Source organism: Mesobacterium pallidum (genome assembly GCF_019966535.1).
GTDB lineage: Bacteria > Pseudomonadota > Alphaproteobacteria > Rhodobacterales > Rhodobacteraceae > Mesobacterium > Mesobacterium pallidum.
In genome coordinates, this window is sequence record NZ_JAIMID010000002.1 from 339907 (window position 1) to 455249 (window position 115343).

Genomic DNA, 115343 nt, shown 5'->3' on the forward strand with positions numbered 1-115343 from the left:
GATCACCTGCTCAAGCTCGGCGGCATCCCTGATCGGCCTCGTCTCCATCCTCGGTCCCCCTTGCTGCACGGCTGCGCCCAGCCTAGCCACTTTGCCGGCGCGATCAACGTCCGGCGCAGGGCCGATCCGCGCCCGGGCCGGTGCCCGTGACCGCAGTCCTTCGACCTGCGCCGTTCCCGTCACCCCTGCTGCCCATGACACATGGCCGGGACGCGCCCCCGCGCCTTAGGGCGGAGACAGTCATTCCAGGGGCAGAAACATGGTCACCATCAGGGGCCAAGTTGACAGCGGGGCGGCGGCAAGACCAGGGCGTGGGTCGTCGCCGTCCATGCCTCGGTGGTGGCAGGCGACACCCGGCTCGACCTCGGCGGCGGCGACCGCGTGACGCTGGACGGCATCACCGACCTGGCGGCGCTCGCGACGAACCCGGTGCCGTGCTGATCCGGCCGGCGCGGGGCGGACGTTCCGACCTGGCGCGCGGCTCACCGCACCGACATCCGGCACGGGACCGAGCGGCCGGGCCAGCGCCCCGGACCCGCGGTTATCCGCCCCGGCCTGCACTTCGCGATTGTCTTGCCCGCAACCTGCGATAAGCTGGCCCCCTGTCAGTGCTGCCAACTCCTTTGCCAACAAGGTCGATTTCCAACACCATGACGTTTCCAGAGGCCTCGATGTCCAGGGTGCCGGCCCGGCGGTGGATGGCCGAAACCGTCCTGGTCGCGGCCCCGGCGGTGCTGGGCTGGATCATCGCGACACGGCACGGCAGCGCGCTTGACTGGATGGCGCTTGGCGCGGGTTGCGCGCTGCTGGCCGGTCTTGGCCAGGCGGCGCTCTCTCGCCTCGGGTTTGCGCGGCTCGCCCGCCGCCAGGCCGCCTTGGACCTGCGCGGGCGCGACGACCTCTACCGTCTGTCCGCCGTCCAGGCCCGGCAGATCCGGGCCGCGACGCTGGTTCTGGCCGCCGGGAATGCCCTGGGCCTTGTTGGCATCGCGCTGGCCCGCAAGGGTCACCCCGTCGCCGCCGCGGCCACGGCCGCCGCGCTGCTGACCTTTGCCCTGCTGACCTGGCCGGTGGTGCCCGGCCCCGACCGGCGGCGGCTGGCCGTGACCGCCTTCGTGCCGGCACAGGCTTTCCCGCGCCTGGCCCCGTTCGAGGCCGCCCGCGCCGCGCGCCTCGATGCCGAGGCACAGGCGGCGATGGTCATCGCGAACCGCCCGGGCGAGGCGGGCCGGGCCGCGCGCGAGATCCTGATGTTGGGGGATCACGACAGCGCCTACTGGCCGGACCTGGCAGAGGCAGGGGGCCACGGGTTCCGCGCGCGCCTGCGGTCGCGGGCGACACTGCTCCGCTCCTGCCTCGGGCCGGCCGGGGCCTCGGCGCTGCTGGCGCTGGCGATCGCGCTGATCGGCCCCTTCCCCTACTGGCCAGCCCTCCCCGGTCCCGTGGCCGCGCTGGATTACCTCGCCGGCGGCTCCGGGCAAGACGAGACCGACACGCCCGAGCCGTCAGGCGACCAGCCCGCAGGTGCCGGCCAGGACGGCGCGCCGGAGACCGGTGGCGGCGGACCTTCCAGCCCTGGTCAGGCGCAGGGCAATCAGGGCACGGACGGCGAAGGCCAGCCCGGCGGTGCGGAAACCGGCGGCAGCAGAGCACAGGGCTCGGGGCAAGGCCAGGCGCAGAGCGATCAAGGCACAGACAGCGGCGCACAGCCCGGCGGTGCGGAAACCGGCGACAGCGGTGCGCAGGGCACCGGGCAAGGCGGGGCGCAGACCGGCCAGGGGGTCGAGGGCGCCGAACAGGCCGGGACCGGCGCAGCCGGCACGGACCAGGCGCAGCCGCAAGCCGCCGCGAAGCAAGGCGGCACCGATGCGGGCGACAGACCGGCGGCCGAAGGCGCGCCCGGCGCCACGGCGGCGGCGGCGCAAGGCGATCCGGTGACCGCCCCGCAGGGCGGCTCCGATCCCGGGGCGGGCGCGACGGAGCGCGAGGCCGTGACCTCTGCTGATCCCGCCTCTGCGCAGCCGGGCGGCCGACCGGAGCCATCCGCGCGCCAAGGCGCGGCACCCGGAGACGCCGGCCCGGGCAGCGGCCCGGGACAGCCGGCCGAGCCCCCGGCGGGCGATCCGTCCCCCGTGCCCGGGGGACCGGCCGAGGGCGCGACCGACCCGGGCGGATCGGCGCGCATCGCCACGGCAGAGCCGGGAACCCCGCCCCCGGGCACCCCCGAGGTCGAGGGCGTCTTTGTCCTGCCGGACGCCGCGAGCGTCGGGGACGATATCGACATCCGGCACGAGACCCCGGTCCTGCTGGCCAGCCCCGGCACCCTGGCCGACACGATCGAGGCCACGCCGATCACCGGCGCCGCGGCCCCCCGGGACCCCGGCGACCTCGACATGCCCCCGGTCAGGCAGAAACTGCCCGGCTGGATCGCCGACCTCATCGCCCCAGGCGCAGGAGCCCCCGATGACTGACCTCACCCGCGACGACCTGATGTTCGCCCATGACCTGCGGGCGCATGTCCGCGACGAACAGGAGATGTTCGGCATCGACGGGGTGGTCAACGCGCTGATCATCGCGCTGGTCATGCGTGGCCACGTGCTGCTCGAGGGCAATCCCGGCCTTGGCAAGACCGCCCTGGTGCGGGCCCTGGCCCAGGCACTGGGCCTCGCGGAGCCGGTCGGCAGCTGCGCCCGCAAGGCCGTCGGCCGCATCCAGTTCACGCCCGACCTGATGCCCTCGGACATCACCGGCACCAAGCTGCCGGACAACGACAACCGGCTGGTGTTCGAGCCGGGCCCGGTCTTTGCCAACCTCTTGCTCGCGGACGAGATCAACCGGGCCACGCCCAAGACGCAATCGGCCATGCTCGAGGCGATGGCCGAGTTCCAGGTCACGGTGCTGGGCCAGACCCACCCGCTGGTGCAGCGCCAGAGCCTGCGCCACGACGACCACGGCAGCCTGCTCTCCTACGAGATCGAGACGCCGTTCCTGGTGCTCGCCACCCAGAACCCGGTCGAGCAGGAGGGCACGAACCCGCTGCCCGAGGCGCAGCTGGACCGGTTCCTGATGAAGGTGCGCATGCCCTTTCCCAGCCGCGACACGCTGTCCAGGATCATCGACAAGGACGTGCGCCGGGCGGGGCGCGGCACCGCCGCCAGCCGCCCGGACCCGGTCGAGACGCTGGTGCGGCTGCACCGGCTGGGCACGGGGCTGCGGGCGCTGGCCGCGGCCGCGCCGGTGCAGGCGCATATCCTCAACATGGTCATGGCCAGCGTGGGCAAGTTCGACCAGCTCGTCGGCCTGTCCGGCCGGCGCATCGCCGCGCTGCGCGACTTCTGCCAGGCCGAGGTGGACTACCCGCTCGGCCCCCGCGCCGCGGTGGCGCTGACCTTGGCCACGACCGGCTGGGCCGCCATCCAGGTCGCGCGGGCCGAGGAACCCGAGCAGATCGTCGCCTCGACCCCCGAGGCGCTGGCCGCCGTGGTCGTGCCGACCCTGCGCCACCGGATGAAATTCGAAGGCGCGGCCTTTGCCCCCTCCACCGGCGACGCGGACGCGGACCCGCAGGACCGGCACGATGCCCGCGTGCGGGACTTTGCCCGCGCCTGCTGCCCGGACGACATGGCCAGCGCCTTCGACGCGCGACTGACCGCGGCGGCGGAGGCACCGCAACTCTGATGGCGCGCGGCCCGGCCCCCCTTCCGCTCGAGATCCCGATCCCGGCGTCGGTGCTGAACCGCCGCCGGCTGGCCCTGCGCCGCACGGTCCCGACCGAGGGCATCGGCCCGCACCGGCACCGGCGCATGGGCCAGTCGCTCGAGTTCCGCGAATTCCGCGACTACCAGCGCGGCGACGATGCGCGCATGATCGACTGGGCGGCGAGCCACCGGATGGCGCGCCGGGTCGTGCGCACCTTCGAGGCCGAGGAACGGCGCACCCTGTTCCTGCTGCTCGACTGTCGCCCGACCATGTACCTGCCCGAAGGCGCCGACAAGCTGACCATCGCCACCTGGATCGCCCAGGCCCTGGCGCTTGCCGCCCAGGCCGAGGGCGACCGGGTGATCGTCTCGACCCTCTTCGGGCCGCGCGACGGCGCGCCGATGACCCTGCGGCCCCGGCGCGGCCAGCAGGAGATGATCGCGCTGGGCCAGGCGCTGCGCGATGCCGCGCCACGGGCCGAGGCGGACTGGCAGGGCACGGGCGAGCTGGCGGTGGCCGCGATCTCGCGGCTGTTCACCCCGGCCTCGGCGGTGGTGCTGATCTCGGACGCGCTGTTCCCGATCGAGGCGCCGGGCCTTGTCGCGCTGGCACAGGCCGCCCAGCGCAGCTACCGCAGCCTGCACCTGGTCGAGCTGGACGCCTGGCCGATGGAGCGGGCGATGCTGTCCCGAGGCCCGTTCCGCCTGGGCGCGCTGGGGCGCAGCGGCGGTTCGGCGGCCCTGCGCGAGGCCAGCGCGGCGCAGCTGGCCGAGGCCGAGGCGCGCCTTGCGGCGCATCGGCACCGGCTGCGCCTGGCCTTCCGCGGGCCGGGCCTTGCCTGGCCGGACCGGCCGATCCGCTGGCCGGCGGACCCGGCCCCGGACCCCGCCGCGATCGCCGCCTGGTTCCAGGCGGCCTTCCTGTCGGCCGGCGCCTTGCCCGCGCTCTGGTCACGGGCGTCATGACCGGCTGGATCGGCCCCCTCGTCCTGCTCGCCGGCGCCGCGCTGCTGGCCTGGCACATGGTGCGACCGAACTTCCGCGACCTGCGGATCTCGGCCGCCGAGTTCCTGCCCGAGTTCGACCAGAGCCAGGCCCGCCGCAACCGTTTCCAATGGAAGCTGCCGTTGCGCAGCCTGCCGTTCCTGGCCCGCATGGTCATCCTCGGCGCGATCACCTTCGCGCTCTGGAGCCACCTTCTCCCCCCGCCGCCGACGCCGGGCGGCGCGACGCCGACCCATCTGAGGATCGTGCTCGATGGCTCGCCCTCGATGGCGCTGGGGACGCGCGCCGCCGATGCGCGCGCGGCGGTCGAGACCCTCTCGGCCACGGTGCTGGCCGCCCATCCCGGCGCCTGTTTCGACCTGGTCCATGTCGGCGCCGCCTCGGTGCTGGTGCCCGGCGCGATGGTTGCGGCCCACCTGGACCGGGCCGTCCCGGCACGGGACGGGGTCGCGGCGCAGGCGCTGCTGGCGGCGCTGGCGGGCACGGCCGCCGCGCCCGATTGCCCCGGCCCGGTCACCCATGCCGCCATCGTCAGCGACGTGCCGGCCATGCAGGTTTCCGAGACGCTCTTTGCCGGGCCGGTGGCCTGGTGGCAGGTCGGCGCCCCGCTCGAGAATGCCGCGCTCGGCGGTCTGCGCCTGGTGGGCGGTGGCCTCGCCGGCGTCGCGCCACGGATCGAGGTCTCGGCCCATGTCCACGGCGCGGGCGGCACCGCGCCGCGGCTGGCGGTCGCGCGCGGCGCCGCGCGGGCCGAGGTCACGATGCAGAGGGACCTGGCACGCGCCGGCGGCTGGCAGGCCATCCTGCCCTATCCCGGTCCCGGCCCGCTGACCGTGACCCTGCTGGATGGCGGAGCCTATTCCGGCGACGACCGCTTGCGCGCCACCCTGCCCGACCTCGGCCGCATCGCGGTGGACTGGCAGGCCCCGGACCTGCCGCGCCCCGCCGCCTTTGACGCGGGCGGCACGGCCGACCCGCTGGTGGCCCGGCTTGACGCCCTGCCCGGCGTGCCGACGGATCGCCCGGTCATCCTGTTCCATGACGGCTGGGACCAGCGCGATGCCGGGGCCGCGATCGGCGCCTTCGTGCAGGATCACCCGCTGCTCGACCTCGTGAACCTCGACGTGCTCGAGCCGCGGTTGCCGCGCGGCCTCGCGGCGCTGCCGCCGGGCTTCCAGCCCGTGCTGATGACCAGCCGCGATGGCGGCCGGGCCGTGCTTGCCGTTCGCAGCGATCCGCCTGGGGTCATCCTGCCCGCCCCCACCGCGACCGAATCCCAGGCCCGCGCGCTGGGCCTGCTGATGCTCGGCAACGCGCTGCGCCACGTCCTGTCCCCCGAGGCGAGGCCCGAGGGCCTGCCCGTCACGCGGCTGGACGCCGCCGGGGACGAGATCGCCGATCCGCTTTGGGAAAGCGACACCTTCCGCGACCTGGCGCCGCCGCCGGACCTGGCGCCGCTGACCCGCTCGGCTCCGGATCCGGCCGCGGCCGGGCGCGCGCAGCACGATGCCGGCTGGGTGCCCTGGCTGATGCTGCTGGCCGCGCTGGCCCTGCTGGCCGAGCGGGTGCTGGGCCTGGGCTGGAGGGCGCGCGCATGATCTGCGGCCTGCTCCCGCTGCTGCCGGTCCCCGGCCATGCGCTGGCCTGCCAGGCCACCGGCCTGCCCGTGCAGATGGCCCAAGGGGCCGCGCTGCTGGCGCTTCTGCTGTCGCTGGCCTGGACGCTGACCCGGGCGCAGACCCCGCTGCACCGGGGCGGCGGCCTGCTGGTCGCACTGTCCGCCCTGGCGGTGGCGCTCGCCGCCGGCGTCCCGGTCGCCACCCCGGTCGGCGGTCCGGCCACCGGCGGCCGGATCGCCGTGGTGATCGACCTCTCCGAGAGCCTGCGCCGCGCCGGCGACGCCCGGTTCGACGCGGCCCGGGACCTGCTGGCCCGCCGGATCGACGCGGGCACGCCCGACGCCGCCGACTGGGAGGGGCGGCTCTTCGGCTTTGCCGCCGGCCGGCAGGCGCTGGGCCAGGCCATGCCCGCCGACCGCCTGGCGACCGCCACCCGCGGCCTCGCGCTCAACCCGCCGGGGGCGGCCAGCGACCTTGCCGCGGGCCTGTCCGAGGCCATCGACTGGATCGCCGGGGGCCCCGGGCCGGGCGCGCTTTACCTTCTGAGCGATGGCTGGTTCACCGAGGCCGATCCGGCACCAGTCATCGCCCGCGCGGCGGGGCGCGGCCTGCCGATCCACGTGCTGGCCTACGGCGCCGAGGGCGCGGCCGAGGGGCTGATCGCTTGGGATCTCGGCCCCGAGCAACTGGTGGGCCGTCCGGCCGTGGCGCGGCTGGTCACCCGTGGCCCCGGCACGGTCTCGTGGCGCATCGACGGCATCGAAGGCGCGCCCGTGGCCCTGCCCGGCGGCCCCGGGGTCCAGCCGCTGCGGCTGCCGCTCGAGTTCCCGGCGCGCGGCTTTTCGCACCTGTCGCTGGCCCATGCGGTCGACGGCGCGCCCGGCCGCGGCGCGACCCTGTTCACGCTGGTGCGCGGCCCGGCCCGCCTGCTGGTCTACGGCGAGGGCGCCTGGGCCGAGGGGCTGCCGTCCGAACGGTTCCAGGTGACGCGTGCGGCGCCGGGGGACGACCTCTCCCTGCCCGATTTCGACATCGTCGCGCTGGACGGGCTCGCGCCCGATGTCTTCGCGCCGACCTTCCCCGAGGCGGCACTGGCCGCCGCCCAGGGCGGCACCGGCCTGCTGCTGGTCAACGGGCCGCAGCGGGGCGACGTCACCCAGCCGCAGCGCCTTGCCGATTGGGAAGAGACGGCGCTGGGGCCGATCCTGCCGGTCGACAGCGACCCCGACTACATCGTCGAGGACCCGCCGCCCCGCGTGGTGCTGATCATCATCGACACCTCGGGCTCGATGGCTGGCGGCGGCAATGACACCCGGGCCCGGCAGGCGGCGCACAGGATCCTCGAGTACCTGCGCCCGCAGGACAGCCTGACCATCCTGCCCTTCTCGGACGGGGTCGGGGCGCCGTTCCGCGCCGCCTCGCTGCCCGCGGCGCGGCTGCGCGCGGCCCATGCCTATATCGACGGGCTGGTGATCGGCGGCGGCACCAACATGCGCACCGCCATCACCGCCGCCGCCCGGCTGCGCGGCACCAACTGCGATCTCTTCGTGATCGGTGACGGCGGCTACGAAAGCGGCCAAGTGAACACCAGCCCGATCTGCCGCACAACCGCCATCGGGGTCGAAGGCACCCCGCTGCCCGGATTCGACACGCGCTGGGGGCAGCAGGTCCCGCTGGGACGCGGCCGGCAACTGGGCAACGTGCGCTTCGAGACCTTCGAACCCGAGCCGCGGCAGGAATTCTGGCGTGCCGGCCCGCTGGCCCTGCGCCCGGTCGACACGCCCGGCCCCTTCGCGGCCGGCGGTGCCGTGGGCGGCCTGGCGCTGGCCTATGCCCGCCCCGAATCCGAGGTCGTGCTGATCCCCGACATCCCGCCCCCCGACCCGGCGCTGGTGTTCCGCGAGGACCCGCGCAACCCCGCCCTGCGCAGCGGCGTCTTCATGGGCGACCTGGCGCAGACCCTGCCGGAGCCGACGCTGCTGGCGATGCTCGACCGGCTGGCCGGCTGGTCCGAGCCGGATCGCTTCGACCTGCGCCTGCGGCGCGAGCCGGGGCGCCTGGTCGCGCAGGTCGCCACGGCTGAGGGCTGGCCCCTGCCCCGCAGCCTGTCGCTGTCGCTGCGCCGCGCGGACGGGCGGGCCGTGCCCTTCGTGCTGGCCCCCGGCGCCGAGCCCGGGACCTACGCGGGCAGCGCCGCGCTTGACCTTGGGGCAACGGTGGAAAGCGCCATCCTGTCCTTGCAGACCGGCGAGGGGCGTGCACAGTTGGTCCCGATCAGACTACCTGCGCGCGAGACCGGGACGTCCCGGGGCACGGCGCGAGAAAAGGACAGCCTCGGCGTGAACTCGGACCTGCTTGCCCGAATCCTGGCACAGACCGGCGGCGTGGACCTGGCCCGGACGGCGCCCGGTCGCAGCCCCGGCCTCGCCCGGCCCGAGCCGGTCGCGACCTGGCCCGCCCTTGCGGCGCTGGCGCTCGCGCTGCTGGCGGCGGGGCTCTGGCTGGGCGGGGCGCGGCGATGACCGCGACCCGCGACCTTGCCGCCCTTGCCGCGCCCGACGTGGTGGCGACGCTCCGCCACCTCGCGCTGGACGTGCTGGCGCAGGCGCTGTCCGGCCATCCGCCGCGCATTGATGCCGGCGCGCTGGCGCCGCTGCAACCGCACCTGGCGCGCGCCGACCAGGCCGGCGCGCTGGCGCGCAGTGCCGCCCGGCGGGCGCGGGGCAACTTCGTGCTGGATCGGCCGGCGGAGTGGTCGCCCTACCAGATGTCGCTGCTGCCGGCCGAGGCGCTCGTTCCGCCACTGCGGCGGGGCATGGCCCGGCTGGTCGACCGCGTGGTCCCGCGCCCTGCGCCAACCGAGGCGCCGCACCTGCTGCCCGCGCTGGGCGCCAGCGCCTGGGCCGCGCTTGGCTTTCGCCGCGCGGTGGCGGCGCTGCTGCGCCGGGACCTGCGCCAGCGTGTCCTGCTGTCGCCGCCGCTGCCCGCCGGGCTGGTGCTGGACGACGCGATCTGGTGGCACCTGCTCGCCTCGGCCGAGGCCCCGGACGGGCTGCGCCCGGCCTGCACCGAGATCGCCGCCGCCCGTGCCGCGGCGCCCGGCTGGGCGGGGTTCTGGGACCAGGCGCTGCTGCACGACCTGCGCCGGGCGCTTGGCGCCCCGCCGGGCCCGCTCGGCACGCTGCCGCTGGTCCGCCTGGGGCCGGCGGCGCTGACAGCCGACCCGGCCACCGACCCCGTGACGACCCGCGCGCACTGGCGCGCCGAGGCCCCCGCCTGGGCGCTGCACTACCTTGAAGGACGGATCTGACACCGATGTTTGCACCTGCTGGCCTGAACACCCTTTACGAACGGCACCGCGAGACCTTTGCCATGGCCGCGGCCATCGGCGAGGCCCTGCGCGGCCGGTTCTACGACATGGACGAGGCGATCGACTGCCTGCTCATCGCCGCCCTCTCGGGCGAGGCGATGGTGATGATCGGCCCGCCCGGCACGGCCAAGTCGCGGCTGATCCGCGCCTTCTGCAACCTGATCGGCCTGCTGCCCCGGGAAACCCTGACCGGCGAGGGCGGCGACACTGCCAAGGACGACGCCTATTTCGAATACCTGCTGACCGAGTTCACCGAGCCCAGCGAGCTGTTCGGCTACATCGACATCCCCGAGCTGCAGGGCGGCCGCTACCGGCTGATGGACGACGGCATGATGCAGAAGGCCAAGATCGTCTTTCTCGACGAGGTCTTCAACGCCTCGAGCGCGATCCTCAACGCGCTGCTGACTTTCATGAACGAACGGCGCTTCCACAACCGCGGCCAGTCGATCCCGACGCCGCTCAAGCTGCTGGTCTCGGCCACCAACCACCCCCCGCGCGAGGCCGGGCTCGAGGCGGTCTACGACCGGTTCCTGCTGCGCTGCCGGATGCGCAACACGGCGCGGGTCGGGCTGGCGCAGGAGGCGTTGACCGACCTGCTGCAGGCCGCCTGGCGCGAGACCCATGCGCCCGACACCGGCGCGACCGAGGGCTGGGACCGGTTCCTCGACCTGACCGGGGACTACCGCGACGACGTCAACGCCATGACCGCCTCGGGTGCGCTGGCGATCGACCCGGCCCACCCGACGCTGCCGATCCTGACCGAACTGGTGTCGTCCATGGTCAACTCCGAGCTGTCGGACATGTCGAACCGCCGCGTGGTCAAGATGAGCGGGCTGGTGCTGTCGATGCGGATGCTGCGCGCGGCGCGCGCCGGCGAGGACGACATCGACATCCGCCCGGCCGATTTCGACGTGCTGCTGCGCTATTCGCTGGACCGCGACGATCCCTCTGCGATCGACCGGATCCGCCAGGACCTGGGGATCCCGGCATGACCGGACACGTCGCGGCCGAGCTTTTTCCCGTCACCGCGCTGGAGGACGGCGCCCTGGCCGACCCCGGCGACCGGCTGCTGTTCGATGCGCTGCAGGAGCGGCACGTGCCGGTGACGCCGCGGCTGACGCGGGCGCTGCGCCAAATGCGCGCGGCGTCCGAGCCGGCCGCGGTGCCGCCCTGGGGCCAGGCCTACGAACGGGCCGGCGCGGCCATCGGCCTGTCGGGGCGCTTCGGGCGCAGCGCGCTCTGGGCCGAGATGACCGATCAGTTCGTCGCCGTGCTGGCCGAGCCCCTGCTGCGCCAGGCCGCGGTCAACCTGGGCCGCGCGCTGGTCACCCAGCATGGCGATGCCCCGCCCCGGCCCGGCGACCGCGAAGGCGCGGCGGCGGCCTGCGCCGCGCTCGAGGCCGAGGTCGGGCGCCTGCTGTCCGTGCCCGCGGCCATGCCCGACGGCTTCTGGAGCCATGCCGGCCTCGCGCTGCTCTCGGCCGCGCGGCAGCGCACGGCAGAGAGCCGGCAGGCCCGGTCGCGCCCGACCCGGGTGCAGGCCATGCTGGCGCGGCTGGTCTACGACGTCGAACCCGAGCTGCCCGCCGGTTCCGAATGGCAGCGCCGCCAGCAGAAGGCGACGCTGACCTCGCATGTCCAGCGCGCCGGCCGCCGCCCGCGCGAGGGCGGCGTCACCGGGGTGATCCACACCCGCCGGCTGGAAGACGTGGACGCCGCGCTCAGCGCGACCTTTGCCTATCCGCCTGACCTGCTGGTGCCGCGGCTGATGGAGGAAGGCTTTCTCATCACCCACCGCCCCCCGCGCAAGAAGCCCAGGCGCGACCTGTTGCTGCTAGTGCTCAATGATGCCGGGATCGAGGACGGCCCCGCCTCGGTGGTCAAGGCCGCCTGGACCGATGCCACCCTGCGCCTGTCGATGCTGCTGAAGCAGGCGCAGATGCTGCAGACCGAGGTCGGCTGGACCGACGTGACGGCGGACGGCACGATCCCCGCCGCGCTGTCGCTCGAGGCGCTGGACCGCGACGCGCAGCTCGCGATCTCGGGCGCGGCCGCGGCGGCGGCGCTGTCCGGCGAACTGCGCCGCGGCATGGTGTCGAAATCCTCGCTGGTGCCGGCCGCCTTCTCGGCCGTGCCGCGCCAAGACGGGCGCGACCTGCCCGCCGACCAGCGCCTGCGCCGCGCCCTGCAGGAGCTGACGGCCGAATGCCAGAATGCGGCGGCCCTCGCCGCCCGGGCCGCCGCCCGCCCGGGACAAGGCGCCGCCACCGCGCCGCTGCGCGACGTCTCGGACTACGGCCTCGTGATGCTGCTGCGCATCGCCCCGCTTGCGGCGGGCGACGGCCCGGCCGCGCCGGTCCGCGACATCGACTGGCCGCGCGACCGGGCGCGGATCCTGCGCGAGACCGGGCTGCAGACCCGCGCCAGGGCCGTGCTGGGCGAGATCCTGCTGCCCCGCGCCATCGTGCCCGGCGCGCGGCTGTCGGCGGCGACCGACATCGCGCCCCAGGCGTTTCACATCGACATCCCGACCGGGGCCGAGACGCCCTCCCAGGGGCTGGCCGAGCTGATCGGCACCCTGTCGGACTGGATGATCGGCCAGGTGATGCAGGCGATCCATGCCGGCTGACACGACACCGCCCCTGCTCGAGATGTTCCGCTTTCCGCGGCTGCGCGCGGCGCAGGTGCTCGAGGTGCTGGCCCAGGTGGCCGAGGCCCATGGCGATCTCGACGCCGCCGGGCTGCGCCTCGGGCAGACCGAACCCGGCTGGTACGTGCTGTACCTGCCCGCCCGGCGCGACCGAGACCGCTCGGGCGCCGGCGCCCGGCTGCACCAGGACCTGGTGGGCGCCGTGCAGGCCGTGGCCGGGGCGGCGACGATCGGGCGCGGCAGCCAGCAGGCCGCCCCCCATGCCACCGAGGGCCTGTTCGCCCCCGGCGCCGGCGCGGTGGTCATCACCGCCGAGGCGGCCGAGCGCGCCACGGCGCCCGAGACCCCGCCCGCAGAGCTGCTGGTCGTGGCCAGCCGCACCGGCGACACCGGGGCGATCACCAGCGTCATTCGCAAGGGCCGCGACGCGCGCATCATGACCGGGGAGGCAGGCCGCGTCGCGATCCTCGTCGAGAACTCGGCCGAGAGTTACGGCACCGTCTCGGACATGCTGGGCCGCGGCGACCTGCCGCCCGACCTGGTCGCGCTCAGGCCCTGGTCGGCGGGGCGCGGCACGCTCTGGCTGCCGCTCGATCTTGGCACGCCCGCGCCCGGCACCCTGCAGGCCCTGGGCCGGATCCGCGAGGCCATGGGCGACCGCCCGCCCGGCGCGCCGCCGCCCGATGTCGCCTGCCTGCGCGCGCCGAACGGCGTCGGTTTCGAGATCCACGTCCTGCCCGCCCCGGCCGAGGCGGCCCGGGTCGCCGATGCGCTTGCCCCGGACCAGGAGCCGCTGCAGGTCTTCGACATCAGGACGCTGACCTACGTCGACGCGCCCGAGGCGGCCCGGGCCCTGTCGCAGGAGATCCTGCGCCATGCGGACCGGATCGGTTACCGCATCCGCCTGCACCCTGTACCGCCCGGCGTCGGCCGGGGCATGGACGTGGAGCCGCTGCTCGAGCAGATCGAGGACCTGCGGCTGCGCATTGCCCAGGTCAAGGCGTTGGGCGCGCCGCAGCAGCGCCTGCTGCGGTTCAGCGACGCGCAGCTGCCGGCGATGGTCGATGCCCTGCGCAGCCTGCCGCCCGAGGCGCTGCGCGACGGCTCGCTGCTCTATGCGGCCGGCCATTCCGAAGGCCGCGCCGAACCGGCGCATTTCCTGCTGTACGACGCCACCGCCCTGCACCTGCGCTTTCCGCAATCGCTCTGGCAATCGCGGACCGAGTCGCGCCCGATGTCCTACTGGCTCGAGCCTTTCGTGGCCGAGGCGCAGCTGGCCGCGCCGACCAACACCCGGGTCTTCGTGCCCGACCGGCACATGCTCTCACCCTCGCTCGCGCATTTCGGCGGCGACGTGGACGGCACGCTCAAGCTGGTGCTGGGGTCGCTCTTCGTCTCGCTGGGCGACCTGGCCAGCGACCCGGACCGGCAGCCCTACTTCGTCTTTTCGCCGCGGACGGATGACCCGGCGATCCTGGAGGTCGAGGTGGTGGATGGCGCGCTTTTCGCGCCGGTGCAGCAGCAGATCGGCTGGATGAACGACTACCTCCAGGTGCGCGGCCCCAACGTGGTTGCGCCCGAGACGCTGCAGGCGGTGGCCGAAGAGCTGTACGAGGGCGCCTTTGTCGAGGAGGTCCGCAAGGGCGTGTGCGACCAGGTCGCCGCGGCCACCCGCGACTGGGACGCGGCGCTCGACCGGGTACGGGCGGATGCGGCGGCCCTGCTGGACGCCCATGTGGACGAGCTGGAGGGCGTCACCCGCAGGATCGCCCAGGCCCATGCCTACCTGCGCGGCGCCGAGGCCGAGCTGGCCGGGCTGGAAGAGCTGATGCAGATCGCCGCCGGCGCCTTGCAGGGCCGGGCCGAGGTCGAGGCGGTGTTGCAGGGCAAGGACAAGACCATCCGCGCCGCCGCCGAGACCTTCTCCGAGGCGATGGACCACGAGCTGGCCAGGGGCACCGACCGGATCGCGGCGGCCGAACGGCGGCTGGCGACGCTGCATGCGCGGTTCGAGGAGCTGTCGAGGTGGCGCAGGTGACGACCGAGTCGACACCGGGCCGCGAGACGTCGCTGGGTGCCGCTGCCGCGCGTTTCGACGCGCTGGACCTGGCCCCGCCGGCGATCCCGGCGACACGGGGCGCGCGTTGGCGCGGGCACCGGGCCGCGCGCCAGCGCCTGATGCGACGGGTGCAGGACTGGCGCCGCGCGCTTGCGGCCTTCAAGCTGGCGCCGTCGCGGATCCTCGAAGAGGACAAGGCCGCCCGGGCGCAGATCGCCGCCGAGGTCGAGACGATCCACCAGCAGATCGAGGCGGTCGAGACGCGGCTGCGGCGCCGGATCCTGATCCTGCGGCTGCGCATCGCGCTGCCCTACCTGCTGACGGGTCTGGCCGTGGCGGCCTTGGTGGGCCTGGTCGTCTACGCCGCCATCCGGCTGCCCGAGATCCTGGAGGTCCTGCGCCCCCCCCCGGCCGATGCCGCCGGCGGGCCGCAGGCGGATGCACCGGCGCCTCCGGCGCAGGCGGCGCCGCAAACGACACCCCTGCCCCTCCCGCCGGCGTCGGGCAGCCAGCCGCCGCCGGCGCCGGCCCCATCGCCGCCCGCCACCGGCGGCGCCCCGTCACCGGGCGCGCCCGTCCCGGCCGCACCGGATGCGCCGCCATCGCCGGAGGTGCGCCCGTGACGCATGACCTGCTCGATGGCGGCGTGCCGGGCCGCTCGACCCTGCGGCGGGGCCGGCTGGACCACCGCGGCCGCCGCCGTCCCTACCTCGGGCGCTGGATCGCGGCGATCGGGGCGGGGCTGGCGATCGGGGGGCCGGTCTACCTGGTCGAGGCCCGGCTGCTGCCGATGACGGGGCCGCTGTCGCTGCTCTACACGCTGCATGACCGGGCCTGGCTGACCCTGCGCGGCCACTTGTGGACCGCGCTTTTTCCCCAGGCGCTGGCCTGGCTGATCCCGCTGGTGGTCCTGTCGGGCATCGCGCTGGTCGAATGGCTGACGCCGGCCGGCACCACCCGGCTGCATCGCCGGGCCGTGCTGCTGTGGCACCGCCTCGGCGCGCGGCCGGGCCACGCCCTGCCGCCAATTGACCCGCGGGTGCTGGCCGGTCCCGGCCCCGACGATGCCGCGCCCCGTCGCGCCGATATCCGCCATGGATTCCGGGCCCGTGTCGCCCGCAACGAGTGGCAGGGCTGCTGGCGCGCGGCGCGCCGGCGCCACCTCGACGGCGCCGAGATCGCCCCACAGGACGCCCGCAGGATGGCCGAGATGGCCGTCACCTTTCTGCGCCTGTCGCCGGCCGACCCCCGCGCGGTCCTGGCCCTGGCCGAGAGCATGGCGCTGCTGCCCGGCCCCGAGGGCGTGGCCCTCGCCCGGGCCCTGCACGACGCGCTTGTGGCCGGACGCGGGGCGCAGGACACCACCCCCCCGGCCTTCGAGCTGCTCGGGCGGCTGGCCGAGGCGATCGCGACCGACCCCGCGCCGGCGCCCGGTGACCTTGTGCGCGCCTGCACCCTGCATCAGGCGCGGATCGTGCCCGGCCAGGCCCTGCCCGACCGACTGGCCCTCGCCGCCGCCTGCATCGCGCTGGGATGGGCCGCGGGGCGTGCGCCCGGGCGCGCCGCCCCGGCGCAGCACTGGTTCGACGGCCTCGCCACGCGCCGGATCGCCGCCGCCCTGCCCGCGCCCACGGCCGAGACCCTGTCCGAGGCCGCCGAGATCGACACCGCGATGGCCCTCGTGGATATGCCGCTCTGGGCCGGCCAGGCCGAACGGGGCGCGACGCCGCGCGCGGCCGGGGGCTGGCTGGCCGGGTTCTCGCGCTACCCGGACGGGGCCGAGATCTTTGCCGCCGAGGGCAGGCTGCCATGACCCACCCCTGGACCGCCGCCCGCGACGCCGCCGAACGCCGCCGCGCGATGCGCGACCGCAGGGCGCTGAAGGACGCCCGCCTGCGCGACCGGCTGGACCTGCCGCTGGCCGCGCTGGTGGCGATCGGGCTGGGCACCACCGTCGCGGCGGGCTGGCTGCTGGCCGGCTACCTCGACCGCAACGCGGTGCTCGACCCCGCGATCCTGCGCCCGCTGCCCGATGACCGCATCCTGTCGAACCTGCGGGACAGCCGCGCGCCCTTTGTTGCCGCGACCAACCTCGGGGACAGCGATGCCGTGCTGCTGCGCGCCGACGGGCGGGTGGCCGTGCTCGACCCGCGCACCGGGCTGATCGCGGACGATGCGCTGCCGCCGGAGGGTGCGGGCCTGTCCACGCCGCCGGTCGCCATGGCGGCCAGCTGCCCGGGCCTGCCCGATGAGGCCGCGGCCTGCAGCGATCCGGGGGCCCTGTCGGTCCTGTCCGAGGCCGGCGGCATCCTGCGCGCCGAGCAGCGGATCGGCGGGCTGTCCTGGCGCGTGCTGCTGGACGATTCCGCCTGGATCGGCCAGGCCGGCACGCCGGTCGAGCAGGCCGAGGTCACCGCCTGGGCCGCCACCGGAGACGGCGGCAGCACGGTGGTGCTGGCCGGGGCGCAGGGGCTCGGGATCCATGACAGCCGCACCGGCCGCTGGCAGGTTCCGCCCGGCCAGTCGGCCCTGCTGGCCGCAGTCGAGGCCGGGCCGGTGCGGCTGGTGCCGGACGGACCGCGCAGCTGGATCATCAGCGCCCGCGGCTACGGGCTGGTCGAACGCGGCCAGCTGTCCTGGTCGGCCGACACCGACCTTGCCGTGCAGGACCTTGCCATTGCGCCGGACGGGCGCCGGCTGGCCATCGTCGCGGGGCCCTGCGCGCCCGGTGACCAGCCCGGCTGCCTGACCCTGTCGCGCCTCGACGGGATAGACCAGCTGGTGCGCCTCGTGGGGGATCGCGACCGCTTTGCCGACCTCGACCAGGCCAGCCTGTCCCATGCGATGATGCAGGACGGGCAGATCGTCACCACCGGCGCCGCCGGCGTGCATGCCTATGACCCCGAGGGCCGCAGTTGGCGCCAGCTGGTGGCCGGCCGGATCGACAGCGCCTTCGCGGCGGCGGACGGGCAGTTGCTGGTCGCATCGGCCGGTACGGTCAGCCTGGTCCGGGGGGCCGAGGTCAGCTGGAGCGCGCAGGTCGACGGCGGCCCCTTCCGCCAGGTGCTGCTCGCCGGCGCGATGCGGCTGGGCCTGGGGCAGGACGGCGCCATCCGCAACCTCGCCAGCAACACCGCCATCGCCGAGCCGCAGGAACCGCTGCCCCCCGGCGCGCGATTCGAGACCGGCGCCGCGCTGGGCCCCCTGGTGCTGATGGCCGGTCCCGAGGGCGCTCTGCTGCACGACGTGGAGGAGCGGCGCTTCAACTGGCTGACCCCGCAGGAGCTGGCCGGCGCGCGCCCGCTGATGCGCCCGGGTGTCCGCCTGTTCGGGATCGGCACCGGCTTTGCGCTTGTCGACCCGGCCAGCGGCCAGCTGCATGCGGTCGAGATCACCGGGGATTGGCCGGGCCAGGCCATCGCCACCGCCGAGACCGAAACGCGCCTGCCCGCGCCGCTGCGCTCGGTCACGTCCGACGGGCGCCGGCTGGCCCTGGTCGATGCCACGGGGCGCGCCTGGCACTACCTGCGCGGCGCCGAGCCGCGCCCGCGCATCGGCAACGCCATGCCTGCGATGTCGGGGCCGCTGCGCTTCGCGGCGGGCAACGGCGATGTGCTGTTCCTCGCCTCTCCCACGGCCCTGGCCCGCTATGGCACCGCCGACCGCGGCTGGTCGCAGGCGGTGCCGCCGCCGGCCGGCACCCGGTTCACCGACCTCGGCTTCAACGGCCGGGCCGTCTTTGCGGTCACGGATCGCGGCAGCGTCGCGGCGCTGCGCGACACCGGCTGGGCCGAGGTGCTGGGCGGGCCCGGTGCCGAGATCGGCGCAGCCGAGCTGAGCGACGCCGCCGGCTCCGGCCGCCAAGTCCTGTTCGCCGGCGCCGGCAAGCTGCAGGCCTACGACACAGTCGCCGGGCGGTTCACACGGCGCTACGAGGGCGGCGCGGGGGCGGTCCGCATCGTTGCCCCGCCCGATGGCCCGCGCGCGGGCGGAGCGCCGGTCTGGACCAGCGCGGGCCGCTTGTTCCACGGCAGCGAGTTGGTCACCGACAGCCTGCGCGATGCCTGGGCCACCGGCGACGGCTTTCTCGCCGAGCGGCGCGGCGGCGCGCATGGCAGCCACGCGGTCCATTACCCCGAGCCGGGCGCGGTGCCGACCTGCACCTTCCTGTCGGCCCCGGCGCCGGGCGGCACGGTGCTTGACGCGATCGCGCTGGACAGCGACCGCGTGCTGGTCGCCACGACCGCGGGCTACGGCATCCACGATGCCCGGTTCCGGCGCTGGATCGAGGTCGCGTTGCCCGCCCTGCGGGCCGGGGAACGCCTGGTCCTTGCCGGCGGCGCGCTGGTCGCCCTGTCCCCGACCGGGGTCCGCGCCCTGCCCGGCCAGGCCTTGGCGCCGATCGACAGCTGCGCCCCGCCGCGCCTGTCGCTGGGCTGGACCTTTACGCAGTCCGGCCGCGCCGCGGCGCTGGATCCGACCACTGGGGCGATTGCGCTGCTGGCCGATGACGGGGCGATTTCCGAATGGCAATCCGGCACGGTCACGCGCCTGCGCGCCGCGCCGGGCGCCGCGCCCGATCCCAGCCTGTTCCTTGCCGCCGCGACCCAGGGCAACGCGCTGCTCTTTGCCACGCGGGACGCGGTCTGGCGCTACGACACCTATGGCCGCAACTGGACCCGCGCGGCCTTTGACCGGACGCTGACGGGCGTCGCCTCGGTCTCTTTCGCCGAGGTGACGCCGGGCAGCGCGACGCTGTCGATCTGGACTCGCGCCGGCCAAAGCTACCGCGGCGTGCTGGCCGCCCCCGCCGAACGGGTCGAGCTCACCGAGCTTGGCCCGCCGGAGCTGCCCGGGATGCCCCTGCCCGCCGCCACGGTGACCGACCTGTCGGCCAGGGACGGCACATGGGCGCTTGGCTCGGGCGACCGCATCGCCCTGGGCCGGGCGACCGACGCGCGCCTGTCCACCATCCTGACCCTGACCGAGGGCGAGGCCGCGACCCCCTACACCTGGGCCGACAGCCTTGTCCTGGTCGCCGGCCCGGCCGCGCGCCCGACCGCGCTGACCATCCTGCCCCCCGGCCCTGCGCCAGGCGGCGGCGGTGGCGAAAGCGGCCGCATCGGCTTTGTCTACCGGCCCGGAGACGACCGTGGCCACGGCCTGTCGACCGACGGCCGCCGCCTCTGGCGCATCGCCGCGAATGGCCGCCTGCTTGAATGCGCGATCCGCGCGGGGGGCCGGTCGGACACCGGCTGCGCCGAGATCCTGGCCGCCCCCCTCGCGCTGTCCCGGGACGACATCACCACCGCCTGGCGGCACGAGTCGACCCAGTACATCGGCATCGGAACGGACCTGTTCACGATCGACGACAGCTGGCGCCGGCTGACACCCGTCGCAGGGCCTGTGGTCGCTGACGGGGCCCGCGTCCTCACCCAGCGCGGCGTCTCGCTGCTGCTCGAGCGGCCGGGCGGCACGCTCTGGCGCATCTCGGGCAGCCGGGCCGAGCCGGTGGCGCGGGACCTGCGCCAGCTGCGGGCCGAGGGCGAGGCGGTCGTCCTCGATACCGGGGGTACGGTGACGCTGCTGGACCCCTCCGGCACCCTGCGCCAGCCCGACTGGCCCGAGGGCAGCCGCGCCCGCAGCTACGACTGGCAGACCGGCGCCTTCTCGGCGCTCTCGCCGGAGGGGCTGGTGGTCGATCTTGCCGGCGCGGCGCGCAGCCCGCTGCCCGTCCCCGCGCCGGACAGCGTCGTGGCCGTGCTGGGCGGGCGGGGCGGCGTGGTCTACGTCCAGCGCCGCACCGGCGTCGTGCAGCGGCTCGAGCCCGGAACCTGCGAGACCGGCGTGCACCCCGGCGCCAGCCGGCCCTGCCTGGCCGATGCCGGGACGCTGCCCGTCGCGGACCGCGGGCTGGGGCGGCTGACCGGCCTCGCGGCGACCACGGTCGGGCCGCTTCTGGTCTTCGAGCGCGGCAGCCTGCAGCTTGACCGCGAAGGCCGGCCTGAGGTCGATCCGCGGCCCGCCACGCCGGTGCTCGACGCGGGCCGCGGCAACGCCATGCTCAACACCAGCGATTTCCGGGCCGCGATCCGAAACCTGCACGGCCGGGACGAGCTGGCCCCGGCAGTGATCGAGTCCAGCACGCTGCGACGGCGGCAGGGGGACGAGGTGCTGGCGCGGCCGATGCGGCCCTGGGAGGCGCTCGACCTCGGCTGGATGAAATGGGACCGCGCGGCCGGGGCCTTTGTCTTTTCGGGCCCGTCGGGGCCAGTATCGGTGCCGCCCGCCGCGGCCATCGTCGACGGCCGGCTGCTGCCCGCACGGCCCGGCCGCGCGCTGCCCCTGCCGGGGCTGCCGGGCCAGCCCGGACAAGGGGGCTTTGCCTGGCGCACCCCCGAGGCACTGTGGCATCACCTGCCGGGCGCCCCCGGCCCGACGCTGGTCACGCGCGATCCGCGGCCGGCGCCGGTCGCCCAGCAGGGCCTGCGGTTTCTCTTTCCCGGCACCGATGCGCAGCTGGCAGACAGCGGCGCGCCCACGGACGGCACCGGCGCCCAGCGCCTGTCGCTTGGCGCGCTGACTGTCGCGGCCGACGCCCGGACGCAGGCGGTCACCGCGACCCTCTCCCGGACCGGCGGCGCGCCTCTGCCCGCCTTTGCCGCGCGCGGCTTCCTGCATGACGACCGGCGCGGACTGGGTCATGTCGGCACCGCCCTGGTGACCGTCACCCCCGTGGGGCTGGTGCCGGCCACGGGGCAGTTGACCGGGGTCGAGGCGCTGCCCGGCGGGCAGGTCCCGCAGCGGCTGGTGACCCAGGGCGGGCTTCATGCCGAGATGCCCGGCGGCAGCTGGCTGACCCGGCAGGGACCTGGGACCTGGGCCGCCGCAGCCTCGCCCCTGGTGCCGCGCCGGCTGGGCACGATCGGCGCGCGCGACTGGACGGTCACGGCCGGCGGGCTCGAGATCACCTCGGCCGAGCCCTGGCGCGCGGTGCGCGACGGGCTGACCTTTGCCAGCGACCGGCTCCTGTCGATGGCGGGCGCACCGGGCCAGGTGGTCGTGGTCACGGCGCTGGGCACCCACGTGGCGTCCGGCGGCGCGGGGCTGACCCGGCTGGGTGCGCCCCAAGCCCCGGTCCCGGCGCTGCCGCTGGTCGCCCATGCCGCCCGGCCGGGCCAGGAGGCCATCTACGAGGGCAGCGGGGCACGCCGCGAATGGACCGGGGCCAATGGCTGGCGCCCGGTCACCGGGGCTCCGCCCTGGGTGCAGCGCCGCGCCGCGGAGACGCCCCTGATGCGGATCGACCTGGCCAGCGGCGCGCTGCAGGCCAGCCGCGCGGTCACCGGCATGACCGGCGCCACCCGATGGGTCGATTTCACCTGGTCGCGGGGCGACCGCTTTCCCTTCGACATCGCCCGGGTCATAGCGGCCGAGGCCGACGCGCTCTGGATCGGCACCGGGATGGGGCTGCGGCGGTTCGGCGCCGATGGCAGCCCGCGAGGCGATCTCTTCGACCTCGCGCCCGGCTCGGCGGGCGGCGGCCGGCCCGCGGCGGTCACCCGGCTTGGGCGCCCCGACAGCGCCCCGGACCGGCTGCTGGCCCTGTCACGGGCCGGCGATTGCGCCGCGCTGACCGGTGGCGGGCTTTCGGCCGCCTGTCCCGCAGGCGAGACGCTGGACCGGCGCTTCGTTCTGGCCGCGCCCCTGTGGTCCTGGGTGCAGACCGACGGCGGGCCGATCGGCACCTACCCGGTCCGCGACCAGGGCAGCCCCGGCACCCGTCCCGTCCGGATGACCGCGTCCGGTCGCTGGGCCCATGACGACCTGGCCGCCTGGGCCGAATGCGCACCGGGGCACAGCGAGCTTTGGCAGGAGGGCGACATCCTGCGCCAGGACGGCGTGAGCCTCGTGCTGCCCGCCGGCAGCCGCGACCTGCATTGCCAGCCGGCCGAGGCCGAGCTGGGCGGGGGCCTGCAACTCGAGAGCGGGCTTTACGTCACCGGCGCGCAACCGCTGGCCTCGGGGCCCGGCGGCCGGCTGCAGCCGGTGCCGGGCGACCGGATCGCGGCGCTCGAAGACCGGGCCCGCGGCCGCCTGGCCCTGGACGCCGGCCGCCTGCGGCTGCGCCTCGGCCGCGCCGAGGGCGCCTGGGAGCATCGCACCGCCGCGGACGCCTGGCGCGCGCTGGACTGGTCCGAGGGCCTGCCCGCGCTTGACCGGACGCGCGGCATCGCGGCGCTGGGGGACCGGTTGGTGCGGGTGACACCGGCGGGGCTGGTGACGCAGGACATCCGCGCCTCGGGCCTCGGGGTCGACCCTCGGACCTACCTGCCGGGCGTCGCCGACAGCTTCGATGGTCTCGCCGGCTGCCAGCCCGCGCGGATCGAGATCGCGGACGGCCGGCAGCACGCGGTGCCGGCCCGCGCGCAGGACCGGCTGTCGATCCTGTGCCGCGACGGCGTCAGCTACATGGGCGAGCCCGGCGCGCGCGACATCGGCGCCTTGCAGCCGGCGCCGGCCGATGCCTTTGCCACGCGGCGGCTGATCGACGCCGGGGGCTGGGTCTGGACGCTGGACCAGCCGGACCCGGCCGGTCCCCCCGTGGTTGGCGCCAGCTTCCGGGGCGAGCCGATGCCGGTCACCGCCGGGCGCCTGCCCATCGACAGCTTCGCGTCGCTGGCCGCGCCCTTTGCCGGCCGGGTCGACCTGGTGACGGCCGATGGCTGGCGCAGCTACGCGGGCGGCCTCGCCCTTGCCGACGGCGCGCGCCCCGGGGGCGACCGGGCGGCCCGGGCCGTCACCGCCGTGACCGCCGACCGGGCGACGGCCGAGGATGGCACGTCCTCCGCCGTGCTGTGCACCGCGGCGCCGGGCGGCGCGATCCTGCGCTCGGCGCAGGCCGCGCTGCGGCGCGTCGAGGCCTGCGCGCAGTGGCAGGGCCAGGCCGGCGTCTGGCACTACCGTGCCCCGCTGGACGGTGCCGCGATCGCCACCGGGCAGGCCGCCAACGGCCCGCTCATGGCGCGCGCCATCGGCGGCGGGCGGTTCCTTGACCTCGTGGCCATCGGTCTGCCCCGCGCCGCCGGGGACCGGCTGGTCATTCCCACCGGGCGTGGCACCCTGACCATGCGCCGGGACGGCAGCATCGAGGCCTATCACCAGTTCGACGACCCGCGGGGCGCCTACCTGTCCGAGGACGGCACCGCCATCGCCATCACCGGCGCCGGCCGCCTGCCGCTGGACCCGGCGCTGGCGCCGCTCGCCGACTGCACCGCCCTTGGCGACCTGCTGGCCGTGGGCGATGTCCGCCTGCCCGAGGTCGAGCTGCGCGACGGTCTGCTCCATGCCCGGGTCCATGCGCCCGGCACGCCGCTGCCCGGCGCGGTGACGCTGGATTGCGACGGCGCGCGGATCGAGCACCAGCGCCGCGACATGGACGTGGCCGGGCGCGCCCGCTACCAGGCCCAACTGCGACCGCTGGACCAGTCGACCGGGCTGCTGCGGCTGCAGGCGACGACCGACGCGCGGCTGCTGCTGACCGATGGCCGCGGGCGCGCGACGCCGCTGCGCGCCGCCGAGACGCCGGGCACCCTGCTTGCCCTGCTGCCCGCGGCGGACGGACGGACCATGCTGGTCGTCTACGACACCGAGGTGTACCAGCTCGACGTGGATGCGGCGCTCAGCCAGCTGGCCGAGACCAGGCCCGTCCCCGCCCCGCCGCCCGCACCCGCTCCCCCGGCCGCCGGGACCGAGCCGCCATCGGCACCGCCACCGCCTTCCCCCGCGCCCGGCGCGCCGCCGGCCCCCGGCGCGGCAGAGGCCCCCGCGAACCCGGCGGTCGCGGTCACCCCGCCGACCAGTCCCGCGCCCCGGCCGGACCCGTCGGGCAACCCGCTGCCCTTCGACACGCTCAGCAGGGACGAGATCACCCGGGTTCAGACGGCGCTCCAGGCCCGGGGGTTCTACCGACTGCGCATCGACGGCCTGCATGGCCCCGGCACCGACCGCGCCGTCAGGGCCTTCCAGGCGGCGATCGGCGCCGACCAGACCGGCGTCCTGACCATCGGCCAACGCAACACCCTGCTGGCGAGCGCCCCGTGATGCCCGAGCTTCTGTGCGACCTTCTGCTGCCCGCCAACGGCGTCATCCGCTTCCGGCATCCGCGCCGCAAGGTGACGACCTCGGACCGCGAGGATGCGGTGTCGGCCTTCGGGCCGCTGACCTGCCCGCCCCGGTTCTGGTTCCAGGCCGCGGACACCTTTGATGTCGGGCAGAACGCCTGGGTGGATGCGCTGGGCAAGCCTCGCAAGGGCGCGCCATCGCAACGCCACGTGGCGGCGCTGGTCGCGCGCTGCACCGAGGTGAATGCCGCCGTCGCCGGGCTGACCGACCTGCAGGCCCGCGTGCCCGCGGCCCCGCGCCGGTTCCTGCCTGCCTCGGGGCCCGCCATGCCGGCGCGCGGCGTCGACCGGCAGAGCTGGCGGCGCGACTACGGGCCCTGGCTCGCACAATGGACCGAGACGGTCGCCCGGCACAGGGTGACCGAGGACTCGCCCGCCTGGTCGGCGCGCGAGAGGCGGTTCCGCGCGGCGGTTGATCTCGTGGCCGGGCTGCCCCGCCCCGCGGATGTGCGCATGGCGCTGCTTGCCTCTTCGACCGGCTACGAGGTCCGGATCACCGTGCCCCGGTCCTTCTGGAGCCCCGGCCTTGCCCTCGGCACGGACAAAGGCCAGGTCGATATCGACCTGCGCCAGACCGTGCCCGCCAGGGACCACGGCCCGGCCCTGGCCAGGACGCATGTCGCGGCGCTGATCGTCGCCCTTGGCCAGTACGAAAGGGACCCCGCGACCATGTTGACCGGAGAGCTGGGCGTCGCGGATGGCGCCGAGGTGAAGATCGCGGGCAGTTTCCAAACCGAACCCGATGCCTGGGCGGCCTTGGTCCCGACCGTCGCCAAGGCCCCGACGACGCTGCTGGGTGGTCTTCCCGGGATGGAATTCGACCTGCATTTCTGACGCGCCACCGGGAAGCGGTTGACGCGCGATCACGCGCGGGACACCCGGGCGTGTCGTGCCCGGTCGCTAGGGCCGCCGCGTCGCAGGCACTCTCGCGCCTCCCGCTGCGGCTTGGCCGTAGTTCGGACGACGTCGGGCAGGCTGATTGTGCCGAATGAAAAGCGCTTACCCCCTGCCCCGTGATGCATCTGGACCCGGAATTGGAGCGCGAAGGGGTGACCTTGGGGGTCGCCTGAAGGCGCGAAGGGGGAAGGTCGACGTGAGGCCGGTTGCAGTCATCGGCTTCGCCGCCGAGATCAAGGCGATCGGGCGACCTGAGCCAGCGCTTCGCGCTGATCGACGTCCTGATGTCCTCGCAGGCGACAGGGACCTTCAGCCTCTCAAGGGCATCACGGACGCCGCCGGTCTGTCAGTGACGCCCTGAAGTGGCCGGCGGACAGGGAAACACGTGGGTACCGCCAAGCATGAAGAGGCGGATTACCGCGTTGGCGCGCGACATTCTTCAGGATTGCGCTGTCCAGCATCGCTTTGGCCAACCACTCCTTTGGCTTGGCATGCGCCTCTTCCAGCGCCTTGAACCGGCGGGCATCCGACATCTCGGGGCCACCCGACCGCGCCTTGTCGTCGCAAGGCATCGGCCCCGCGATCTCACGTCTGCGGCAGGCATCGGCCGTCGACATCCCGGCCTCTTGTCCCTCTGCCATCCCGGCACGTCGACGTCCGACCCTACACCAGCAGTCCGCCCGAATCCCCCCCCGGATCCGGGCCATGCGACAGGCGCGGGGGGCGCCCCATGGCAGGACCAGGCCGTGCGGCCTCTTGGCCGCGCAGAGAGATTTCCGGCCTGTGCGCGGATGGGCGGACTAGGCCTGCTCCTGGATGAACCGGGCCGCCCGCGCGCCGATCATGATCGTCGGCGCGTTGGTGTTACCCGAGGGCAGGCAGGGCATGACCGACGCATCGGCCACCCGGAGCCCGCCCACGCCCCGCACCCGCAGGTCCGCGCCGACCACGGCCTCGGGGTCATCGGCCGCGCCCATCCGCGCCGTGCCCGCCGGGTGGTAGACGGTCTTGGCATGGCTGCGGATGTAGTCGGTCAGGCTCTCGTCGCTGTCGGGCCCTGGCGCGGGGCGCTTGCGGTCGCCCAGCACGGCCGTCAGCGCGGGCTGGTCCAGCAGCGACAGGCCCATGCGCAACGCCTTGAGCGACAGCGCCAGGTCGTCCGGGTGGCTCAACACGCCGCTGCGGAAGATGCCGCGCTCGGCCGGGTCGGAGCTGCGCAGCTTGACCGTGCCGCGCGACCTGGGCCGCAGCACGCAGACGGAATAGGTGACGCCGTGCCCCTCGATCTGCATCACGCCCTTGGCCGCGTTGTAGCCGGGCATGAAATGCAGCTGCACGTTGGGACGCCCCTCGCCGCCCACGTCCACGAAACCGCCCGCCTCGACCATGTTCGACGACAACAGGCCGCCGCGGTCCCAGAGGTAGCGCAGCATGTGCAGCGCGCCGCGCGGCATCCGGTCTTCGCCGACGACCGAGACCGGCTGCCGGGTCTTGACCTCGATCGGCACGATGGCGTGGTCCTGGAAATTCTCGCCCACGCCGGGCAGGTCGCGGATCACCGGGATGCCATGCGCGTCCAGCTGATCGCGTGGCCCGAGGCCCGAGCGCATCAGCATCAGCGGCGTGGCAAAGGCGCCGCCCGACAGCACGACCTCGCGCCGGGCGGTGATCTCGCGCCCATCCGCGAGCCGCACGCCGGTGGCGCGGCTGTTCTCGATCGTCACCCGGTCGACCGGGGCATTGGTCATGATGGTCAGGTTCGGCCGCTGCCGCGCCGGGGCCAGGAAGGCGCGCGCGGACGAGCAGCGCCGCCCCTTGCGCGTCGTGGTCTGGAAGAACCCGATGCCTTCCTGCCGCGCGCCGTTGAAATCGGGGTTGGGGCGGATCTGCGCCTCGGCCCCGGCGGCGACGAAGGCCTCGGACAGCGGATGGCGGTGGCGCGGGGCCGAGACGGACAAGGGCCCGTCCGTGCCGTGGTAGGCGTCGTCAAAGGTGTCGTTCGATTCCAGCGCACGGAACACCGGCAGCACCTCGTCCCAGCCCCAGCCGTCCGCGCCCATCGCGGCCCAGCCGTCGTAATCGGCGGGCTGGCCGCGCAGGTAGAGCATGGCGTTGACCGACGAGCCCCCGCCCAGCACCCGGCCCTGCGGCACGACAAAGGGGCGGCCGTCCAGCTGCGCCTCTGGCTCGCCCTCGATCATCACCGCGTCGCGGCCCTTGTGCATGATCTTGAAGAAGGTGGCGGGGATGTGGATCCAGGGGCTGACATCGCGCCGCCCCGCCTCGAGCAGCAGGACGCGCAGCTTCGGATCTTCGCTGAGCTGGCCCGCAAGGGTCGCCCCGGCCGAGCCGCCGCCTACGATGATGACGTCGAAATCGCTCATGTCCGGGCCTCTTTCGCGCGGAGGCGCCGGGCCTGCTTGGTGATGTTCAGCTGGTGGATCTGGCTGGTGCCCTCGTAGAGGCGGAAGAGGCGCACGTCGCGGTAGTAGCGCTCGATCGGCGCATGGTCGGCGACGTAGCCGGCGCCGCCGAAGACCTGCACGCAGCGGTCGGCCACGCGGCCCGCGGCCTCCGATGCAAAGTACTTGCAGATCGACGCCTCGAGCGCGATGTCGCGGCCTTCGTCCCGCGCGCGTGCGGTTTGCAGGACCAGCGCGCGCGCCGCCTCGATATCGACGCGGCAATCGGCCAGAAGGGCCGCGACCAGCTGGAAGTCGATGATCTTGCTGCCCGATTGCTCGCGCGTCTCGGCATGGTCCATGGCCAGGTCGAGCATGCGGATCGACGGCCCGGTACAAAGCGCGGCCAGGTGGATACGCTGCTTGTTCAGCACCTTCATCGCGGTGCGGAAGCCCTGCCCCTCGACGCCGCCGATCAGCCGGTCCGCGGGCACGCGCACATTGTCGAAATGCACCTCGCCCACCGGCGATCCGGCCTGGCCCATCATACTGTAGGGCGCCGAGGTCGTCAGCCCCGCCATGTCCCGGTCGACGATGAAGGCCGACACGCCCCGCGCGCCGGACGTATCGGGATCGGTGCGCGCCATGACGGTGAAGACATCGGCGATGGGCGCGTTGGTGATGTAGCATTTCATCCCGCTGAGGATGTAATCGCCCCCGTCGCGCCGGGCCGAGGTCTTGAGCGCCGAGGCGTCGGACCCCGCATCGGGTTCGGTCAGGGCGAAGGAGCCGGTGATCTCTCCGCTCGCCAGGCGCGGCAGGTAGTCGCGTTTCTGCGCTTCGGTGCCGTCGGCCACCAGCGCTTCGGACCCGATGCCGGTGTTGGTGCCGACCCGGGCGCGGAAGGCGACGGCGCATTGGCTCAGCTCCATCGCGCCCATGACCAGCTCTTCGGTGGTCAGGCCAAGGCCGCCGTATGCCTCGGGGATCGACCAGCCGAAATAGCCGCGCGCGGCCATGTCGGCGACGATCTCGTCCGGGACGCGGTCTTCGGCGGCCACGCGCTCCTCGGCCGGGTGGGCGGTGCTGCGGACCCACTCATGAACATCTGCCAACAGGGCGTCGAGCCGGGCCTTGTCGCGGATCATGCGGCACCTCCGAAGACGGGTTTGCGTTTCTCGAGAAAGGCGGCGAGCCCCTCGCCCGCCTCGTCCCCGAAGCGATGGGCGTTGATGTTGCGCCCCTCCATCTCGACGTGGTCGGCCAGCGCATTGCGGTCAGCGCTCGCGATCTCGGCCTTGATCGCGGCGATGGCGCTGCGGGCCCCGTCGGCGCAGGCACTGGCCAGCTCAAGCGCCGTGTCCAGCGCCCGGCCCGCCTCGCAGAGCGCGTTGATGGCTCCGGCGGCGTGCAGGCGTTCGGCCTCGACCGTACGGCCCAGCATGCAGAGTTCCGACACCAGCTGGCGCGGCAGGGCCTCGCGCAGGAAGTAGGTCGCGCCGCCGTCAGGCGTGAGGCCGATCTTGACATAGGCGGCGGTGAATTTGGCTCCCGTGGCGGCCACCAGCATGTCGCAGCCCAATGCCAGCGACAGGCCAAGGCCCGCCGCGCCGCCCTCGACCGCGCCGATGACCGGCTTGGGGCAGTTGCGCAGGGCCAGGATCATCGCCAACAGAACATCGGTGTTGCGCGACACTTCGGACAGCGGCATCTGGCGGCTTTCGCGCAAGGTCGCGACATTGCCGCCAGAGGAGAAAAAGCCCCCCGCCCCGGTCAGCACCACCGCGCCGATGCTGGCGTCGGCCCCGGCATCGACCAGCGCCGCGCGCAGCGCGTCGTATTGATCGCGGCCGATGGAGTTTTTCGTCGTCGTCCCGTCGAGGGTCAGCACCAGCACGGCGCCCTGCCGCGTGCTGCGGAGTTCCGTCGGATTGCTCATGGCCAGCCCCCTCAGATGATGCCCGCGCCGCGCAGCTTGTCGATCTGCGCGGCGTCAAAGCCAAGATCCCCAAGGATCGCGTCGGTATCGGCGCCCAGATCCTTGGCCGACCAGCGCACGCGGCCGGGGTTGTTTGTCAGGCGCGGGACGACGTTCTGCATCCGCACCGTGCCGAAATCGTCATCGGGAACCGGGGTCACCACCTCGCGCGCCTGCACCTGCGCATCCTCGAAGATCTGCTCGACCGAGTAGATCGGGCCGATGGCGCCGCCCTCGCGCGCGAAGGCCTCGAGCGTTTCGTCCAGCGTGTGGCTGGTCATGTAGTCGGCAAAGATCGCGTCCAGCGCGTCCCGCTGCGCCATGCGGGCGCGGTTGCCGGCAAAGCGCGGATCGTCGATCAGCTCGGCCCGGCCGATGGCGCGCATGTTGGCGGCGAACATGCTGTCGGTCGATCCGGTGACGGTCACGTAGCGCCCGTCGCTGGTGCGGAAGACATTGGCCGGGGCGGTGTACTGGTTGTTGTTGCCGTCCCGTTCGCGCACCTGGCCCAGTTGGTCGTATTCGATGGCGAGGTTTTCCAGCAGGCGAAAGGTCGCCTCGGTCAGCGCGAGGTCGATCTCCTCGCCCCGCGTGCCGTTGGCCTTGATGCCGTAAAGCGCGGCCATGATCGCGAAGGCGCCGAAGACGCCGCCGAAGGCATCGGCGATGGGGTAGCCCGGATGCACCGGGGCGCTTTCCTTCATGCCGGAGATGTAGGTCAGCCCACCCATCGCTTCGAAGATGCGGGCAAAGCCGCCCTGCCGCGCCTTGGGCCCGGTCTGGCCAAAGGCCGAGACGCGCAGGATCACCAGGTCGGGGTTGATCGCCCAGAGCGTGTCGCGGTCGAGGCCCCACTTGGCGAGGGTGCCGGGGCGGAAGTTCTCGACCAGCACGTCATGATCGGCGACAAGCTGCTTCATGATTTCCAGCCCCTCGGGCCGGCGCAAGTCGAGCGTGCCGTAGCGCTTGCCGCGATTGGTGACCTTCCACCACAGCGGCTTGTCGTCCCGGAAAGGCGGGAAGGCGCGCAGGCCGTCGCCCTTGCCCGGCATCTCGAACTTGGTCACCTCGGCGCCGAAATCGGCCAGCAGCGACGCGGCGAAGGGCGCGGCGATGATGGTCGCGATGTCCAGCACCTTGAGGCCCTTCAGCGGGCCGAATGTGTCTGCCTTGGGGGTGGTCATTGGTCGTCTCCCTTGAACCGGAATTCGGGGATCCCGGTGGTCTTGAGCCCGTCGATGGCGAAGAGGCCGCCGCCGTCGGGATGTTGGCTGACCGCGCGGCCGGTGCCGGAATCGCGGATCGATGTGAGGTAAAGCGTCGCCATGTCCGGCCCGCCAAAGGCGAGGCTGCTGGGCAGGTCCACCGGCGCCGGGATGCGGCGCAGCAGAGTTCCGTCCGGGGCGAAGCAGGCGATCTCGGACGTGTGGATCAGCGCCGCCCACATGTTGCCGGCCGCGTCCACCGTGGCGCCATCGATGCCCGACCCCAGCGGGCCGCCGTCGATATGGTCGCGCAGCGGGCCGATGGTGCCGGCGGCGGTGTCGTAGTCGCAGGCCCAGCACATCCGCGCCCGCGTGTCCGAGACATAAAGCGTGCCGCCATCGGGGCTGAAGCAGACGCCGTTGCCGACGGCCAGACCGGGCGTCGCCAGCAGTCGGTGGCCTTGGGGGCCGAAGCTGTGCAGCGCGCCGGTGGGCGCGGCGCCGGCCCCCATCCCGGCGGAGACGAAGCGCCCCTGCCGGTCGAGCTTGCCGTCGTTCAGGCGCCCTCCGGCCAGGTCCACATCGGCGCGGGCGATCTCGCGCACCGCGCCGGTCGCCGGGTCGAGGTGCAGCAAGGCCGCGCCCAGCGTGGCGACGATGCCGCCCGTCGCCAGCGCGATGGCGCCGATATGGCCCCCAAGGTCAAAGCCCAACACCTCCCCTCCGGCAAGGCGGCGCACCCGCCCGGCCACGCCGTCGATCCACCACAGCGCGCCGCTCTCGGCGTCCCAGACCGGGCTTTCGCCCAGGGCGTCGAACCCGGTGTCCAGCCGCCGGATCGTCAGACCGTCCAGCCCGTCAGGCATTGGCGGCCTCGCGCGCGGCGCGGCGGGCGCGCAGGCCGACCCAGACCTTCGAGCCGATGGCCCAGAGCAGGATCAGGAAGGTGATCACCAGGATCGTCCCCGCGATCGGCCGGTCGAAGAAGGACGTGATATCACCCCGCGACACGATCAGCGCGCGGCGGAAATATTCCTCGATCATCGGGCCAAGGACAAAGCCCAGCAGCAGCGGCGCCACCTCGAACTTGAGCGCCCGCATGCCAAGGCCGAGAAAACCGAAGGCCAGCAGCACGAAGATGTCGAAGATCTGGTAATTGACCGAGTAGATGCCGATGCAGGTAAAGGCGACGATCACCGGGAACAGCAGGTTGTAGGGGATCTTGAGGATCTTCACCCACATGCCCACCAGCGGCAGGTTCAGCACCAGCAGCATCAGGTTGCCGACGACGAAACTGACGATCAGGCCCCAGAACAGGTCGGGGCTTTCCTGGATCACGGTGGGCCCCGGGATGATCCCGTGCACCATCATCACGCCCAGCATGATCGCCATGACCGGATCGCCCGGAATGCCAAGGCTCAGCGTCGGGATGAAGGCCGCCTGCACCGCCGCGTTGTTGGCGGCCTCGGGGGCGGCGACGCCCTCGATCGCGCCCTTGCCGAACTCCTCTGGGTGCTTCGAGACCTTCCGCTCGACCGCGTAGCTGACGAAGGTGGCGACCAGCCCGCCGGTGCCCGGCAGCGCGCCGAAAAAGCCGCCGATGCCCGACCCGCGCAGCATCGGCATCCACGACCGGCGCCAGTCCTCGCGCGTCGGCATCATGTCGCGCAGGCGGATCTTCTGGTCGTCGACCTTGGGCATGACGCTGCGGCCGGCGGAGGCGATGATCTCGGGCAGGCCGAAAAGGCCGATGGCCACCGCGACCAGCGGCAGCCCGTCGAACAGCACCGTCTGGCCGAAGGTGAACCGCGCCACGCCCGAGTTGAGGTCGAGCCCGATGAGGCCCAGAGCCAGCCCCAGCGAGACCGCGATCAGCGACCGGATCGAGCGGCCCGAGCCGATCACCGAGGCGGCAATCAGCCCCAGCAGCATCAGCGCCACGTATTCATGCGGGCCGAATTTCAGCGCAACGCGGCTGAGCGGAACGGAAAAGCCCGCCAGCAGGATCACCCCGAAAATGGACCCGTAAAAGGACGCGATGGCGGTCATGAACAGCGCCTGCCCCGCCCGGCCCTGCTTGGCCATCGGGTAGCCGTCCAGGCCGGTGACGGCACTGGTGGCCGTGCCCGGCAGGTTCATCAGGATCGACGCGGTCGACCCGCCGTAGGAGGCGCCGTAGTAGATGCCACCCAGCATGATCAGCGCCAGCGTAGGCTCGAGGTGGAAGGTGATCGGCATCAGCATCGCCAGCGTCGCCATGATGCCGATGCCCGGCAGCACGCCCACCAGCGTGCCCAGGAAGACACCAAGGAAACAGTAGAACAGCCCCGAGAACGAGACCGCGATCGAGATGCCGAGGGCGAGATCGGAAAGCAGGGTGGACATGGTCAGAACGCCTCGATTTGCAGGCCAAGGCCCACGCGGAAGATCAGCGCGCAGGTGATGGCAGAGCCAAGCCCCAGCGCGGCCGCCATCCAGAGCTTGTTGCGCTCGCTTGCCAGCGCGGCCAGGAAGACCGCCAGCGTCACCGCCGGGATCATGCCGAAGCGTTCGATGGTCAGCGCGAAGCCCCCGAAGGAGGCCGCGACCAGCAGCATGCCGCGCAGCTCGCGGTGGCCGGGCAGGCGCAGCACCTCGGTCGGGCGCGAGGTCACGAGGATCAGCGCGGCAAGCGCGATCATGGTCCAGCCGAGAATGGTCGGGAAATATCCCGGCCCCATGCTGGTCAGCGTGCCCATGCGGTAGCCGCCGGCCTCGATGACGATGAAGCTGCCAACGCCGGCCGTGACCACGGCGGCGATGATGTCCTCGGTCCTGCTTAACACGAAGCGCATGGTCTCCTCCCTCTGGATCGGATGCATCCCGGTTCTTGTTCTCGCCGGACCCGAGCGGGTCCGTATGGTTCAGTCATGGCCGGCGCGGAGTACCGTGCCGGTGACCAGCGCGGCCCGGAGGCCCGCCAGAAAGTCGCAGATCGGCGCGAGGCCGTCCTTTGTGTCGCCGCGCCATTCGATGGCGTTGACGCGCAGGTGCGCAGGCGCCCATTCGCGGGCCAGCGTGCGGGTCAGCATCGCCGCTGCCGCCGTTGCCGCGCGCTCGGTGGCGCTGCGGCCGGCAGGCAGAACGATGGTCAGCGCGAATTGGGACGCGCGATCCAGCTGCGTGGCGCAGCGGGTGGCGAGGTCCCGCAGGTGCCGCAAGGTGGCGGCCATGTCCAGCCCCGCGCCCAGCAGACGCGCATCGGTCAGCGCGGCAAGGCGCGCGCCTTGGCTGGTCTCGGCCCCAAGCGCCGTGGCCAGCGCGGGATCGCCCAGCAGCAGGTGCCCGCCCTCGCCCTGCCCCGGCGTGGGGGCGCTGCCGGCGGCAGGTGCGCCGAGACGACCGCCGCCATCGACCAGCAGCGTCTCGCCCGCCAGCGCGGCGGCATCTGGCGACGTGCAGAACGTGACGGCCTCGGCGATGTCCTCGGGCGTCGCGATGCGGCCCATGGGGATCGACGCGGCCACGGCCTCGAGGTCCACGCGGCCCTGGCGCACCAGCTCGTCAACCAGCGGGGTGCGGGTGTAACCCGGCGCGACGGCCGTGACGTTGATGCCCTTGGCGCGGGCCTCGGGGCCCAATGCCCATGTCAACTCGGCGACGCCCGCCTTGGTGGCCGAATAGGGCCCGCGCAGCGCCAGCGGCTTGAACGACGCGCCCGAGGCGAGGTTCACCACCGCCCCGCCGCGCGACAGCAGGCCAAGCGCGGCGTCGCAAACCTCGGCCACGGCGGTCAGGTTCAGTGCGACCAGCGCGTCGAAGCGCTCGGCCGGCAAGTCATGCAGCGCCCCGCCCGAACTGTCGGTCATCCCGGCGTTGTTCACCACGATATCGAGGCCACCCAGCGCATTGGCCGCCTGGCCTACCAGCGCCCGGGCCGCGCCGAGCGCGGTCAGGTCCACGGGCAGGGCGACATGCCCGGCGCCCAGTTCGGTCGCGCGGGTGGTGGCGGCCGCCCCGTCGAGGTCGGCAATGGCCACCCGGCAGCCGCCCGAGGCCAGCGCCCGGGCGATGGCCCAGCCGATGCCCCCGGCCCCGCCGGTGACCAGCGCGCGGCGCGCGCCAAGGGGGATCGCCCCCGCCGCCATCAGCGGATCGCGATCCCGATGCCGCCGTCGACCGACAGCACCTGGCCGGTGACAAAGGCGCTGTCCTCGCCCAGCAGGTAGCCTATCGCATGGGCGATATCGTCCACGGTGCCGAGCCGCCCCATGGGCGTGTCGGCCACGCGCTTGGCGTCACGCTCGGCATTGCGGTTGCGCGCCGTGCCTTCGGTCGGAATGGCCGAGGGCGCCACGGCGTTCACGCGGATCCCCAGGTCGCCCAGTTCGGAGGCGGCGGCGCGGGTCAAGCCCGTGACGCCCGCCTTGATCCCCGAATAGACCATCGAGTTGCGCGCCGACCGGAAGGCCGCCGCCGAAGCCACGTTGACGATGGCCCCGCCATTTGTCATCGCGGCGGCGGCCGCCTGCGTCGACCAGATGATGCCCGAGAACCCGACGTTCAGCATCCGCTCGACCGTTTCGGGCATGATGTCGGGGATCGCCTGGTAGCGGACCCAGGCGGCGTTGTTCACCAGCCCGTCCAGGCGCCCGGTCCGGTCGACCACGGCGGCCACGGCGGCCTCGATCCCCTCTTTCGTGCCCGCGTTCTGCACCACCGGGAAGGCATCGCCGCCCGCTGCGGTGATCGCCGCGACGGCCTCTTCCGCGAACTCTGCCTTGATGTCGTTGACGCCCACGGACCAGCCGCGCGACGCCATCAGCCTGGCCGTCGCGGCACCGATCCCGTGGCCCGCGCCGGTGATGAGCACCGATTTCCTAGACGACATGCGCGATCTCCCCGTACCAGTCGTTGTCGCGCCCGGCCAGGACGCGGGCGCCAAGCGCCTCAGTTCCTTCGGCCGCCGCGCCATAGCTCGCCTGCGCGCGCATCTGGCGCAGGTGGCGGTGCAGCGGCACCTCCCATGTGAACCCCATGCCGCCAAAGACCTGGATGGCGCTTTCGGCCACCGCGATCCCGGCCTTGGCGCTCGACAGCCACGCGGTGTCCCGCGCCAGAGCCGCGTCGCCGCCCGGCACCGGACCCAGCGCGCGGGTCAGCCCGCAGCGCATGGTCTCGATCGCCAGCCGGTCGCGCGACAGGCGGTGGCGGATCACCTGGTTGGCCGACAACGGCTTGCCGAACTGGCTGCGATCCTGCGCGTAGTCCGCGGCCAGCGACAGGCAGCGTTCGGCCGAACCGCGCACGAACCCCGTGCGCAGCAGCGTCGCATCGGCGCGCAGGGTGGCGACGACTTCGGCCGACAGCACGATGCCCTCGACCGGGCCGTTCAGCGTGATCCGCGCCTCGGGCGCGTCGACGTCGAGTGGGGCCGTGACCTCGGCCGTCACGCCATTGCCCAGCGGCGCCAGCACGGCCGAGCCGTCGGCGCGGAAGACCAGCACCCGCGCGGCCTCGGCCGCCATGGGGGCACCGCCGACCACGCCATCCTCGGCCACGCCTACCCACGCGATGGTTGCCACGGTCTCGCCGGCCGCGATCTCGCCCGCCAGCGCGTCGTTCACCCCGGCCAGCGCCTTGGCCAGTACCATGGATTCGATCAGCGGAAAGCCCAGCAGGCCCGCGCCCGCAGCGGCCACCACGGGCACCGCGAAATCAAGCGGCAGGGCCAGCCCGCCGACGCTTTCGGGCGCCGAGACGCCGATCAGCCCGGCCTCACCCAGCATGGCGGCGCGTGCGGAGGCATCGGCGAGATCCGCGCAGCCCTCCACCACGGTCCGCGCCGTGTCTTCGAACTCTTTCGGGTCGAGATCGTCGAACATGTCAGCCCGCCTTTCTGAGGTTGAGGATGCGCTTGGCGATGATATCCAGCTGGATCTCGGTCGTGCCGGCATAGATGGTTTCGGCGCGGGACGAGAAATACAGCAGCTCCATCCGCGCCTTGAGGTCTGCCAACGGCTGGCCTGCATTTGCGGGCAAGCGCGACACGATCTCGTAGGCGACCTGGGCAAAGCGCTGGTGCGCCTCGGACCAGTAGAGCTTGGGGAAGGAGCCGCGCGGGCCGATCTGCTGGCCGGCCAGCAGGTCGCCCACCAGCGTTTCCACATGGCCTTTCAGGTTCTCGACCGCGATCCGCGCCTCGGCGATGTCGCGCTTGTATTCGCTGAGGATGGCAAAAGCGCGCAGGTCCGAGCGGCAGGCGGCGACGAGGTGGTCGATCTCGCTCTGGAAGCGCCAGGCGCGGTACATGCGGTTGGTCGCCCGCTCGATCGAGAGCACGCGCGTGGCGGCGGCCCAGCCCTCGTCCGGGGCGCCCAGCATGTTCGCCTCATCCACGATCACGTCGTTGAAGAAGACCTCGCAGAACGACCGCGCGCCGTCGATCGACACGATCTCGCGCACGTCGATGCCGGGACTGTCCATCGGCACGGCGAACAGCATCAGGCCCTTGTGCCGGTCCTCGGCCGTACCGGACCGCGCCAGCAGCAGGCACATCTGCGACTTGGACGCGCCCGAGGTCCAGATCTTCTGCCCGTTGACGCGCCAGCCGTCGGCCGTGCGTTCGGCCCGGGTGCGCAGCCCGGCCAGGTCCGACCCGGCACCGGGTTCGGAAAAGCCCTGGCACCAGATGTGGTCCATCTTCAAGATCTTGGGCAGCAGGTCCAGCTTCTGGTCCTCGCGGCCCACGGCCATGATGATCGGCCCGGCCAGTTCCTTGCCGATCGAGTTCACGGCGTTGGGCATGGGCGCAAGGCCGATCTCGCGATTGGCCTCGAGATGTTCGCGCAGGGTCAGCCCATGGCCGCCGTAGTCCTTGGGCCAGGTGATCCCGACCAGGCCCGCGCGGTGCTGCGCCGCCTCGAAGGCGATCTTGTCGCCGAGGCTCGCGCCCGGCACATGCGCGCGGTCGGTGCGCAACGCGTCGGTCAGGTTGCCCCTGATCCAGGCCCGCGCCGATGCGGCGTAGGCTCCTGTGTCGGGCGATTGCGTCCCGATGGGCTCCTGGCTGGTCATTCGGCGGCCTCCGCGTCCTGAATGTCATGGGGGATGATGAGCGCGTCGAGCGCAACCACCCCCTGCCCCGCGGCCCGGACGAGCAGCGGGTTGATGTCGATCTCGGCCACCTCACCGGCGTGGCGCAGGGCAAACTGGGACAGGTCGGTGATCGCCTGCGTGAGCGCGGCAAGGTCGGCCTTGTCCCGCCCCCGTGCGCCGTCGAGCAGCGCAAAGCCCTTGAGGCTGCGCACCATCTCGAGCGCCTTGGCCTCGGTCACCGGGGCGAGCGCCAGCGCGGTGTCCTCGAAGATCTCGGTAAAGACGCCGCCCAACCCGACCATGACCACGGGGCCAAAGGTGGCATCGGTGGTGGTGCCAAGGATCAGCTCGGTCCCGCCCGAGGTCATGGGCGCGATCAGCACGCCGTCGATCTGCGCATCCGGCGCATGCAGCTCGGCCGCCAGCAGGATGCGCCGGTAGGCGGCGCGAGCGGCTTCGGCCCCGGTCACGCCCAGCACGACGCCGCCGATGTCGGACTTGTGCTGGATGTCGGGCGACAGGATCTTCATCGCCACTGCGCCGCCGATCTGGTCGGCCGCGGCGGCGGCCTCGTCAGGGCTGGTGGCGGTGAATTCCTGCGGGAACGGCAGGCCGGCGGCCCGCAGGGCCTGTTTCGCCGTCGCCTCGTTCCGCGTGGCACCGGGGGTCAGCGGCGCGGGCGCGATCTCGGCCACCGGCTCGGCGGCGCGGGCGGCCAGCGCCTCCATCCGCGCCAGCGCGGCGATGCCGGCCATGGTCGCGTCGATACTGGGGAAACAGGCGATGCCCATGGCGCGCAGCTCGGCCACGGCATCCGCCGGGCCGGAAATGCAGGCGACCAGCGCCTTTTCCGGATGATCGGCGGTCACGCGGGCCAGCGCCTCGGTATAGACCCGGCGCAGGCGCGGCAGGGACATGCCCATGGCGAGCATCAGGCAGACGGTGGAATTGGCGTCGTCGCTGAGGGCGGCATCCACCAGCTCGCCGAAGATCTCGGGCGCGGCGGACATCTGGGCGGTGGCGTCGATCGGGTTCACGGCCGAGGCGAGCGGCAGGCGCGCCTTGATCCGGTCCTGCGCGGGCTGGCCCAGCGGGTTCACCGCCACGCCGTTCGCCGCCGCAGCATCCGCCATCATCACGCCGAATCCGCCCGAAGCCGCGACCATGGCGGCCGAGGGTCTGGGGCCAATCCGCCGCGCGCCAAGCGCGTCGGCGGCGATGCCGACCTGCACCAGCGTTTCCAGGGAATGCACCCGCACGGCGCCATGCCGGTCAAAGACCGCGTCGAAGACCTTGTCACTGCCGGCAAGCCCGCCGGTATGCGACAGGGCCGCTTTCTGGCCCGCCTCCGAGGTGCCGATCTTCATCACCACCACCGGCTTGCCGGCGGCGCGGGCGGCGTCCAGCGCCTCGGTCAGCCGGGCGCCGTCGCGGCAGGTTTCCAGCACCAGCAGGATCACCCGCGTCTCGGGGTCCGTCGCCATCCAGGCGACCGCGTCGGCAGACTGCACGTCGGCTTCGTTGCCGGTGGCGATGAAGCGCGCGATGCCCGCCCCCGCCTTGGTCAGCATGTTCAGCGCGGCGCTGCCCACGTTGCCGCTTTGCGACGCGATCGAAATGCCGCCGGTCTGCGGCATCTCGCGTTCCAGCGCGATGGAAAAGGTCCCGATGGCGCGGCTTTTCACGCTGACCGACCCCAGGCAGTTCGGCCCCACGATCCGCATCCCGCTGCTGGCGGCCAGCGCAGTGACGCGGGCCTGCAACGCCAGCCCCTCGGCCCCGTTCTCGGCAAAGCCAGCCGAGAGCACGATGGCCGCGCCGACGCCCAGCCCGGCCGCCAGCTCGAGCGCCGCCAGCGCGGCCGCGCCGGGCACCAGCACGAGCACCAGGTCAGGCACCTCGGGCAGGTCGGGCAGCCCGGCGTAGGATTTCAGCCCCTGAACCTCGTCCGCCTTGGGGTTCACCGGGTAGATCGCCCCGGCATAACCATGCGTCTTGAGCATGTGCACCGGGCGCCCGCCGGTCTTGTTCGGATCGGTCGAGGCGCCGACGATGGCGATGGAGCGCGGCTCGAACAGCGCGTCGAGGCCCTTGGCAGACTGGCTCATCTCAGCGCCCCTTGAAGACGGGCGGGCGCTTTTCGAGGAAAGCCATGCGGGCCTCCTTCGCGTCCTCGGTCTTGCTGAGCGCCATGGTGTAGTTCTGCTCCAGCCGGTAGGCGTCGCGCTGGGGCATGTTCTCGACCATGTTGGCGGCTTCCTTGGCGTATTTGATCGCCAGCGGCGCCTTCGACGCGATCTCCTGCGCGGTCGTCATGGCGGTGTCGAGCAGGTCCTCGGGCTTGGTGACCGCCTCGATGATCGAGCGGTCCAGCAGCTCCTGCGCGGTCATGCGCTTGCCGGTGAAGAACATCAGCCGCGTGGTGGAGCGGCCGAAGAGCGAATTCAGCATCGAGGCCCCGCCGGCCAGGCCGACGTTGATCTCGGGCATGCCGAAGACCGCGTTTTCCGAGGCATAGTAGATGTCGCAGGATGCCATCAGCCCCAGCCCCGCCCCCAGCGCGGTGCCATTCACGGCGGCGACCACGGGCTTGGCGCATTCGCGGATCGAATTGCCGGTCTCGCGCGTGATGCGGTTGTGTTCGAGGAAATCGCCCGGATTGGACGAGTCGGGCCGGTCCTTGAGATCGGCGCCTGCGCAGAACACCTTGCCCTCGGCGGTCAGCACGGCGGCGCGGATGTCGTCACGCTGGGAAATCTCGTCGAAGATCTCGACGATCTCGTGCCGCATCTTGCGGTTCAACGCGTTCACCGGCGGCCGCGCCAGCGTCACCAGCGCCACCATCCCGTGCATCTCGACCCGCACGTTTTCCTTGCCCATCATCGACGGCACCCTCCCTCGCATTGTCTCCTCGGCCCGGCGAAAGGCCCCTGACCGGTCGGTCAGTCACGACTCAGGCATAGACCAGCCTTGCCCGGTTCCGCAATCCTTTTCTGCGTGGAATTTCCTCTTGACTGACCGACCGGTCACCCCCTAGCTTTCCCGTGACTCGGACCAACCAACCGGTCGGTCAACCCAAGGGAGGAGACTTGCAATGACCCAATTCACCCGCCGCAGCCTCATGGCAGCAGCCGGCCTCGCAGCCGCAACCGTACTGACGCCGATGGGCGCGCTGGCACAATCCGGCCAGCCGATTCACCTGATCGTGCCCTATGGCGGCGGCGGCCTGATCGACGGCCTCGTGCGCGAGATCGGCGACATGATGTCCCAAGAACTGGACCAGCCGGTCGTGGTCGAGAACAAGCCCGGATCGAACGGAATCATCGGCGCGACGCTGGCCGCCGCGGCCAAGCCGGACGGGCTGACCTATTTCATCGGCGCCACCGGCCCGCTGTCGCTGAACGTGCTGCTGCGCGACGGTCTGACCTACGACCTCGACAGCTTCGAGCCGGTCGGCACGATGATGAGCGGCCCGCTGACGGTGACCGTGCCCGCCTCGATGGGCGTCAACGACCTGGACGAGCTCAAGGCCTATGCCGACGAACTGGGCCAGCCGCTGCGCTACGCGACGCTTGGACCGGGCTCGGTGACGCACCTGTTCGGCAAGGTCCTGCAGGACAAGCTGGACGTTGAAATGGTCGACGTGGCCTATGCCGACAACCCCTCGGCCGTGGTCGACCTGATCGGCGGGCTGAACGACCTGAACTTCTCGACCCCGATCTCGCTGGTCAAGCACGAGGAAGCCGGCGACCTGAAGATGCTCGCCATCTCTTCGCCCGAGCGGCACGAGAAATTCCCGAACCTGCCGACCACGACCGAGTTGGGCTACCCCGAGCTGGTTTCGTCCTTCTGGTTCGGCGTGCTGGCCCCCAAGGGCACGCCCGAGGCCGAGATCGCCCGCGTCTCGACCGCCCTGCAAAACGCGATGCAGAACGCGGACCTGCAAGCAAAGATGAACAACGTCGGCATGACCCCCGAGGTCGGCGGCCAGGAGGCCATGCAGGCCCAGCTGGACTGGGACAAGGACTTCTGGGGCACGGTCATCACCGAGAACGGCATCACGCTCGAGTGATCCGCGCTCCCCGTCGGATTGCGAAAGCCCCGGTCGTCTGGCCGGGGCTTTTTCGTTGTGCCTTGCTCAGCGCCCCGGGACGGGGGCACCTACCTGGCGACCACCCCGCCCAGCAGGATGTCGGCATATTGGTCCACGATCTGCTCGGGCGTCAGCGCCTGACCCGGGTCGTGCCAGCGGTGCATCCAGTTGATGCCCGACAGCACCAGCCGCCCGGTCATGGCCGGGTCCACGTCGTTGAATTCTCCGCTGGCGATCCCGTCCTTGATGATGTCACGCAGCATCCGCTCGAACTCGCGCCGGCGGGCCAGGCGACGCTCCATCCGGTGGCGGTCGGGATCGGACCAGAAGGCATTGCTGGCCGCCACCCAGGCAGACCGGTGCTCGGCAAAGAACCGGGCCGCGGCGACCATGAAGGCGCGCAGCTTGTCCGCCGAACTGCCATCCGCGGGGATGCGGCTGCGCACGAAATCGTTCAGGTTCTTGGTCGCGGAAAAGGCGATGCGGGCGTAGATGTCTTCCTTGCTGACAAAGTGGTGATAGAGCAGCGCCTTGGACACTCCGGCCGCCTGGGCAATGTCGCGCATCGACGTCGCGTCGTAGCCCTTTTCGGCGAACAGCGCCGTGCCGATGTCGAGGATCGACTGCATCCGCTCGCTCAGGACGCTTTCCTCATCCGCCACGTCGCCGTCTGTGGTCTGATCTTCCATGCACCCTGCCCGTTTGCCGCATCTGCACATTGTTCGCATAGGACTGACCGTGCGGTCAAGCGGCCCCACGCCGGCAGACATCGCCCCAGTGCGCCACGACGAAATCGATGTAGATCCGCAACTTGGCGGGCACGTAGGGCGCCTGCACATAAGTGACGAAGATGCCCTCGTCGAAGGTGGCATTCGTGACCCGCGTGCTCGGCAGCAACTCGACCAGCCGGCCCGAGGCGATGTCGGCCGCCACGGTGTATTCGTCGAGCAGGGCGATGCCCCGCCCCGCCCGCGCCATCTCGAGCAGCACGAGGCCGTTGTTCGACACGAACCGCGCCGGAACCATGTATTCCTCGACCCCCTCGCCCACCTGGAAGCGCCAGTAGACCGGCTCGTGGCTGAGCCAGTAGACAAGGCAGGCGTGGCCCAGGATGTCGGCCGGCGCCTGAAGCGGCGGCGCCAACGCAAGGTAGTCGGGCGCGGCCACCAGGATGCGGCGGCTCTGGAACAGGCGGCGGCGGACCAGGCCGCTTTCCTCGGGCGGGGCGATGCGGAAATCCAGGTCGAACCCGTCCTCGCGCAGCCGCACGGGCTGTTCGGAAAGGTTCAGGTCGACCACGAGATCCGGGTGCAGCTCCTGGAACACCGGTTGCAGCCGCGCCAGCACCGAGACGCCGAACATGGTGCGCGAATGCACGCGCAAGAGCCCCCGCGCGATGTCCTGCTGCGCGCTGGCCGCCGTCTCGGCCGCCTTGACGCTGGCCAGGATCTCGCGCGCATCGCGCAGGTAGGTCTCGCCGCTCTCGGTGAGGCCCAGCGCGCGGGTGGACCGGTGCAGCAACGTGACGCCCAGGCTCTCTTCCAGCTCGTTGACGTGGCGCGACACGCTGGCCGGGGACAGACCGTAAAGCCGCCCCGCCGCGGAAAAGCTGCCCGTCTCGGCCGTCGCCACGAACAGCGCCATGGCGCGAAACTTGTCCATGTCCCACCTTTTCACGAAATGAAAAACTCAAATGCAAATAGACCCCGTTATCCCGCAGGGCGCAATAATCTATTCTGACAGGGAACATGAAACAGGGAGGAAGCGTCATGGACTTCGGAGCCTTCATTCTCGCGCAGCAGCGCGGCTATCACCAGACCTCGCACGAGGTCATCGCGAACTCGGTCGAACAGACCGTCCACGCCGAGCAATGCGGTTTCAGCAACGCCTGGTATGCCGAGCACCATTTCAACAACTACTCGCTGTCGCCCTCGCCGCTGATGATGGTGGCGCATACGGCCGGCCTGACCAAGACGATCCGCCTTGGCTCGGCCGTCTGCATCCTGCCGCTGTACCACGCGCCCCGCTTCCTGGGCGAAGTCGGCCTGGTCGACTCGCTGTCGGGTGGCCGGCTGGAGCTGGGCATCGGCTCGGGCTACCAGGATTTCGAATTCCAGCGCTTCGGCACCAACCTGGAAGACAGCGGCAAGATCTTCGAAGAATATCTCGACGTGCTGCCGAAAGCGTTCAAGAACAAGATCTTCGAACACCATTCCGAGCATCTGGACATCCCGCCCTCGTCGATCGCGACGCGGCCGATGCAGGACCCGATGCCGCCGCTGTGGATCACCACCGGCAACCCGCGCCTGCGCGAACGCGCCTTCCGCGAGGGGCACAACCTGTTCGTCACGGCCCTGCTGGGTGGCCTTGACGCGATCAAGCGCACACGCGGCCAGGTCGACGAGGCCATCGAGAACTCGGGCACCGACGGGTCGAAGTCGCGCCTTGGCTTCCTGCGCGTCGCCTATGCCTCGGACGACCAGGCCGAGATCGACCATTACCTCGAGAATGCGCTGTTCCAGCGCCGCCTGTCGTTCAGCCTCAAGGCCCGGACGCAGCAGACCGACGACGGCTACCTGATGAAAGAGGTGCCGACCGACACCGACCCGACCATCGAAGAGCTGCGTGCCAACCTGCCCGTGGGCTCGGTCAACCAGGTGATCGACAGGATGCTGGCCGAGATCGAGATCCTCAAGCCCGACCACATCGCGCTGCAGACCCAGCTGGGCGACTTCTCGCAAAGCCGGATGCTGCGGCAGATGGAAGTCTGGGGCGACAAGATCATCCCGGCGATCCAGAAAGAGGTCGGCGCCGGCACCAAGCTGGTCGCGGCGGAGTAACGGGGATGCGCATCGTTCTCACCCCCGGTGCCCTGCCCCGGCTCGAGGGCGCGGCGGATTTCAAGCGCTTCTCGGTGGCGGTGGACCCGATCCTGATGGACGACCTCGCCACCGCGACGGCGGCCATCGGCGACATGGCGGACGAGGCCCACGTCTGGGTCCGCCCCGACGCCCTGCGGGCGCTGTCGCCGCTGGCAGGCGACGCGGGCTGGCGCACGGGGCTCGAAACCATGATCGGGTTGGCGGCCAAGCACGGCTGGACCAACGCGCGCGGCGAAATCCGCGCCCATGTCGAACCGCTGGCCGCCCATCCGCCGGTCGAGGTCGGGGCCTTTCGCGACGCCATGCGCCGCTTTGCCTCGGGCGTCTGCATCGTGGCCGCCGGCCAGGGCGCGGCGCGTTGCGGCATGACCGTCTCGGCCTTTACCTCGGTCTCGGCCGAGCCGCCGATGATCCTCGTCTGCCTGAACCGCAGCGCCGCATCGCATGACTGCGTGACCGGTGCGGGCACCTTCAGCGTCAATATCCTGAGCGCCAGCCAGGAAGAGCAGGCGATGCTGTTCGCCGGCCAGCGTGGCCGGCACGGGGCCGATCGCTTCGATGCCGACTGGCTGGATCTTTCCGGCGCGCCTGTGCTGCGCACGGCGCATCACGCGCTGGTCTGCACCGCCGAGGCGCAGCATGCCTCGGGCAGCCACACGGTGCTGATCGGCCGCGTCATCGCGGCCCGGTCGGGCGAAGATGACGGCGCGCTGCTGAACTACAACGGCGCGCTGCGGCAAGGCACCTGGGCGGCCTGATCTCCCCGCCCGGCGCGCCGGGCTCGGGCCACCCAGCAGACACGTTCAGACCACCATGCGGGCGGTCCGGGTTCCCCGGGCCGCCCGTTGCGCTCAACCCTCCCGGCGACCGATGGCATAGACCGGGTCATGCGGGAACACCCCGCCGATGGGCACGCGGACACCGAACCGCTCGGCCTCGGATCCCTCGGGCACCTCCTGCGGATCGACCCAGTCATAGACCACGGTGCGCTCGGCGATCCGCCACTCGTCGCCGCGCCGTTCGAAGAGGTCGCAGTAGCGCCCGGACAGCATCACCTGCCGCTCGACCCCGTCGGGGCCCGCGCCGCGCTGGAGCGCGTGGAAATAGCTCTCCACGGCAGCTTCGGCCTCGCCCCGGAATTCGATCAGCACGTTGGTGATGTGGTGGATGTTCCGCGCCCCCCGCGCCCAGGCCCCTCGCACGCGTTCGTAGAACTCCTCGACCGGGCCCGAGGTCGCGCCGTGGCAATCGTAGGCACCCGGCCAGTAGGCCGACATCAGCGCCGCCTCGTCCGCGCGGTCGATCCCGCGCGCGTAGCGATAGAGGCAATCCCGAATCGCCTCGCGCGCCAAGATGCTGTCGCTTGTCACCTGCATGGCCCTGCCCCTTTGCCCGTTTCCGATCACGGCGCAGGCTACACGTCGCGGGCGCCGTGACAACCGAGATCGCCGCGCGCCCTTTTGCCTGTCCGCGCGGGTCTTTCCTGATAGGCTCATGTCCGCAGCACCCGACACGCCCCCTGCCGGGCGACTTCAGGCCCGGAAAGGACCGACATGACCGCCGACTTCATGTTCATCACCTTCACGATCTTCCTTGCCGGGATGATCGCCGTCCCGCTGGCGTCTCGCTTCGGCCTCGGGTCGGTCCTTGGCTACCTCATCGCGGGGATCGTGATCGGGCCGGTCCTGCACTGGGCCGGTGTCGATGTCGTTGCCCTGCAGCACTTCACCGAGTTCGGGGTGGTCATGATGCTGTTCGTCATCGGGCTCGAGATGCAGCCCCAGGTGCTCTGGGCCATGCGGGCGCGGATCTTTGTCATGGGCGGGCTTCAGGTCGGACTGACCGCGCTTGCGGTCATGGCGGTGGCGATGCTGCTGGGCCAGTCCTGGACCATCGCCCTGGCCATCGGGCTGGTCTTTGCCCTGTCGTCCACCGCCATCGTCACGCAGACGCTGAACGAAAAGGGCCTGATGCGCAGCGACGGCGGGCAGGCCAGCTTTTCCGTCCTGCTGTTCCAGGACATCGCCGTGATCCCGATGCTGGCACTGATCCCCCTGCTGGCCCTGCCCGAGCTGTCCGAGGCGCTGCACCACGGCGACGACCACGGCGGCGGGCATGGCGAAGCGGCGCTGAACCTGAACCTGGTCGAAGGCCTGCCCGGCTGGCAGGTCGCGCTGGCCACGCTGGCCGCCATCGGCCTTGTCATCGTCGCCGGGCGCTACCTGACCGGCCCGATCTTTCGCTACGTCGCCAAGGCGCGGCTGCGCGAGCTCTTCGTCAGCACCGCGCTGATGATGGTGCTCGCCATCGCGCTCCTGATGACCATGGTGGGCCTGTCGCCCGCGCTTGGCACCTTCCTGGCCGGGGTTGTCATGGCCAACAGCGAATACCGGCACGAGCTGGAAAGCGACATCGACCCGTTCAAGGGCATCTTCCTTGGCGTCTTCTTCATCACCGTGGGGGCCAGCATCGACTTTGCCCTTCTGGGCGAAAACCTCTTGCTGGTGGTCGGCCTCACGCTGGGGCTGATCGTGTTGAAATGCGGCGTCATGCTGGTGCTGGGCCGGGTGTTCCGGCTGGCCGGCGGCGACAAGTGGCTGTTCGGGCTGGGCCTTGCGCAAGCGGGGGAATTCGGCTTCGTGCTGGTGTCCTTCACCGTGGCCAATGCGGTGATCCCGGGGCCGGTCGCAGACCTGCTGCTGCTGATCGTCGCCCTGTCGATGCTGCTGACGCCGGCGCTCTTCATCCTCTACGACCGGGTCATCGCCCCGCGCTATTCGCGCCAGCAGGACCGCGCGGCGGACGAAATCGCGCCAGGCGGCAAGATCATCATCGCCGGGCATGGCCGGTTCGGCGGCATCGTCAACCGGGCGCTGCAAGCCGCCGACTACCCGACCACCGTCATCGACTACAGCAACGAGCAGCTGGCGATGCTGCGCCGTTTCGGCATCAGCGCCTATTTCGGAGATGCCACGCGCCCCGACCTGCTGCATGCCGCCGGCATCGACGAGGCGCGCATCCTCGTCATCGCCATCGACAACAAGGACGCCGCGACCGAGCTTGCGCGCTACATGCACGAGCATCACCCGCATGTGCACGTGGTGGCCCGTGCCATCGACCGCTGGCATGTCTACGAGCTGTGGGAAGCCGGGTGCCGCGACATCATCCGCGAGACCTACGACAGCTCGATCCGCGCGGCCCGGTCGGTCTTCGAGGCCATGGGCCATGCGCGCCCCGAGGCCGAGCGGCTGCTTGGCGTCTTCGAGGACTGGGACCGCCGCACCATGATCGAGACCGCGCAGGCCTACCTGCAAAGCGAGGATCCGCACAGCGCGGACAGCGACTATTCCCGGCTTGTGCGCGACCACCTCGAGTCGTGGGAGGCCGAGATGAAAGCCGAGATGAAGGCGGCCCGCGAGGCGTCGCAAGCGCAGTAACGGCATTTGGCCAGTTCGTCGGCCATGGCGCGTTCCTGCCAGCCGATCACGGCATTGGGGCCGATGCCGCGGGGGCTTGTTCCGCAGAGGCCCACACCTCGGGATGGCTTACCCCGTATCACCGGGGTCTGCGACGATGCAGGCCAGCGGGAAAAGCCCGAAGAGGCCATGACCCAGTTGCGGCAGGTCGCGGTGCCGCGGGGTCAGGGCGCGAAGATCGCGGGCGCGGTTCCGCAGATCGGCCTGAAACAGCCGGCCAACCGCCGCAGGGGACATGATCGTGGCGGCATGGACCCTGATCAGCTCAATCGGGTGAAGGCGTTTGAGCAGGAGAATCCCCGGCTTCGGCGCGCGGTCTCGGACCGGACGCGGGGCCAGCTCGTGTCGCTCTTGCCACCAGACAGAACATCAGCGCCGTCGCCACCCTGCAGATCATCCGCCCCCTGCCCGCCCAACAGCGTGTCATCGCCCTGCGCACCGGTCAGCGTGTCCGCACCGGCCCGGCCATCCAGCTTGCCGTAGGCGTTCAGGCCGGCCGTCGGACTGTCGTCGAGCACCAGCCGGTTTGCCGACGGAGAGCCGAAGATGTCGGCGCGCCCGCCGCTCCAGGTGACGTTCTCGATGCTGGCCAGCGTGAGCATGTCGTCCACGGGAAACCGGAACGTCGGGCGGATGTAGGCATATCCCTGCCGCAGGTTCACATGGCCATAGGAGCCGGGATCGCCATCCTCACCGGTCTCGACGAAATGCAACGTGGCGGACCCGGCGTTGCCATAGACGGTATCCCCGCTCTCTACGCCACCATAGGGTCCGATCACTACGAATAGATCGTCGCCGTCGCCGCCCCGCAAAAGATCCTGGGCAAGGGCCGCTCCCGGCCCAACAAGATCCTCGGCATGCAACGTGTCGTTGCCGGCGCCACCGTCCAGCGTGTCAGCCCCGGCGCCACCGACCAGCAGGTCGGCCCCGGCGTCGCCTTCCAGAAGGTCGGCCCCGGCGTCGCCTTCCAGAAGGTCGCGGTCATCCGCACCGCACAGGGTGTCGGCACCGTTGCCGCCCCGGAGATTGCCGTCGAATGTCGGCACGCTCAGCAGGTCGTCCGCGTCGGTTCCATCCAGCACGTGGATCGCGTCGCGTTGGATCACCGGCAGGTCATGCGCCGCCCCCACCGGCCGGTCGCCCTGCATAGGCTGCACGGACAGCGCGCCATTTCCGACCGCCTCATCCCCGGCGAAGGTTAACGCGACGGTGCGCGTCACTCCTGCTGCGAGATCCCCGATCCGGACCAGGCCCGCCTCGATCGTGCCAACGCACTTGGCGATCAGGCCGATCAGCCCACCGCCATCGACCGATAGCGCGAAATCCGTCGCGGCACTGGCATCGCGGTTCAGCAGGTCGAAGAACAGCGTCACCGTCGCGCCGATGTGCAGGCTTTCCTGAAACGGGACGGCAGTAAGCACGATATCGGGCGGCGGCGCCACCTCGAGGCGCATCCCGGTGTCCATCCGCGTCGGGAAGATGCCTTCGTCGATGAGATCCGCAAGGACTGTACAGGTGCCGGCCGTCATGTCGGGCATCCGCGAAACCGTCGTCATAAGCGATACGGAGTGAGACAGCATCCGGGCGGAACACGCCGCCCGCATGCAGAAAACCAAGCTCGGCCGTCAGTCCGAATCCCACGCGGTCGAGCCAAAGCTCTCCACCCATCCCGAACGCGCCCGCCTCGGCATCGAAACTGACCCGCAGGTTCACGCCCGGGCATTACGGACCGTAAATCCGAACCACCAAATGCCGGGACCGGATGCGCCGGAGGTCGGCAAAACTTGAAAAACCGTCACTTTGTGTCGTTAATGAACCTTGAACTGATTCAATTTCTTGGGATAACGCATGGCATTTTTTCTTTCTTCGGCTGCGCTATCAGTGGTCAATTCCTTTATCGATGGCGGCAAGTTAAGCAGTATCGGCGGCTCAGGCGGTTTTGCCTTTGCAACCGGTGCATTGGGGGCGGTCGGTACGGTCGTCGGCTGGATCACGCAGATCGCCGAGGCGGCAGATCCCGGACCCGATCCGGTCGACCTGCTCCAGGAGCTTGAAACCACGATCCTCAACGGCTTTGACGACATGCAAAGCGCCATCGACGATCTGGGCGCGCAATTGTCGGCCGAGATCGCGGATGCCGTGGGCGGCGCACGGCTTCAGTCCCTGGCCGGCGCCCTGTCGCGATCGCTCAGCGCGCGGGACCTGCTTTACAGCTACGATGCCAGCCCGGACGACGTGACCCGGTCAGAGATCATATCGGACGCGTCCCGCGGCTTGCGGGACACGCTGGCCCAGGCGACAGCCATCGCGACCAGCACCGACAGCTACGAGCCCACGCTCGCGCAGGTGTCGGCGGCGGTCTCTTCCGTCGCCGTGGCGCTGGCCGTCCGGGGCGAGGTCGCCTTGCTTCTCGAGCGCAACGAGATCGGGTCAGAGAAGATCCAGCGCCAGTTCTCGGATTCGGCCGCATTCTTCGAGAATGCGACAGGCTTCTACCGTGGGGCCATGACCGGGACTTATACCTGGATCCCGAATCCCGACATATTCGACCCGGAATCCGGGCAATTCGTGGTGAACCCGGGCGGCACGCTGACCGTGACGCTGAACACCGGCGATCTCGATCTCGACGACTATTACAACCAGCTCATCGTGGAAGAAGGCGACACGGGCTACAGCCAGCCCTACAAGCTGGAACTCAATTTCCAGGGGCGCTTTGCGAATTGGGATGATCTTGGCATCACCCAGGAGGTCCGCGACGCGCTGAACCTGAGTCCCTTAGGTGTCTGGGTCGATCGTCGGGACATCAACAACGATTCCGGCCAGGACCAATGGTCCCAGGTGGCAAGAGCCTTCGAGTACATGCTCGAGAACGTCGTGCTCCGGGACATCGCGCTTGGCGACAACGGTGAGAACCTGCTGGACCTGGCAACGCTCTACCGCAGCCTCAGCGACGGGGTCGAAAAGGTCCTGAGACCGCAGGTCGGCGCGTCGGACGACGGCACGTTGGTCGGGTCCGAAGGGAACGACCTTCTCGTCGGCGTGGGCGGCGACGACAGTCTCTCGGGCCTCGGCGATGCCGACGTGATCCGGGCCGGCGGCGGCCGCGATACCCTTGAGGGCGGCGAAGGCGAAGACCGCCTCTACGGAGAGGACGGCGATGACCTGCTGCTCGGTGACGGTGGCGACGACTGGCTCGAAGGTGGCGAGGGCAACGACACGCTGAACGGCGGCGACGGGCGCGACGTCGCCCGGTTCTTCGGGGATCGCAGCAGCTATGTCCTGGGCTTCGAAGTCGATGGATCCTCGGTCGAGATCCACGTCGGTCGCGATGGGGAGGCCGACGTCCTGCAAGACGTTGAACGCCTGTACTTCGACGACGCAACGGTAAACATTTACCAGGCCTCTGCACTCAGCGGATCGATCGACGGCGATTTCGTGAAGGCCGGCGTCGTTGATGGACAGGAAGGTCAAACCGCCCGGATCAGTCACGATTTCATCGTCGGTCACGACGGCAGTGACACGATCTCCGGCGGCGGGGGATCGGACACGCTGTTGGGCGGGGAATCTTTCGACCTTCTGGATGGCGGAGAGGGTGACGATTACCTCGACGGCCAAGGCGGCAACAGCAGCCTTCTGGGGGGCGCCGGCAACGACACGCTGGTCGCATCCAACGACGGCATCCACTGGATGACCGGCGGCACGGGAGACGACCTGCTGGATTTCCGCGCCACGCCGTCATTTGGTCTTGCCGATCTGTCCGGCCTCAAGCAGGCGTATCGCTTCGAAGCCACGGATACAGGCGTTCTTGTGATTGGCCCCGACGGACACGACTTGATCCTCGGGTCCGCCCGGCTCAGCTTTGTCGATGGTGATACCGAAACCGTGGACGGGACTTTCGTCCTCGAAGCCGGGACATCCGGCGACGACGACCTGGGGACGGGGGTGCCGACCTCTACAATTGCAGAGATTCTCGCAGGATTTTCCGGCGATGACACGATCCGCGCGGGCGGAGGCGACGACATCCTGCTCGGTGGCTCCGGGAACGACCGCCTGCGTGGTGAGAATGGCGACGACAGCCTCGAAGGTGATGCGGGCGACGACAGGCTGACAGGCGGTGACGGGAACGACACAGTAGATGGCGGGGACGGACGGGACCTCGCCTGGCTTGGTACGGGGGACGACCTGTTCCTCGACACTGCGCAGGCAGACTTCGGCGACGACACCGTGAATGGCGGCCGCGGCAACGATCAGATCGGTGCGGTCCAGGGCGGTCAGGCCGGCGGCAACGACGACTTCCGCGGCCATTACGGCAGCGATACGCTGGCAGGCGGCGACGGGGACGACCGCCTGGATGGCGGTGCGCAATACGACAAGATCTACAGTGGCACCGGAGACGATACGGCCATCGGCGGCAAGGGCCGTGACCTGGTGTACCTGGGTGAGGGTAATGACGTGGCGCACGACACCGTTCAGCTGGGACTGCACGGGGCGGACAGGGTGTACGGCGGCCATGGGGCCGACACGCTGCACAGTGCGGGCGGTGACGATACATTGACCGGTGGATCGGGCGCCGACCGGTTCGAGTTCGCCGCCACGGTCGAGGCCGTCACCGTCACCGACTTCAGCGACGCTGCGGACGTCCTTGCAATCGACACTGCGCTGTGGGGCGGTGCCCTGGGACAGGCGCGGCTGGAGGCGCTGTCCGATGTGTCATCGGGTACCTTGGTGTTGGATTTCGGGAATGGACAATCGATTACGCTTGACGGGTGGTCTGACAATGCCGGTCTTTTGGACAACATCCTCTTGATCTGATCCAAGGTCCGCCCCGGCCGCAAGAGTGGGAACGGAAGCTCAAGTCCGATGAGGCGGGCTTTGCGCCCCGACAGGCCCCAGGTGCAGTCTCGACTGCCCTCTTTGCCGCCTGCCGTATGCGCCTCGCGTCGTGGTGTCAGACGCATTCCAGCCCGTCTCGACAAGGGAGGAGTTTCTGTCCCTCATCGAGTGGTCCGGATCAAGCGCTCATGCATGGTCGGCCTTCGATCTACCAGAATGAAGACCTCGGGCGCCGGCACCCGATATCCGGGGGCACCATGCGGCCGGTCCAAGTCGTGGTGTTTGCGCGATCTTTCGATGAGGTTGTGCGCCTCCCTCAAGGTGCAGGAAACTTCGCCATTCCGCAGCTGGTCCCTGAACCTGCCGTTGAAGCTTTCGCAATAGCCGTTCTCCCAAGGTGACCCCGGCTCGACGCACGCAGCACTCGCCCCTACCAGCGCGATCCAGTCGCGCACCTTCTGCGCGATCAACGCCGCGCAGTTGTCGCACCCGATAAACCGCAGCGGTCCGCGCTGGATGAACAGGTCCGTCAGGGCGTTCAGGACATCGGTGGAGTTCAGTGCAAGCGGTGTCTCGGCCTCACGCGGGATCAGCTTGACGGCTGGAAGTTCGACGACCGGAGATCGTCAACCCGGCTGGCAGGATGTTCGGCCCACTGGCGATGGATGTAGGTCAGCTTCTCGCCGCGGCGCGACTTGGCCGAGGCAGGTAGACGCTGTGCCTGCAGCCAGTCCCCGAACTCGACCACGAGGGGCACGCTGCGAGCCTGACTGGCGGAAAGGCGATGGCCCTGTCCCATGCTTTGGATCTCGGCCTCGATGCGGTATGGCTCGGCGATCCAGCGAAGGCCCTCGGCGTCGATCTCGGATCTGTCGCGGTCGAAGACCTGCTTTGGCCTGCGCCTTGCGTGTGCCCGGCAGCGCGCATCCGTGATCGGCGCGCCGCCCTTGCGGGAGGAACCCAGGGGTGGCCGACAAACTCTCCACCCGATCTTATGTGCAATATTTCAATGCCTTAACAGAAATACTTGGTGCGGGTGAAGGGACTCGAACCCCCACGCCAAAGGCGCCAGAACCTAAATCTGGTGCGTCTACCAATTCCGCCACACCCGCACTTCGGAGCGTGGATTACCAAAGCCGCCGCCCGCTGGCGAGAGGAAATATCCGCGACCTGTGGCCGAAAAACCAAGGACATTAACCGCATCTTGTCGTATTCAATGAAAAAACGAGGCAGTACAGAACAGGATGACGCCCATGAAGCCGAACACGGCCGGGCGCGAGACGGGACTCCCCACCGGGGCAGAGCCTGATCGCGAGCGGATTCTCCAGACCGACCGCCCCGGCCATGCCGGATATTCGCAACCCGAACCGGAGCTTGGGCGCCTGCCCGTGCCGCGCCCGGACCCAGGGCAGACGGTCGGCACCGGCCCCTGCATCAACGCGCTGCTCTCGGGCAGCTGCGTCTATGCGCAGGACGGCGAACTGCCGGTCGACTACCTTGTGCCCGGGGATCGCCTGATCACCCGCGACGCCGGCATGGTCACCCTGCGCGACATCCGCATGCACCTGCTGCAGACCGAGTGCATTCGCATGCGGGCCGGGGCGCTGGGGCAACGCAAGTCGGGCCAGATCCTGCGGCTGCTGGCCAGCCAGCAGGTGCTGGTGCGGGACCGCCGCGCCCGGCTGGGCTTTGGCCGCGCCACGGCCATGGTTGCCGCCCGCGACCTCGTCGACAACCAGACCATCCTGCCCGAGGGGCGGCGGCTGGTGCGGGTCTACGAGCTCGATTTCGGCGAGCCGCACGTGATCTATGCCGACGGGCTGGAAGTGGCGAGCTACATCTCGGAAGAGGCGGCGCGCAACGTCGCCTGAGCGATGGGGTGGGCCTGTGCCCACCCGCCTCGCCTGACCAGTGGACGGCCTGCGCCCGCCGTCAGGCCATGAGCGAGCGGAAGACGGACGGCAGCGCCTCGGGGATGTCCTCGGCGATGAGGCCGGGACCGAAGGCGCGGGCCGCCTCCACGTGCAGCCAGGCGCCGGCCGCCGCAGCGGCGAAGGTCGGATTGCCCCGCGCCAGCAACCCGGCGATGAGCCCGGCCAGCACGTCCCCCGCCCCGGCCGTCGCCAGCCAGGGCGCCGCGCGGCCGTAGACGGCGGCGTTGACGGCCACGGCGCCATCGGGCGCGGCGATCACCGTGTCCGGCCCCTTGAGCAGGACGGTGCAGCCCGCCCGCTCGGCTGCTGCGCGCGCGGCGTCGACGCGGGAGAACGCGGGGCCCGACACGGGAGGGTCGGAAAGCCCCGCGGCGAGGTCGGGAAAGAGGCGCCGGAACTCTCCGTCATGGGGCGTCAGCACCGCGTCCCGCCCGACCGTGAGGTCGAACAGCGCCTGCGGCTGCCGGTTGAACCGCGACAGCGCGTCGGCATCCAGCACCACGGCGCGGCCCGATTGCAGGGCGACGCGCGCCAGCTCGGCCGTGGCGGGGCCCAGACCCAGGCCGGGGCCAAGGCAGATGGCGGTGATCCGCCCGTCCTCGAGCAGTTCCGACAGGCCCGGCGGGCCGTCGAGCCCGAGCAGCATGATCGCGTCGAGCCGCGCGGCATGTTCGCCCACGGCCCTGAGCGGCGCGGCCAGCGTCACCAGCCCGGCGCCGACCCGCAGCGCTGCCCGCGCCGCCAGCCGTGCGGCGCCGCCGCGCCCGGGCGGGCCCGAGAGCACCAGCGCATGGCCGTGATCGTACTTGTGACCGGCCTGCTTGAGCGCAAAGCCCATGTCGGCCGCCTGCACCTCGTGCAAGACCTCCGGGCCAGCCGCGCGGCACCAGGCGCCAAGGCCGATGTCGACCACCTGCACCGCGCCGCAATGGTGCGGGCCCTCCGCCAGCACATGGCCGCGTTTCATCGCATGGAAACTCACCGTCAGGTCCGCGCGAAAGGCCGGACCACGGCCCTGCGCGTCGGTCAGCACCCGGCCGCTGTCGGAACACAGCCCCGAGGGCAGGTCGACCGCCACCCGCATCCAATCGTGGTAGTCCACCTGGTCGAAGGTCATCAGCACGCCCGCGATCTCGGCCCCGAGGCCGCGGCCGAGCCCGGTGCCGAACAGAGCATCGACCAGCACGCCCTGCCCGTCCCCGAGGCGCGGCTTGTTGGTGAAGGGCAGCGGCACCACCTGCCCGTTCCAGCGGTCATGGTTCGCCCTGGCATCGGCGGGCAGGCGCGCGGGATCGCCCAGCAGCGCGACCTCGACGTCCCAGCCCCCGCCCGCCAGAAGGCGCGCAATGACAAAGCCGTCGCCGCCGTTGTTGCCCGGCCCGCACAGCACGATGGCGCGCCGCGCGGCCGCCGTCCAACCGGTCGTGGCGGCGAGAATCGCGTCCACCACGCCCTGCCCCGCGCGCTCCATCAGCGTCGCGCCCGAGACGGATCCCGACTCGATGGCGGCGGTTTCCACCGCGCGCATCTCGCTGGCGCCCAGCAATTCAGCCATCCTCATCTCCGCTTGATTCAATTCCGCTCATTCATTAGGCAAATCGCACAAAATAGCGGCAAGCCAGCCTGCCCCCTCTTGGGGCGTGGTCCCGGGGAATGCTAACCAATTGTGCAGCCCTTGGGGAAGTGGTCTGTCGCCAGACGACAGAGTGGAAGGAGGACCTCCATGAAAAAGATCGAAGCGATCATCAAGCCCTTCAAACTGGATGAGGTGAAGGAGGCGATCCAGGAGGTCGGTGTCCAGGGCCTGTCTGTGATCGAAGTGAAGGGCTTCGGTCGCCAGAAAGGCCACACCGAGCTGTATCGCGGCGCAGAATACGTCGTCGATTTCCTGCCCAAGGTGAAACTCGAGGTCGTCCTGGACGACGACCAGGTCGATGCCGCCATCGCGGCGATCATCGACGCGGCCAAGACCGACAAGATCGGCGACGGCAAGATCTTCGTGTCGACCGTCGAACAGGCGATCCGCATCCGCACCGGCGAATCCGGCTCGGACGCGCTCTGATCCGCTGCCCGGCGACACGTATATCCACCAGAATTCAGACCCCTGAAAAAATCGGAAAGGGACCAATATGAGCAACGAAAGCGTTCTGAAGCTGATGAAGGACGAGGACGTCGCATACGTCGACATCCGCTTCACGGACCCGCGCGGCAAGCTCCAGCACGTCACCGTCATGGCCGACCTGGTCGACGAGGACTTCCTGGAAGAGGGCTTCATGTTCGACGGCTCGTCGATCGCCGGCTGGAAGTCGATCGAAGCCTCCGACATGAAGCTGATGCCCGACGCAGGCAGCGTTTACATCGACCCGTTCTACGCGGAAAAGACGCTGGCGATTCATTGCTCGGTCGTCGAGCCCGACACGGGCGAACCCTATGACCGCGACCCGCGCGGCACCGCGCAGAAGGCCGAAGCCTACCTGAAATCCTCGGGCATCGGTGACATCTCGTACTTCGGTCCCGAAGCCGAATTCTTCCTGTTCGACGACGTCAAGTACTCGGTCACGCCGCACAAGGTGTCCTACGAGGTCGACGCCGACCACGCCGCCTGGAACACCGACACCGACTTCGAGATGGGCAACCTGGGCCACCGTCCGACCTACAAGGGCGGCTATTTCCCGGTCAACCCGATGGACGACGGCCAGGACATCCGGTCGGAAATGCTGACCACGATGAAGAACATCGGCATGAAGGTCGACAAGCACCACCACGAAGTGGCGACCTCGCAGCACGAGCTGGGCCTGGTGTTCGGTTCGCTGACCGAGCAGGCCGACCACCTGCAGAAGTACAAGTACGTCATCCACAACGTGGCACAGGCCTATGGCCGTTCGGCCACCTTCATGCCGAAGCCGATCAAGGGCGACAACGGCTCGGGCATGCACGTGAACATGTCGATCTGGAAGGACGGCAAGCCGCTGTTCGCCGGCGACAAGTACGCCGACCTCAGCCAGGAAGCGCTGTACTTCATCGGCGGCATTCTCAAGCACGCCAAGTCGCTGAACGCCTTCACCAACCCGTCGACCAACAGCTACAAGCGCCTGGTCCCCGGCTACGAAGCGCCCGTTCTGCGCGCCTACTCGGCCTCGAACCGGTCGGGCTGCGTCCGGATCCCGTGGACCGACTCGCCGAAAGCCAAGCGCGTCGAAGCCCGCTTCCCCGATCCGGCCGCGAATCCGTACCTGTGCTTTGCCGCCCTGCTGATGGCCGGTCTCGACGGGATCAAGAACAAGATCGATCCGGGCGAAGCCATGGACAAGAACCTGTACGACCTGCCCCCCGAGGAGCTGGCCGGCATCCCGACCGTCTGCGGGTCGCTGCGCGAAGCGCTGGACGAGCTGGCGGCCGACATGGACTACCTGCTGGCCGGTGACGTGTTCACCAAGTCGCAGATCGAAGGCTACATCGACCTGAAGAAGGAAGAGCTCGAGAACTACGAGATGACTCCGCACCCGGTCGAGTTCGCCATGTACTACAGCTGCTGATCGCGGCCACCCGGACGAAGACCAAGGAGGCGGCCCCCGGGGCCGCCTCTTTTCGTGGACCATTCCCCTTTCCCTGCCCCCGCGCTGCAGGTAGTCAGGAAAGGCAAAGCGGCCGCGGACCGCATCCGTCAGAAGAGCGATTTCGATGACCAAGAAGACGCTGTACCTGCATATCGGGTACCACAAGACCGGCTCCACCTCGGTGCAGACCTGGATGGACCAGAATCGCCAGCAGCTTGCCCACGCCGGACTGTATTACCCGGAAACGCAGCGCGACGAGACGCGGAATTACCACGGCAAGCACCTGCATCTCTATTCGCAGATCAGTGCCGCCCACAAGGAAGGCGGCGACCTGCGCGCCGCCCTGCGCAGCATCTTCGCCCCCTATGTCGAAGAGATCGAGGCCGCGGGCTGCCCCGCCGCGATCCTGAGCGAGGAAAGCTTCAGCGGCATGGGCCCCAAGGTGATCGAGGCGATGGACGTGCTGAACGATCATTTCGACGTGCGCGTGGTGGCTGTGCTGCGGCGGCAGGACGAGTTCCTGCAGTCCTTCTACCACCAGTCGATCAAGACCGGCCCGCAGCGCGACTTTGCGCATTTCATCCTGGGCGGGCACTGGAACCGCATCCATTACGATGCGGCGCTGGACCGCTGGGCCGCGGTCTTTGGTCGCGAGGGCATGCTGGTGCGCTCCTACGACAAGGACAAGCGCAGCGGCGGGCTGATGCAGGGCTTTCTCGACATGGTGCTGGGCACGCCGGGCCTCGTGACCGCGGAAGAGCGGCAGTGGAACGCCTCGACCCCGTCGATCTGCTACGAGATCGTGCGCCAGTGCTACCGCGACGGCTATTCCTTCGACGACGCCTTTGCGCTGCGCAAGCTGATCGACACGACGGTGCGGTCCAGCCCCAAGCTGCGCAATGCCGAGGTGTTCAAGCGCCAGTACCTGACCCCCAACATCCGCGCCAACGTGCGCGAGATGTTCGCCGAGTCCAACGCCCGCACCTGCGAGACCTGGTTCGGCGGAGAGGACGTGTTCGGCGACCTGAGCGCCTGCACCGACAAGACCGCCCCGCTGCGCAAGGAACCGGCCTGTTTCAAGCCGCGCGAGGTCAGCGGCACCCTGGGGCGGATCATGCTGCGCCACGCGGCCAAGCAGGCCGCCAAGAGCTGAGCCGCCCTGGCACCGACCATCAAGATGTTGCGAGGGCGGCCCGAAATCTCCGCCCTATCTTGTTCCCGCCCGGGGCCAGGCGCGGTGAGGTCAGCGCGTCGCGCCCCATGGGCGCCCGAAGCCCTGCCCCATTGGTGCCCGAAAATGATGATGAAAATTCCCCACAATGTTCGCGCGGTCGGCGAACCCCTGCCCCAATCCGGCCACGAAGCCACGGCACACCCTGTACTGTGACTTGAGACAGCTCCCGGCCGGGGCACCTCGCGTGAAATGGTAAACTGTAGATGGCCCCGTACAGGGATTGTGCGCGGTCCGTGGCCATTCCTCGAAATCTCCCAATTTACATCCCGGGTAAGACACAAGCTGCCGCGAATCCGGCCCAATCCACACCCAACCTGATCCTGTCACACACGGAACCAAGTCACCGAAACCACTGGATCAGGACCTCAGCCATGCCCTCTCAAGTCGCTGCCGCGCGGACCGTTCTGCACTATCTCGAAACCGATGCCGCCCCCGAGGGCACGGCCGCCCTGGCCGAGCGACTGCATGCCTTTCTCGAGCAGACCGGCGGGGCCACCGCCGCGCCGCGCGTCTCGGAGACCGGCGCGGTCGAGATCCATTGCGGGCCGGTCCTGCTGACCCTGCGCCGGATCGAGGGCGACGCCATCGGCGCGGCCCAGTCGGCGTTCTGGGGCGGGCCGATCCGCCCGTCCCGGATCGAGCGCGACAGCCGCGTGGTGCTGCAACTGGCGATCTCGGTGGCCGCCTCGGACAAGGCGCTGCGCTCGGACGAGCTGGCGGCACCGCTGCTGGCCGGCGCCGCCTGCGCCCTGGCCCGCGTGGCCCGGCCCGCCGCGCTGCAATGGCTCAAGCCCGCAAGCTGGACCACCGGCGCGCAGTTCCTCGAGGTGCTGGACGATACGCACGAGGCGCCGGTCACCCTGTCGCCGGTCACCCCGCGCCGCTTGATGCCCGGCCTGCGCGCCCGCACGGCCCGGCCGGCCCCGGCCTTCGACCTTTCCAGTCTCGGCCGCCGCTCTGCACCGATCGAGGACGAGGAAACCCTGGCCCTGCGCCACGCCCGGGCCCGCATCGCCCTGACCGCGCCCATCGAGATCAACGTCGAGGCCGAGGCCGCGACCGCCTCGACCAGCGAGCGGCTGGCCGCCTGGTCCGTGTCGCTGTCCATCGCGGCCTTCTCGCTGCCGGTCGCCTCGTCGCTGGCGGTCTACAACCTGCTGCGCGGCGAAGACCTGCGCCACACCGCCCATGCGGCGGCCCTGACCGGTTTCATGCTCGTGCTCGGCTCGACCGGCGCGATTGCCCAGGTGGTCGGCGCGCTCGGGGTCTGACCCGGTTTCCCGCGCGTCGCCATAGCGGCGCCGACCCGACCCTGTCGGCGCCGCGATCCCATTCCGCGAGGAGACCCGCGATTGTCGCCCCCGACCGCCACCTTCCGGCGAAACCGGTCTCAGATAAAGCGAATTTCGGCCAAATTCTGTCCAAGTTCGCGCGTTAACGTTTCTTAACACGAAACGAAGCAAGGTACTTCGACATGACGAGCAGGCAGACATTGAGAGCGGGGCTGGTTTTCCTCGATACACTGGACTTCGACCTGATCGACGTGGCGAACGGGTTGACGCAGGCGATCCGGGACGAAAGCTACGAAGTGTCCGAAGTCGTGATGGACCGCGACCACGAGGCGATGTTTCTGGCCAACGGGCTCGAGCTGCATCTCGGTCTCTACCAGCCGCGCGCCATCGGCGACAGCGCGTCGCGCGACAGCTTCCTGCACATGCCGCGGATCGCGGCCGAGGATGAAGACACCTTCGACTGCGCGCGCGGCATCCTGGTGCTGTCGGTGTCCCTGCCCGAAGGCGGCTGCCCCCTGCTCGAAAGCGACGCGCGGCGCCTGCTGGCCTGGTCCGCCTACGTGGCGGCCGAGGCCTTGGCCGCAGATTTCATCCACTGGCGCCAGCCGCCCGAGGACTTCTCGGTCCAGCTGTTCCTCGAGAGCCTGGTGCAGCTGGAAAAGCGCCCGCTGTGCCTGACGCCCGAAATGCGGCTGCGGCGCGAATTCCTGACCGAGGAGGCCCCGGCCGAGCCGGTGATCGAGATCATCGACACCCCGCGTCCGAAACGGCGCAGCAAGGCCGGCGACCTGCCCCCGCTCAAGGACTGCGAAGAGACGCTGCTGGACCAGGCCTTTGCCGATGACATGTGCGTCTCGCCCCACGCGGTCAGCACCAAGGGCTCGCGCGACCGGATGCGGCTGGCGACCTGGTTCGTGTCGCTCAGCATCGCGCTGTTCTCGCTGCCGCTGGCCGGGGCGCTGTTCGTGATGCACCTGCTGCGGGGCGAGAACCTGCGCACCGCCAGCCGGGCCATGGCGGTGCTGGGGCTGTTCATGGTCGCCAGCCGGGCGGGCATGCCGGTTCCGGGCCAGGGCGTGCTCTACTTCTGATCGATCCGTGAAAAGACTTTGCGCCAGCGGCGCGGCGGGCTAGCTTCTTTCCCAATTGCTCGATCAAATTGGGAGAGAGGCATGAATTTCAAAGCGTTCGCCGCGGCCTGCCTGCTGGGCGCCGGCATCACCACCGGGGCCCTTGCCGCCCCCTGCATCACCAGCCAGGGCGCCTTTGCCGGCTACAAGGACGCGCTGGGGCGCGAGGCTGCCGCCGCGGGCGTGGGCCAGCGCGGCATGCAGGCACTTGGCACGGCGCAGCTGTCGGGCATCACCTGGAAATTCGAATCGCAACCCTCGAGCCAGACCGGCACCTCCTACGGCGATCCGGGCCAGTTCCTGGCCAAGCGCTCGGGCAGCTCGGCCGCCGCCTTCATCAGCCGCGCCAAGTCCAAGCGGGACGCCAATGCCAACACCTTTGCCTCGATCGAGCGGAGCTTTGGCGTGCCCGGCTCGATCCTGGCGACGATCTGGGGGCTCGAGACCTCCTGGGGCGGCTACCTGGGCAAGACGCCCGTGGTGGGCGGCGCGGTCACGCTGTCCTCGTACTGCCGGCGCCATCCCAAGTTCGAACCCCATGCCATCGCCGCGCTGCAACTGGTGGATCGCGGGCTCATTTCCAGTTCGACCCAGGGCGGCCCCTCGGGCGAGCTGGGGCATATGCAGTTCCTGGCCGGCAACTGGATCCGCTACGGCGTGGACGCCACCGGCGACGGCAAGGCAGATCCCTACAGCGCCGTGGATGCGCTGGCCTCGGCCGCGAACATGCTGCGGATGAACGGCTGGAAGGCCGGGCAGCCCTTCGGCCCCGGCACGCATAACTTCAACGTGCTGTCGGCCTGGAACGACAGCGGCAATTACCAGCGTGCCATCGCCTACGCAGCCAGCCAGTTCTAGGCGCGGAAAAGGTCCCGCACGGGTTGAAATGACGCCACAATCCCCCGGCATGGTGTGACCTGACCATGCCAGGGGATCCACAAAAGGTGGCCAGTTTTCCCGTGCAGCCGCTGCAGGCGGCGCTTTTGTTCGACGATCCGGGCGCGCCCGGGCAGCGTGTGCCCGACTGGGACCTGCTGGCCGAGGCGGTAAACCTGCATCCGGCCCATGTCGGCCCCGAACTCGCACTGCACCACGGCCCGCCCGGCAGTTTCGAGGCGCGCCTGACCACGTCCGAGCTGACTGCCCGTGTGGTTCTGCATGACACGCCCCTGCCCTTGCCGGGCTTTGCGACAGAGCTGGGCCATGCACTCTACACCCGCCTGCGGCCCGAGCTGGCCGCGCAGGTCCGCGCCCACCGCGCTGCTGCGCTGGTCGAGGTGGCACGGCGCGACGGCCTGCCGCCCGAGGACCAGGCCGCCTTTGACCGGCGCCTTCTGGTGACCGCTGCCCTGGCCGCCACGCTGACCCGCGCCATGGGGCCCGGCACCGTCCACTGGGCGCAATCGCACCAGCTGTTCCTCGGGGCCGAGTTCATCGGCCTTGCCGCCGATCCCTTCCCGCTGGCGCTGTTCGTGCAGCCGGGGTTCTTTTCCGATGGCCGCCGCGTGAACGGCTCTTACGCCACGGGGGTCGAGGCCCTTGGTGCCGCGCATCTCATCGGCCAGCACGTCCGGTTCGAGCCGCATCCGCAGGACATGCAGCAAAGCTACCTGGCCGTTCTGACCTTTGTCGATGCCTGCCGCTACGCGGGCCGCCTGCCTCGCAATCGCGCGATCTTTGGCGCCGAGGGCGCGCCGCCGATCGAGGTCTCGCTGCAGCCCGGCACGGCGGCGCATCCCGCCGGCATCATCTCGCTGCGGCAGCGCGAGGTGGCCCGGGCCCGCGGCGGCCCGGCGTCGATCCGCCCAGGGGATCGCGTGCCTTGGCAGCGCCTGCGCGAGCTGGTCCGCCTGGATACGTTGCAGGCCGCGCTGATTGCGGTGGTGGTGCTGGCGCAGCTTGTCCTCTTTGCCGTCTGGGACATGCCCTTCGGGCTCAGCGCCCCACTGGTGACCGCCCGCCCCGAGATGTCAACGCCCGACGATTTCTGAGCCCGCGCGCACCAGGAAAGTGTGGATCGAAAAGACCACCGCGCCGGTGGCCGGCAGGCGCAGGATGCATTGCCGTTCCGACCGCAGGTAGGGCGACGGGATCGTCGGCTGGCCATGGAACTCGGGCGCGGGGTTGAAGAGCGCCGTGCCCGCGTTGCGGATCAGGTTCGACCGCCACAGCGGCCGGCCCGCGCGCACCCCGTCAAACAGCCGCTGCACCCGCTTGCCGATGTCGTCGTCATAGGGCGCGACCGGCGCGTGGATGCGCATCAGCGGCCGGCCGATCTTTTGCGCCAGGGTCCAGCGCGAGGGAAAGCAGAGCACGGCGGCGGTCAGCACGTGTTCCCCGGCGCCCTCGGGTTTTTCCATCAGGCAAAAATCTTCCTGCACCATCGCGCCCAGGTCGCCCAGCGGATCATCGGTGAGCGGCACGACATGGCCGTCCGGGCAGCGCACGGAGCCGGCGTCGATGTCGAAATCAGCGCGGGCACGCAGGTGCTCCAGGACCACAGTGCGCAGCTCCTCCGCGGCCGGTTCGGCACCGGGCAGGACCTGCAGGACATCGGCCCGCCGCGCCCTCAGCAGCAGCCGCCGCTCGGCCAGCTGGCCGGCATAGGCGTCATCGACCAGCAGCCAGTCGGCCGGGTCCAGCGGCTGGATGCCCGGCAGCGCGCGCGGCGCGAGCGGATAAGGAATGGCCGATTGCAGCGGCGGCGGCGTGGTCATGGCGCAAGATGCACCCGTGCCAGCACCCCGTTGTGGTCCGAGCCCAGGGTGGGCAGCAACTCGGCCGTGCCGCCGCCCGGCGCCAGAACGTGGTCGATAGGCAGGGGCACGCCGCGCGCGCGCAGGGTCGGGCCGACGGGGCGCACGCGCTGGCCCTCGACCGCCTCGGCAATCGAGGCAAAGGTCTCGGACCAGGGCACCATGTTGAAATCGCCGCCCAGCACGATCGGCCCGCTCAGCGCCGCCATCACCGGCAGCAGCCGGTCGCGCTGCGCCGCCTGCCCCTCCGGCCAGGGCCAGTGCAGGTGCAGCGACACGACCCAGACCCGGGTGCCATCCGGCGCCTCGACCTGCATCGCCGCCATGCCGCCGGGTTCGGGGCAGATGCGCGACCCCTCGACCACCGGCCACGACGTCGCGATGGCCGGCCCGCCTACGCCCGCAAAGGGGCAGCGGTGCTGGCCCGGGTGGCTGTCTTCCAGCGCCGCGAGGACCGAGGCGGTGCCATCCGTCACCTCTTGCAGGGTCACGATCTCGACCCCGCGCGCGATGATGTCGGCGACCAGCGTCTCGTCGCCCTGCCGGCCGAAATAGAGGTTCTTCTGGTAGACGGTGACGGCGCCCGGTGTCGCCTCGCCCGGCAGTTTCCACGACAGCACGCCCGCCATCGCCGCGATGCCCAAGCCCGCCAGCGGCCAGCGGATCGCCGCGCTCCAGGGCGTCCAGATGACCCAGAGCGCAAAGACCCCCGCGATGCCCAGCCGGAACACGGCCAGCGAATCCCCCAGCGGGTGCAACACCCCGCCGTAAGACCCTGCCAGCGCCAGCCCCAGCAGCACCACCACGATGACCGCAATGACCCGCATCTTCGATTCCCGTTCTGCCTCGCGCCCGACCCTATCCGCGCCGCGCCGCTGCCTGCAACCGGTCCACCCGCCCTGCGGCGGATGCCGGCCATCGCATCGCGGCCGCGCCCCGCGCCCCAAGAAAAAGCCGTCCGGAAGGGGTCTTCCGGACGGCAAGTGTCGCGCCGAGCGGTGAAATGGCGCGTATCTCCCGACGAAGGACCTGTTGCGGTTTGACGGCGACCGGCGCCGCTCACGCCTTTCCGTCCTTCGTGTTGCGTTCTTGATCGGGAAACAATGGGGCGAAAAAGTGGCAGCTTTCACGCCCTCGTGAAAAGTGCGGATTCCGCGCCACAGGCCCCCGTCCCGCCGCAAATCGCCGCCCCCGCTTGAGATACGCGGCCCTTGGCAGTAAAGCCTGCCCAACCTCAGACAGGAGCTGCCGATGATCCCCCGCTATGCCCGCAAGGAAATGACCGACATCTGGGAACCCGCGACCAAGTTCAAGATCTGGTACGAGATCGAGGCCCATGCCTGCGACGCCATGGCCGATCTGGGCGTGATCCCGCGCGAGAATGCGGAAGCGGTGTGGAAGGCGAAGGACGTGGAATTCGACGTGGCCCGCATCGACGAGATCGAGGCCGTGACCAAGCATGACGTCATCGCCTTCCTCACGCACCTGGCCGAGCATGTGGGCAGCGAAGAGGCGCGGTTCGTCCACCAGGGCATGACCTCGTCCGACGTGCTGGACACCACGCTGAACGTGCAACTGGTACGCGCCGCCGACCTGCTGCTGGTGGGCGTCGACAAGGTATTGGAAGCGCTCAAGAAACGCGCGTTCGAGCACAAGGACACCGTCCGCGTCGGCCGCAGCCACGGCATCCATGCCGAACCGACCACGATGGGCCTGACCTTTGCCCGGTTCTATGCCGAGATGGACCGCAACAAGAACCGCCTGGAAAAGGCCAAGTGGGAGATTGCCACCGGCGCGATTTCCGGCGCGGTCGGCACCTTTGCCAACATCGACCCGGCGGTCGAGGAGCATGTCTGCGAAAAGCTCGGCCTGCGGCCCGAGCCGATCTCGACGCAGGTGATCCCGCGCGACCGCCACGCCATGTTCTTTGCCACGCTGGGCGTCATCGCCTCGAGCATCGAGAACATCGCGATCGAGATTCGCCACATGCAGCGCACCGAGGTGCTGGAGGGGGCCGAGTTCTTCTCGATGGGGCAGAAGGGGTCTTCGGCCATGCCGCACAAGAAGAACCCGGTGCTGACCGAGAACCTGACCGGCCTCGCCCGTCTTGTCCGCATGACCGTGATCCCGGCGATGGAGAACGTGGCGCTCTGGCACGAGCGCGACATCTCGCACAGTTCGGTCGAACGCGGCATCGGCCCGGATGCGACGATCACGCTGGATTTCGCGCTGCATCGCCTTGCCGGTGTCGTCGACAAGATGATCATCTACCCGCAGAACATGCTGGACAACATGAACAAGTTCCCCGGACTCGTCATGTCCCAGCGCGTGCTGCTGGCGCTGACCCAGGCGGGCGTCAGCCGCGAGGATGCCTATACGATGGTCCAGCGCAACGCGCTGAAGGTCTGGGAGCACCGCACCGACTTCCGCGAAGAGCTGCTGGCCGACGAAGACGTGGTCAAGGCGCTGGGTGTCGACGGCATCAACGAGAAGTTTGACATGGGCTATCACACCAAGCACGTGGATACGATCTTCAAGCGCGTCTTCGGCTGAGGTGCTTTCACATCGCCGTGAGGCCATGCGGGATGAACCCTGCATGGCCTTTTTGATTCAATGGGTTGCAGGCATATCTTCATTCTATGCGTGAACCAGGAACACGCATTAGGTGATTCCCGGATTCCATGCTACCCTCACGTCACCTCAGATGGAGTGACGTCATGACCAAGACCAGACTTCTCGTTGCGGCCCTGTTGGCCGTCACGTCGGCCTCGGCCGGTTATGCCCAGTGCAGCGGCGAACGCCATGTCATGTCCTGCGCCGAGGGCTTCGTCTACGACAGCGTGGCCAAGGCCTGCGTGCAGCAACTTTCGGGCTGACGGCCCCAGGATCACCATCGATCAAAGGCGGCCCTTCCGGGGTCGCCTTTTTTCTTTGTGTCCCGCAGCAATTGAGACTTTGTTCACCCTTCCGGCCCTAAGGTGCCAGCGCGAGGTCTCGGAGCCGCAAGGGATGACACCAAACCAGCTAGATCGCCTGCCAGCGCCCAAGCGCGGGCGCACGCCAGTCAACCTGACGCGCAAGCAGAAGGCGGCGATTATCGTGCGCCTGCTGCTAAACGAGGGGGCCGAGGTGCCCGTCGGCGCCCTGCCCGAAGACATGCAGGCCGACCTGACCCAGCAGATGGGCAGCCTGCGCTACGTCAACCGCGACGTGCTGAAACAAGTGGTGCAGGAATTCGCGAGCGAGTTGGACGCCATCGGCCTGGCCTTTCCCGGCGGCATGGCCGGCGCGCTGTCGGTGCTGGACGGCAAGATCAGCCCCCGGACCGCCGCGCGGCTGCGCAAAGAGGCGGGCGTGCGCCAGTCGGGCGACCCCTGGGACCGCATCCGCGACATGGAGGCGAAGGATCTCGTCGATTTCGCCACCACCGAAAGCGTGGAGGTGTCGGCGGTCCTGCTGTCCAAGCTGCGCACCACCGTGGCCGCCGACCTGTTGGCGCTGCTGCCCGGCGACCGGGCGCGCAAGATCGCCTATGCGGTGCAGCAGACCAAGGCCGTGACCCCCGATGCCGTCGACCGGATCGGGCTGTCGATCATCATGCAGCTCGACGGCCGGCCGGACATCGCCTTCGCGGCCGGGCCCGATGCGCGGGTGGGCGAGATCCTCAACGTCTCGCTCCAGCCGATCCGCGAAAGCGTGCTCGAGGGGCTCGAGGAAGAGGACAAGGAATTCGCCGACGCCGTGCGCCGCGCGATCTTCACCTTCGAGCACATCAAGGACCGCGTCGACGAAAAGGACTGCTCCAAGCTCATCCGCGCCATCGACCAGCAGGATTTCGTGCTGGCCCTCGCGTCGGGCGAACAGGCGGGCTACGGCGACGTGGTCGACTACATCCTCGCCAACATCTCGCGCCGCATGGCCGAGCAGTTGCGCGAATCCATCGGCGAGGCCGGCAAGATCAAGTCCAAGGATGGCGAGGTCTACATGAACCGCCTCGTCACCGGCATCCGTGACCTCGTGACGGCCGGCGACCTGGTGCTGTCCACCGGCGAGGACGACGACGACGAATAGTCAAGCTGGCACTGCCCCGGGGCAGGTGCGGATGCCTTCGCGCCGCCTACCCCCTCCAGTTCGGCAAGATGTTGGGCGATCCCGCGCCCGGTTGGCGCTTTTCCGGCCCGACCGGCGGCTGCCCATTGACCCAGGGCAAAAACTTTGCGAAGTTTGAATAAAGCGCACCTGGTCGATATTCGACCAAACACCAGGACGCCCGGGCCACCGCCGCGGGAGGGAGAGGACAAAGGATGACCGACACGCCCCCAACCGACGCCCCGCCCGAGGCCTGGGTGCGCATCGCCGCGACCTCGGACCTGGCTGGCAAGCGCCCGGTGATCCCGGTCACGGCCCATGGCCACAAGCTGGTGCTGTTTCGCGACGAAGAGGGGCAGTTGGGCCTGATCGGCCGCTACTGCCCGCATCGCGGCGCCGACCTGTGCTTTGGCCGGCACGAGAACAACGGCATCCGCTGCCCGTTCCACGGCTGGCATTTCGACCGCACCGGGCAATGCACCGAACAGCCGGCCGAGCCCGAGGATTCCACCATGTACAAGGCGATCCGCCAGCCCAGTTTCCCCGTGACCCAGCGCGGCGAAGAGATCCTGGCCTGGTTTGCCGCGACCGCGCCCGCCACCCTCGAAGAGGTTACCGAATGATCACGCAAAAGCTGAACGACCAGATCACCCGCATCGGACCCGGCACGGATGCCGGCGCGGTGCATCGCATGTACTGGCAGCCCGCCGCCCTGACGGACGAGCTGGACGCTGACCCGCTGCTGCCCGTCAACCTGCTGGGCGAGCGGCTGGTGCTGATGCGCGGCGCTGATGGCGCGCTTGTCCTGGCACAGCGCGAGGCCAGCGCCGATGAGCCGCCGGCGCATCACCCCGCGCGCGAGGACATCAGGCTGGTGCAAGGCGGCGCGACCTACCCCGTCGTCGAGAAGAACGGCATCTGTTTCGCCTATCTTGGCGACGGAACCCCGCCCGCCTTTCCGAACTTCGACTGTTTCCGCGCGCCGGACACCCATGTCTTTGCCTTCAAGGGCCTGTGGGAATGCAACTGGCTGCAGGCGCTCGAGATCGGCATCGACCCGAGCCACGCGTCCTTCCTGCACCGGTTCCTCGAGGACGAGGACCCGGCCGACAGCTACGGCAAGCAGTTCCGCGACAAGGCGGCCAACACCGACATGCCGATGACCCAGGTGCTGCGCGACTACCCGCGTCCCGACATCGAGGTGGATGAGACCGAGTTTGGCCTCAAAATCACCGCGTTGCGGCACATGGCGAATGACCTGACTCACGTGCGGGTGACCAACCAGATCTTCCCCTCGGCCATCTGCATCCCGATGAGCCGCGAGATGATCATCACCCAGTGGCACGTCCCGATCGACGACGAAAATTGCTACTGGTACACGATGTTCACCAGCTTCGACAAACCGGTGAACAAGGAGCTGATGCGCGCGCAGCGCCTCAAGGAGCATCGCCTGCCCGATTACGCCCCGCTCAAGAACCGCGCCAACGATTACCATTACGACCCCGAAGAGCAGGCGAGCCTGACCTACACGGGCATGGGGCTCGACATCAACGTGCATGACCAATGGGCGGTCGAGAGCATGGGCGCCATCCAGGACCGCACGCGCGAACACCTGGGCCGCGGCGATGCGGCGATCATCCGCTACCGGCTGCTGCTGCGCCGCGCGATCAAGGCGGTGCAGACCGGCAAGCTCGACCGGCTGCCCATGCAGGACCGGCAGGAGACGCCGCAGATCATCGGGCCGCTGTCGAACGACGCGATCGCGGACAGCGACGACTGGCTGGCGGCCTCGGTCGCGGCGGACATGGAGCGGCGCCGCGCGGCGCCTTGGGACGCGACGGTTTGATCACAAGCCGCGCGGGCCAGGGGGCCGAGCCGTTCGACGACATCCTCGACGGCTATTTCACCTTGAAGGAATCGGTGCGCCAACTGATGGCGCGCCACCAGTTGTCCTGGGCTTGGCTGGTGCTGAGCCACGCCCCGGTTATGGAGATCGCGGGCCTTGCCCCCGACGCCCCCGTGCCGCTGCACCTGCGCGACGGCCATGCCGGTGTGATCGACGCGCTGTTCGTGACCGTGCTTTACTGCGATGCGACGGGCGAGCATGACATCTCGCTCACCGGTTCGGGCGACTGGCGCTGGCTGGACGGGCGCGGCGACGCCGCCCTGCCCGCCGATATCCGGCTGGCCGAGCCGGCCTACGTGATGGGCTTTGGCCTGTCCTCCCGGCCCAATGCCCGCCGGATCGAGGCGGGAGAGATCCTGACGGTCGCCGCCACACTGGTCAGCGACGGCCCGGGTTTCCGGCCGTTTTCGGCCTAGACCAGCGATTTCTTGTAAGGGAACGGGTCCATGTCCCGGATGTCGCAGCTGATCGCCGCGATCTCCGGACAGGTTTTGCGCAGCGCGGCGGTCATGGCCTGGGACAGGGCCAGCTTGGCCTCGGGGCCGCGCCCCGCCAGCAGCGAAATCGTCACGTGGATGAACGTGCGCCGCCCGTCGCCGAAGAGGATCGCTTCGGACGGCAGCAGGCGCACCTTGATGTCCTCGCGCGCCATCACGCCGCTGCCTGCGGCGGCGTCCAGCGCAGCCGACAGGACCGCCGGGCGGTCGATGCCGCCCTCTGAGAAATACTCGATCACCACGTGCGGCATGGCTCAGAAGATCCCGAAATACTCGGCATGTTCCCATTCCGAGACGGTGGCGAGGTACCGCTTCCACTCCGCCCGTTTCAGCACCGACATGTAATCGACGAAGTCCGCGCCCAGCGTGCGGCGGTAGAGATCGCCCGCCTCGAAGGCCTCGATCGCGGCGATGAGGCTGGGCGGCAGGGCGGTGGCGTCGTTGTCATAGGGCGTCTCGACCGGATCGGGGGCGGTCATGGTGGCGTCCAGCCCCGCCAGCCCCGACAGCACCTGCGAGGCAAAGTAGAAATAGGGGTTCGCGGCGGGCTCGGCCACGCGGTTCTCGACCCGGCTGGCGGGATCGCCGGGAGCCATCAGCGCGCGCACCATGGCGCCGCGATTGTCATAGCCCCATTCGATCCGGTCGGGGGCCAGCTGGAACGGCTGGTAGCGCTTGTAGCCGTTGACCGTGGGCGTGGTCAGCAGGCAGCTTTCGGTGGCATGGGCCAGAAGGCCCGCGATCCAGGCGCTGGCCTCGGGGGTCAGCGCGCCCTCGGTCTCGGGCACAAAGAGGTTCCGGCCCGTCCCATCGACCAGTGATTGGTGCAGGTGCCAGCCGCTCGAGGCGCTGCCGGGCGCCTTGGGACGGCACATGAAGGTGGCGTGCATCCCTTCGCGGGCGCAGACCTCCTTAACCATGGTGCGGAACATGATCATGTTGTCGGCATGGGTCAGGGCATCGGCAGGCTCGAAGGTGAATTCGAACTGGCTGGGCCCCATCTCGACCTCGGTCGAGCGGACGGGCAGGTCCAGCGCCTCGGCGTGGCGGCGCAGCATGTCCATCACCGGCTCGAGCCGGTCGTAATTGGCCTCGGACAGGTACTGGTACCCCTGGTCGAGCAGCGCGGTCGCGGGCGGCGTGCCGGGCATGCCGGCGTCGCTATGCTCCAGCCCGGCGGCGGTGCGGGCGAAGACGTGGAATTCGACCTCGAGCCCCACGGTCAGCGTCAGGCCCTTTTCAGCCAGCGCCTCGACCGCGCGGCGCAGCACCGGGCGCGGGGCAAAGGGCAGCGCTCTGCCGTCGCGGGCGAAAGGATCGCACATCAGCCAGGCCGAATGCGGCGCCCAGGGCAGCGCGCGGAACGTACTCGGATCGGGCACGAGCAGCATGTCCCCTGCCCCGGCCATGGTCGCCATGACGCCGGGCGACTGGCCGTCCCAGATCGGGAACACCGTGCGGTTCGAGGTGTCCTTGAGCAGCAGCGTGCCCGGCAGGTTCAGCCCCGAGCGGAAGATCGACGCAAGGCTGCGCGCCGTGACCGTCTTGCCGCGCAAGAGCCCGTGCTGGTCGGCAAAGACCACGCGCACCGTTTCGAGATCGCCCGCCTCGACCCGTTCCACCAGGTCGGCGGCCTGCGCCACGGCCTCGGCCGACAGCAGGCCTTGGCGCGCGAGGCGCCCCTCTGCGATCCGGTCGTTTATGGATGAACTCATGCCAAGGGCCTTTCGTCTTGTCAGGTCCGGCCAGCAAGGGGCCGGGGAATTTGCGTCAAAGCCGCCCGGTGAGCAGCAGCGAGATGGCCGGGAAGGCCAGCAGGATGCCCAGCCGAATGACATCCGTTACCACGAAGGGCACAACCCCCGCCATGATGGTCGTCAGCGGCGTGCCCCGAGAGGCGCTTTTGACCATGAAGAGGTTCATGCCCACGGGCGGGGTGATCATGCCGAGTTCCACCGTGACGACGGCGATCACGCCGAACCAGATCGGGTCGAACCCGTTGGCGAGGATCACCGGGAAAAAGATCGGCACCGTCAGCAGGATCATCGCCAGGCTCTCCATGAAGCAGCCGAGGATCACGTAGAAGACGAGGATCGCCAGCAGCACCTGCCAGGGGCCGAAGCCGCTGCCGTTCAGGAAATCGACCAGGGCGGTCGACAGTTGCGAGGTCGACAGGACAAAGCCGAAGACCTCGGCCCCGATCAGGATCAGGAAGATCGACCCGCAGGTGACGATGGTCTCGGTAAAGGCGGCGACCAGCTCGGCGCTTGGCACCCGGCGCCAGAGGGCAAAAACCAGCGCCAGCGCGGCGCCAACCCCGCCCGCCTCGGTCGGGGTGAAAAAGTTGCCGTAAAGCCCACCCATGACGAGGCCGAAAAGCAGGATGGCGGGGGCGAAAAGGCGCAGGGTCTCGAAGCGGCCGGCAGGTTCCACCTCGGCCACCGGCGCGAGGGTGGCATCGGGCGGCCAGATGCGCGCCATCAGCAGGATGGTGATCGTGTAGAGGACAAAGGCCAGCACACCCGGCAGGATCCCGGCAAGGAACATCGTGCCCACCGATTGTTCGGTGATGAGCGCGTAGAGCATCAGCGCGATCGACGGCGGAATGAGGATGCCCAGCGTCCCGCCAGCGGCGAGCGATCCGGTGGCAAGACGCGGATCGTAGCCATGCGCCTGCATCTCGGGATACGCCACCCGCGTCATGGTCGAGGCGGTCGCCAGCGACGACCCCGACACGGTCGAGAAGATTGCCGAGGCGGTCATCCCCGCCGCCGCCAACCCGCCCGACCAGCCCCGTGTCAGCCGCAACGCGCCGCGAAACAGGTCCGCCGCGATGCCCGAGCGCGAGACGAGGTTGCCCATCAACAGGAACAGCGGGATCAGGGTGAAGGAATAGCTGGTGATCGTCTCGAATGTGGCGGTCTTCAGCACGCCAAGCGCGGGCGCCAAGCCGATGATGGCCGAGAAGCCCACGAAGCCCACGGTGATCATGGCCAGCCCGATGGGCGCGCCCAGCATCAGGATCACGAACATCGCCGCGATCGAGGCGTAACCGATCATGAGCGGGGTCATGCGATCTCTCCCTGTGCGCCTTGGTTGGTCAGGGCCTCGCGCAGGGCGACCACGGCGAGGGCGAGGCTTTGCAGCGCGTAGAGCCCGTAGATCAGGAACATCGGCAGGCGCAGATCCTGCGTGGCCTCTCCGCGACGGTAGGTGGCCAGCATGTCCTCGGTGAACAGCCAGCCCAGCACCAGCGCCAGCGCCACCAGCCCCGCGAACCAGAAGCGCGCGACCAGCGTGCGGGCCAGCTCCGGCAGGCGCGCGACAAGGAAATCGACCAGGATCATGCCCTGCGACATCGACGCCGCCAGTCCGGCCAGCGCGACGATGCCGAGGATGTAGGACACCTGCTCGATCGCGCCGGGGATCATCAGGTTCACCCCCGTATCGGTCAGGTCAAAGACGATGCGCGCCGCGACGTTCAGGCCGACCACGCCGACCATGTACAAAAGGCCGAGCGCGCCGAGGATCAGGCTGCCTGCCTCCATCACCCCGGCGATCCGGCGGATCAGAACTGTCATCATGGTCGGGTCCATTGGTCTGTTCATGCAAGACGGGCCGCGCGGATGGCGGCCCGTCCGGGGATCAACGCAAGGCTCAGTTCAGCTGCGCCTGGCATTCGGTGACGTAGCCCTGCACGGCGGCATAGGTCTCGGTCCCCGGCAGGCCCATGCCGTCGAGCTCGGCGATATAGGCGGCGCGGGCGGATTCGGCGGCCGCGTCCCACTTGGCGCGTTCCTCGGGGCTCAGCTCGATCACGGTCGAGGTCTCGCGCAGCCCCTCCAGCACCTTGGCGCCCGCCTCGTCATAGCCACGGCCCGCGGTCACGGCCCAGACCATGCCGGAATTGGCGTCCACGGCGGCCTTCGCCTCGGGCGACAGCCCCTCGTACTTGGCCTTGTTCATCGTGGTGACGAAGGCCAGCGCGTAGAAGCCGAAGACGGTGTGGTATTCGGTCAGCTCGTCCAGGCGGAAGCTTTCGACGCTTTCCCAAGGCAGCATGTAGCCGTCGATGGCCCCGCGCTGCAGCGCCTCGTAGGTGTTAGGGGCGGGCATGCCGACAGGTTCAGCGCCGAGTTCTTCCAGCAGGTTGCCGACGACCTGAGTCGGGCGGCGCAGTTTCAGCCCCTTCATGTCGTCGAGGTCATTGACCGGCTTGGAGCCGGTGTGCAGATGCCCCGCGTCATGGGTGTGCACGAACAGAACATGCGTGTCCGCGTACTCCGCATCCAGCGCGCCGGAATCGTAGAGCATCTGGAAGGCGCAGGAGCCCACGGCGCCCGTGTCGAACAGGCCCGGCAGCTCGACGATCTGGCTGAGGGGGAAGCGGCCGGCGGTGTAGCCCGGCACCGTCCAGGCGATGTCGGCGATGCCCATGACCGCGTTGTCATAGCCCGCGACCGCCTTGCCCAGCGTCTGCGACGGGTAGATCTGCACGTCGAGATCGGTGCCCGCGGCCTCTTCGACCGCCGTGGCCCAGTCTTCAAAGATGGTCTGGTTCTGCCAGCTGGTCGCCGACATGAAATGCGCATAGCGCAGCGTTTCTGCCTGGGCTGCGCCGGTGGCAAGCGCAAGAACCAGGGCAGAGGTGGCAAGGGGTCGGAACATGGGGACGGGACTCCGCTGTTGGCGGCGAAAGGCGGTGGAGGAGCACCGACCAGTCGCTCAGGTTTCATTATGATCGATAATATACCGCATGGTAAATACATGTTCCGAGAGTCAAGACAGGTAACGCTTGCCGCAGGGGCTTTTCACCGGCATTACAACCACCAAGACAGGTGCCTGCCGGATTAATGGGCGCCGCAGGAGGAGCGCAACGTGCAGCCGGACATCCCGACCAAGGACATTTCCCTGACCTTCATGAAGGGCATGTCGGTGCTGCGGGCCTTTGACGACGCGCACAGCCACCTGACCCTGGCCGAGATCGCGCGCCTGACGGGGATCGAACGCGCGGCGGTGCGGCGGCTGGTGCTGACGCTGGTGCACCTCGGCTATGTCCACAAGGACGAGAACCGCTATTCGCTGACCCCGCGCGTGCTGGTGCTGGGCAGCGGGTTCTTGCGCGGCAACCAGTTCGGTCGCCGGGTGCAGCCGCTGATGGAGCTTTGCGCGCGCGAGCTGGGCTACAGCGTCGGGCTGACCATGCGCGACGGCAATGCGGCGGTCTACGTGGCGCAATCGACGCAACAGAACGCGCGCTACACCTTCGGCTTCACGGTCGGCAGCCGCTTGCCGCTGCTGGCGACCGCCATCGGGCGCATGCTGCTGGCCTGGGGCGACGACGCCTGGGCCGAGGAGATGATCGCCACCCTGCCGGTCGAGCGCTTTACCCCCGAGACGCTGACCGACCGTACCCTTATCGCCGACGCGGTCCGGCGCATCCGCGACACGGGCGTGTCCATCGTCGAGGGCGAGTTCGAGGCCGGCGCGGTCGGCATCGCCGTGCCCATCGGCGCGCTCGGCCGGGCCGAGGCGGCGCTGGGGCTCTCGGAACCGATGACTGTCGTGCCACCGTCAGAGTATCCGCGCCTCACCGGCATCCTGCAACGCCACGTCCCCGAGATCGCGGCCGCCCTGCGTTAACCTTCGGGGTCGCGGTCCGACCCCACCGGCCCCGCGTCCCGCGCCATCTCGAGGAAGGCCGCCGCCGCCGGCGACAGGTCATGACGCGCGCGGGCGTAGGACAGGAACCGCCGCCGGCTGGCCGGCCCTTCCAGCGGCAGGAAGCGCACCCCGAAGGCGTCTGCAAAAAGGCTCGCATAGGCAGGCGCGACGGTCACGTAAGTCCCCCGCCCGATCATCGCCATGGCGCTCATCAGCCCCAGCACGCGCATGTCCTGCGGCCGCGCGCTTTCGGGCGATCCCAGTAGGACGCGGTGCAGCATGGCGGTGTATTCGTCCGAGTAGTTGATCCACTGCATCTGCCGCAGATCGCGCGCCGAATGGGCCTGGCCGACCTCGGCCGCCGCGCTGGCCGGGACCACCAATTGCATCGGCACGGTCCAGAGGAAATCGGCCGAGACCCCGCTGGCGATGGGGCGTTCGGGGCCGATCCCGATCTCGACCTCTCCCTGCGCCACCGCATCCGTCACCGTGTCGCCCGCCGCCTCGAGCACGCTGACCTGCACCTCCGGGTAGGCGGCACGAAACCGGGTCAGCACATCGGGCAGCCAGCAGGTACCCAGCAGCTGCGGCACCGCGATCCGCAACTGCCCGCGCTGGAGCGACCGCAGGTCGGCCGCCGCATCCGCGATATTGTCCACGTCCGCCAGTACGCGCGCCGCCGTGGGCCGGATCGAGGCGCCGAACTCGGTCAGCGTCGCCCCCCGGCCCGACCGGACGAAAAGCGGAAGGCGCAGATCCTCCTCCATCTGCCGCACCAGCATGCTGACCGCCGATTGGGTCAGGTTCATGCGCTCGGCGGCGCCGGTGAAACTTTCGGCCTCGGCCACGGCGAGGAAGGCGCGCAGCTGGCGCAGGGACAGGGGCATAAGGTTTCCTGATGGATTTGCAAAATCATTTTGTTTGTATTGTGGATTCTTCACAACAACAATCGGGGCAAGACCAGCGAACAGGAAAGAACGACCCATATGCGGATCGGGATCATCGGAACCGGCATCGTCGGTGTCGCCACCGCCGGGTGGCTGCAACGGGACGGGCACGAGGTCGTCTTCCTCGACCCGCGCGAGGCCGGCGAGGCCTGTTCGTTTGGCAATGCCGGGTCGATCTCGCCCAGTGCCGTCCTGCCCGTGGCGATGCCGGGGATGTGGAAGAGGGTGCCGAAATGGCTGCTTGATCCCGATGGTCCGCTGGTGATCCGCAGCCATTACCTGCCCGTGGTGCTGCCCTGGCTCATGCGGTTCCTGCGCCATTCGTCGGAGGCCGAGGTGACGCGGATCGCGTCGGCTATGCGCGGGCTGCTGGCCCCGGTCTTCGACGCCTACACGCCGCTGTTGCAACGCGCCGGCGCCATGTCGATGGTGCGCCGCAACGGCTGTCTTTACGTCTACTCCACCCGCGAGATGGCGCAGAAATGGTCCTGGGGCGCCAACCTGCGCCGCGGCCTCGGGGTCGAGATGCAGGAGCTGGACGCCGAGGCGCTGTTCGAGCTGGAGCCCGACCTGCGCGGGTCCTTCGGCTTCGGGCAATACGCGCCCGACAACGGCTCGACCCCCGACCCCTCGGCGCTGGTCAAGGCGCTCTATGACCAGGCGGTCACTGACGGCGCGTCGCATCTGCGCGAAGAGGTGGCCGGGTTCGACATCACCGGCGGCAGCGTCCGCGCGGTGCGGCTTGCCTCGGGCGAGGCGGTGGAGCTGGACGCCGTGGTGATCGCCGCCGGCGCCTGGTCGGCGCGGCTGAGCGGCCAGCTGGGCGCGAAGGTGCCGCTGGAAAGCCAGCGCGGCTATCATGTGACGGTCGAGGGGCCGGGCATCCACCTCAATCGCAACGTGATGGCGGTCGAGCAGAACATCATGGTCAACCCGATGGCCATGGGCCTGCGCCTGGCCGGCACGGTGGAACTGGCGGGGCTGAAAGCTGCGCCGAACTATGGCCGGGCCGACTCGCTCCTGCGCGTGGGCCAGGAGATGTTCCCCAGCATGCGCACCGAGCGTCATACCAAGTGGATGGGTCACCGCCCTTGCATGCCCGATTCCATGCCCGTGATCGGCGCGGCGCCGAAGGTCGACAACGCCTGGCTGGGGTTCGGCCATGGCCACGTCGGCATGTGCGGCGGCGCCACCACGGGGCGCGAGATCGCCAACCTGGTCGCGGGCCGCGCGCCCGAGATCGACCTTGCGCCCTTTGCCCCGACCCGCTTCAAACAAGGGCTCTTCGCATGAGCCCCGCCCATAACCAGAAGAGGCCCGCCAAACGGGCCGCCCCCAACCCGACAGAGACGAGGTAACATCATGTTCAGACGTTCTTTCCTGGCCGCCAGCGCGGCCGCCCTTGCCGCTGCACTGGCCAGCCCCCTGGCCGCGCAAAGCTACCCCGAGGGGCCGATCACCATCGTCGTCCCCTTCCCGCCGGGCGGCTCGACCGACCTGCTGGCGCGCAAGCTGGGCGAATCGATCTCGGCCCAGCTCGGCCAGCCCGTGGTGGTCGAGAACCGCGGCGGCGCCGGCGGCACGGTCGGCGCCAACTACGTCGCCAAGTCCGATGCCGATGGCTACACGCTGCTGATGGGCGTCACCGGCTCGAACGCCATCTCGGCCGCGCTGCGTGACGACCTGCCCTACAACCCGGTCACCGATTTCGACCCGGTCAGCATCGTCATCTCGTCGCCGCTGGCGCTGGTGGTGAATGCCGAAAGCGACTTCACCTCGGTCCAGGACGTGCTCGACTACGCCGCCGCTAATCCCGAGACCTTCACCCATGGCACGCCGGGCGTCGGCACCTCGATGCACATGGCGGGCGAGCTCTTCGGCCTCGAATCCGAGACCAAGCTGCTGCACGTCCCCTACACCGGCAGCGCCGCGGCCCTGCAGGACCTGCTGGGCGGACGGATCGACGCCATGTTCGGCGATATCCTCGTGACCTCGGAATACATCGCCTCGGGCCGGCTGAAGGCGCTGGGCGTGACCGGCACGCAGGAACACTTCCTGCTCGAGGGCGTGCCGACCATCGCCGAGGCGGGCCTTGACGGCTACGCGGCCTTCTCCTGGCAGGGCCTCTTCGCCCCCGCCGGCACCCCGCCCGAGGCGCTGGACGCGCTGTACGGCGCCGTCTCCGAGGCGCTGGGCGGCGAAGAGATGCAGGCCATCTTCCGCGAACGCGGCTTCCTGGTCGAAGGCATGACGCCGACCGACTCGAAGGCCTTCATCGCCAGCGAGGTCGAGAAATGGACCGAAGTGGTGAATGCGGCCGGCCTCAAGCAGTGATAGCATGACCGGGGCGGCGCCTGCCCGCCGCCCCCAAGACCCCGTTCAGGACGCATCCCTTGGCCCGATCCCCCGCGACTTCGCTGCTGCCCGGCATCACGATCATCCTTGCCGGCGCGGCCATCGGCGCAGGCGCGCTGACCTACCCGCTTGGGTCGGTCTTTCGCCCCGGGCCGGGGTTCTTTCCCCTCGGCCTCGCGGGCCTTCTGATGGCCACCGGCCTGGGCGTCGTGATCGAGGCGCGGGGCAGCGATGCCGCGCCGCCCGAGCCCTTTGCCTGGGGCGCGCTGGCAGGGGTCGTGCTGAGCATCCTCGCCTTCGGCCTCACGGTCGAACATATCGGCTACATCCCCGCCACGTTGCTCCTTTTTGCCATCTGCGCGGTGTTCGAGCGCTTCCGTGACTGGAAGCGGCTGGCGCTGACGGCGGCGATCATCTCGGCCCTCGGCACGGCCGTGTTCCTCTGGGGCCTGGGCCTTCCGCTCGCGGCCTTCGGAGGCGCGTGATGGACCTACTCGCGGGCTTCCAGACCGGCCTTGCCACGGCGCTGACCTGGCATACGCTGATGTATTGCTTCATCGGTGTCACGATCGGCACCTTCGTCGGCGTGCTGCCGGGGATCGGCGCGCTGGCCGCGATCTCGCTGGCACTGCCGCTGACCTATTACCTCGACCCTACGGACGCGCTGATCATGCTCGCCGGCATATTCTACGGCGCACAATACGGCGGCTCGACCGCGTCGATCCTGCTGAACCTGCCGGGCACCGCGACCGCCGCCATCACCTGCCTCGACGGCTACCCGATGGCGCAGCAGGGCAAGGCACCGTTGGCCATATTTGTCACCGCGATCAACAGCTTCGTCGGCTCGTCAATCGCTATCATCCTGGTCATGGGCTTCGCCCCGGCCATCGCGGAATTCGCGCTGGAATTCGGCGCGCCCGAGTATTTCTCGGTCATGCTGCTGGGCCTTGTCGCGGCCTCGACCCTGACCATCGGCTCGCCCTTCAAGGCGCTGTCCATGGTGGTCTTCGGCCTGCTGCTGGGCATGGTCGGCACGGATGTGAACACCGGCCAGTTCCGCTATACCTTTGGTCTTTTCGAGCTGGCGGACGGGTTCAGCATCGTCGCCGTGGCCATGGGCCTTTTCGGCGTGGCCGAGATCATCTCGAACATCGGGCAGCCGCAATCGGTGATCCGGGACGTGGGCCGCATCCGCATGGCCGACATGCTGCCGACCCGGGCGGAATGGCGGCAGATCGTGCGCCCCACCCTGCGCGGCGCCGGCATCGGGTCCTTCGTCGGTGCGCTGCCGGGGACCGGGCCGGGCATCGCCTCGCTCATGGCTTACGCGACCGAGAAACGGATTTCGAAGACGCCCGAACGTTTCGGCCACGGCGCGCTGGAAGGGATCTCTGCCCCCGAGGCCGCAAACAACGCCAGCGTGCAATCGGCCTTCATCCCCATGCTCAGCCTCGGCATTCCGGGCGACGCGGTGGTGGCGGTGCTGATGGGCGCGATGATCCTGCACGGGATCACCCCGGGGCCCAACCTCATCAATTCCGAGCCGCAGATGTTCTGGGGCCTGATCATGAGCTTCTGGATCGGCAACCTGATGCTGCTGGTGCTGAACATCCCGCTGATCGGTATGTGGGTCAAGCTGCTGAGCCTGCCTTACAACTTGCTCTACCCCGCGATCCTGGTCTTTGTCTGCGTCGGGGTCTATTCGGCCGACAACAACGTCTTCGATATCTTCGTGGTGCTGGGCTTCGGCGTGCTGGGCACGCTGATGCGGCGCTATGGCTTCCCGGCGACGCCGGTGCTGCTGGGCTTCATCCTCGGGCCCTTGCTCGAGGAACATTTCCGGCGCGCCATGCTCTTGTCGCGCGGGGATGCGACGGTGTTCTTCACCAACCCGATCAGCGCGGTGTTCATGGGACTGAGCGTCCTGTTCCTGGCCTCGGTCTTCCTGCCCGGCCTGCGGGCGCGTCTGCTGCGCCAGAAACCCGGCGCCGTGGCCGAGGATTAGGGCGCCCCAAAGCCGGCCCCGCCCGAACTTTCCACCACCACCCGGTCGCCTTTGTTCAGCGTGATGGCCGAGCGCGCGGTCAGCTCTTCGCGCGCGCCATCCGCCCGCAGGACCGTGACGGCCGAGCCCTTCGGCGCGCCGCCGCCATGGGCGCCCTGCGCCACGCGGGCGAACCGTTCGCCTCGGATCGAGGCGGCGATGCCATCGGCCAGCGCCTCGTATGTCCGCCGCACCCCGTCGCCGCCCTTGAACCGCCCGGACCCGCCCGAGCCGCGCCGCACTTCGGCCGACACCAGCCGCATGGGCACCGACGCCTCGAGCGCCTCGGCCGAGATGTTCATGGCGTTGCCCACGTCGGTCGAGATCGCGGGCGCACCGTCCGCGTCAGGCCCGCCGCCCGCACCGCCGGCGACGATCTCGGTCGACAGGAAGCGCTGGCCAGTGGCGTCGGTGCCGGAAAAGGCGATGACAAAGGACATGCCCGAGTTCGGCGCCGGCATCCGCGCGCCATCGGCCTGGGACAGGGCCTGCAAGAGGGCCGAGGTGATGCAGCGCACCATGTTCATCCGCGCATTGACAGCGGCCGGGGGCGATGCGTTGACCACGCTCGCTTCGGGCAGGCGCAGCTCGAGGCAGCGCAGCACGCCGCCGTTGCGCAAGGCGTCGTCGTCCAGCAGGGTCAGCAACCCGTAGAAGCTGGCTGAAAGGGGCCCGGAGCGGACGCAGTTCACTGGTGCGGCCACCTGGCGTGAGGAGCCGTGGAAGTCGGCGATCATGCCGCCGTCCTGGAACTTTACCGCGACCTCGGCCGCGCAGGGGCCAAGCCCCGGTACAGGGTCGAGCGCATCGGCGCCATGGAACGGGCCAGCGGGCAGGCCCGCAAGCCGCGCGCGGGTCTCGGCCTCGGCCCTGGCGAGCATGGCGTTGCAGGCGGACACGAACCCGGCGGCGCCCCGCTCGTCCGCCAGCCGGGCCACGCCCGAGGCGGCGCGGAACCCCGCCGCCAGCTGCGTCTCTAGATCCCCGGTCACCACGTCCGGCACCCGCGACGACGCCCGGATCAGCCGCAGGATCGCCGGATCGAAGGCGCCGTCCCGCCCCGCAAGGATCGGCGGCAGGCGCAGCCCCTCGTGGAAGATCTCGGTCGCATCGGGCGGGACCGATCCCGCGCGGGTGCTGCCGATGTCCTGGTGGTGCAAGAGGCTGGCCGACAGGGCGACCAGCGTGTCGCCGGCAAAGATCGGCTGCACAACCGCGATGTCGGGCAGGTGCGTGCCGCCGGAAAAGGGGTCGTTGGTGAGGTAGATGTCGCCCGGCTGCATCCCCTCTGCCGGGTAGGCCTCGAGGATCGCACCGACCGAACCGGGCAGCGCGCCCAGCAACAGCGGGATCGCCTCGGCCAGAGCCAGGACCTCTCCGGCCGACGAGAAGAGCGCGCAGGAGGCATCTGCCCCCTCGCGCACCACCGGCGAGACGGCGCAGCGCAGCAAGGTCTGCTGCATGGTCTCGGCCAGCCCGTCTAGCCGCAGTTGCAGGATCTTCAGATCATCGCTCATAAGGTGACCTTCGTCAGGACATGTGCGGCCGTGTCTTCGGCGATGCGCCAGCCATCGGGCAGATGGATCGCACCGGCCTCGGTCGCGACGAGGCCCAGCGCGTCGCGCTTCGGCGCATCGCGTCTGGCCAGTGGCGGCAGGGCCGTCCGCGCGTCCCGGTGCGCCCGGATGGCAAAGAGGTGCCCGGGCCCGGGCGGTGCCACGCCGAACTGGTCGGCATAGGCGCGGCTCAGTGCGGCGCGAACCTCGGCCACCGTACCGGGACGTGCGGTCAGGGCCAGCTGCACCGGATGCATCTGCGCGCGGGCCGAGAGGGTGAGGGTCAAGACCTGCGCCCAGCCGACCTCGGCGTCGAGCCGGTCGAGCTGGTCAGCCAGGGCGGCATCGGTCAGGTCATCCAGCGCGCGATCGACGCGGGCTGTCGCCTCGGTCCGGCGCGGCGCCATGGCCAGCCCCATCGCCCCGGCAACGGCGGGGGCACGGGGCACGGTGACCGCGCCCAGCCCCATCGCCGTCGCGATCTCGGTCGCGATCAGCGGGCCGGTCCCGCCCATGACGTACAGCCCTGTGCGGGCCGGGTCCACGTTGCGCCGCGTGGCAAAGCGGATCAGTGCCATCGCCAGCTGCGCGGCGGCGGCGGACACGATCTGCTGCGCCTCGGCCCGGGCCAGAGACATAGGCCCCGGCAGGCGGCCCAGCGCGGTGAGCGCGTCGTCGAGGGTCGGCGCATCGGCCTCCCCGTCGAAGGTCACGGCGCCGGCTTCGACCCGCACCCGGCGGGCGCCGCCCAGCGGCACGCTGACCATGTCGACCATCGGGGCGCGTATGTCGACACCGGCATAGCGGCCGTAATCGACAGCCACCGGGTCGCCGCCCCGGACCAGCGCGATGTCGGCGCTTTGCGAGCCGATGTCGATGACCAGGGCGTCCTGCGTCCCACCCACGGCCGCCGCCCCGGCCCGCGCCGCGGCGGCAGGGGCGCCGGTCAGCAGCACCGCGCGCTGGCGGGCAAAGCTACCCTCAGGGACCAGCACGCCGCGACCTTCGCCGAGCAGCAGGTCTCCGGCAAAGCCATCGGGCAGGCCCGCGCGGAAGGCGGCAAGATCCGCCGTCGCCCGCGCCGCGACCCAGGCGTCAAGCGCGGCGGAAACCGTGCGGTCGTATTCCCGCGGCGCCGGGTCGACGACGTGCGAGAGGCTGATGGCAAGCCCGGGAAAGGCCGCCCGCAGCCGCTCGGCCAGGGCCAGCTCGTGTGCCGGCGCGAGATGCGAGAACAGCAGGCACACCGCCACGGCCGGGTTGCCCCGCGCGCGAATGGCGGCGATGGCGGCGTCGATGTCGCCCGCGTCCAGCGGCGTGACCTCGGCGCCCGAGGCATCGTTCCGGCCGCCGATCTCGTGGATGTCGTCCGGCTCCACGAGGAACGACGGCGCGGGTGAGCGTGCAACGGGATCGTAGAGCGAGACTCGGTTCTGCCGCCCCAGCCGCAGCGTGTCGGCAAAGCCGCGCGTGGTCAGCAGCGCGACGCCCGCCCCGGCCCGGTCCAGCAGCGCGTTCAGCGGCGCGGTGGTGACCATCCGAACAGTCTCAAGCGCCGGCCCCGCGAGGCCCAGCGCCGCCACGCCCTGCCGGGTCACCGCGGCGATATCCGGCCCGGTCGGCACCTTGCAACTGCACAGGCCCTGCCCGTCCCAGGCGACGAAATCGGCAAAGCTGGCGCCGAAATCGACGGCGAGATGCGTGCTCATGCGGCGGGCCAGTCGATCAGCACCGGGGCGGGCAGCGCGGCGAATTCGGTGTCGCCCTGCCCGTCCGGCGTCTTGAACATCAGCGAGGTGAATGTCGCCGTGCTGTCCAGCGCGACGACGCCGTGGTGCCAGACGCCGGGGTCATAGGTCACGACCTCTTCCGGGCCGGCGACGAAGGCCTCGACCTGGCCGTCCGGGCCATCGGGCCAGACGGCGACAAGCCAGCGGGTGGCCCGCATCGGGCTGAACATCTGCGTCGAAAGCGGATGCCGTTCGACCTGCTGCGCCGAAAGCCGGGGCGCCGTCGCCGCGACCTCGTAGAAATCGAGCGCCAGCCGGGGTGCCCCTGCCGCATGTTCGAAGCCGGCCGGGCTCTTGCTGAGCCGCACCTGGCCGTCCCGGATCGCCTTGACCGCGCCCGCGCCCGGCCGCGCGACCGAGCCGTAGGGCGCGAAATCCTCGGCCGTCAGCGGACGGGCCTGCACGACAAGGGGGGCTGATGGGGGCAAGGGGCTCTCCGATCCGGGGGCGGGCCCCGGGATGATGCGGGCAGGCGCCGCGGAGGTCCAGTTCGATTCTGCCGAAATCTCGGTTTATAGCGCGGACGGTCGATTATCGCGCGCTTTTGGGCCACCAGCGCGACTGGAGGCGTCGGTCACTCGGCCGCCACCTCTTCGACCGGGAGCAGCACGTCGGGGTCGATCCCGCGCTTTTCGGCGCTGGCGCGGACGGCGGTGCGCAGCGACTTGCTGCGCGCCAGCAGCTTGCGAAAGCGTTCCTCGTCCAGCACCAGCAGCGTGGTCGGCGCGATGGCACGCACGTCGGCCCGGCGCGCCTTGCTCATCAGGATCGCCATCTGGCCGAACATCTCTCCCCGCCCCAGCCGCCAGGTCTGGTTGGCGCTTTCCAGCTCGACCGCGCCCGAGGCGATGAAGAACACGCTGCGAAAGGCCGATTCCTTGCGCTGCACCTCTTCTCCCGGGTTGACATAGCGGGTCATCAGCGACCGGCCCAGCCGTTTCCACGACCGTTCGTCCAGCTCGGCAAACAGCGGGAATTGCTGCACGAAGAACTCGCGCTGCACGGCCACGTCGAGGCGCGGGCGATCTTCGGCCTTGATGCGCCGCGCGGCGAGGCCCTGCATGAGCGCGGTATAGACCTCGGCCCCGATCAGCCCGTCCTCGCGCATGGCGACGTATTCGCGTTCCTCGAGCCGCAGCGCGGTGCGGCGGATGAAGCGGCGCTCGAGCTCTTCGGCATAGCCGGGGTATTGCAGCTGCATGCCTTCCAGCGCGGTCTCGACCGCCTCGATCCGGCGGGTGAGCAATTCGTGCAGCAAGTCCGCCACGCGGCGGCCGTGGATGCGCCGGATGCGCCCGTCGATGAAGGCGCCAAGGTCGCGCAGGATCAGCCGCTGCGACAGCAGGTGTTCGAACCGGTCGGCGGTCAGCCGGGCCAGCGGCCCCGACAGCCCGATCCGCCCATGCAGCCAGACCGCCGCGCGGAAGCCGCGGCCATACGCCAGCGTCCGGCGGGCGGCGCGCTGGTAGCCGGTGCGGCCCTGGGTCCGCGCGCCCTCGATCAGCCGGTCGGCGTCGGACAGCACGACTTCGGCCATCCGGGCCGAGATCGTCCGTTCACGCACGCGGACAAGGATCGTGTCGCGTTCATGCCCCGCCAGCGCGATCAGCCCCAGCGCGATCCGGTCGCGGTCGAGGATGTCGGCGTTTTCCTCGGCCCGTTTCACGGCGGCGTCCAACCGTTCGCCAAAGCGTTTCGCCTCGGACCGGACGGTGTCGTGGTTCAGGTCGTAATTGCCGGTGGTGCGGGCCACATCCTCGCGCACGGTCTGCAGGGCCACGGCGACCACCTGCCGCGACAGCGCCTCGTCGATGGGCGACAGCCGGTCGAGGCCCAGCCGCCCGATCACCCAGCGCAGCGTCGTCCCCTGCACCAGCAGGGTGAACAGCGTGAAGCCGGTGGCGAGGATGCCGACGACGCGCTGGATGCCGTCGGGCACGCGGAAGCTTTCGGTCACCGCCAGCGCCAGCGCCAGCGTCACCGCGCCGCGCAAGCCGCCCCACAGGATCGCGACGCGGTAAGGCCGCTCGACCGCCGGCGACAGCCGCGCGCGGGTCAGCAGCGGCAGCAGCACGAACAGCACCGCCGCGCGGGCGGCCACGGCGGCCAGAACGACCACGCCGACCAGCGCGAAATCGCTCCACCGTACCTCTTCCAGCAGGCGCGGGATCAGCAGCGCGGCGAGGATGAAGATAAGCGCCCCGGCCCAGTGCGACAGCACGCCCCAAAGCTCGCGCATGTTGGCCCAGGATTGCGGCGGCAGCCGGCCCGGCGCGGTGAGGTTCAGCGTCATGCCCGCGACCACCACGGCGATCACGCCCGAAGCGCCAATGCTCTGTTCGGCCACGATATAGGCAAGATAGGGCAGCGCGACCGAGATCGAGATCAGCGCCAGTTCGTGCCGGGCGAACAACCCCATGATCCAGACCGCCGCCCGCGCCGCCAGCCAGCCGGTCAGCGCCCCGCCCGCGATCAGCACCGGGAAGCGGCCCATCGCCTCGCCCAGCTCGGGGTCGGGAATGCCCAGCATGACGAAGCCCATGAAGAGCCCGAAGAGAGAGATCGCGGCGGCGTCGTTCAAGAGGCTCTCGCCCTCGATGATCCGCGCAAGGCGGCGCGGGGCCGAGATCGAGCGGAAGATCGACACCACCGCCGAGGGGTCCGTGGTCGACACGATCGACCCGATCAGCAGGCAGGCGGCCAGCGGCAGCGCGCTGGCCCAGTAGAGCGCATAGCCGACCGAGACGGTCGCCACGACCACCGCGACCACGGCCAGCACGAGGATCGGCACCCAGTCGTCAAGCATCCGCCGCAGGTTCATCTCGAGCGTGGCCTGGAACAGCAGCGTCGGCAGGAAGACGTAGAGGAAGACGTTGGACCGGATCGGCAGGCCCAGGATCGCCTCGGCCACCGGGTTCAGCGCATCGGTCAGCTCGGTGCGCAGAAAGAATGTCGCCGCCACCGCGATCAACGTGCCCAGCACGGCAAGGATCACGCTGTAGGGCATGCGCACGCGCGCGGCAAAGGGCTCGGCCACGCCGATGACAAGGAAGAGCGATGCGATGACCGTGGTGACGAGGATGATGTCCATGACAGGGATTTAGCAGAACCGACGGCGCTTGCGAGTGCCATGTCTGGCGCTTTGGCGCCAGCCCGCCGATCGCGGCCCTTGACCCCGGCCCCCGGGGCGCGCCAGCTTGGGGCGTTGGCGAAAGGGGGCCGGGATGGACAAGGCGCAGGATGGTGACGTCCTTCTGATCAAGGTGAGCGAGGGCGTCGCGACGCTGACGCTGAACCGGCCCGAGGCGCTGAACGCGCTGTCGCGGCGGCTGCGACGGGCGCTTGTCGCCGCGCTGACCGCGCTCGATGCGCGGGACGACGTGAAGGTGATGGTGCTGACCGGGACCGGCCGCGCCTTCTGCCCCGGCATCGACCTGCGCGAGGGGCCGGCGACCGCGGAGGACCCGGCGCCCGAGGGTCCGGGGATCGGCGAGGTGATGGCCGGGCTCGAGACCCCCATCATCGGCGCGATCAACGGCCTCGCGGTCACCGGCGGCTTCGAGATCGCGCTGGCCTGCGACATGCTGATCGCCGGGCAATCGGCCTGGTTCCAGGATGGCCATGTCAAGATCGGCTACCTGCCGGCCATGGGCCTGTCGGTGCGGCTGGCGCGCCTTGTCGGCCCGGCCCGCGCCAAGGAGATCAGCCTGACCGCGCGCCGCATCCCCTCGGACGAGGCGGCGCGGCTGGGCCTCGTCACCCGCGTCGTCGCCGACGAGGATCTGGGCGCGGCCGCGCAGGCGCTGGCCCGCGACGTCGCGCAATGGGCGCCGGACGTGCTGCGCGCGATGAAGGGCCTGATCGACGCCGGCCTCGGCCATCCCCTGCCCGAGGCGCTGGGGCAGGAACGCCAGCGCGCCGCCGCCTGGAACGCCCGCCCGCGCTGAGGGCCGCGACGTTGCGGGTCCGAGCGCGCTTGCCGCCCCGGCCCGCCCGCCTTATGTCTGCGCCCGAACCGCAAAGGAACGGGCATGGCCGAGGCTGGCGACAAGACGACGGGACCGGGCCGGCTGACGCTCGCACGCTACTGGCTGTCGAATGCCATCTTTCGGGCGCTGATCTGGCTGGCGCTGCAGGTGCCCTACCGCTGGCGCGTGCCGATGATGGGCTGGATCGTGACCACGCTGGTGGCGCCCTTCACCGGCTTTCGCCGCCGCATCCGCGCCAACCTCGCCTACGTGATGCCCGATCTGCCCGAGGCCGAGGTGCAGCGCCTTTGCCGCGCCGTACCCGACAACGCGGGCCGCACGCTGATCGAGATCTACTCGGGCGCCGAATTCGTCGCCCGGGCGCGGCAGGCCACGTTCACTGGACCCGGCCTTGCCGCCATCGACGCGGCGCGGGACGAAGGCCGGCCCGTGATCCTGGTTACCGGCCATTTCGGCAATTACGACGCCGCCCGCGCCGCGCTGATCGCGCGGGGGCACAACATGGGCGCGCTTTACCGCCCGATGGCCAACCCCTGGTTCAACGCCCATTACGTGCGCGCGATCACCGCCATCGGCGCGCCGATGTTCGAACAGGGCCGCAAGGGGATGAGCCAGATGGTCCGCCACGTGAAGGGCGGCGGCGTGCTGGGCATCCTCACCGACCTGCATGCGCGCGGGACGACCACGCGCTTTTTCGGCAAGCCCGCTCTGACCTCTCCGGTCACGGCCGAGCTGGCGCTGAAATTCGGGGCCCAGCTGATCCCGGTCTACGCGCGGCGCAAGGACAACGGGCTGGATTTCGAGATCGTGGTGCAGGCGCCGATCCCCCATTCCGACCCCGAGACCATGACCCAGGCGGTCAACGACGGGCTCGAGGCGCTGGTGCGCGAGAACATGCACCAGTGGTTCTGGATTCACCGCCGCTGGAAGGTGGGCAAGGACGCCCCGAAGACGTGAGGTGCCGCGTTCGCGACGCGCTGCTTTCCTGGCCGGACGACCCAAAGGACCGCCTCAATTTTCAGCGCAGGGTTTCAGGCCGTCGGTCCGGACAGGCTGCCGTCAGGCGCGTTCGGGCCAAAGGGGCAGCTTGGCGCAGCCTCCGCGCCACGACTTTTCAGCGCAACCGCCCGGTCAGGACTTTCTCAGCGCAGCCGTCCCGCTGCGACGATCTCGCCCGGCCCCGGCTTTTGCACGATCACCACGATGGGCAGGTCCCCGGTCACCTGCGCCTCGATCGCGTCGCGCCCTTCGCCGTCCCAGTCACCCAGCGCCTGCCAATCGGTGACGATGTTGGTGTAGGTCAGCGTCTTGCCGGCGTTCTCGCCACGCTTGATCTTGACCTCTTTGGACGGCAGGTAGCGCACCAGTTGCACCATCGTCGGCCCCAGCGGCGCGACCGTTTCGAGCGTGATGGTCAGCGCATCGCCGTCCCGCGTCAGCTCGAGCGAGACGGGCACCGGGCGTTCCTCGTGCATGTCGATCAGGTCGGCCAGGTCCATCGGATGCGTGCCGACCACGTGATCGGTGCCCGAAACGATCATCTGCGGCGTGTAGATCATGCGCCGCCCGGCCACATGGGCGTATTTCTTCTGCCGCTTGGTAAAGCGCGGATCGCCGAAGATGTCGGTCCAGCCGATGTAATCCCAGTAGTCGACATGCAGCGCCAGCGGGATCACCCCGTCCTTTTCCGACAGCCGCGCCAGCAGCTCGTCGGCCGGCGGGCAAGAGGAACAGCCCTGCGAGGTGTAAAGCTCCACCACGACCCCGCGTTCGGTGGCGCCTGCCCCCCCGACTATTGCCCCGGCCAGTGCAAGGGCCAGCCCGGCGACGGCTCCGATCCTGGATCGCATGTGCATTCCCGTGTCCTTGTGTCACATCCCGTCTTAGGCGGGTGTTCATCGTAACACCAATCAAGGTTTTGCGAGAGATCGCGAGCGATGCGCTGCCGCAACTCGGGGCGGCACGCGAGGCGGTGGCCGCTTTTGTGTGCAATAGTATACATAAACCCGGCATCCCTCTTGATCAGGGCGCGCGTATGGTTCAAAAGCAGCGAGACACCACCCCTCGCAACGTCAAGCCACCAGGGAGCACCCCACCCATGCCAATCGTCGTTGGACAGGACACCTCGAAGACACGGAAGACCCTTTCCGCCGGAGGCGCCAGCTTCGCCTATTACTCGATTCCCGCCGCAGAGGCCGCCGGCCTCGGCGATTTCTCGAAGCTGCCGGCCGCGCTGAAGGTCGTGCTCGAGAACATGCTGCGGTTCGAGGATGGCAAGACAGTCACCACCGACGACATCAAGGCCTTTGCCGAATGGGCGACCCTTGGCGGCAAGAACCCGCGCGAGATCGCCTATCGCCCGGCCCGCGTGCTGATGCAGGACTTCACCGGCGTTCCGGCCGTGGTCGACCTGGCCGCCATGCGCGACGGCATCAAGGCCCTGGGCGGCGATCCGCAGAAGATCAACCCGCTGAACCCGGTCGACCTGGTCATCGACCACAGCGTCATGATCGACGAATTCGGCAACCCGCGCGCGTTCCAGATGAACGTCGACCGCGAATACGAGCGCAACATGGAGCGCTACGAGTTCCTCAAGTGGGGCCAGACCGCGTTCAACAACTTCCGCGTCGTGCCCCCGGGCACCGGCATCTGCCACCAGGTGAACCTCGAGTACCTCGCGCAGACGGTCTGGACCGACAAGGACCAGAACGGTGAAGAGGTTGCCTACCCCGACACGCTGGTCGGCACCGACTCGCATACGACGATGGTCAACGGCGCGGCCGTCCTGGGTTGGGGCGTCGGCGGGATCGAGGCCGAGGCCGCGATGCTGGGCCAGCCGATTTCCATGCTGATCCCCGAGGTCGTCGGCTTCAAGCTGACCGGCGCGATGATGGAAGGCACCACCGGCACCGACCTGGTGCTGAAGGTCGTCGAGATGCTGCGCAAGAAGGGCGTGGTCGGCAAGTTCGTGGAATTCTACGGCGAAGGCCTCGACACCCTGCCGCTGGCCGACCGCGCGACGATTGCCAACATGGCGCCCGAATACGGCGCCACCTGCGGCTTCTTCCCGATCGACGACGAGACGCTGCGCTACCTGCGCAACACCGGCCGCGAAGAGGCCCGCGTGCAGCTGGTCGAAGCCTATGCCAAGGAAAACGGCTTCTGGCGCGACGCCGGCTACAACCCGGTCTACACCGACACGCTCGAGCTCGACATGGGCACCATCGTGCCCGCCATCTCGGGCCCCAAGCGTCCGCAGGATTACGTGGCGCTGGATGCCGCAGCCGCATCCTTTGAAAAGGTCGTGGCCGAGTATCGCGGCATCGACATGTCCGAGGCCGCCAAGGACATGGCGGACGAAGGCCCCGTCGCCACCAAGCCGGTGTCGATCGGCAAGACCGCCAAGGTGGAAGGCGAGGACTACGAGCTGAAGGACGGCTCGGTCGTGATCGCCTCGATCACCTCCTGCACCAACACCTCGAACCCCTACGTGATGATCGGCGCGGGCCTTGTCGCCCGCAAGGCGCGCGCGCTTGGCCTGAACCGCAAGCCCTGGGTCAAGACCTCGCTGGCGCCCGGTAGCCAGGTCGTCTCGGCCTATCTCGAGGCCGCCGGGCTGCAGGAAGACCTGGACGCGGTCGGCTTCAACCTCGTGGGTTACGGCTGCACCACCTGCATCGGCAACTCGGGGCCGCTGCAGCCGGAAATCTCGAAGTCGATCAACGAGAACGACCTGATCGCCACCTCGGTCCTGTCGGGCAACCGCAACTTCGAAGGGCGCATCAGCCCCGACGTACGCGCCAACTACCTTGCCTCGCCGCCGCTGGTCGTGGCCTATGCGCTGGCCGGCGATATGAACATCGACATCGCCAACGACCCGATCGCCCAGACGCCGGACGGCAAGGACGTCTTCCTGAAAGACATCTGGCCGACCACGCAGGAAGTGGCCGAGTTGGTCGAGCAGACCGTGACCCGCGAGCAGTTCCAGTCCAAGTACGCGGACGTGTTCAAGGGCGACGAGAAGTGGCAGGGCGTGGAGGTCACCGGCGGTGAGACCTACGACTGGCCGGCGGCGTCGACCTACGTGCAGAACCCGCCCTACTTCAAGAACATGTCCAAGGAACCGGGCACGATCTCGAACCTCGAGAACGCGCGCGTGCTGGCGATCCTCGGCGACATGGTCACCACCGACCACATCTCGCCCGCGGGTTCGTTCAAGGACACCACGCCCGCCGGCAAGTACCTGACCGAGCGCCAGGTGCCGGTGCGCGAGTTCAACTCGTACGGGTCGCGTCGCGGCAACCACGAAGTGATGATGCGCGGCACCTTCGCCAACATCCGCATCAAGAACGAGATGCTGGATGGCGTCGAGGGCGGCTACACCCTGTCGCCCTCGGGCGAACAGACCTCGATCTACGACGCCTCGATGGCCTACCAGGAGGCCGGCACCCCGCTGGTGATCTTCGGTGGCGAGCAGTACGGCGCGGGTTCGTCGCGCGACTGGGCGGCCAAGGGCACGGCGCTGCTGGGCGTCAAGGCCGTGATCGCCGAGAACTTCGAGCGGATCCACCGTTCGAACCTCGTCGGCATGGGCGTCATCCCGTTCGAGTTCACCGGCGGCGACACCCGCAAGTCCCTTGGCCTCAAGGGCGACGAAACGGTGTCCATCTCGGGCCTCGACACGATCAAGCCGCTGCAGGAAGTGCCCTGCACGATCACCATGGGCGACGGCTCGACCAAGGAGATCACGCTCAAGTGCCGGATCGATACCGCGATCGAGATCGAGTACATCGAACACGGCGGCGTGCTGCATTACGTGCTGCGCAACCTCGCGGCGTCGTAAGCGCGCCTTCCACGCGATCGGACCAGGGGCGCCTTCGGGCGCCCCTTCTTCGTTTGCCCGTCACGCGTGACGCTTTTGCCGCGCCTGGCGGAAATGTGCGCCATGCCGGGCACGGCGCTTGCCCGACGTGGGGCGTTAATTAAAGTTGCCGTCAGGGAGCATCGCGCGCAGCCAAGGGGACATGGCGGCGGGTGTGGGTCGATCGAACCTGAACATTGCAACCAGAATACGGGCACAGGAACATGGGCACATTTACCCGCCAGGGCGGCTTGGTCTACAACGGCACCAGCGGCACGGTCAGCTACCAGAACAGCTTTGTCGAAGAATCCACGGCCTCGGACGGCGACACGGACAATACGTGGGAAAGCGGCGACACCGACCTCTTCGAGAGCGGCGCCAGCTATTACGGCCAGATCACGCTGACCCTCACGGCCGGTGGCACGGTCGTCGCACCGGTCATCGTCACCGCGTCGCTGACGGTCATCGAACTGCCATTGGGCACCTACCCCACCGACGTTGACATCCCCGGCACGGTCGACCTTGGCGCGCTGAGCACCGAACCGATGGTGGTCTGCTTTGCCGCCGGCACCCGCATCGCCACCCCGGCGGGCGAGGTCGCGGTCGAAACGCTCGCCATCGGCGACAGCGTGCTGACCGCGGACGGGCGTAACGTGCCGGTCAAGTGGATCGGCCGCCAGGCCGTCGACCCGCGCTTTGTTCCGGCCGCGCGGCTGCAGCTGATCCGCATCGCCAACGGGGCCCTGGGCCGCGGCTTGCCGCAGGGCGACCTGGTGGTTACCGCCGATCATGGCATGGTGCTGGAAGGCGTGATCTGCCACGCCGGCGCTCTGGTGAACGGGACCACGATCACCAAGGCCCCGGTGGCCGAGACCTACACGGTCTACCACGTCGAGACCGAGGCGCACGAGATCATCCTCGCCAATGGCGCGGCCTCGGAGACCTTTATCGACAACGTCGCCCGCAGCGCCTTCGACAATTACGCCGAGTTCGTCGCGCTCTATGGCGACGACCCGGCGCCGATGGTCGAACTGCCCCTGCCCCGCGCCCATGTGGCCCGGCAGGTGCCGCCGGCGCTGCGGGCCCGTCTGGCGCCCGTCGCCGCCGCCTGATCCACACCGGCTGCCTGCGCCGAGACCGCGCGCGGGCAGCCATTGTTGCCGCAAGGCAGACTTTTCGCTATCCTCCTCGGGCGGCCCCTGACCCGCCCCTTGGCCGCCGTTTCGTTTTCGGCGGGCCGTGGCATCGTCTCTGCCGACCCGCCACGCGCGGACATGGCGGGGGAACATCATGCCGACGACCGAGACTTACACGCATTTCTATTTCAAGACGCTTTCCGGCACGACCTACGAGAGCGTTGCGCCCACGATGAATACCCTGACCGACGGCTCGGATGCGGATGGCCTGAACGGCCAGACCCTGCCCGGTCAGCCGATTCTGTGGTCGATCACGCAAAGCGGCGGCACACCGACCCGCTACTGGGGCCAGACCGACAATGGCGATCCGATCATTTACGTCGATTACGGCGGCGGCAACGCCTTCCTCTACATCCCCTCCAACACCCACGGGCTGGTCGGCACGACCTTCACCCCGGATTACACGGCCATCTACGTCTATTGTTTCGCCCAGGGCACGCGGATCGCCACGCCGCACGGCGAGCGCCCGGTCGAAAGCCTGGCCATCGGGGACCTGGTGACCGACATCGACGGGGCGTCCGTGCCGGTGCGCTGGCTGGGGCGGCAAAGCCTTGCCTTGCCGTTCTGGCGCGGCAAGGACCGGTCGCTGATCGAGATCGCGGCCGGCGCGCTTGGCCCGGACATGCCGCACAGCCCGCTGCGCGTGACCGCCGATCACGGGATCCTCATCGATGGCGTGATCTGCCATGCCGCGGCCCTGGTGAACCGCGACACGATCCGCAAGGTGCCCGCCGATCCCGGCTGCACCGTCTACCACGTGGAAACCGAGCGGCAGCAGATCATCCTCGCCAACGGCGCCCCGGCCGAGACCTTCATCGACAACGTCGCGCGACGGGGCTTTGACAATTACGCCGAGTTCGCCGCGCTTTACGGCGACGATCCGGCGCCGATGGCCGAGTTGCCGCTGCCCCGCGCCCAGGTCGCGCGGCAGGTGCCGCCCGCGCTGCGCCGCCGCCTCGCCCGGCGCGGCGCCGCCTGAGGCCCGGGCACGGCAGGCGCGTGGCTGCCCACCCGGGCATGCCGCGCCGTTGATCCCGAGGGAGGACGCAGAACTTGGCAACATTTGACTTCAACGCCCGCACCTTCTTTGACACAAGTACGGGGGCCTGGTCGGGTCGCAGCTTCGGCGCCTCCTTCCCGGTGACCGACGGCGAGTCGGACGCGGTCTTCGACCTGGGCGACACCCTGACCTTCGGCGCGAACACCGGCACCTACATCGGCACGATGACCTATCTTGGCACGGCCTACCCGGTCCTGCAATCGGCGAGCACCGTGACCATCCTGGGCCTCACGGCCACCGCCGCGCAATTGCCTGACACCGACAGTTTCACTGTCGTGGCCGAGGATTACGCCCCCTGCTTCCTGGCCGGCACGCGGATCGATACGCCGGACGGCCCCCGCAGGATCGAGACGCTGGCGCCGGGCGACAGGGTGCTTACCGCCGAGGGCCGCGCCGTGGCGCTGCGATGGGTCGGTCGCCGCGCCGTGTCGACCCGCTTCGGGCTGGCCACCCGGCTGCTGCCGGTCCAGCTGGCCGCCGGCGCGCTGGGCGAAGGCGTGCCGCGCCGGGACCTGCGGGTCACCGCAGATCACGGGATCATCATCGACGGCGTCATCTGCCACGCCGCCGCGCTGGTCAACGGCCGCACGATTACCCGGGTGCCGCCCGCGCAGTTCGGGGACAGGTACACGGTCTACCACCTTGAGACCGAGGTGCAGGAGGTGATCCTGGCCGAGGGTTGCCCGGCCGAGACCTTTGTCGACAACATGGGCCGGCAGGCCTTTGACAACCACGCAGAACACGCCGCGCGCTTCGGCCCGGATCCCGCCCCTGTGCAGGACCTGCCCCTGCCCCGGGCCCAGACCGCGCGGCAGCTGCCGGCGTCGATCCGCGCCCGCCTTGCGGCCTCTTCAGCCGCCTGAGCGGACCGAATCCAGCACGGAGCCTAGACTCTTTCCAGGCAGTCACCCCCTCGGTCGCTGCCCTTTTTTCGCGCGTTCCGCCACCTGATTTTCCCGCGTCAGATGTATCTGTTCGGAAAGGAGAAACCTTCGTTTCTGAAACGGTAGTTGTTAACCGTTTGTTAACTAAATTCCGCGCATCACGGGGCAAGAACGCTTGCGCTCCGAACGGTGTGATACCTCACCTCCGATCCCTCGCAGCGCGGCGAAACGCGGGTGCCGAGAAAGATGCGTCCGCAGCGGTGTTTACAAGGATCCGGCGGCGGGGCCGCGGGTCTTCGGGGGAAGATCATGGCAAACGTCACTTTCAACAGCCTTCTGCGTTTTTCAGGTGCAACGTTCGGCTCAAACACAATGAGTTGGTCCGGCAGTCCCACAAACATCAATGCGACCGTTACGGTAGTGGATGGAAACCCGCAGGGGGTAATGAACACTAGCGATTACATGACCGTGGTGGACGCCCCGTATCATGGCTACACAGTCGAAATTGATGGCATCGACTTTGCAATCTTTTTCAAGAGCGGCTTTGCGTACATTCCCTATTCCACCACCTATCCTTTGCAGCCCTCGGATTTCCCTGGCACATCGATTTCGGTTACTGCCGAGGCACAAGCCAGCGTCGCCAACTGCTTCATGGCCGACACGATGATCGCCACCCCCCGGGGCGAGGTCGCCGTGCAGGACCTGCAGCCGGGCGACGAGATCACCCTGACCGATGGCAGCGCCGCCCCGGTCCGCTGGGTCGCCCGGCAGGCGCTGATGCCCGTCTTCGGCCTGCCCGAGCGCAACCGCATCGTCGAGGTCGCCCCCGGCGCGCTGGGGGACGGGGTGCCGCACAGCACCCTGCGCCTGACCTCGGATCACGCGCTGCTGCTCGATGGCGTGCTCGTCCATGCCGGGGCCCTGATCAACGGCGACACGATCCGCATGCTGCCCGACCACGAATTGCCCGAGCGCTTCACCGTCTACCATGTCGAGACCGAGAGCCACGCCGTGCTGCTGTCGAACGGTGCGCCCTCCGAGACCTTCATCGACAACGTGCCGCGCAGCGCCTTCGACAACCACGACGAATACCTCGCGATGTACGGAAAAGACCAACCGCTGACCGAGGCCGACTATCCCCGCGCCATGAGCGCGCGCCAGGTGCCGATGGCCCTGCGCGCCCGGTTGAACCGGGACATCCGCGCCTCGGCCTGATCCGGCGTTTCGGTCCCTCTTTCCTCTGACGACGTCCTGCCACCAGGCATGGCAGGTTGCGTAACGTCATCCATGTCGCGCCATCCGAGCATAGGTGGGCAGGACCACGCTCCTGCATTCTCAACCCTTTGAGATTTCGAATGTATCCTGGTCAGGTCGCGACAAGCTGCCACGCTGCAATGCAGAAAAATGTGCGCATCGCACGTATTGAAATCGATTTAGGCGCCCTCTAGCCAAGGTCTGCGAAGCGCATCTCGCCACAGGCTGCGGAGCCGCCCATGTTGGACGGGCCCGCAGCGACGCAGTGCCGGCCGCGCGGGTCTTGAGTTAACGAGGACAGATCAATGGCGAAAACCGACATGCACCGCGCCCTCCATTTCCGGGGCGGCAGAAGAATGGACGGCACGTTCAGCGACCAGGGCCACGCCCAGTCCGGCGGCACCCAGACCGTCCACGCCAAGGACGACGATGTCGCCGTCAGCCCGGGCGACACCCAAGACGGCAGCACCGCCTGCCCGGGCATCACGATCGACGTGAACGGCATCGCCGATGCGCTCGTCACCGACGGGTCGGGCGGTTCCCACATCCCCCATTCAAGCAGCGACCACCCGCTTTCCGCCGCCGATGTCCCGGACGCGGCCCGGGACTCCCTCCAGTCCGTCCCCGTGCCCCATGACGAGACCGCCGAGGTCGCGACCTGCTTTGCCGCCGGCACGATGATCGCCACGCCCGCAGGCGAAGTCGCGGTCGAGGCGCTGGCGATCGGCGACCTGGTCACGCTCGAGGATGGCCGCGACGTGCCCGTCCGCTGGTTGGCCATCCAGACGCTGAAGCCGATCCTGTGCCTGCCCGAGCGCAACCGCATTGTCGAGATCGCACCTGGCGCATTGGGGGACGGGCTGCCGCACAGCACGCTGCGCCTGACCGCCGGCCACGCGCTGCTGCTGGACGGCGTCCTGGTCCATGCCGGGGCGCTGGTCGGGGCCACGGGCATCCGCGTGATGCGCGACGACGAACTGGGTCAGGGTTTCACCACCTACCATGTCGAGACCGAGACGCAGGAGATTCTGCTGGCCAATGGCGCGGCCTCGGAAAGCTTCGTCACCAATGTCTCGCGCCGCGCTTTCGAAAATTTCGCCGAGTATACCGCGCTTTACGGGCCCGAGACCGACATCGCCCCGGCGCCCTATCCCCGCGCCACGGGCATGCGGCAGGTCAGCGCCCGTCTCGGGGCGCAGACCGAAGCGGCCTGAGCAAGGCTCAGGCCGGGGGCGGGCCGTCCTGCGTCGCCGCCCAGGCCAGGCTTGGGTGCGCGCCGCTGCGGGCCGCCCAGTCCAGGGTTGCGGGGCCAAGGGGCAGCATGTCCTTGAACAGTTGGAACGGGGCCGAAACCAGCAGGTCCACGGCCGAGTAGTCCTCGCCCAGAAGCCAGGGGCCCTTGGCCAGGCGGCTTTCGATCACCTCCAGCATCTCGGGCACGCCGCGAAAAGTGGTCTGCACCGCCGGGTTGTCGGCCACGCCCGCCACCTGCGCCACCAGCACCGGCTCGACCACGTTGCCGTACCAGGCCATCAGCGACAGGTAGTCGCCCCGCCCCGGCTGGCCGACCTGGCGGCCCAGCGGGCTTTGGAAGAAGTCCGTCAGGTAGACGAGGATCGCGTTGGTCTCGCGGATCAGCTCTCCGTCGTGCACCAGCACGGGCACCTTGCCCTCGGGGTGCGGGTTGGCCGGGTCGCGCTGGCCCGAGCCGTCGCGGCGCGGGATGTCGACGATCTGCAGGCTGACGCGGTCCAGCGCGTCCATCGCGTGCAGCAGCGCCAGTACGGTGGTCGAACGGCTGCGGGGGGCGTGGTAGAAGGTCAGCATGGCAATGGCTCCTGGGCGCTTTGAAATCGCGGCCAACATGTCCGCGGGCGCCATGCCCGGCAAGCCCCGGCTGACAGGCTGCTGTCAGCAGCCGCCACCAGCGGTCAGCTGCCGGCCGCCGCCAGGGCCTCTTGCAGGGCGGGCAGGAAGCGCTGTTCGTAGTCGGAGCCCACCAGCGGGCCGGCGAACTTGAACAGCACCGTGCCGTCACCGTCGATGATGAAGGTCTCGGGCGGCGCGGTCACGCCCCATTCGATGGCAAATCGCCCGCGCGGGTCGAAGCCCAGCGCGCCGAAGGGGTTCTCGTAATCGGCAAGGTATTTCTGCGCCTGCGCCAGCTCGTCCTTGAAGTTCACGCCGTAGACGGGCAGGCCCTGCGCGTCGAGATCCAGCAGCGTCGGATGCTCGGCCCGGCAGGGCGGGCACCACGAGGCCCAGAAGTTCACGATTGACACCTCTCCGCCCGCTAGCGTCTCGGCGGTCAGCAGGGTTTCGCCCGGCAGGGTCTCGTCCGGCAGCACCGGCGCCACCTGGCCGATGAAGGTCGAGGGCAGCCCCTGCGGATCCTCGCGGTACATGCCGAAAAAGAATAGCCCGGCCAGCCCGGCAAACAGCGCGGGCGGCAGGATCATCAGCGGGTTAAGTCTTGCCATTGCGGCGTGCCTCGATGTCTTCCAGTTCGGCCTTGACCTTGGCGGCGCGGCGGATCGACCACCAGACCAGCGCGATCAAAAGTACGAGAGAGGCGGCATAGGCCGACAGGACCGTATCCGCGTATTTTCCAAGGTCGGGCATCATGCGGCGCGCTCCCGTGCGAGGATGGCCTTGATCCGGCGCGCGCGGATTTCCGTGCGGGTGCGCAGCAGCACCAGCGCCAGGAACAGCAGGACGAACCCGGCCATGCAGACCAGCAGCGGGTACCAGAAGACATCGGCTACGTTTTCCTCGGCATCCATGGACAGGGACGCGCCCTGGTGCAGGCCCTGGTTCCAGAAGAGGACCGCGTAGCGGCTGAGCACGGCAAAGACCGAGCCGACGAGGCAGAGGATCGAGGTGAGGTCAGCCGCCGTGTCCGGGTTCTCGATCGCGTCCCACAGGGCCATGTAACCCAGGTAGAACAGGAACAGAATCAGGAAGGACGTGAGCCGCGGGTCCCAGGCCCACCAGGTGCCCCACATCGGCTGGCCCCAGATCGCCCCGGTCACCAGCGCGATGACGGTCATGACCATGCCCACCGGTGCGGCGGCCTTGGCGGCCAGCGCGCTGACATGGTGCCGCCGCACGATCCAGATCAGCGAGGCGACCAGCATCATCAGCCAGGAGTTGATCGCCATCAGCGCCGCGGGCACGTGCAGGTAGATGATCTTGACCGTGGCCCCCTGGCGGTAATCCTCGGGCGTGAAGAAGAAGCCCCAGACCAGCCCGATCACGAGGCACGCGAGGGCCAGCCCGGAAACCCAGGGCAGCACCTTGCCCGACAGGGCCAGGAACTTCTTCGGATTGGCATATTCCCAAAGCGACATGAGTTCTCCCCTACCCTTTCGCCGGCCTCTCATCAATTCAACTTAGCGCAGGTTCATCCGTAGTACCGCAGCCGAGGCAAAGGGCAAAAGCGCGATAGTGCCGCAGGTGATCCCGGCGAGCATCAGAAGCGGCGTCATCGGGTCGAGCCCGGCGGCCCCGCGCCGCGCCACCTCGGCGCCGAAGATCAGCGTGGGCACGTAAAGCGGCAGGACCAGCAGCGACAGCAGCAGCCCGCCGCGCTTGAGGCCGACCGTGAGCGCGGCGCCGAAGGTGCCCAGCACCGACAGCGCCGGCGTGCCCAGCGCCAATGACAGCGTCAGCCAGGGATAGCCCGGGCCCGGCAGGTTCAGGAGCACGCCCAGCACCGGCGCGGCCAGCACCAGCGGCAGCCCGGTGGTGACCCAATGCGCCAGCGCCTTGATGGTCACCACCCCTTCAAGCGGCAGCGGCGAGGTCGCCATGAGGTCGAGCGATCCGTCCTCCCAGTCCAGCGCGAGGATGCGGTCGAGCGACAAGAGACAGGCGAGCAAGGCCCCGAGCCAAAGCACGCCTGGCGCGATGGCCGTCAGCAGCGGCGTTTCCGGGCCGACGCCAAAGGGCACCAGCACCACGACGATCAGGAAGAACGCAAGGCCCAGGCCGAAACCGCCCCCGGCCCGCACGGCCAGCGCAAGGTCACGGCGCAGCAGGGCGATCACAGGAAGGCCTCTTCGAACCCGCCGGGAATGTCGCGATGCACCGCCTTGTGCGACGTCACGTCCAGCACCCGCGCCTCAAGGCCGAGGTCGATATGGGTCGCGATCAGCGCCGCGCCTCCGCCCGCGAGATGGGCCCGCACCGCGGCGGCGAAAAGCTGGACCGAGGCGGTATCGAGCGACACGGTCGGTTCGTCCAGCACCCAGAGCGGCCGGCCGGTGACCAGCAGCCGCGCAAGCCCCAGCCGCCGCTTCTGCCCGGCGCTGAGCGTGCCGGCCTGGCGGTCGGCAAGGCTGCGGAGGTTGAACCGGTCCAGCGCCGCCTCGATGCTGGACTGGCCAAAGACGCTGGCCCAGAACGACAGGTTCTCGGTGACCGTCAGCATGGATTTCAGCCCGTCGGCATGAGCGGCATAGGCGACAGACTCCTCGGCCACCTCGAGCGTGCCCGACAGCGCCGGCTGCAACCCCGCAACCGTGCGCAAGAGCGTCGTCTTGCCGGCCCCGTTCGGCCCGCGCAGGATCAGCGCCTCTCCGGCCCCGAGCGCAAAGCTGAGCCCTTCGAGGACGGGCACGCCGCCGCGCGCGATGGCAAGATCGGATGCTTTGACCAACATGGTCATCCTCGTAGCCCATCCCCCTGCCCCCGAAAAGAGACAAACCCGCGCGGCCCGGCCCCGGGTCAAGGCCGCGCGCCGCGCGCCGGCGCAGCCGGGCGAAGCGCCTTGACGCGGGGACGGGCCGCATCACGCCGGACGAGGCGCGTCTCTGGCAGACCTGCCCCTGAACCGCGTCTCAGCAAAACGCGAAACCCCCGCCACCGGAACCGGCCGCGGGGATCTGCGTCGCCTCTCGGCTCGTTGATTAGAAGCCTGCGGTAGCAGACAATTGGATCGACCCGGCGCCGATGCGGCGCCGGGCCATCAGGTCATTGCGCGTCGCAATAGGCCTGTTCCAGCTGGTTCGTCGCCGAGCCCGCGCAGTTGATCTGCGGCCCCATGACGTTGTCGGGGATCGTCGTCGACAGGCCGGGGATGTAGGTCACCATGATGAGGAAGACGAAGAGCACGGCCAGGAAGGGCAGCGCCGCCTTGACCACCCGCATCATCGGCATCCCCGCCACGCCCGAGGTGACGAACAGGTTCAGGCCGACCGGCGGGGTGATCATGCCGATTTCCATGTTCACGACCATGATGATGCCCAGGTGGATCGGGTCGATCCCCAGCTGCAGCGCGATCGGGAAGACCAGCGGCGCGACGATGACGATCAGGCCCGATGGCTCCATGAACTGGCCGCCGATCAGCAGGATCACGTTGACGATCACCAGGAACATGATCGGCCCGAAGCCCGCCGACAGCATGGCGCTGGCGATCTGCTGCGGGATCTGCTCGTCCGTCAGGACATGCTTGAGGATCAGCGCGTTGGCGATGATGAACATCAGCGTGACCGTCAGCTTGCCCGCCTCGAACAGCGTGTCGCGGGTGTCCTTGTGAAAGAACGCCGTGACCAGCGCGATGGGCTTGTCGAGCAGGGTCAGGTTCCGCTCGCCCTCGGGGCGCGCCAGAGGCCCCATGTCGCGGTAGACGAAGACCGCGACGATGAAGGCATAGACCGAGGCCACGGCCGCCGCTTCGGTGGGCGTGAAGGCCGCCGGGAAGACGCCGGGCACGCCGTAGATTCCGACCATGATGATGACGATCAGCATCAGGCCCCAGAAGGCGTCGGAAAAGCTGGCCATGACCTCGCCCCAGCCCTTCCATTCGCCCTTGGGCATGCCCTTGAGCCGCGCCATGATGTAGATCGTGATCATCAGCATGAGGCCGGCCATGAGGCCCGGAATGATGCCCGCCAGGAACATCCGGCCCACGCTGACATCGGTGGCCGAGGCATAGACCACCATCACGATCGACGGCGGGATCAGGATGCCCAGGGTGCCCGCGTTGGCGATGACGCCCGCCGCGAATTCCTTGGTATAGCCCGCCTGCCGCATCGCCGCGATGACGATGGAGCCGATGGCGACCACGGTGGCCGGAGAAGACCCCGACAGCGCGGCGAAGAGCATGCAGGCGAAGACGCCCGAGATGGCGAGGCCGCCGCGCAGGTGGCCGACGCAGGCGATGGAAAAGCGGATGATCCGTTTCGCCACCCCGCCCGTCGACATGAAGGACGACGCGAGGATGAAGAAGGGGATCGCCAGCAGGGTGTAATGCCCCGCCATCGCCTGGAAGAAGGTCTGCGCGATGGAGGCAAGCGAGGTGTCACCCAGCGCCAGCAGGAACAGGATCGAGCTGAGGCCAAGGCTGACCGCGATCGGCACGCCCAGCAGCATCAACCCGATCACCATGAGGAAAAGGACTGCAACGGCCATGACTTAGTCCTCGTAATTCATGTGGCGCACGTCGGCGACGGCGTCTTCGGCTTCGTGGCTGACGATCAGGCTTTCGCCCTCGCCCTTCCAGATCCGCACGGTGGCCTGGATGAAGCGGAACAGCAGCAGCCCCATGCCGAAGGGCAGGATCACGTAGGGGATGAAGCGGGGCAGCTTCTCGTAATGCTCGCCCTCGTTCATGATCGGCTCGATCCAGCGCAGCCATTCGGGGAACGGGATGTCGATGGTCTCGTACCAGCCGCGATACGAGGTGCGGCCCATCTCTTCGAGCCCCGTCGGGAACCAACGCCCGGTGGTCTGCGGCAGGTTGGCGAAGTTGGCCCAGTAATCCCAGGCGCCCTTGAACAGCAGGAAGGCGTAGATGATGCAGATCACCCCCACGGTGATCGCCAGCCCGCGCCGGACGGCCGGGCCAAAGAGGTTGATGATCGCGTCCACGCCAAGGTGGGCCGTGGTCTTGACCGCGTAGGAAATGCCGAACAGCACCAGCCAGGCGAACAGGAAGGTCGTCGCCTCCAGCCCCCAGATGAGCCCGGTGCTGAAGCCGTAGCGCAGCACCACGTTGGTGAAGGTGATCAGCGTCATCGCGCCGAGGATCAGCGCGATGGCGGTCTCCTCGATCTCGTTCACGACGCGTCCCAGCGTCGTCCTGGGTTCGTAATGGGCCGACATGCCCCCGCTCCTTCCGATCCCGGTTATAGAAAGCCCGGCCCCACCTTGCGGGAGGGGCCGGGCCGAAAAGTCAGGCCGTGGCCTGGATCAGTACATCGCGTTGATCGACTGCGCCGCGTCGATGTTGTCCTGGCCGACTTCCTCGGCGAACTGCTGCCACACCGGCTTCAGGGCATCTACCCAGGCCTGGCGCTGCTCGGTCGTCAGCTCGCGGATTTCGCCGCCGGCGTCCAGGATGGCCTGGCGGGCCTGCGCGTCGACTTCGCCTACGGCGGCGTTCCGCTCGGTGGTGACTTCGTTCAGGATGGTGGCCAGCTGGTCGCGCACCGGCGCATCCAGGCTTTCCCACCAGTCGATGTTGGTCACGACCAGGTAGTCGAGAACGCCGTGGTTGGTCTCGGTCGTGCCGTCCTGCACTTCAAAGAACTTCTGGCCGTAGATGTTCGACCAGGTGTTCTCCTGCCCGTCGACCACGCCGGTCTGCAGCGCGCCGTAGACTTCCGAGAAGGCCATCGGCTGCGGCGAGGCGCCCAGCGCTTCCATGTTGGCCTTCAGCACTTCGGAGGGCTGCACGCGGAAGTTCAGGCCCTTTGCATCGTCCGGCGAGATCAGCGGCTTGTTGGCCGAGATCTGCGTCATGCCGTTGTGCCAGAACTCGAGGCCCAGCAGGCCGCGGCGCACCATGGATTCCTTCATCGCCGTGCCGGTCTCGGAGGCCTGGAAGGCATCGACCGCCTCGATGTTCTTGAACATGAAGGGCAGGTCGTAGATGCGGAACACCTTGGTGAACTGCTCGAATTTCGACAGCGAGGGCGCGGCCAGCTGCACGTCGCCCTGCAGCATCGCTTCCAGCACCTGGTCGTCGTTGTAGAGGGTCGAGTTCGGGTAGACCTCCATGCAGGCCACGCCGTTCATCTCTTCGTTCACGCGTTCCTGCAGCAGGGTCGCGGCGATGCCCTTGGGGTGACGGTCGGTGTTGGTCACGTGGCTGAACTTGATGACGATCTCGCCATCGTCGCAGGCGGCGACAGCGGTGTTCGCGGTGACGGCCAGGGCCATTGCCATGGCGGCAGAGGTCAGGAATTTCATGGGTCATCCTCCCGTTGGATCTGTTTCGGCCGGCCAGGTTCCTCCGACCGGCGACGGGTTAGTCCTACCAAGGCGCGAGGGGCGCTCAACACGGGCGCGTGACCGGGCCGAGATGAGAGCGCTAAAGACTGGTTTGCCAATAGTTTACGTGTCCATGCTCAAAGCGCATGGCGGCAATGCACATGCAGCATGTGCGAAATCCCGCACAGCGCGCGACGGCCTTGTGCGGAAATCCGCACAACATCCGCGAATCAGCGACAGGGCCGATTCGCTCAGGCGCCGTCGCGGCGGTAGGTCTCGGGCTTGATGCCGTATTTGGACAGCTTGTCGTAGAAGGTCTTGCGCGGCAGTTTCAGCGCCTGCGCCGCCTCGCTCGCGCGGCCATTGGCCCGGCCCAGCGCCGCCACGAGGATCGACCGTTCGACCTGCGCCATCTGCTCGGTCAGGCCAAGGTCGCGGGCGCGGGTGATCTCTTCGGGCATCCCCAGAACGAACCGCATGGCGGCGGACATGAGCGAGCGTGCATTGCCAGGCCAGTCCTGCGCCATCAGTGCCGCGATCAGGTCGGGCGTGATCTCGGGCGGGCGCAGGCCAGCCTGCTCGCTGGCCTGCGCGACGTACTTGCGAAACAGGATCGGGATGTCCTCGGGCCGTTCGGCCAGCGACGGGATGCGGATCGCGACCGTTGAGAGGCGGTAGTAGAGCTCGGGGTAGAAACGGTCGTCCGTCAGGCCCGCGCTCAGGTCGCCCGCCGCGCCGCCGATCACCCGCGCCTCGTTCGCGCCGTCGAGGTGGTCGACCAGCGCCAGCTGGCTGTCGCGCGGCATCGCCGCCACCTCGTCGATGTAAAGCGTGCCGCCCCGCGCCTCGCCCAGCGCGGCGGCGAGATCCGTGCGCGACAGCCCCGCCCCGGCCCGCTTGACGAAGGCGCGTTTCGCGAGGGCCGACGACAAGTGCACCACTTCGGCCACCTTGGAAATCCCCGTGCCCGGCGCGCCGGTCACCAGCACCGGCTCGGCCAGCCGGGCGGCGGCGCGGACCCGGTCGCGCAGCTCTTCGCTGAGGCTGGAATGGCCAAAGATCATCCGCGCGGCGGCATCGCCGGTCTCGGCCTCGGCCTTGAGACGGCGGTTTTCCAGCACCATGGCGCGGGTGCGCAGGGCGCGTTCGATGACGGCCGTCAACTCCTCGGGCGCGCAGGGTTTTTCAAGGAAGCCAAAGGCGCCCTGCCCCATGGCGCGCACGGCCATGGGGATGTCGCCTTCGCCGGTCAGCAGGATCACCGGCAGGTCGCTGTCGATCCCTTGCGCATGGGCCAGCAGGTGGAACCCGTCGCGACCCGGCATGCGGATGTCCGACAGGACCACGCCGGCGAAATCGGGGGCGATGTGGTCCTTGGCCTCGATGAAGCTCGACACCGGCAGCGGGTCGAAATCGGCCAGCTCGAGCGTCTGGGCAAGCGCCTCGCGCACGGGGCGGTCGTCGTCGACGACAAGCACGCGGATCGGATCGCTCATGCCGCCTGCGCCTCGTCCTGCCACGGGGTCAGCTCCACGGTAAAGCGCGCCCCGCCCGTGGCGAGGTTTTCGCCCCGGATGTCGCCGCCAAAGCTTTGAACCAACCCGTAAGAGATCGACAGCCCCAGCCCCAGCCCCTCGGCCGCGCCGACCTTCTTGGTGGTGTAGAATGGCTCGAACAGGCGCGCGGGGTCCTCGATCCCCGGGCCCGTGTCGCTGATCGCGAGGCGCACCCGGTCGCCCGCATCGAGCGTGACGCCCAGCCGCCGATCCTCGCGTCCGGTCATGGCATCGGCGGCATTGGTGATGAGGTTGACGACCACCTGCCCCAGACGCACCTCGCCGCCGCGCACCCAGACCGGACCGTCCGGCAGGTCGCAGGTCACGGCGATGCCGTCACGGTCGAGCCGGGCGGCGACCAGTTCCAGCGCGCTGTTCAGCACGGCGACCATGTCGACGCGGCCCATCGGTTCGCTCTCGTTGCGGGCAAAGGCGCGCAGGTTGCGGATGATCCGCGCCATGCGGTCGGCAAGGTCGGAAATCCGGCCCAGGTTCTCGCCCGCCCGCTCGGGCTTGTCGCGACCCAGGAAAGCCGCGCCGTTCACCGCATATTGCCGGATCGCCATCAGCGGTTGGTTCAGCTCGTGGCTGATGCCCGCGCTCATCCGGCCAAGGGCGGAAAGCTTGGCGGCCTGCACCAGCTCCTCCTGCGCGCGCCGCAGCCGCGCCTCGGCCTCGAGCCGCTCGGCCACCTCGTGGCGCAGGCTGGTGTTGGCGGCGCTCAGCGCCTCGGTCCGGGCGGCGACGCGGGCTTCGAGCACGGCGTTCGCCTCGGCCAGGGTGCGGCGCCGCTCGGTCGCCAGCACCAGAAGTGCGCCGAAGAACAGCAGGATCGCGCCCGCGACGCTGGCCTGCAGCATCGCGATGCGCCGTGCCGGGGCCAGGTCGACCAGCGCTTCGCCCTGCATGCCGATGACCGGCAGGTCCTGCACCAGGTGCAGCGCGCGGGTCGGCAGGTAGGGGCCAAGGTCCAGCCGCCAGGTCTCGTAGCCCGCGACGTCGTGCGCGGCCACCGCCGGATCGGCGACCGAGGGCGCGGGCGCCCCGTCGATCCCCGGCCGCCGCCGCAGCTCGGGCCGGTTCGAGATGAAGACCTGCCCGCCAGCATCGGCGAAATAGACGGCCGGCTGCGGGATGCGCCAGTTGAACTCCACCGTTTCCAGATCGGCGATGACGATCAGCGCGCCCTGCACGTGGCCATCCGCCGCGTAGCTGGGCGCGGCGTAGTAGAAGACCCGCTGCCGCTCCGGCCCGGCGCGGCCATGGCCACTGCCCAGTGCCCCGTCCATCGCCCGTCCGAAAGCCTCGATCTGCCCCAGCCCTCCGGGCACCGCGGGCGAACTTTGCGCCAGCACCGTGCCGTCCGGGGCGACGAAGGCCAGCCCCAGCGCCGAAGTCTTGTCCGAGACCGAGATCAGCAGGTCCGTCGCCTGCACCGCGCCGCCCTCACCGCGCGCCAGCTGCCCCAGTACCGGATGGCCCGCGATCAGCACCGCCGCCTCCTGGTAGCGCCGCAGTTGCGCGATCAGCCGGTCCGAGGCGAGCGCGAGGTCGGCCTGGCCCCGCTGCGCCACCTGCCCCACGGCCTGCACGTAGCCCAGCCGCCAGACGCCGATTCCAACGGCCAGGACGAGGGCAAGCATGGCGGTTATGATGGCCGAACGCGAGGACATGCGTTGCAATCTACCCTGTGCTCACGTCATGTGACCAGACCCGGAAAGAGCGATGCCATGACCGACCTGACCCAATCCCCGACCGATCCCGATTTCGTCCAGAAACCCTACCCGTTCTACGCCGCCGCCCGCGCGCGCGGGGACATCCATGTCTGGACCAACTACGGCAAGCCCTGCGCCTTCAGCCATGCCGCCGTCTCGGCGCTGCTGAAGGACCGTCGCTTCGGCCGCGAGGTCCCGGCCGAGATGGCGCAGCCTGCGCCTGCGCACCTGCTGCCCTTCGACGCGCTGGAACGCACCTCGATGCTCTCGCTCGAGCCGCCCAGCCACACCCGCCTGCGCGGGCTGGTGCTGCGCGCTTTCACCTCGCGCCGGATCGCGGCCATGGCGCCCGAGATCACGCAGATGTCGCAGGCGCTGGTCGAAACCTTCCCCGCGGGCGAATTCGACCTGATCCCCGCCTATTGCAACCGCATCCCGGTGCTGGTGATCTGCCGCCTGCTCGGCGTGCCCGAGGACATGGCCGACCAGCTTCTGGCCTGGTCGAACGCCATGGTCGCCATGTACCAGGCCCGCCGCGACCGCGCCGTCGAGGATGCGGCCGCCACGGCCTCGACCGAGTTCACCGCCTTCATGCAGGGCTACGTGGACGAACGCCGCGCGCGCCCCGCCGACGACCTGATCACCCAGCTGATCCAGGCCGAGGAAGCGGGCGAGAAACTCTCGACCGCTGAACTGATCGGCACCTGCATCCTGCTGCTGAACGCCGGGCACGAGGCGACGGTGCACACCATGGGCAACGCGGTGAAACTCTTCCTCGAACGCGGGCTGCCGGCGCAGGCCCTTTCCCCCGACCACATCGAGACCACGGTCGAGGAAGTCCTGCGCTACGACCCGCCTCTCCACATGTTCTCGCGCTACGCCTACGAGGATGTCGAGGCTTTCGGCCACAGCTTCAAGCGCGGCGACGAGGTCGGGCTGTTGCTCGCCTCGGCCAACCGTGACCCTTCCGTCTGGGAAGACCCCGAGACCTTCGATCCGACCCGCCCGATCAAGACCAACACCTCGCTGGGCGCCGGGCTGCATTTCTGCGTCGGCGCCCCGCTCGCCCGGCTCGAACTGCAGATCGCCCTGCCCATCCTCTTCGCCCGCCACCCGGGCCTCAGGCTGACCGAGCCGCCGCGCTACGCCAATGTCTACCATTTCCACGGGCTGGAGCGCCTGATGGTCAGGACCGGATGAAAGAGACTATGCCTCCGGCGGGAGTTTATTGGCACAATGAAGCAGGGGATCCGATCCGTTCTTCATCTTGCCGATAAACTCCGGGGGTGAGGCCGCAGGCCGAGGGGGCTGGCCCCCTCCTGACGGGTCACAAGGGCAGCGCTGTCGTCGACTTGATCTCCTCCATCGACAGAAGCGCGGTGACATTGTGCACCCGCACCTCGGATATCAGCGCCTGGTAGAAGGCGTCGTAGGCGCGGGCGTTCCTGACCCGCACCTTGAGGATGTAGTCGATGTCGCCCGCCAGCCGGTGCGCCTCCTGCACCTCGGGGCGCGATTGCAGCGCGGCAAGGAACCGGGCCTGCCACTCGGCCTCGTGCTCGGAGGTGCGGATGAGGACGAAGAAGCAGGCCTCGAACCCCAGCGCCTCCGCATCCAGCACCACGGTCTGCTGGCCGATCACCCCGGCCTCGCGCATCTTGCGGATGCGATTCCACACCGGGGTCTTCGAAGACCCCACTTCGCGCGCGATTTCGTCCAGCGAGCGGCTGGCATCCGCCTGCAGGGCCGCAAGGATCTTCCTGTCGGTGTCGTCTATGCGGATCGTCATTCGCCTTCTCCCTGCCGATGCGGAATTCCTGTCCCGCCTCGCCCGCAGGGAAGAACAGAAGTCCTTATTTGTCCAGCCCCATGGCCAGAAACAGGGACGAAATTCTATATAGAACCTCAAGAAACCCCATGCAGGAGTCCCCGCCATGACGGCCTTTACCCCCAAGGTCATCACCGCCAACGCCCTGATCGAAGGCGACGTGGTGTATCTCGCCGCCGACGACACCTGGGTCCGTGACCTGTGCGCCGCCGAGGTGCTGACCGACGAGGCCGTGGCCCAGCTGCGTCTGCTCGACGCCGAGCGGCGCCCGGGCGAGGCGGTTGGCGTCTACCTCGCCGACGTGAAGGTCGGCGCGCATGGCCCCGAGCCTGTGCATTTCCGCGAGGATTTCCGCCGCACCGGCCCCTCGAACTACGCCCACGGCAAACAGGAGGCCCGCGCAGATGTATAACTATTCCGATTTCGACGCCGCCTTCGTCGCCGAGCGCAACCGCCAGTTCCGTGCCCAGGTCGAGCGTCGCGTCTCGGGCGCGCTGACCGAGGACGAGTTCAAGCCGCTGCGCCTGATGAACGGTCTCTACCTGCAACTGCATGCCTACATGCTGCGGGTCGCGATCCCCTATGGCACGCTGAACGCTGGCCAGATGCGCCAGCTGGCCCATATCGCGGACAAGTGGGACAAGGGCTATGGCCATTTCACCACGCGGCAGAACATCCAGTACAACTGGCCCAAGCTGCCCGACGTGCCCGATATCTTGGACGCGCTGGGCGCGGTGCAGATGCATGCCATCCAGACCTCCGGCAACACCATCCGCAACGTGACCGCCGATCATTTCGCCGGTGCCGCGGCCGATGAGCTGGAAGACCCCCGCCCCTATGCCGAGTTGATCCGCCAGTGGTCCACCGACCACCCGGAGTTCCAGTTCCTGCCGCGCAAGTTCAAGGTCGCCGTCAGCGGCAGCCCGAACGACCGCGCGGTCGTCAAGGCGCATGACATCGGCCTGCGCATGGTGGAACGCGGCGGCGAAGTCGGGTTCGAGGTCATCGTGGGCGGCGGCCTTGGCCGCACGCCGATGATCGGCAAGGTCATCCGCGACTTCCTGCCCAAGGCGGACCTGCTGCCCTATCTCGAGGCGATCGTCAGCGTCTACAACCTGCTGGGCCGGCGCGACAACAAGTACAAGGCGCGGATCAAGATCACCGTCCACGAGAACGGGCTGGAGAACATCCAGGCCCTGGTCGAGGAGCGGTTTGCCCAGATCCGCCCGACCTTCGGCGGCGCCGACCAGGCGCTGCTGGCCGAGATCAAGGCACATTTCCCGCGCCCCGCGCTCGGCGCCCGGGACACCACTGCCTATGATGCCGCGCGTGCGGCCGATCCGGTGTTCCGCAGCTGGTCCGACACCAACCTGTCGGATCACTTCCACGCCGATCACGCCATCGTAACGGTCAGCCTTAAGGCCCATGGCCAGACGCCGGGCGATGCGACCTCCGACCAGATGCGCGCCCTCGCGGACCTGGCGGATCGCTATTCCCTGGGCGAGCTGCGCATCAGCCACGAGCAGAACGTGATCCTGCCGCATGTGGCCAAGGCCGACCTGCCCGCACTGCATGCCGCGTTGCGCGACCATGCTCTGGCCACGGCCAACGTCGGGCTCGCCTCGGACATCATCGCCTGCCCCGGCATGGATTACTGCGCCCTCGCCACTGCCCGCTCGATCCCGATCGCGCAGGACATCGCGACCCGCATCGACGCGCTCAAGATCGAGCACGAAGTCGGCGCGCTGAAGATCAAGATCTCGGGCTGCATCAACGCCTGCGGACACCACCACGTGGGCCATATCGGCATCCTTGGCCTCGACCGCGCGGGCGTCGAGAACTACCAGATCACCCTGGGTGGCGACGCGACCGAGAACGCGGCCATCGGCCAGCGCACCGGTCCGGGCTTCCCGGCCGAGGAAATCGTGCCTGCCATCGAGCGGCTGATCCTGGCCTATCTCGACCTGCGCACGGGCGAAGAGGAAACCTTTGCCCAGGCTTTCGACCGCCTGGGGATGGAGCCTTTCAAGGTCGCGCTTTACGGCGAGAGCGCCGGCAAGTCGAAACGGGCTGCGTGATCTGATGACCGCGCAACCCGCCCCCCAGATCCAGCCCGACCCACGGGCCGAAGAACATGCGCGCCAGGCGGCGCGCGTGGCCGAGCTGAACGCGAGGTTCCGGCACCACGGGGCGACCTCGGTGCTGAAGGTGGCCCTGCGCGACAAGGCCTTTGGCGAGATCGCAATGGTCTCGTCCTTCGGCGCGGAATCGGTGGCGCTGCTGCATCTCGTATCGACGGTCGATCCCGGCACGCCGGTGCTCTTCATCGACACCGAGCTGCTGTTCCCCGAGACGCTGGAGTACCAGCAGACCGTGGCCGAGCGGCTCGAGTTGACGGACGTGCGCACCATCAAGGCCGACCCCGCCCGGCTGGCCGAGCGGGACCCCTACGGCGCACTCAAGTTCAGCGACCAGGACCTGTGCTGCACCCTGCGCAAGACCGAACCGCTGGACAATGCCTTGGCGGATTTCGCCGGCTGGATCACCGGCCGCAAGCGGTTCCAGGGCGGCAAGCGGGCCCAGATGGAGTTCTTCGAGCTCGAC

General features: G+C 69.7%; 96 protein-coding genes, 1 tRNA gene and 2 pseudogenes (2 of these 99 only partly in view). 50 read left to right on the top strand and 49 right to left on the bottom strand.

Going from position 1 to position 115343, the window contains the following annotated elements; all coding sequences use genetic code 11:
- On the bottom strand, window positions 1-48 hold the start of the coding sequence (locus tag MF270_RS04320; protein ID WP_238364620.1) for a GNAT family N-acetyltransferase. The gene continues 786 nt to the left of window position 1, outside the view; 48 of the gene's 834 nt are visible here — the first part of the coding sequence; its start codon is at window positions 46-48; the stop codon falls past the left edge of the window.
- Window positions 49-650: 602 nt separating this feature from the next.
- Between MF270_RS04320 and MF270_RS04325 the strand changes: the two genes are divergently transcribed.
- The 13 genes from MF270_RS04325 to MF270_RS04385 are packed head-to-tail and all read left to right on the top strand — an operon-like array spanning window position 651 to window position 25419.
- A complete protein-coding gene (locus MF270_RS04325) occupies window positions 651-2471 on the top strand; it encodes a hypothetical protein (RefSeq protein WP_238364621.1) in 1821 nt (606 codons plus the stop codon).
- Window positions 2464-3678: an AAA family ATPase gene (locus MF270_RS04330; protein ID WP_238364622.1), complete on the top strand. Its 1215-nt coding sequence runs from the start codon at window positions 2464-2466 to the stop codon at window positions 3676-3678. The genes MF270_RS04325 and MF270_RS04330 overlap by 8 nt, the downstream gene beginning before the upstream one ends.
- Entirely contained in the window at window positions 3678-4664 is a 987-nt protein-coding gene (locus tag MF270_RS04335; RefSeq protein WP_238364623.1) for a DUF58 domain-containing protein, read from the top strand. The genes MF270_RS04330 and MF270_RS04335 overlap by 1 nt, the downstream gene beginning before the upstream one ends.
- Window positions 4661-6301: a hypothetical protein gene (locus tag MF270_RS04340; protein ID WP_238364624.1), complete on the top strand. Its 1641-nt coding sequence runs from the start codon at window positions 4661-4663 to the stop codon at window positions 6299-6301. Before MF270_RS04335 ends, MF270_RS04340 begins: the two co-directional genes overlap by 4 nt.
- Window positions 6298-8844 carry a vWA domain-containing protein gene (locus MF270_RS04345; RefSeq protein WP_238364625.1) on the top strand — a complete coding sequence of 849 codons (2547 nt, stop codon included), beginning with the start codon at window positions 6298-6300 and terminating at the stop codon, window positions 8842-8844. The genes MF270_RS04340 and MF270_RS04345 overlap by 4 nt, the downstream gene beginning before the upstream one ends.
- Window positions 8841-9632, top strand: coding sequence for a hypothetical protein (locus tag MF270_RS04350; RefSeq protein WP_238364626.1), 792 nt, complete (start codon window positions 8841-8843; stop codon window positions 9630-9632). Before MF270_RS04345 ends, MF270_RS04350 begins: the two co-directional genes overlap by 4 nt.
- A 5-nt stretch (window positions 9633-9637) precedes the next feature.
- The gene (locus tag MF270_RS04355; RefSeq protein ID WP_238364627.1) at window positions 9638-10684 is read left to right on the top strand and encodes an AAA family ATPase; all 1047 of its coding nucleotides are present in this window, start codon (window positions 9638-9640) and stop codon (window positions 10682-10684) included.
- On the top strand, window positions 10681-12321 hold the full coding sequence (locus MF270_RS04360; protein WP_238364628.1) for a hypothetical protein: 1641 nt from the start codon (window positions 10681-10683) through the stop codon (window positions 12319-12321). Before MF270_RS04355 ends, MF270_RS04360 begins: the two co-directional genes overlap by 4 nt.
- A complete protein-coding gene (locus MF270_RS04365) occupies window positions 12311-14380 on the top strand; it encodes a hypothetical protein (RefSeq protein ID WP_238364629.1) in 2070 nt (689 codons plus the stop codon). Before MF270_RS04360 ends, MF270_RS04365 begins: the two co-directional genes overlap by 11 nt.
- Window positions 14368-15024 (top strand): hypothetical protein, encoded by a 657-nt coding sequence (locus tag MF270_RS04370; RefSeq protein ID WP_238364630.1) that lies wholly within the window; start codon window positions 14368-14370, stop codon window positions 15022-15024. The genes MF270_RS04365 and MF270_RS04370 overlap by 13 nt, the downstream gene beginning before the upstream one ends.
- Window positions 15021-16214, top strand: coding sequence for a hypothetical protein (locus MF270_RS04375; protein ID WP_238364631.1), 1194 nt, complete (start codon window positions 15021-15023; stop codon window positions 16212-16214). The genes MF270_RS04370 and MF270_RS04375 overlap by 4 nt, the downstream gene beginning before the upstream one ends.
- Window positions 16211-24505: a peptidoglycan-binding domain-containing protein gene (locus MF270_RS04380; RefSeq protein ID WP_238364632.1), complete on the top strand. Its 8295-nt coding sequence runs from the start codon at window positions 16211-16213 to the stop codon at window positions 24503-24505. The genes MF270_RS04375 and MF270_RS04380 overlap by 4 nt, the downstream gene beginning before the upstream one ends.
- The gene (locus MF270_RS04385; RefSeq protein WP_238364633.1) at window positions 24505-25419 is read left to right on the top strand and encodes a hypothetical protein; all 915 of its coding nucleotides are present in this window, start codon (window positions 24505-24507) and stop codon (window positions 25417-25419) included. Before MF270_RS04380 ends, MF270_RS04385 begins: the two co-directional genes overlap by 1 nt.
- A 389-nt stretch (window positions 25420-25808) precedes the next feature.
- Here the strand turns inward: MF270_RS04385 and MF270_RS04390 are convergent, their stop codons facing one another.
- From MF270_RS04390 to MF270_RS04455, 14 genes are all read right to left on the bottom strand, one after another.
- On the bottom strand, window positions 25809-26099 hold the full coding sequence (locus tag MF270_RS04390; protein WP_238364634.1) for a hypothetical protein: 291 nt from the start codon (window positions 26097-26099) through the stop codon (window positions 25809-25811).
- A 183-nt stretch (window positions 26100-26282) separates the two neighbouring features.
- Window positions 26283-27866, bottom strand: coding sequence for a GMC family oxidoreductase (locus tag MF270_RS04395; protein ID WP_238364635.1), 1584 nt, complete (start codon window positions 27864-27866; stop codon window positions 26283-26285).
- Window positions 27863-29032, bottom strand: coding sequence for an acyl-CoA dehydrogenase family protein (locus MF270_RS04400; protein ID WP_238364636.1), 1170 nt, complete (start codon window positions 29030-29032; stop codon window positions 27863-27865). Before MF270_RS04400 ends, MF270_RS04395 begins: the two co-directional genes overlap by 4 nt.
- Window positions 29029-29823, bottom strand: coding sequence for an oxepin-CoA hydrolase, alternative type (locus tag MF270_RS04405; RefSeq protein ID WP_238364637.1), 795 nt, complete (start codon window positions 29821-29823; stop codon window positions 29029-29031). Before MF270_RS04405 ends, MF270_RS04400 begins: the two co-directional genes overlap by 4 nt.
- Before the next feature lie 11 nt (window positions 29824-29834).
- Entirely contained in the window at window positions 29835-31046 is a 1212-nt protein-coding gene (locus MF270_RS04410) for a CaiB/BaiF CoA transferase family protein (RefSeq protein WP_238364638.1), read from the bottom strand.
- Window positions 31043-31933 (bottom strand): SMP-30/gluconolactonase/LRE family protein, encoded by an 891-nt coding sequence (locus tag MF270_RS04415; RefSeq protein WP_238364639.1) that lies wholly within the window; start codon window positions 31931-31933, stop codon window positions 31043-31045. Before MF270_RS04415 ends, MF270_RS04410 begins: the two co-directional genes overlap by 4 nt.
- Window positions 31926-33452 carry a tripartite tricarboxylate transporter permease gene (locus tag MF270_RS04420; RefSeq protein ID WP_238364640.1) on the bottom strand — a complete coding sequence of 509 codons (1527 nt, stop codon included), beginning with the start codon at window positions 33450-33452 and terminating at the stop codon, window positions 31926-31928. Before MF270_RS04420 ends, MF270_RS04415 begins: the two co-directional genes overlap by 8 nt.
- Window positions 33453-33454: 2 nt before the next feature.
- Window positions 33455-33901, bottom strand: a complete 447-nt coding sequence (locus MF270_RS04425) for a tripartite tricarboxylate transporter TctB family protein (protein ID WP_238364641.1) — start codon at window positions 33899-33901, stop codon at window positions 33455-33457.
- A 69-nt stretch (window positions 33902-33970) separates the two neighbouring features.
- Complete coding sequence (locus MF270_RS04430) at window positions 33971-35194, bottom strand: SDR family NAD(P)-dependent oxidoreductase (RefSeq protein ID WP_238364642.1); 1224 nt, start codon at window positions 35192-35194, stop codon at window positions 33971-33973.
- Window positions 35194-35937, bottom strand: coding sequence for an SDR family NAD(P)-dependent oxidoreductase (locus MF270_RS04435; RefSeq protein ID WP_238364643.1), 744 nt, complete (start codon window positions 35935-35937; stop codon window positions 35194-35196). Before MF270_RS04435 ends, MF270_RS04430 begins: the two co-directional genes overlap by 1 nt.
- Complete coding sequence (locus MF270_RS04440; protein ID WP_238364644.1) at window positions 35927-36931, bottom strand: acyl-CoA dehydrogenase; 1005 nt, start codon at window positions 36929-36931, stop codon at window positions 35927-35929. Before MF270_RS04440 ends, MF270_RS04435 begins: the two co-directional genes overlap by 11 nt.
- 1 nt (window position 36932) lies before the next feature.
- The gene (locus tag MF270_RS04445; RefSeq protein ID WP_238364645.1) at window positions 36933-38123 is read right to left on the bottom strand and encodes an acyl-CoA dehydrogenase family protein; all 1191 of its coding nucleotides are present in this window, start codon (window positions 38121-38123) and stop codon (window positions 36933-36935) included.
- Window positions 38120-40252, bottom strand: a complete 2133-nt coding sequence (locus tag MF270_RS04450) for an acetate--CoA ligase family protein (protein ID WP_238364646.1) — start codon at window positions 40250-40252, stop codon at window positions 38120-38122. Before MF270_RS04450 ends, MF270_RS04445 begins: the two co-directional genes overlap by 4 nt.
- Before the next feature lies 1 nt (window position 40253).
- Window positions 40254-41027: an enoyl-CoA hydratase/isomerase family protein gene (locus MF270_RS04455; protein WP_238364647.1), complete on the bottom strand. Its 774-nt coding sequence runs from the start codon at window positions 41025-41027 to the stop codon at window positions 40254-40256.
- Between the two features lie 211 nt (window positions 41028-41238).
- Between MF270_RS04455 and MF270_RS04460 the strand changes: the two genes are divergently transcribed.
- The gene (locus tag MF270_RS04460) at window positions 41239-42216 is read left to right on the top strand and encodes a Bug family tripartite tricarboxylate transporter substrate binding protein (protein ID WP_238364648.1); all 978 of its coding nucleotides are present in this window, start codon (window positions 41239-41241) and stop codon (window positions 42214-42216) included.
- Window positions 42217-42305: 89 nt separating this feature from the next.
- On the opposite strand, the gene MF270_RS04465 is transcribed toward MF270_RS04460, so the two are convergent.
- A complete protein-coding gene (locus tag MF270_RS04465; RefSeq protein WP_238364649.1) occupies window positions 42306-42926 on the bottom strand; it encodes a TetR/AcrR family transcriptional regulator in 621 nt (206 codons plus the stop codon).
- 55 nt (window positions 42927-42981) lie between these two features.
- Complete coding sequence (locus MF270_RS04470; protein ID WP_238364650.1) at window positions 42982-43899, bottom strand: LysR family transcriptional regulator; 918 nt, start codon at window positions 43897-43899, stop codon at window positions 42982-42984.
- Between the two features lie 107 nt (window positions 43900-44006).
- On the opposite strand from MF270_RS04470, the gene MF270_RS04475 reads away from it, so the two are divergent.
- Window positions 44007-45077: an LLM class flavin-dependent oxidoreductase gene (locus MF270_RS04475; RefSeq protein ID WP_238364651.1), complete on the top strand. Its 1071-nt coding sequence runs from the start codon at window positions 44007-44009 to the stop codon at window positions 45075-45077.
- A 5-nt stretch (window positions 45078-45082) separates the two neighbouring features.
- Entirely contained in the window at window positions 45083-45877 is a 795-nt protein-coding gene (locus tag MF270_RS04480) for a flavin reductase family protein (RefSeq protein ID WP_238364652.1), read from the top strand.
- Window positions 45878-45970: 93 nt separating this feature from the next.
- On the opposite strand, the gene MF270_RS04485 is transcribed toward MF270_RS04480, so the two are convergent.
- The gene (locus MF270_RS04485) at window positions 45971-46495 is read right to left on the bottom strand and encodes a nuclear transport factor 2 family protein (protein ID WP_238364653.1); all 525 of its coding nucleotides are present in this window, start codon (window positions 46493-46495) and stop codon (window positions 45971-45973) included.
- Window positions 46496-46672: 177 nt separating this feature from the next.
- On the opposite strand from MF270_RS04485, the gene MF270_RS04490 reads away from it, so the two are divergent.
- Window positions 46673-48556, top strand: a complete 1884-nt coding sequence (locus tag MF270_RS04490; protein ID WP_238364654.1) for a monovalent cation:proton antiporter-2 (CPA2) family protein — start codon at window positions 46673-46675, stop codon at window positions 48554-48556.
- Window positions 48557-48664: 108 nt separating this feature from the next.
- Here the strand turns inward: MF270_RS04490 and MF270_RS04495 are convergent, their stop codons facing one another.
- Complete coding sequence (locus MF270_RS04495; protein ID WP_238364655.1) at window positions 48665-48832, bottom strand: hypothetical protein; 168 nt, start codon at window positions 48830-48832, stop codon at window positions 48665-48667.
- Between the two features lie 23 nt (window positions 48833-48855).
- Window positions 48856-50133 (bottom strand): calcium-binding protein, encoded by a 1278-nt coding sequence (locus MF270_RS04500; protein WP_238364656.1) that lies wholly within the window; start codon window positions 50131-50133, stop codon window positions 48856-48858.
- A gap of 64 nt (window positions 50134-50197) precedes the next feature.
- Here MF270_RS04500 and MF270_RS04505 point away from each other — a divergent pair, with 64 nt between their 5' ends.
- Both MF270_RS04505 and MF270_RS04510 read left to right on the top strand, forming a co-directional pair.
- Entirely contained in the window at window positions 50198-50383 is a 186-nt protein-coding gene (locus MF270_RS04505) for a hypothetical protein (RefSeq protein ID WP_238364657.1), read from the top strand.
- 60 nt (window positions 50384-50443) lie between these two features.
- The gene (locus MF270_RS04510; protein WP_238364658.1) at window positions 50444-53407 is read left to right on the top strand and encodes a calcium-binding protein; all 2964 of its coding nucleotides are present in this window, start codon (window positions 50444-50446) and stop codon (window positions 53405-53407) included.
- A gap of 182 nt (window positions 53408-53589) precedes the next feature.
- Here MF270_RS04510 and MF270_RS04515 read toward each other — a convergent pair.
- From MF270_RS04515 to MF270_RS04525, 3 genes and pseudogenes are all read right to left on the bottom strand, one after another.
- Window positions 53590-53988 (bottom strand): annotated as a pseudogene (locus tag MF270_RS04515) (integrase core domain-containing protein); the annotation flags it as partial.
- 92 nt (window positions 53989-54080) lie between these two features.
- Window positions 54081-54383 (bottom strand): annotated as a pseudogene (locus tag MF270_RS04520) (IS66 family transposase); the annotation flags it as partial.
- A gap of 73 nt (window positions 54384-54456) precedes the next feature.
- Window positions 54457-54540: transfer RNA gene (locus MF270_RS04525), tRNA-Leu, on the bottom strand.
- Between the two features lie 141 nt (window positions 54541-54681).
- Between MF270_RS04525 and MF270_RS04530 the strand changes: the two genes are divergently transcribed.
- Entirely contained in the window at window positions 54682-55299 is a 618-nt protein-coding gene (locus tag MF270_RS04530) for a Hint domain-containing protein (protein ID WP_238364659.1), read from the top strand.
- Between the two features lie 61 nt (window positions 55300-55360).
- Here the strand turns inward: MF270_RS04530 and MF270_RS04535 are convergent, their stop codons facing one another.
- Window positions 55361-56917, bottom strand: a complete 1557-nt coding sequence (locus MF270_RS04535; protein WP_238364660.1) for an NAD(P)H-hydrate dehydratase — start codon at window positions 56915-56917, stop codon at window positions 55361-55363.
- Between the two features lie 168 nt (window positions 56918-57085).
- On the opposite strand from MF270_RS04535, the gene MF270_RS04540 reads away from it, so the two are divergent.
- From MF270_RS04540 to MF270_RS04570, 7 genes are all read left to right on the top strand, one after another.
- Window positions 57086-57424: a P-II family nitrogen regulator gene (locus tag MF270_RS04540; RefSeq protein WP_238364661.1), complete on the top strand. Its 339-nt coding sequence runs from the start codon at window positions 57086-57088 to the stop codon at window positions 57422-57424.
- Window positions 57425-57491: 67 nt separating this feature from the next.
- On the top strand, window positions 57492-58898 hold the full coding sequence (gene glnA / locus MF270_RS04545; RefSeq protein ID WP_238364662.1) for a type I glutamate--ammonia ligase: 1407 nt from the start codon (window positions 57492-57494) through the stop codon (window positions 58896-58898).
- Window positions 58899-59043: 145 nt separating this feature from the next.
- Window positions 59044-60072, top strand: a complete 1029-nt coding sequence (locus MF270_RS04550) for a hypothetical protein (RefSeq protein ID WP_238364663.1) — start codon at window positions 59044-59046, stop codon at window positions 60070-60072.
- A 452-nt stretch (window positions 60073-60524) separates the two neighbouring features.
- On the top strand, window positions 60525-61424 hold the full coding sequence (locus MF270_RS04555) for a hypothetical protein (RefSeq protein ID WP_238364664.1): 900 nt from the start codon (window positions 60525-60527) through the stop codon (window positions 61422-61424).
- Between the two features lie 203 nt (window positions 61425-61627).
- A complete protein-coding gene (locus tag MF270_RS04560) occupies window positions 61628-62536 on the top strand; it encodes a hypothetical protein (protein ID WP_238364665.1) in 909 nt (302 codons plus the stop codon).
- Window positions 62537-62617: 81 nt separating this feature from the next.
- A complete protein-coding gene (locus tag MF270_RS04565; RefSeq protein ID WP_238364666.1) occupies window positions 62618-63433 on the top strand; it encodes a lytic murein transglycosylase in 816 nt (271 codons plus the stop codon).
- Window positions 63434-63519: 86 nt separating this feature from the next.
- Window positions 63520-64566 carry a hypothetical protein gene (locus MF270_RS04570; RefSeq protein WP_238364667.1) on the top strand — a complete coding sequence of 349 codons (1047 nt, stop codon included), beginning with the start codon at window positions 63520-63522 and terminating at the stop codon, window positions 64564-64566.
- Here MF270_RS04570 and MF270_RS04575 read toward each other — a convergent pair.
- On the bottom strand, window positions 64546-65292 hold the full coding sequence (locus MF270_RS04575) for a heme-dependent oxidative N-demethylase family protein (protein WP_238364668.1): 747 nt from the start codon (window positions 65290-65292) through the stop codon (window positions 64546-64548). The genes MF270_RS04570 and MF270_RS04575 overlap by 21 nt on opposite strands.
- A complete protein-coding gene (locus MF270_RS04580; RefSeq protein WP_238364669.1) occupies window positions 65289-66158 on the bottom strand; it encodes an endonuclease/exonuclease/phosphatase family protein in 870 nt (289 codons plus the stop codon). The genes MF270_RS04575 and MF270_RS04580 overlap by 4 nt, the downstream gene beginning before the upstream one ends.
- A gap of 424 nt (window positions 66159-66582) precedes the next feature.
- Between MF270_RS04580 and purB the strand changes: the two genes are divergently transcribed.
- From purB to MF270_RS04610, 6 genes are all read left to right on the top strand, one after another.
- A complete protein-coding gene (gene purB / locus MF270_RS04585) occupies window positions 66583-67884 on the top strand; it encodes an adenylosuccinate lyase (RefSeq protein WP_238364670.1) in 1302 nt (433 codons plus the stop codon).
- Between the two features lie 164 nt (window positions 67885-68048).
- On the top strand, window positions 68049-68207 hold the full coding sequence (locus MF270_RS04590; RefSeq protein WP_238364671.1) for a hypothetical protein: 159 nt from the start codon (window positions 68049-68051) through the stop codon (window positions 68205-68207).
- A 133-nt stretch (window positions 68208-68340) separates the two neighbouring features.
- A complete protein-coding gene (locus MF270_RS04595; RefSeq protein ID WP_238364672.1) occupies window positions 68341-69402 on the top strand; it encodes a flagellar motor switch protein FliG in 1062 nt (353 codons plus the stop codon).
- Between the two features lie 233 nt (window positions 69403-69635).
- On the top strand, window positions 69636-70043 hold the full coding sequence (locus MF270_RS04600; RefSeq protein ID WP_238364673.1) for a Rieske 2Fe-2S domain-containing protein: 408 nt from the start codon (window positions 69636-69638) through the stop codon (window positions 70041-70043).
- Window positions 70040-71266: an aromatic ring-hydroxylating dioxygenase subunit alpha gene (locus MF270_RS04605; protein WP_238364674.1), complete on the top strand. Its 1227-nt coding sequence runs from the start codon at window positions 70040-70042 to the stop codon at window positions 71264-71266. The genes MF270_RS04600 and MF270_RS04605 overlap by 4 nt, the downstream gene beginning before the upstream one ends.
- The gene (locus tag MF270_RS04610; RefSeq protein WP_238364675.1) at window positions 71263-71742 is read left to right on the top strand and encodes a hypothetical protein; all 480 of its coding nucleotides are present in this window, start codon (window positions 71263-71265) and stop codon (window positions 71740-71742) included. Before MF270_RS04605 ends, MF270_RS04610 begins: the two co-directional genes overlap by 4 nt.
- Here MF270_RS04610 and MF270_RS04615 read toward each other — a convergent pair.
- From MF270_RS04615 to MF270_RS04635, 5 genes are all read right to left on the bottom strand, one after another.
- Window positions 71739-72074, bottom strand: a complete 336-nt coding sequence (locus MF270_RS04615) for a 5-carboxymethyl-2-hydroxymuconate Delta-isomerase (protein WP_238364676.1) — start codon at window positions 72072-72074, stop codon at window positions 71739-71741. The two genes, MF270_RS04610 and MF270_RS04615, sit on opposite strands and share 4 nt — an antisense overlap.
- Before the next feature lie 3 nt (window positions 72075-72077).
- Window positions 72078-73538, bottom strand: a complete 1461-nt coding sequence (locus MF270_RS04620; protein ID WP_238364677.1) for a glutamine synthetase family protein — start codon at window positions 73536-73538, stop codon at window positions 72078-72080.
- 55 nt (window positions 73539-73593) lie between these two features.
- On the bottom strand, window positions 73594-74895 hold the full coding sequence (locus tag MF270_RS04625) for a TRAP transporter large permease (RefSeq protein ID WP_238364678.1): 1302 nt from the start codon (window positions 74893-74895) through the stop codon (window positions 73594-73596).
- On the bottom strand, window positions 74892-75407 hold the full coding sequence (locus MF270_RS04630; RefSeq protein ID WP_238364679.1) for a TRAP transporter small permease: 516 nt from the start codon (window positions 75405-75407) through the stop codon (window positions 74892-74894). The genes MF270_RS04625 and MF270_RS04630 overlap by 4 nt, the downstream gene beginning before the upstream one ends.
- Window positions 75408-75480: 73 nt before the next feature.
- Window positions 75481-76491 carry a TRAP transporter substrate-binding protein gene (locus tag MF270_RS04635; protein ID WP_238364680.1) on the bottom strand — a complete coding sequence of 337 codons (1011 nt, stop codon included), beginning with the start codon at window positions 76489-76491 and terminating at the stop codon, window positions 75481-75483.
- Between the two features lie 210 nt (window positions 76492-76701).
- Between MF270_RS04635 and MF270_RS04640 the strand changes: the two genes are divergently transcribed.
- Window positions 76702-77466, top strand: coding sequence for an IclR family transcriptional regulator (locus MF270_RS04640; protein WP_238364681.1), 765 nt, complete (start codon window positions 76702-76704; stop codon window positions 77464-77466).
- Here MF270_RS04640 and MF270_RS04645 read toward each other — a convergent pair.
- Window positions 77463-78374: a LysR family transcriptional regulator gene (locus MF270_RS04645; protein ID WP_238364682.1), complete on the bottom strand. Its 912-nt coding sequence runs from the start codon at window positions 78372-78374 to the stop codon at window positions 77463-77465. The two genes, MF270_RS04640 and MF270_RS04645, sit on opposite strands and share 4 nt — an antisense overlap.
- A 99-nt stretch (window positions 78375-78473) precedes the next feature.
- Between MF270_RS04645 and MF270_RS04650 the strand changes: the two genes are divergently transcribed.
- From MF270_RS04650 to MF270_RS04665, 4 genes are all read left to right on the top strand, one after another.
- Window positions 78474-79727, top strand: a complete 1254-nt coding sequence (locus MF270_RS04650; protein ID WP_238364683.1) for an NAD(P)/FAD-dependent oxidoreductase — start codon at window positions 78474-78476, stop codon at window positions 79725-79727.
- A gap of 69 nt (window positions 79728-79796) precedes the next feature.
- A complete protein-coding gene (locus MF270_RS04655; protein ID WP_238364684.1) occupies window positions 79797-80768 on the top strand; it encodes a Bug family tripartite tricarboxylate transporter substrate binding protein in 972 nt (323 codons plus the stop codon).
- Window positions 80769-80827: 59 nt separating this feature from the next.
- On the top strand, window positions 80828-81274 hold the full coding sequence (locus tag MF270_RS04660; RefSeq protein WP_238364685.1) for a tripartite tricarboxylate transporter TctB family protein: 447 nt from the start codon (window positions 80828-80830) through the stop codon (window positions 81272-81274).
- Entirely contained in the window at window positions 81274-82794 is a 1521-nt protein-coding gene (locus MF270_RS04665; protein ID WP_238364686.1) for a tripartite tricarboxylate transporter permease, read from the top strand. The genes MF270_RS04660 and MF270_RS04665 overlap by 1 nt, the downstream gene beginning before the upstream one ends.
- Here MF270_RS04665 and MF270_RS04670 read toward each other — a convergent pair.
- The 4 genes from MF270_RS04670 to MF270_RS04685 form a co-directional block, all read right to left on the bottom strand.
- Entirely contained in the window at window positions 82791-84350 is a 1560-nt protein-coding gene (locus MF270_RS04670; protein ID WP_238364687.1) for a hydantoinase B/oxoprolinase family protein, read from the bottom strand. The genes MF270_RS04665 and MF270_RS04670 overlap by 4 nt on opposite strands.
- Window positions 84347-86098, bottom strand: a complete 1752-nt coding sequence (locus MF270_RS04675) for a hydantoinase/oxoprolinase N-terminal domain-containing protein (RefSeq protein ID WP_238364688.1) — start codon at window positions 86096-86098, stop codon at window positions 84347-84349. Before MF270_RS04675 ends, MF270_RS04670 begins: the two co-directional genes overlap by 4 nt.
- The gene (locus tag MF270_RS04680; RefSeq protein ID WP_238364689.1) at window positions 86095-86607 is read right to left on the bottom strand and encodes an ureidoglycolate lyase; all 513 of its coding nucleotides are present in this window, start codon (window positions 86605-86607) and stop codon (window positions 86095-86097) included. Before MF270_RS04680 ends, MF270_RS04675 begins: the two co-directional genes overlap by 4 nt.
- A 146-nt stretch (window positions 86608-86753) precedes the next feature.
- Entirely contained in the window at window positions 86754-89270 is a 2517-nt protein-coding gene (locus MF270_RS04685; protein WP_238364690.1) for a cation:proton antiporter domain-containing protein, read from the bottom strand.
- A gap of 133 nt (window positions 89271-89403) precedes the next feature.
- Here MF270_RS04685 and MF270_RS04690 point away from each other — a divergent pair, with 133 nt between their 5' ends.
- Both MF270_RS04690 and MF270_RS04695 read left to right on the top strand, forming a co-directional pair.
- Window positions 89404-90126 (top strand): enoyl-CoA hydratase-related protein, encoded by a 723-nt coding sequence (locus tag MF270_RS04690; RefSeq protein WP_238364691.1) that lies wholly within the window; start codon window positions 89404-89406, stop codon window positions 90124-90126.
- Window positions 90127-90210: 84 nt separating this feature from the next.
- Window positions 90211-91125, top strand: coding sequence for a lysophospholipid acyltransferase family protein (locus MF270_RS04695; protein WP_238364692.1), 915 nt, complete (start codon window positions 90211-90213; stop codon window positions 91123-91125).
- A gap of 185 nt (window positions 91126-91310) precedes the next feature.
- Here the strand turns inward: MF270_RS04695 and MF270_RS04700 are convergent, their stop codons facing one another.
- Complete coding sequence (locus MF270_RS04700; RefSeq protein WP_238364693.1) at window positions 91311-92024, bottom strand: DUF1223 domain-containing protein; 714 nt, start codon at window positions 92022-92024, stop codon at window positions 91311-91313.
- A gap of 242 nt (window positions 92025-92266) precedes the next feature.
- On the opposite strand from MF270_RS04700, the gene acnA reads away from it, so the two are divergent.
- The 6 genes from acnA (at window position 92267) to MF270_RS04730 (ending at window position 100637) form a co-directional block, all read left to right on the top strand.
- On the top strand, window positions 92267-95011 hold the full coding sequence (gene acnA / locus MF270_RS04705) for an aconitate hydratase AcnA (RefSeq protein ID WP_238364694.1): 2745 nt from the start codon (window positions 92267-92269) through the stop codon (window positions 95009-95011).
- Window positions 95012-95253: 242 nt separating this feature from the next.
- A complete protein-coding gene (locus tag MF270_RS04710) occupies window positions 95254-96141 on the top strand; it encodes a Hint domain-containing protein (RefSeq protein ID WP_238364695.1) in 888 nt (295 codons plus the stop codon).
- Between the two features lie 178 nt (window positions 96142-96319).
- Window positions 96320-97204 carry a Hint domain-containing protein gene (locus MF270_RS04715; protein ID WP_238364696.1) on the top strand — a complete coding sequence of 295 codons (885 nt, stop codon included), beginning with the start codon at window positions 96320-96322 and terminating at the stop codon, window positions 97202-97204.
- A gap of 74 nt (window positions 97205-97278) precedes the next feature.
- Window positions 97279-98148, top strand: coding sequence for a Hint domain-containing protein (locus MF270_RS04720; protein ID WP_238364697.1), 870 nt, complete (start codon window positions 97279-97281; stop codon window positions 98146-98148).
- Window positions 98149-98613: 465 nt separating this feature from the next.
- Window positions 98614-99384, top strand: a complete 771-nt coding sequence (locus tag MF270_RS04725) for a Hint domain-containing protein (protein WP_238364698.1) — start codon at window positions 98614-98616, stop codon at window positions 99382-99384.
- Window positions 99385-99779: 395 nt separating this feature from the next.
- On the top strand, window positions 99780-100637 hold the full coding sequence (locus MF270_RS04730; protein WP_238364699.1) for a Hint domain-containing protein: 858 nt from the start codon (window positions 99780-99782) through the stop codon (window positions 100635-100637).
- A 7-nt stretch (window positions 100638-100644) separates the two neighbouring features.
- Here MF270_RS04730 and MF270_RS04735 read toward each other — a convergent pair whose 3' ends face one another.
- From MF270_RS04735 to MF270_RS04785, 11 genes are all read right to left on the bottom strand, one after another.
- A complete protein-coding gene (locus MF270_RS04735; protein ID WP_238364700.1) occupies window positions 100645-101250 on the bottom strand; it encodes a glutathione S-transferase family protein in 606 nt (201 codons plus the stop codon).
- Between the two features lie 104 nt (window positions 101251-101354).
- Window positions 101355-101903 carry a DsbE family thiol:disulfide interchange protein gene (locus tag MF270_RS04740; protein WP_238364701.1) on the bottom strand — a complete coding sequence of 183 codons (549 nt, stop codon included), beginning with the start codon at window positions 101901-101903 and terminating at the stop codon, window positions 101355-101357.
- Window positions 101890-102048, bottom strand: a complete 159-nt coding sequence (gene ccmD / locus MF270_RS04745) for a heme exporter protein CcmD (protein WP_238364702.1) — start codon at window positions 102046-102048, stop codon at window positions 101890-101892. Before ccmD ends, MF270_RS04740 begins: the two co-directional genes overlap by 14 nt.
- Entirely contained in the window at window positions 102045-102773 is a 729-nt protein-coding gene (locus tag MF270_RS04750) for a heme ABC transporter permease (RefSeq protein WP_238364703.1), read from the bottom strand. The genes ccmD and MF270_RS04750 overlap by 4 nt, the downstream gene beginning before the upstream one ends.
- 42 nt (window positions 102774-102815) lie before the next feature.
- Window positions 102816-103472 (bottom strand): heme exporter protein CcmB, encoded by a 657-nt coding sequence (gene ccmB / locus MF270_RS04755; protein WP_238364704.1) that lies wholly within the window; start codon window positions 103470-103472, stop codon window positions 102816-102818.
- Complete coding sequence (gene ccmA, locus MF270_RS04760; protein ID WP_238364705.1) at window positions 103469-104086, bottom strand: heme ABC exporter ATP-binding protein CcmA; 618 nt, start codon at window positions 104084-104086, stop codon at window positions 103469-103471. Before ccmA ends, ccmB begins: the two co-directional genes overlap by 4 nt.
- 311 nt (window positions 104087-104397) lie before the next feature.
- The gene (locus tag MF270_RS04765; protein WP_238364706.1) at window positions 104398-105837 is read right to left on the bottom strand and encodes a TRAP transporter large permease; all 1440 of its coding nucleotides are present in this window, start codon (window positions 105835-105837) and stop codon (window positions 104398-104400) included.
- A 3-nt stretch (window positions 105838-105840) separates the two neighbouring features.
- Entirely contained in the window at window positions 105841-106530 is a 690-nt protein-coding gene (locus MF270_RS04770; RefSeq protein ID WP_238364707.1) for a TRAP transporter small permease, read from the bottom strand.
- Window positions 106531-106617: 87 nt separating this feature from the next.
- Entirely contained in the window at window positions 106618-107619 is a 1002-nt protein-coding gene (locus MF270_RS04775) for a DctP family TRAP transporter solute-binding subunit (RefSeq protein WP_238364708.1), read from the bottom strand.
- A gap of 272 nt (window positions 107620-107891) precedes the next feature.
- A complete protein-coding gene (locus MF270_RS04780) occupies window positions 107892-109136 on the bottom strand; it encodes a sigma-54-dependent transcriptional regulator (protein ID WP_238364709.1) in 1245 nt (414 codons plus the stop codon).
- A complete protein-coding gene (locus tag MF270_RS04785; RefSeq protein ID WP_238364710.1) occupies window positions 109133-110839 on the bottom strand; it encodes a sensor histidine kinase in 1707 nt (568 codons plus the stop codon). Before MF270_RS04785 ends, MF270_RS04780 begins: the two co-directional genes overlap by 4 nt.
- Before the next feature lie 87 nt (window positions 110840-110926).
- Between MF270_RS04785 and MF270_RS04790 the strand changes: the two genes are divergently transcribed.
- Entirely contained in the window at window positions 110927-112111 is a 1185-nt protein-coding gene (locus MF270_RS04790) for a cytochrome P450 (protein ID WP_238364711.1), read from the top strand.
- Window positions 112112-112238: 127 nt separating this feature from the next.
- On the opposite strand, the gene MF270_RS04795 is transcribed toward MF270_RS04790, so the two are convergent.
- Window positions 112239-112700, bottom strand: coding sequence for an Lrp/AsnC family transcriptional regulator (locus tag MF270_RS04795; protein ID WP_238364712.1), 462 nt, complete (start codon window positions 112698-112700; stop codon window positions 112239-112241).
- 145 nt (window positions 112701-112845) lie between these two features.
- Here MF270_RS04795 and MF270_RS04800 point away from each other — a divergent pair, with 145 nt between their 5' ends.
- The 3 genes in view from MF270_RS04800 to MF270_RS04810 are tightly spaced (at most 4 nt apart) and all read left to right on the top strand, a layout consistent with a single transcriptional unit that may run on beyond the window.
- Window positions 112846-113151, top strand: coding sequence for a DUF2849 domain-containing protein (locus tag MF270_RS04800; protein ID WP_238364713.1), 306 nt, complete (start codon window positions 112846-112848; stop codon window positions 113149-113151).
- The gene (locus tag MF270_RS04805; RefSeq protein ID WP_238364714.1) at window positions 113144-114817 is read left to right on the top strand and encodes a nitrite/sulfite reductase; all 1674 of its coding nucleotides are present in this window, start codon (window positions 113144-113146) and stop codon (window positions 114815-114817) included. The genes MF270_RS04800 and MF270_RS04805 overlap by 8 nt, the downstream gene beginning before the upstream one ends.
- A gap of 4 nt (window positions 114818-114821) precedes the next feature.
- Window positions 114822-115343, top strand: partial view of a phosphoadenylyl-sulfate reductase gene (locus MF270_RS04810; protein ID WP_238364715.1) — the 5' portion only. The gene runs 255 nt beyond the window's last position; the window shows 522 of its 777 coding nt (coding positions 1-522); the start codon lies at window positions 114822-114824; its stop codon lies off the right edge, out of view.

Excerpts from the sequence above, each read along its gene's own strand:
- MF270_RS04325 (WP_238364621.1), top strand. The coding sequence starts at position 651 with ATGACGTTTCCAGAGGCCTCGATGTCCAGGGTGCCGGCCCGGCGGTGG.
- MF270_RS04330 (WP_238364622.1), top strand. The coding sequence starts at position 2,464 with ATGACTGACCTCACCCGCGACGACCTGATGTTCGCCCATGACCTGCGG.
- MF270_RS04335 (WP_238364623.1), top strand. The coding sequence starts at position 3,678 with ATGGCGCGCGGCCCGGCCCCCCTTCCGCTCGAGATCCCGATCCCGGCG.
- MF270_RS04340 (WP_238364624.1), top strand. The coding sequence starts at position 4,661 with ATGACCGGCTGGATCGGCCCCCTCGTCCTGCTCGCCGGCGCCGCGCTG.
- MF270_RS04345 (WP_238364625.1), top strand. The coding sequence starts at position 6,298 with ATGATCTGCGGCCTGCTCCCGCTGCTGCCGGTCCCCGGCCATGCGCTG.
- MF270_RS04350 (WP_238364626.1), top strand. The coding sequence starts at position 8,841 with ATGACCGCGACCCGCGACCTTGCCGCCCTTGCCGCGCCCGACGTGGTG.
- MF270_RS04355 (WP_238364627.1), top strand. The coding sequence starts at position 9,638 with ATGTTTGCACCTGCTGGCCTGAACACCCTTTACGAACGGCACCGCGAG.
- MF270_RS04360 (WP_238364628.1), top strand. The coding sequence starts at position 10,681 with ATGACCGGACACGTCGCGGCCGAGCTTTTTCCCGTCACCGCGCTGGAG.
- MF270_RS04365 (WP_238364629.1), top strand. The coding sequence starts at position 12,311 with ATGCCGGCTGACACGACACCGCCCCTGCTCGAGATGTTCCGCTTTCCG.
- MF270_RS04380 (WP_238364632.1), top strand. The coding sequence starts at position 16,211 with ATGACCCACCCCTGGACCGCCGCCCGCGACGCCGCCGAACGCCGCCGC.
- MF270_RS04385 (WP_238364633.1), top strand. The coding sequence starts at position 24,505 with ATGCCCGAGCTTCTGTGCGACCTTCTGCTGCCCGCCAACGGCGTCATC.
- MF270_RS04390 (WP_238364634.1), bottom strand. The coding sequence starts at position 26,099 with ATGTCGACGGCCGATGCCTGCCGCAGACGTGAGATCGCGGGGCCGATG.
- MF270_RS04395 (WP_238364635.1), bottom strand. The coding sequence starts at position 27,866 with ATGAGCGATTTCGACGTCATCATCGTAGGCGGCGGCTCGGCCGGGGCG.
- MF270_RS04400 (WP_238364636.1), bottom strand. The coding sequence starts at position 29,032 with ATGATCCGCGACAAGGCCCGGCTCGACGCCCTGTTGGCAGATGTTCAT.
- MF270_RS04405 (WP_238364637.1), bottom strand. The coding sequence starts at position 29,823 with ATGAGCAATCCGACGGAACTCCGCAGCACGCGGCAGGGCGCCGTGCTG.
- MF270_RS04410 (WP_238364638.1), bottom strand. The coding sequence starts at position 31,046 with ATGACCACCCCCAAGGCAGACACATTCGGCCCGCTGAAGGGCCTCAAG.
- MF270_RS04415 (WP_238364639.1), bottom strand. The coding sequence starts at position 31,933 with ATGCCTGACGGGCTGGACGGTCTGACGATCCGGCGGCTGGACACCGGG.
- MF270_RS04420 (WP_238364640.1), bottom strand. The coding sequence starts at position 33,452 with ATGTCCACCCTGCTTTCCGATCTCGCCCTCGGCATCTCGATCGCGGTC.
- MF270_RS04425 (WP_238364641.1), bottom strand. The coding sequence starts at position 33,901 with ATGCGCTTCGTGTTAAGCAGGACCGAGGACATCATCGCCGCCGTGGTC.
- MF270_RS04430 (WP_238364642.1), bottom strand. The coding sequence starts at position 35,194 with ATGGCGGCGGGGGCGATCCCCCTTGGCGCGCGCCGCGCGCTGGTCACC.
- MF270_RS04435 (WP_238364643.1), bottom strand. The coding sequence starts at position 35,937 with ATGTCGTCTAGGAAATCGGTGCTCATCACCGGCGCGGGCCACGGGATC.
- MF270_RS04440 (WP_238364644.1), bottom strand. The coding sequence starts at position 36,931 with ATGTTCGACGATCTCGACCCGAAAGAGTTCGAAGACACGGCGCGGACC.
- MF270_RS04445 (WP_238364645.1), bottom strand. The coding sequence starts at position 38,123 with ATGACCAGCCAGGAGCCCATCGGGACGCAATCGCCCGACACAGGAGCC.
- MF270_RS04450 (WP_238364646.1), bottom strand. The coding sequence starts at position 40,252 with ATGAGCCAGTCTGCCAAGGGCCTCGACGCGCTGTTCGAGCCGCGCTCC.
- MF270_RS04455 (WP_238364647.1), bottom strand. The coding sequence starts at position 41,027 with ATGATGGGCAAGGAAAACGTGCGGGTCGAGATGCACGGGATGGTGGCG.
- MF270_RS04460 (WP_238364648.1), top strand. The coding sequence starts at position 41,239 with ATGACCCAATTCACCCGCCGCAGCCTCATGGCAGCAGCCGGCCTCGCA.
- MF270_RS04465 (WP_238364649.1), bottom strand. The coding sequence starts at position 42,926 with ATGGAAGATCAGACCACAGACGGCGACGTGGCGGATGAGGAAAGCGTC.
- MF270_RS04470 (WP_238364650.1), bottom strand. The coding sequence starts at position 43,899 with ATGGACAAGTTTCGCGCCATGGCGCTGTTCGTGGCGACGGCCGAGACG.
- MF270_RS04475 (WP_238364651.1), top strand. The coding sequence starts at position 44,007 with ATGGACTTCGGAGCCTTCATTCTCGCGCAGCAGCGCGGCTATCACCAG.
- MF270_RS04480 (WP_238364652.1), top strand. The coding sequence starts at position 45,083 with ATGCGCATCGTTCTCACCCCCGGTGCCCTGCCCCGGCTCGAGGGCGCG.
- MF270_RS04485 (WP_238364653.1), bottom strand. The coding sequence starts at position 46,495 with ATGCAGGTGACAAGCGACAGCATCTTGGCGCGCGAGGCGATTCGGGAT.
- MF270_RS04490 (WP_238364654.1), top strand. The coding sequence starts at position 46,673 with ATGACCGCCGACTTCATGTTCATCACCTTCACGATCTTCCTTGCCGGG.
- MF270_RS04495 (WP_238364655.1), bottom strand. The coding sequence starts at position 48,832 with ATGTCCCCTGCGGCGGTTGGCCGGCTGTTTCAGGCCGATCTGCGGAAC.
- MF270_RS04500 (WP_238364656.1), bottom strand. The coding sequence starts at position 50,133 with ATGCCCGACATGACGGCCGGCACCTGTACAGTCCTTGCGGATCTCATC.
- MF270_RS04505 (WP_238364657.1), top strand. The coding sequence starts at position 50,198 with ATGCAGAAAACCAAGCTCGGCCGTCAGTCCGAATCCCACGCGGTCGAG.
- MF270_RS04510 (WP_238364658.1), top strand. The coding sequence starts at position 50,444 with ATGGCATTTTTTCTTTCTTCGGCTGCGCTATCAGTGGTCAATTCCTTT.
- MF270_RS04530 (WP_238364659.1), top strand. The coding sequence starts at position 54,682 with ATGAAGCCGAACACGGCCGGGCGCGAGACGGGACTCCCCACCGGGGCA.
- MF270_RS04535 (WP_238364660.1), bottom strand. The coding sequence starts at position 56,917 with ATGGCTGAATTGCTGGGCGCCAGCGAGATGCGCGCGGTGGAAACCGCC.
- MF270_RS04540 (WP_238364661.1), top strand. The coding sequence starts at position 57,086 with ATGAAAAAGATCGAAGCGATCATCAAGCCCTTCAAACTGGATGAGGTG.
- glnA (WP_238364662.1), top strand. The coding sequence starts at position 57,492 with ATGAGCAACGAAAGCGTTCTGAAGCTGATGAAGGACGAGGACGTCGCA.
- MF270_RS04550 (WP_238364663.1), top strand. The coding sequence starts at position 59,044 with ATGACCAAGAAGACGCTGTACCTGCATATCGGGTACCACAAGACCGGC.
- MF270_RS04555 (WP_238364664.1), top strand. The coding sequence starts at position 60,525 with ATGCCCTCTCAAGTCGCTGCCGCGCGGACCGTTCTGCACTATCTCGAA.
- MF270_RS04560 (WP_238364665.1), top strand. The coding sequence starts at position 61,628 with ATGACGAGCAGGCAGACATTGAGAGCGGGGCTGGTTTTCCTCGATACA.
- MF270_RS04565 (WP_238364666.1), top strand. The coding sequence starts at position 62,618 with ATGAATTTCAAAGCGTTCGCCGCGGCCTGCCTGCTGGGCGCCGGCATC.
- MF270_RS04575 (WP_238364668.1), bottom strand. The coding sequence starts at position 65,292 with ATGACCACGCCGCCGCCGCTGCAATCGGCCATTCCTTATCCGCTCGCG.
- MF270_RS04580 (WP_238364669.1), bottom strand. The coding sequence starts at position 66,158 with ATGCGGGTCATTGCGGTCATCGTGGTGGTGCTGCTGGGGCTGGCGCTG.
- purB (WP_238364670.1), top strand. The coding sequence starts at position 66,583 with ATGATCCCCCGCTATGCCCGCAAGGAAATGACCGACATCTGGGAACCC.
- MF270_RS04590 (WP_238364671.1), top strand. The coding sequence starts at position 68,049 with ATGACCAAGACCAGACTTCTCGTTGCGGCCCTGTTGGCCGTCACGTCG.
- MF270_RS04595 (WP_238364672.1), top strand. The coding sequence starts at position 68,341 with ATGACACCAAACCAGCTAGATCGCCTGCCAGCGCCCAAGCGCGGGCGC.
- MF270_RS04600 (WP_238364673.1), top strand. The coding sequence starts at position 69,636 with ATGACCGACACGCCCCCAACCGACGCCCCGCCCGAGGCCTGGGTGCGC.
- MF270_RS04605 (WP_238364674.1), top strand. The coding sequence starts at position 70,040 with ATGATCACGCAAAAGCTGAACGACCAGATCACCCGCATCGGACCCGGC.
- MF270_RS04615 (WP_238364676.1), bottom strand. The coding sequence starts at position 72,074 with ATGCCGCACGTGGTGATCGAGTATTTCTCAGAGGGCGGCATCGACCGC.
- MF270_RS04620 (WP_238364677.1), bottom strand. The coding sequence starts at position 73,538 with ATGAGTTCATCCATAAACGACCGGATCGCAGAGGGGCGCCTCGCGCGC.
- MF270_RS04625 (WP_238364678.1), bottom strand. The coding sequence starts at position 74,895 with ATGACCCCGCTCATGATCGGTTACGCCTCGATCGCGGCGATGTTCGTG.
- MF270_RS04630 (WP_238364679.1), bottom strand. The coding sequence starts at position 75,407 with ATGATGACAGTTCTGATCCGCCGGATCGCCGGGGTGATGGAGGCAGGC.
- MF270_RS04635 (WP_238364680.1), bottom strand. The coding sequence starts at position 76,491 with ATGTTCCGACCCCTTGCCACCTCTGCCCTGGTTCTTGCGCTTGCCACC.
- MF270_RS04645 (WP_238364682.1), bottom strand. The coding sequence starts at position 78,374 with ATGCCCCTGTCCCTGCGCCAGCTGCGCGCCTTCCTCGCCGTGGCCGAG.
- MF270_RS04650 (WP_238364683.1), top strand. The coding sequence starts at position 78,474 with ATGCGGATCGGGATCATCGGAACCGGCATCGTCGGTGTCGCCACCGCC.
- MF270_RS04655 (WP_238364684.1), top strand. The coding sequence starts at position 79,797 with ATGTTCAGACGTTCTTTCCTGGCCGCCAGCGCGGCCGCCCTTGCCGCT.
- MF270_RS04665 (WP_238364686.1), top strand. The coding sequence starts at position 81,274 with ATGGACCTACTCGCGGGCTTCCAGACCGGCCTTGCCACGGCGCTGACC.
- MF270_RS04670 (WP_238364687.1), bottom strand. The coding sequence starts at position 84,350 with ATGAGCGATGATCTGAAGATCCTGCAACTGCGGCTAGACGGGCTGGCC.
- MF270_RS04675 (WP_238364688.1), bottom strand. The coding sequence starts at position 86,098 with ATGAGCACGCATCTCGCCGTCGATTTCGGCGCCAGCTTTGCCGATTTC.
- MF270_RS04685 (WP_238364690.1), bottom strand. The coding sequence starts at position 89,270 with ATGGACATCATCCTCGTCACCACGGTCATCGCATCGCTCTTCCTTGTC.
- MF270_RS04690 (WP_238364691.1), top strand. The coding sequence starts at position 89,404 with ATGGACAAGGCGCAGGATGGTGACGTCCTTCTGATCAAGGTGAGCGAG.
- MF270_RS04695 (WP_238364692.1), top strand. The coding sequence starts at position 90,211 with ATGGCCGAGGCTGGCGACAAGACGACGGGACCGGGCCGGCTGACGCTC.
- MF270_RS04700 (WP_238364693.1), bottom strand. The coding sequence starts at position 92,024 with ATGCACATGCGATCCAGGATCGGAGCCGTCGCCGGGCTGGCCCTTGCA.
- acnA (WP_238364694.1), top strand. The coding sequence starts at position 92,267 with ATGCCAATCGTCGTTGGACAGGACACCTCGAAGACACGGAAGACCCTT.
- MF270_RS04710 (WP_238364695.1), top strand. The coding sequence starts at position 95,254 with ATGGGCACATTTACCCGCCAGGGCGGCTTGGTCTACAACGGCACCAGC.
- MF270_RS04715 (WP_238364696.1), top strand. The coding sequence starts at position 96,320 with ATGCCGACGACCGAGACTTACACGCATTTCTATTTCAAGACGCTTTCC.
- MF270_RS04725 (WP_238364698.1), top strand. The coding sequence starts at position 98,614 with ATGAACACTAGCGATTACATGACCGTGGTGGACGCCCCGTATCATGGC.
- MF270_RS04730 (WP_238364699.1), top strand. The coding sequence starts at position 99,780 with ATGGACGGCACGTTCAGCGACCAGGGCCACGCCCAGTCCGGCGGCACC.
- MF270_RS04735 (WP_238364700.1), bottom strand. The coding sequence starts at position 101,250 with ATGCTGACCTTCTACCACGCCCCCCGCAGCCGTTCGACCACCGTACTG.
- MF270_RS04740 (WP_238364701.1), bottom strand. The coding sequence starts at position 101,903 with ATGGCAAGACTTAACCCGCTGATGATCCTGCCGCCCGCGCTGTTTGCC.
- ccmD (WP_238364702.1), bottom strand. The coding sequence starts at position 102,048 with ATGATGCCCGACCTTGGAAAATACGCGGATACGGTCCTGTCGGCCTAT.
- MF270_RS04750 (WP_238364703.1), bottom strand. The coding sequence starts at position 102,773 with ATGTCGCTTTGGGAATATGCCAATCCGAAGAAGTTCCTGGCCCTGTCG.
- ccmA (WP_238364705.1), bottom strand. The coding sequence starts at position 104,086 with ATGTTGGTCAAAGCATCCGATCTTGCCATCGCGCGCGGCGGCGTGCCC.
- MF270_RS04765 (WP_238364706.1), bottom strand. The coding sequence starts at position 105,837 with ATGGCCGTTGCAGTCCTTTTCCTCATGGTGATCGGGTTGATGCTGCTG.
- MF270_RS04770 (WP_238364707.1), bottom strand. The coding sequence starts at position 106,530 with ATGTCGGCCCATTACGAACCCAGGACGACGCTGGGACGCGTCGTGAAC.
- MF270_RS04775 (WP_238364708.1), bottom strand. The coding sequence starts at position 107,619 with ATGAAATTCCTGACCTCTGCCGCCATGGCAATGGCCCTGGCCGTCACC.
- MF270_RS04780 (WP_238364709.1), bottom strand. The coding sequence starts at position 109,136 with ATGAGCGATCCGATCCGCGTGCTTGTCGTCGACGACGACCGCCCCGTG.
- MF270_RS04785 (WP_238364710.1), bottom strand. The coding sequence starts at position 110,839 with ATGCTTGCCCTCGTCCTGGCCGTTGGAATCGGCGTCTGGCGGCTGGGC.
- MF270_RS04790 (WP_238364711.1), top strand. The coding sequence starts at position 110,927 with ATGACCGACCTGACCCAATCCCCGACCGATCCCGATTTCGTCCAGAAA.
- MF270_RS04795 (WP_238364712.1), bottom strand. The coding sequence starts at position 112,700 with ATGACGATCCGCATAGACGACACCGACAGGAAGATCCTTGCGGCCCTG.
- MF270_RS04800 (WP_238364713.1), top strand. The coding sequence starts at position 112,846 with ATGACGGCCTTTACCCCCAAGGTCATCACCGCCAACGCCCTGATCGAA.
- MF270_RS04805 (WP_238364714.1), top strand. The coding sequence starts at position 113,144 with ATGTATAACTATTCCGATTTCGACGCCGCCTTCGTCGCCGAGCGCAAC.